Here is a 113,404-nt window from a genome sequence, read left to right on the forward strand (position 1 = left end):
GGGGGAGGCCGACTCCTGGTCCGAGGCGGATCTCGGCGGCGTCGACCCGAGTGGTTACGGCCTGCACCCGCTGCTGTGGGCGGCCGCCTTCGCCGCCGCGGGCTCCCGGGGTGTCGTGCGGTGGCGCGAGGTCACCCTGCACGCGACCGGGGCGACCGCGCTGCGCGTCGCCGTTTCCGGCGCGGGCGTCGACGCCCGCGATCCCGGCGGCCTGCCCGTCGTCACCGCCGGGGCCATCGAGGAGCTTGCCCTGCCCACCTCGGACCCCAACCGGGTCGCCGCCCACGCCGCGCTGTTCACCGCCGAGTGGACACCGGTCGCGCTCCCCAGGGTCGATGCTCCGGACTGGGTGCTGCTGGCCCCACTGGCTGGTCACCCCGCTTCCGTGGTCGACGGCATCGCGGGCCTGCGCGCCGCCGCGGCCGCAGGCTCTCACGTCACCACCGCCCTGCTGCCGGTTCCGCCGTCCGCCGCGGACGGGCCGGAGGCCGTGCGCGCCGTGCTGGCGGAGGTGCTGGCGGTCCTGCGCGACTGGCTGGCCGACCCGGCCCTGGCCGATGTCCGGCTGGCCGTGCTGACCGGCGACACCGCGCTCGACCCGGCCGCCGCCGCCGTGTGGGGCCTGGTCCGCTCCGCCCAGCGCGAGCACCCGGGCAGGCTTGTCGCGGTCGACACCGACTCCACCGCCGCGTCCCTCGCCGCCACCGCGGCCGCGGTCACCTGCGGCGAGGACGAGGTGCGGCTGCGGGGCGGCCGCGCCCGCACGCCCCGCCTGACCCGGGTTCCCGGCCCGGACATTGGCGCCGTCCCCGCCTGGCCCACCCACGGCGCCGTCGTCGTGACCGGCGGCCTGGGCGCCCTCGGCGCCGCGGTCGCCCGCCACCTCGCCGCCAACCACGGCGTCCGCGGGCTGCTGCTGCTCGGCCGCCGCGGCGGCGACACCCCCGGCGCCGCCGAACTGGTCGCGGAGCTGGCCGCGCTCGGAGCCGACGCGGAGGCGGTCGCCTGCGACGTCGCCGACCGCGATTCCCTCGCCGCGGCCCTGGCGGACCGGGAGATCACCGGCGTCGTCCACGCCGCCGGTCTGCTCGACGACGGTCTGCTCACCGACCTGACCGACGAGCGCCTGGCCGCCGTGCTGGCCCCGAAGGTCGACGCGGCCTGGCACCTGCACGAGCTGACCGCCGGGCACGACGTGTCGGCGTTCGTGCTGTTCTCCTCGACCTCCGGGGTCTTCGGCAGCCCCGGCCAGGCCAACTACGCCGCCGCGAACGCCGCCCTGGACGCGCTGGCCCGGGTGCGCGCCGTCAGCGGCCTGCCCGCCACCTCCATCGCCTGGGGGCTGTGGGCGCAGACCGGCGGGATGACCGGGGCGCTCGGCGAGGCCGACCTGAACCGGCTCACCCGCGCCGGGTTCCGCCCCATCCCGACCCCGGATGGCATGGCCATGCTCGACGCGGCGACCGCGCTCGACCTGCCCGGCGTCGTCGCGACCCCGATCGACCTGACCGCGGTGCGCGCGCTCGGCCAGGACATCCCGCTGGTGCTGCGCGCCCTCGCCGGAACCGGCAGGCGCGTGGTGGCCGCGGGCGACGCCGACGCGGGCGAGCTGGTCGCCACGCTGCGCGGGCTGTCCGAGCCCGACCAGCTCGCCCTGCTGCGCGAGCTGGTCCGCACCGGGGTCAACGCCGTCCTCGGCCGCGCGGAGGACGCCCCGGTCGGCGCCGACCAGCCGTTCCAGGACCTCGGGCTGGACTCGCTCAGCGCCGTCGAGCTGCGCAACCGGCTGCACACCGCGACCGGGGCCCGGCTGCCCGCCACCGCCGCGTTCGACCACCCGACGACGGGCGCGCTGGCCCGGCTGCTGCGCGCCGAGGTGCTGGCAGCTGGGGACGTGTCCGCCGAGGACGTCGACCCCGCCGCCGACCTAGTCCTCGCCGAGGACATCGTCCCCGCCGAGGTGGTGGTCACCGCCGTCGCCGACCCGCGGCACGTGTTCCTGACCGGCGCCACCGGGTTCCTCGGCGCGTTCCTGCTGCGCGACCTGCTGCGCGGCACGGCGGCGACGGTGCACTGCCTGGTGCGCGGCGCCGACGTCGCCGACGCCACCGCCCGGCTCAAAGACAACCTGCGCTGGTACGGGGTGCTCGACGACCTCGACCTCGACCGGGTGTCGATCGAGGTGGGCGACCTGGCCGAGCCGCGTCTCGGCCTCGGCGAGGACCGGTTCGACGCGCTGGCCCGGCTGGTCGACGCCGTCTACCACGCGGGCGCCGTCGTGAACTGGCTCCACCCGTACGCCCAGGTCCGCGCGGCGAACGTCGGCGGCACCGAGGAGATCCTGCGCCTGGCGGCCCGCCACCGCACCGTCCCGGTGCACCACGTGTCCTCCACCGGGGTCTTCTCGGCCACCGTGACCGAAGGCGTGCCGCTGCGCCCGGACGACCCGACCGGCCCGGTCGCCGCGCTGCACAACGGGTACCGCAAGAGCAAGTGGGTCGCCGAGGGGATCGTGCGCCTGGCTGTCGAGCGCGGCCTGCCGGTCACCGTCCACCGGGTCGACGTCATCTCCGGCGACCGGGTGGCGGGAGCCTGCCAGACCCGGGACTTCGTCTGGCTGACCATCAAGGGCGTCGTCCAGTCCGGCACGGTGCCCGCCGGGGTCGACCCGGACTACCACCTGGTGCCCGTCGACCACGTCAGCGCCGCGGTCCTGGCCCTGTCCCAGGACCCGGGCGCGAGCGGCCGGATCTTCCACCACGCCAACCAGACCCCGGTGTCGCTCGGTCGCATCGTCGCCGCCCTGCGGGCCGCGGGCCACCCGCTGCCCGAAGTGGACCGCGACACCTGGTTCGACGCCGTCCGCGCCGACCACGACAACGCGCTCAACCCGCTGCTGGACACCTTCGAGGCGATGGTCCGCACCGGCACCGGCTACCTGCCGATCGACGCGAGCGCCACCGCCGCCGCCCTCGGCGGGACCGTCGGCAGCCCGGTCGTGGACGACAACCTGCTCGCCACCTACATCAGGTTCTTCGCGACCGCGGGCTACTTCCCCGCGCCGCGGGCCGCAGTCCAAGGAGGGGCCCGATGAGCGCCGACATCCCGGACGAGAACACCAAGCGAACCCAGCGGAAGGGGGCCACCCCAGTGTCCGAGCCACCCCGCGACCGCGGCCTGCCCGGCCAGGACGCGATCGCCGTGGTCGGCCTGTCGTGCAGGCTGCCCCAAGCGCAGGACCCGGCGGCGTTCTGGGCGTTGCTCAGCGCGGGCGCGCACGCCATCACCGCCGTCCCGAGGGACCGCTGGGGCGGCGACGACCCGCCGCAGGGCGCGGGCGGGCGCTGGGGCGCGTTCCTGGACGACGTCGCCGCGTTCGACGCCGACTTCTTCGGGGTGTCGCCGCGCGAGGCCGCGGCGATGGACCCGCAGCAGCGGCTGGCGCTCGAACTGGCCTGGGAGGGGATCGAGGACGCCGGACTGACCGCGGACCGGTTGCGCGGCAGCCGCACCGGCGTATTCGTCGGCGCCATCCGCGACGACTACGCCGCGTTGACCTACCAGTACGGCGAGCAGGCCATGAGCGGCCACACCATGGCGGGCGTGCAGCGCGGCGTGATCGCGAACCGGGTCTCCTACACCCTGGGCCTGCGCGGGCCGTCGATGACCGTCGACACCGCCCAGTCCTCGTCGCTGGTCGCGGTGCACCTGGCCGCGGAGAGCCTGCGGGCGGGGGAGTGCGACGCCGCGATCGCCGCGGGCGTGCACCTCAACGTCCTGCCGGAGAGCCTGGCCGCGACCGAGAAGTTCGGCGGCCTGTCGCCGGACGGGCGCTGCTTCACCTTCGACAGCCGGGCCAACGGGTTCGTGCGCGGCGAGGGCGGCGGCGCGGTCGTGCTCAAGCGGCTCTCCGACGCGCTCGCCGACGGCGACCGGGTGCACGCCGTCATCGTCGGCAGCGCGGTCAACAGCGACGGCGCCACCCCGTCGCTGACCGTGCCCTCGGCCGACGCGCAGCAGGAGGTGCTGCGCACGGCGTGCGAGCGCGCCGGGCTCGACCCGGCCGAGGTCCAGTACGTCGAGCTGCACGGCACCGGCACCGCGGTCGGCGACCCGATCGAGGCCACCGCCCTGGGCGCGGTGTTCGGCGCGGCCCGCGCGAGCGGCGACCCGCTGCTCGTCGGCTCGGTGAAGACCAACGTCGGCCACCTGGAGGGGGCGGCGGGCATCACCGGCCTGCTCAAGGCGGTGCTGAGCATCCGCGACCGGCGCATCCCGGCGAGCCTGAACTTCCGCGTCGCCAACCCGGCCATCCCGCTGGACGATCTCAACCTGCGGGTGCAGACCGAGCTGACCCCCTGGCCCGCCCCCGACCGCCCGCTCATCGCGGGCGTCAGCTCCTTCGGCATGGGCGGCGCCAACTGCCACGTGCTGCTGACCGCGCCCGCCGAGGCCGTGGCAGGCCCGCCCGACCCAGTCGCGGGCGGCGCGGGCGGCGACCTGCCGGTGCCGCTGGTGCTGTCGGCGCGGGCCCCCGCCGCGCTGCGCGCCTTGGCCGCCCGCCTGCGCGCGCCCGCCGAGACCGCCCGTCCCGCGGACCTGGCCCACTCGCTGGCCACCACCCGCACCGCCCTGGAGCACCGGGCCGTCGTCGTCGGCATGGGCGCCGAGCTGCCTGCCCGGCTGGCGGCGCTCGCCGACGGGCAGCCTGCGGACGGCGTCGTCGTCGGCCGGGTCGCGCCCCGCGGCGCCACCGTGTTCGTCTACCCGGGCCAGGGCGCCCAGTGGGTCGGCATGGCCCGGCGGCTGCACGCCCAGTCGCCGGTGTTCGCCGAACACTTCGACGCCTGCGCCGCCGCGCTCGCCGCGCACCTGGAGTGGGACCCCGCCACCCTCCTGGGGCCCGACGCGGACCACCCCGACCTGGAGCGGTTCGACGTCGTGCAGCCCGCGCTGTTCGCCGTCGCCGTCGCGCTGACCCGGCTGTGGCAGCACCACGGGGTCCACCCCGACGCCGTCGTCGGCCACTCCCAGGGCGAGGTCGTCGCCGCCCACATCAGCGGGGCGCTGCCGCTGGCGGACGCGGCCTTCGTCGCGGCCACCCGGGCCAGGGTCGCCACCGGCCTGCTCGGCACCGGCATCCTCGGCTCGGTCGCGTTGCCCGCCGACGCCGTCGCCGACCGCATCGCCCCGCACGGGGACGCCCTGGACATCGCCGCGGTCAACGGCCCCGGCGCCACCATCGTGGCGGGTACCGAGGAGGCCGTGCGCGCCTTCGTCGCCGCCTGCGAGGCGGACGGGATCCGCGCTCGCGCCATGCCCGGCACCTACGCCTCCCACACGCCGCGCGTCGCGCCCGTCCGCGACGACCTCCTGACCGCGCTGGCCGACCTGCGCCCCGGTGCCGCCGAGGTGGCCTTTTACTCGACGCGCACCGGCGCGCGGTGGCCGAGCCCGGTCTTCGACGCCGACTACTGGTACGGCAACCTGAGCGAGACCGTGCGGTTCCGCGACGCGGTGGAGTCGCTGCTGGCCGACGGCGCCACGACGTTCATCGAGATGAGCCCGCACCCGGTGCTCACCCACGCCGTCACCGAGACCGCCGAGCTGGCCGGGGCCGACGCCGTCGCGCTGGGCTCGCTGCACCGCGGCGACGGCGGCCTCGATCGATTCCTCACCTCCTTGGGCCGCGCCTACGCGCGCGGCCTGCCGGTCGACTTCTCCCCGGCGCTCGCCGGTTCCGGCGCCCGCCGCGTCGACCTGCCCACCTATCCGTTCCAGCGCGCGCGCCACTGGCTCACCGGCGTCCGGCGCGACACCGGTTTCCTCGACTTGCCCACCCCGGACACCGGCGCCTCCGCCGAAGAAGCCGGTGCGGCGGGCAGCATCGCCGCCTTGCCGCCCGCCGAGCGCGCGAACGCCGTGGACGAGTTGGTCCGCACCGCCGCGGCGGGCGTGCTCGGCCACGACGCGCGCACCCTCGACCCCCAGCGCACCTTCAAGGACCTGGGATTCGACTCGCTGACCGGCGTGGAGTTGCGCGACCGCCTGAGCACGCTCACCGGGCTGCGGCTGCCCGCCGGAATCGTGTTCAGCCACCCGACTCCCGAAGCGCTGGCCCGGTTCCTGGGCGAGCGAATCAGCGGCACCGCCGGGGACACCCGCGCCACCGCCGCCGTGCGCGTCGCCGACAGCGAGCCCCTGGCCGTGGTGGGCATGGCCTGCCGCCTGCCCGGCGGCGTGTCGTCCCCGGAGGACCTGTGGCGGCTGGTCGCCGACGGCGTCGACGCCATCGGCGGGCTGCCCACCGACCGCGGCTGGGACATCGATGGCCTGTTCCGTCCCGAGCCCGGCGCCCCCGGCCGCAGCTACGCCCGGCACGGCGGGTTCCTGCACGACGTCGACCGGTTCGACGCCGGGTTCTTCGGCATCGGCCCGCGCGAGGCCGCAGCCATCGACCCGCAGCAGCGGCTGCTGCTGCAGACCGCCTGGGAGGCGCTGGAGCGCGCCGGGCTGGACCCGACCGCGCTGCGCGGCAGCGACACCGGCGTGTTCGTCGGCGCCATGGCCCAGGAGTACGGGCCGCGCCTGCACGAGCCCGCCGACGGCCACGAGGGCTTCCTGCTGACCGGCACCGCCGTCAGCGTCGCCTCCGGCCGCCTCGCCTACACCTTCGGCTTCGAGGGCCCGACGATGACCATCGACACGGCCTGCTCGTCGTCGCTGGTCGCCCTGCACCAGGCCGCGTCGGCGCTGCGGGCGGGGGAGTGCGGGCTCGCCCTCGTCGGCGGCGTCACCGTGATGAGCGGGCCAGGCGTGTTCGTTGAGTTCTCCCGCCAGCGCGGGCTGTCGCCGGACGGGCGGTGCCGCTCGTTCTCCGCCACCGCGGACGGCACCGGCTGGGCCGAAGGCGTCGGCGTGCTGGTGCTCCAGCGGCTGTCCGACGCGCGCCGTGCCGGGAACCCGGTGCTGGCCCTCGTGCGCGGCTCGGCGATCAACTCCGACGGCGCGTCCAACGGCCTCACCGCGCCCAACGGCAGCGCCCAGGAGCGGGTCATCCGCCAGGCGCTGGCCGCGTCCGGCCTCCGACCGTCCGATGTGGACGCCGTGGACGCGCACGGCACCGGCACTCCGCTGGGCGACCCGATCGAAGCCACGGCCCTGCTCGCCGCCTACGGCCAGGACCGATCCGAGCCGCTGTGGCTGGGCTCGCTGAAGTCCAACATCGGCCACACCCAGGCCGCGGCTGGGGTCGCCAGTGTGATCAAGATGGTGCAGGCGCTGCGCCACCGCGAGCTGCCCAAGACCCTGCACGTCACCGAGCCCACCCCGGCCGTGGACTGGGCGTCGGGCTCGGTCGCGCTGCTCACCGAGCACCGGGAGTGGACCGCGGCGGACCGCCCGCGCCGCGGCGCGGTGTCCTCGTTCGGCATCAGCGGCACCAACGCGCACGTCATCCTGGAGGAGGCCGAGCCGGTCGCCGCGCCCGCCGACGACCAGGGCGACAACCAGGCCGACGAGCCGGTCGCGGTCCCGCTCGTGCTCACCGCCCGCTCCGACAGCGCCCTGCGCGCCCAAGCCGCCCGGGTGGCGGCCGCGCTCGCCGACACCCCGGCACCCGCCCTGGCCCGGGGGCTGCTGCGCCGAGCCGCCATGCCTTACCGCGCCGTCGTTCTCGACGGCGTCGCGGGCCTGGCGGATCTCGGTCCCGTTGTCCCCGCTGCTCCCGGCGGGCGGCGCGTCGTGTTCGTCTTCCCCGGCCAGGGCTCGCAGTGGGCGGGCATGGCCACCGCGCTGCGCGCCCAGTCGCCGACGTTCGCCGCGGCGCTGCGTGACTGCGAGGCGGCTCTCGCCCCGTTTGTCGACTGGTCGTTGTCCGATGTCCTTGACGACCCCGACGCGCTGTCACGGGTCGACGTCGTGCAGCCCGCGCTGTGGGCGGTCATGGTGTCGCTGGCCCGGGTGTGGGAGGCGCTGGGCGTCACCCCGGCCGCCGTGCTCGGCCACTCCCAGGGCGAGATCGCCGCCGCCACCGTGGCGGGCGCGCTGTCGTTGTCCGACGCCGCCCGGGTGGTGGCGCTGCGCAGCCAGGCCATCGGGACCATCGCGGGCGAGGGCGGCATGCTCTCCGTCCCGTTGCCGCGCGCGGCCACCGCGGAACGGCTGCTCGCCTGGGACGGACGGCTGTCCGTCGCCGCCGTGAACGGGCCGTCCGCCACCGTGGTCTCCGGCGACGTCGAGGCACTGGACGAGTTGCGCGCGCGGCTGGTGGCCGAGGATGTGCGCGCCAAGCCGGTCCCCGTCGACTACGCCTCGCATTCCGCCCACGTCGAGCGGTTGCGCGACGAGCTGGCCGACGTGCTGGCGCCGATCACCCCGGTCGCGTCGCGGGTGCCGTTCTTCTCGACCGTGACCGCGGACTGGCAGCCCACCGAGGGCCTCGACGCCGCCTACTGGTACGAGAACCTGCGCCGCACCGTGCGGCTGGAAGAGTCCATCCGCACCCTCGCCGAGGCAGGCCACGACGTGTTCGTGGAGGTCAGCGCCCATCCCGTCCTGCTGCCCGGGATCGCGGACAGCGCTGCGGGCACCGGCACGGAGGTGGTCGCGGAGGGAACGCTGCGCCGCGGGCTGGGCGACCTCGACCAGCTCCTGCGCTCGGCCGCGACCGTGTTCGCCGCGGGGGTGCGCGTCGACTGGGCCTCCGTGCTGGGTGACGGTCCCGTCGCCGACGCGCCCACCTACCCCTTCGACCGCGAACGGCACTGGCTCAGCGCTTCCGCCGCCAGCGCCGACGTGCGGGGCGCCGGGCTGTCCGCCACCGACCACCCGCTCATCGGCGCCGCCGTGCCGCTGGCCGGGGAAGAACGACTCGTGCTCACCGGCCTGCTCTCCCGCGCCGCCCAGCCGTGGCTGGCCGACCACGCCGTGTCCGGCGCCGTGCTGCTGCCCGGCTCGGCCATCGCCGAATTGGTGCTGCGCGCCGCCGACGAGGCCAACCGCGCCGCCGTCGCCGACCTGGTGATCTCCGCGCCGCTGGCGCTGCCCGCCGAGGGCGCGGTCGCGGTGCAACTCGTCGTCGGCGAGCCCGCCGCGGACGGCGGCCGGGAGGTGTCGCTGCACTCGCGGCCCGACTCGGCTGACGAGACCGAGTGGACCCGGCACGCCACCGCGGTCTTGACGCCCAACGGGCCGGAGGCGGTGGACCTGACCGCGTGGCCGCCGCCGGACGCCGAGGAGATCGCCCTCGACGGCGCCTACGACCACTTCGCTGGCCGCGGCCACGAGTACGGCCCGGTCTTCCGCGGCCTGACCCGGGCCTGGCGGTCCGGCGGCGTCCTGTTCGGCGAGGTCGCGCTGCCCGAGGGCGTCGAGGTCAGCGGGTTCGCCGTCCACCCGGCGCTGCTCGACGCCGCGCTGCACCCGCTGCTGCTCGACCGGGAGCCCGGCGCCGCCGCGCTGCCGTTCGCCTGGGGCGAGTTCGCGGTGCACCGCCGCGGCGCCACCCACGCTCGCGTGCGCCTCACCCCGGCCGGGTCCGGCGCGGTCGACGTGGTGATCGCCGACAGCACCGGCGCGGGCTTGGCCACCGTGACCGGCTTGGCCCTGCGCGAGGTCGCCCCCCGGGCCCTCCGCACCTCGGCGGCTGGGCTGCACGAGCTGAGCTGGACCCCGCTGGCCAGTGACGTTTCAGCCGCTCCAGCCGCCCCCGCCGACACTGTCGACACCGTGGGGTGGGCGGTCCTCGGCGCCCCCGCGCACGGTCTGCCCGGCTTCCCCGAGGTGGCCGCGCTGCCTTCGGACACGTCGGTCGTGCTGCACACGCCCCAGGTCCAGGCGGGCGAGGCGCACAACAGCGTGCACAGCGCGCTGGAGCTGCTGCGCGCCTGGCTGACCGACGACCGGTTCGCGGGCGCCCGGCTCGTCACGGTCACCACCGGGGCCGTCGCCGCCGCCCCGGGCGACGCCGTCGACATCGCCGCGGCGGCCGTCTGGGGCCTGCTGCGCACGGTCCACACCGAGAATCCCGGCCGGGTCCAAGTCATCGACGTCGACGCCGTCACCGATAGCGCGGCCCTGCTCGCCGCGGTCGCCTCCGGGGAACCGCAGGTCGCGCTGCGCGCGGGCAGCGCGACCGTGCCGCGGCTGACCCGGCCAAGCCCCCCGCTCACCCTCCCCGACGGCACGGACTGGCGGCTGGACCCGGCCGGTGACGGCACCGCGACCGGCTTGGCCGCGGTCCCCGTGCCGCGGCGCCCGCTCGCTGACGGCGAGGTGCGGGTCGACATCCGCGCCGCGGGTCTGAACTTCCGGGACGTGCTGATCGCGCTCGGCGTCTACCCCGGCGCGGCCCTGCTCGGCAGCGAGGGCGCGGGCGTCGTCACCGAGGTCGGCGCGGGCGTCACCGACCTGGCCCCCGGCGACCGGGTGCTGGGCATGATGGACGGCGCGTTCGGCCCGTCCGCCGTGGTCGACCGCCGCTATCTGGCGCCGATGCCTGCCGGGTGGACGTTCGCCGAGGCCGCCGCCGCGCCGATCGTGTTCCTGACCGCCTACTACGGGCTGGTCGACCTGGGCCACCTGCGCCGCGGCCAGACCCTGCTCGTGCACGCCGCGGCGGGCGGTGTCGGCATGGCCGCCGTGCAGCTGGCCCACCACCTGGGCGCGGAGGTCTTCGCCACGGCGAGCGAGGGGAAGCAGGACGCCGTCCGCGCGTTGGGCGTGCCCGGCGACCACATCGCCTCCTCGCGCACCCTGGACTTCGCCGACGCCTTCCGCGGGGTGCTCGACGGGCGCTCGCTCGATGTGGTGCTCAACTCGCTGGCCGAGGCGTTCACCGACGCCACTCTCGGGCTGATGCGCGACGGCGGCCGGTTTGTCGAGATGGGCAAGACGGACCTGCGCGATCCCCAGCGGGTCGCCGCCGACCACCCCGGCGTGCGCTACGAGGCGTTCGACCTGTTCCGCGTCAGCGCCGACCGGATCAGCGAAATCCTCACCGAGGTGCTTGGCCTGTTCGAGCGCGGCGTCCTGCGCCCGCTGCCGGTCACCGGCTGGGATCTGCGGCAGGCCACCGAGGCGTTCCGCCACGTCTCCCAGGCCCGCCACATCGGCAAGAACGTGATCACCGTCCCGTCCGCCATCGACCCCGACGGCACGGTGCTGATCACCGGAGCCACCGGCGCGCTGGGCGCGCTCGTCGCCAAGCACCTGGTCGCCGCGCACCATGCCCGCCACCTGCTGCTGCTCAGTCGCCGGGGCGCCGACGCCCCCGGCGCCGACGAGTTGGCGGCTGAGCTGACCGGCATGGCCGCGTCGGTGCGGTTCGTCGCCTGCGATGTGGGCGACCGCGACGCCCTTGCCGCCGTCTTGGCCGACGTGCCTGTCGAGCATCCGCTCACGGCCGTCATCCACACGGCGGGCGTCCTCGATGACGGCCTGACCACCGCGCTCACCCCCGCGCAGGTCACCGCCGTGCTGCGGCCCAAGGTCGACGCCGCGCTACACCTGCACGAGCTGACCCGGACCGCCGACCTGGCCGCGTTCGTGCTGTTCTCCTCGGTCGCGGGCCTGCTCGGCAACCCCGGCCAGGCCAACTACGCGGCGGCCAACACGGCCCTGGACGCGCTCGCCGTCCAGCGGCGCCGGGCCGGTCTGCCCGCGACCTCGGTCGCCTGGGGCTTCTGGGCCACCGCCACCGGCATGACCGGGCACCTGTCGGACACCGACCTGGCCAGGATGGCGCGCGGCGGCCTGGTGCCGATCACCGAGGGCGAGGGCCTGCTGATGCTCGACGCCGCGCTCGGCTCCGGCCTGCCCGCGGTGGCCGCGACCCGGTTCGACCGGGCGGCCCTGCGCGCCAGGGGCGACGACCTGCCGCCGGTGCTGCGCTCCCTGGTCCGGGTGAGCGCCCCGCGCCGCGCGGCCGCGTCGTCGGCCGCGGCCGCCCCGGCGGACCGCTTCGCGTCGCTGTCGCCAGCCGACCGCGAGCGGGAGCTGCTCGACCTGGTGTTGACCAGCGCCGCCGCCGTCCTCGGCCACGGGGACGCGTCGGCGCTGCGGCCCAAGCGGGCGTTCCGCGACATCGGTTTCGACTCGCTGTCCGCGGTGGAGTTGCGCAACCGCCTCGCCGCGGTCACCGGGCTGCGCCTGCCCGCGACCGCCGCGTTCGACCACCCGACCCCCGCCGATCTCGCCGCCCACCTGTCCACCGCGCTCGGCGGCACGCCGGAAGCCCAGCCCCGGCAAACACCCAGGACCCCGGTGGCCACCGCCGCGGCAGGGGACGGCGACCCGATCGTCATCGTCGGCATGGCCTGCCGGTACCCGGGCGGGGTGCGCACCCCGAACGACCTGTGGGACCTCGTCGCCTCGGGCGGCGACGCGATCAGCGACTTCCCGGTCAACCGAGGCTGGGACGTGGACCGACTGCACGACCCCGACCCCGACCGGCACGGCACCTCCTACGTCCGCGAGGGCGGGTTCCTGCACGACGCCGACCGGTTCGACGCGGGCTTCTTCGGCATGAGCCCGCGCGAGGCCGCCGCCACCGACCCGCAGCAGCGACTGCTGCTGGAGACGGCGTGGGAGGCGCTGGAGGACGCGGGCATCGACCCGACGTCGCTGCGCGGCAGCGAGACCGGCGTGTTCGTCGGCTCCATCTACGACGACTACGCGGGCAGGCTGCCCACCGCGCCCAGCGGCTACGAGGGCTATCTGCTGACCGGCAGCACCTCCAGCGTCGCCTCCGGCCGCATCGCCTACACCTTCGGCTTGGAGGGACCGGCCGTCACCGTCGACACCGCGTGCTCGTCGTCGCTGGTCGCCCTGCACTTCGCCGCCCAGGCGCTGCGCGGCGGCGAGTGCGACCTCGCCCTGGTCGGCGGCGTGACGGTCATGGCCACACCGCGCATGTTCATCGAGTTCTCCCGGCAGCGGGCGCTCTCGCCCACCGGCCGGGCCCGGTCGTTCGCCGCGGCCGCGGACGGCACCGCGTGGGCGGAGGGCGTCGGCGTGCTCGCCGTCGAGCGCCTGTCCGACGCCCGCCGCCGCGGCCACACCGTGTTGGCTGTCGTGCGCGGCACCGCGGTCAACTCCGACGGCGCGTCCAACGGGCTCACCGCGCCCAGCGGAGCCGCGCAGGAGCGGGTCATCCGCGCCGCGCTCGCCGCGGCGGGGCTCGATCCGGCCGATGTCGACCTCATCGAGGCGCATGGCACCGGCACCACCCTGGGCGACCCGATCGAGGCCAAGGCCCTGATCGCCGCCTACGGCCCGGGCCGCCCCGCCGACCGGCCGCTGTGGCTGGGGTCGCTGAAGTCCAACATCGGCCACGCGCAGGCCGCGGCCGGTGTCGGCAGCGTCATCAAGGTCGTGCAGGCCATGCGGCACGGCGTGCTGCCCAGGACGCTGCACGTCGATGAGCCCACCCCGCACGTCGACTGGGCGGGCGGCCCGTTGCGGCTGCTCACCGAGGAGCGCCCGTGGCGGTCGGACGGGCCGCGCCGGGCCGCGGTGTCGTCGTTCGGCATCAGCGGCACCAACACCCATGTCGTGCTGGAGCACCCGGTCGAGCGGCCCGCCGAGCGCCCCGCCGAGCGGGCGCCCGTCCCGATCGTCCCGCTCGTGCTGTCCGCCCACGAACGCGCCGCCGTGGACGACGCCGCCGAGCGCCTGCGGCCGGTCCTCACCGGCGCGCGCCCGACCGACGTGGCCGCCACCCTGGCCGGGCGGGCCCGCCTCGAACACCGGGCCGTGGTGCTCGGCGGCGGAACCGACGACCTGCTGGCCGGGCTGTCCGACCTGTCGACAGCCGTGCGCGGCCAGGACGTCGGCGGCCGGTTCGCGATCCTGTTCACCGGCCAGGGCGCCCAGCGGGTCGGCATGGGCGGGGAACTGGCCGCCGCGTACCCGGTTTTCGCCGACGCGTTCGCCGAGGTGTGCGCGTTGATGGACCCGCTGCTGCCGCGGCCGCTGCGCGAGGTTGTCGAGACCGGCGAAGGGCTGTCCCGCACCGAGTTCGCACAGCCTGCCCTGTTCGCCGTCGAGGTCGCCCTCTACCGGCTTGTCGAATCATGGGGCGTCACCCCCGATGTCCTCGTCGGACACTCCATCGGCGAGTTCGCCGCCGCGCACGTGTCGGGGGTGCTGACCTTGGCCGACGCGAGCACGCTGGTCGCCGCCCGCGGGCGGCTCATGCAGGCGCTGCCCGAGAGCGGGGTGATGGTCGCGGTCGCGGCCACCGAGGCCGAAGTCGCCGGGCTGCTCGTTGACGGGGTCGCCATCGCCGCGATCAACGGGCCGGAGTCGGTCGTGCTCTCGGGCGCGGCCGAACCCACCCGCGCGGTCGCCGCCGCCATCGCCGAACAGGGGCGCAAGACCAAGGAGCTGGTGGTCAGCCACGCCTTCCATTCGCCGCTGATGGAGCCGGTGACACCCGAGTTCGCCGAGATCGCGCGCTCGATCGGCTACGGCGCCCCGCGTGTCCCGATCGTGTCGACCGTGGGCGCGGGCCTGGACCCGGCGACCCCGGAGTACTGGGTCGAGCACGTCCGCAGGCCGGTCCGCTTCCACGACGCCGTCACCACTTTGCGCGAGCAGGGCGTGCGGACCGCGTTGGAGTTGGGTCCCGACGGCGTGCTGGCGGCCCTGGTGCCCGCGTGCGCCCCGGACGGCGACCTGGTCGCCGCCCCCGCCCTGCGCCGCGAGCGGTCCGAGCCCGTGACGCTGCTGCGCGGGGTCGCCGCCGCGTTCGTGCGCGGCGCGGCCGTCGACTGGGCCGCGATCACCGGCCCCGGCGACCGGGCGCCACTGCCCACCTACCCGTTCCAGCGCACCCGGTACTGGCTCGACGCCGACCCCGTGTCCGCCGACTTGGGCGCCGCGGCCGGGCTCGCCGCGACCGGGCATCGCATGCTCGGCGCCGCGGTGGAGGTCGCGGGCGGCGGCGCGCTGGTGCTCAGCGGCAGGTTGTCGCAGGTCGACCAGCCCTGGCTGGCCGACCACGTGGTCGGCGGGTCGCCGCTGCTGCCGGGAGCCGCGTTCGCCGAGCTGGCGACCTGGGCCGCGGTGAGCGTGGGCGCTGGGCGGGTGACCGGCCTGACCATCGCCGCGCCGCTGCCGGTGGACGAACCGGTCCAGCTCCAAGTCGTCGTCGACACGCCCGACCAGGCCGGGGACCGTGACCTCGCGGTCTACGCCAGGACCGAGGACGCCGCAGAGTGGACCAGGCACGCGCAGGCCGTTCTCGTCCCCGGTGACGCGGTCGCCGAGCCGCTGGCGGAGTGGCCGCCCGCGGGCGCCGCCGAGGTCGACCTCGCCGACGTGTACGACCGCTTCGCCGAGTCCGGCTACCACTACGGCGACACCTTCCGCGGTCTGCGGCGGGCCTGGCTGACCGACGACGCCGTGCACGCCGAAGTCGCCCTCCCCGAGGGCGCCGACGCGAGCGGCTACGGCGTGCACCCGGCGCTGTTCGACGCCGCGCTGCACACCCTGCTGCTGGTCGGGGAGCGGGACCGGCCCGCGCTGCCGTTCGCCTTCGATGAGGTGGCCCTGCACGCCACCGGCGCCGCCGCGCTGCGGGTGACGCTGCGGCGCGGCGGGGCCGAGGACGTGTTCGACCTCGTCCTCGCCGACGCCACCGGCGCGCCGGTCGCCCGCGCCACCGGACTGCGGGTCCGCGAGCAGTCCGGGCTCTCACCCGCCGCGCCGCTGCACGTGGTCGAGCACGTGGCCGTCGCCGCGCCGAACCAGGCCGGGCCGTGGACCGCGGTGTCCGATGTGGACGGTCTGCTGGCGCTGGACCCGGTGCCCGCCACCGTCGTCCTCGCCGCGGCGGCCGAGCGGGGCGACTGGCCGGGGGCCGTCGACACCGCCACCTCGGCTGCGCTCGCCGTGCTCCAGGCATGGCTCGCCGAGAGCAGGTTCGCCGACGCGCGGCTGGTCGTGCACGTGCCCGACACCCCGGCGGGCGCCGCGGTCGGCGGGCTGGTGCGCTCGGCCCAAGCCGAGGCCCCGGCGCGCTTCGGTCTGCTCGTCGCCCCCGCCGACACCGCCCCCGCGGTCGTCGCCAGGGCGGCCCAGACCGACGAGCCGCACGTCGAAATCCGCGACAGCGCCGTCGTCGCCCCGCGCCTGGCCCGGTTCACCCCCGCGGACCCCGCGCCGGTCGACTTGGCAGGCGGCGTCGTCCTGGTCACCGGCGGCACCGGCGGCATCGGCGCCCTCATCGCCCGCCACCTGATCACCGCGCACGGCGTGACCGACCTGCTGCTGCTGAGCCGGTCCGGACGCGACGCGCCCGGGGCGGCCGACCTGACCGAGGAGCTGGCCGCGCAGGGCGCGTCGGTGGAGGTCGTGGCCTGCGACGTCGCCGACCGCGCCGCCCTCGCCTCGGTCCTGCGGGGCCGCGCGCTGCGGGCGGTCGTGCACTCGGCCGGAGTCGTGGACGACGCCCCGATCACCGGGCTGACCCCCGAGCGCGTGCGCGCGGTGACCGCGCCCAAGACCGGGGGCGCCTGGCACCTGCACGAGCTCACCCGCGACTCGGACCTGGCCGCGTTCGTCCTGTTCTCGTCGGTGTCCGCGGTTGTCGGCGGGCCAGCCCAGGGCAACTACGCCGCGGCCAACGCCGCGCTCGCCGCCTTGGCCCGCCACCGCGCGCGCCTCGGGCTGCCCGCGACGGCGATCGAGTGGGGCGCCTGGGAGCGCGGCATGGCCGCCGCCCTGTCCGACGTCGACAAGGCCCGCCTGGCGGAGTCCGGGCTGTCGCCGATCAGCGACGATCTCGGGCTGGCGCTGTTCGACGCCGCGGTCACCAGCGGCGAGCCGGTCGTCGTCGCCGCCCGATTCAACACCTCGGCCCTGCGGGCCAGGGGCACGCGTCTGCCCGCGGTGCTGCGCGGCTTGGCGCCCACCTCGGCCACACGTCCGGTCGCCGTGACGACCCTGCGCGACCGCGTGGCCGGGCTTGCCCCGGACGACCGCGCGGCCGTCGTGCTCGACGCGGTTCGCGCCACCGTCGCGGCGGTCCTCGGCCGGGACGACGCCGACCGGATCGACGGCAAGCACCGGTTCAAGGACCTCGGGTTCGACTCGCTGACCTCGGTCGAGCTGCGCAACCGGCTCAGCGAGGAGACCGGGAACCGCCTGCCCGCGACCCTGGTGTTCGACCACCCCACGCTCGATGACCTGACCTCGTTCCTGCTCGACGGGCTGGCCGAGGACCGGGCGCCCGCCGCGTCCGCGTCGACCGCGCTCAGCGCCGTGGAGCTGCTGCTCAGCGCCGGACCCGACACCGATGACCAGCGCGAGCTGGCTGATCGGCTGGCTGAGGTGCTGCGCGGGTACCGGGAGCGCACCGCGCGGGCGGGGGCGGACGACGAACTGGACCTCGACTCCGCCACGGACGAAGAGCTCTTCGCCGAACTCGGTCTCTCCGTCGACGGAGGGCTCGACTGATCCACCCCGGGCTTACCGATGACCCGGGAGAACAACACCCAGAGGAGAAACGCGATGCCGCAGGACCTGCTCGCCCTGAAGTACGAGCGCGAGTTCGACAACATCGACACCGACAACGACGGTTTCATCGAGGAGACCGACGTGGACGTGGTGGTGCAGAACTGGTGCCAGGACTTTGGGTTCACGCCCGGCTCGGCGCAGTGGAAGCGGGTGAACAGCTGGGGCCACCTGCTGTGGCGCAACCTCATCGGCGAGACCGACGCGGAAGGCTACAAGAAGGTCTCCCGAGCGCAGTGGGTGTCCTCGCACCACCAGCCCGGCTTCGTGGAGAACATCGCCATGCCGTTCGCGAACATGGCGGTGGAGATGGCCGACACCGATGGCGACGGCCGGTTGTCGCTTCAGGACTGGGTGACCGGCCAGCGCTCCACCGGTCAGTCCTATGAGGAGATCGAGGAGTCGTTCCGGCACATCGACACCGATGGCGACGGGTACGTGACCAGGGACGAGTGCTACCGGGCGATCAAGGAGTTCTACCTCAGCTCCGACCCGGCCGACACCGGCAACTTCATCGCGGGCCGCTACGCCTGAGCGCTCCGGTGACCGAGACCGCGGGCCGCGCCGCCTCGGCGGTGCGGCCCGCGGGGCGGTGCTCGCGCCTAGGGCCGGTAGTCCCGTTGGTCGTCGCTGAGCAGGCGGTCGAGGGTGGCGCGCAGGTTCTCCCTGCTCTGGGAGCGGCCGAGCATGGCCTGCACCAGGACGCCTTCGACGAAGGCGACGACGGACTGGGCGCGGTCGGGGTCGCCCGAGGTGGTGGTGACGAGGGTGCGCAGGGCGTCGGCCCAGCGCAGGGCGATCGGGACCAGGTCGGGGCGGCGGGCGGCGAGCAGGTACAGCTCGTATTCCGCCGCGGTCAGCTCGCCGCTGACGGCGCCCTCGGTCAGCAGGTCCGCCAGCGCCTCGGCGAGGTCGGCGCCCGCGGCGACCTGCTCGGCGAGGTCGGCGACGGTCGCGGTGTAGTCCTCCGACGCGCGGGTCAGCGCGGCCACGACGATGTCCTCGACGCTGTCGAAGTAGTAGTTGGGCGCCGCGGACGGCACGCCCGCCGCCTTGGCGACCGAGCGGTGGGTGAGGTTGGCGAGGCCCTCGGTCGCGATCACCCGGATCGCGGCGTCGAGGAGCTGGGAACGGCGCCGCGCGCCCCGGGCCAGCCTGCCGTCGGGGCGCGCGGGAGCACCGGCCGCGACCGCGTTCGTGGAGCGCGTCGCCGGTGGATTCTTCCTGCCGCTGCTCAGTGCGCGCTCCCCAGTTCCAGGGCGAGCACTCCCGCGATCACCAGCACCAGGCCACCGTACTGGACCGGGGTGAGGGTGTCGCCGAGGAACAGCGCGCCGATCACCGCCACCAGCGCGATGCCGCTGGCCGCCCAGATGCCGTAGGCCAGGCCGATCGTCATGCCGTTCTTGAGCACCAGCGACAGCATGCCGAACGCGGTCACGTATCCCACCACGACCAGGATCGACGGCAGCAGCTTCGTGAACCCCTCCGACAGGCGGAGGCTGATCGTCGCCAGGACCTCGGACGCGATCGCGAAGACCAAGAACAGTGCGGACACGGACCCCAACCCCTCTTCGGTAAACTAGTGGCACAACTGTATCAATTGTTTACTGTGCACGACAAGCGAGACGCGCGTCCGCCTTGAGTTTCAGCGCCCGCCGCCCGACCGGTCGCGCTGCCCGTTAACCCACCCGTTCCAGCGACTACCGCCCAGTACGCGGCTTTCGTCGGGTACGGGTAGCGGTGGGTGTCAACCGTGAGGGGGTCGGATGTTTGTCGTTCGGTTTCGCACCACCGAGTTCGTGCCGGATGATGTGGTCGCGCTGCGCAGCGCGGTCGACGGGTGGGACGTGGACGTGCCGGGGGTGTACCAGGACGCCGCGTGGGTCTTTCGGCTCGATGAGGCCCGGTACGGGGCGGTGCTGGAGTTCAAGTTCGTGCTGGACGGGACCACCTGGATGGACGGGCCGAATCTGGTCGTGCGGCCGGTCGCCGACGGGGTGGCCGAGTTCGGCGACGCGGACGTGCGGTTCGCGCCGTTTCCCGCGGTGGTGACGGAGAACGGCGAGGTGCAGCAGCGGTTTTTCCGGCCGAACCACGACGGGCAGCGGGTGTACGACGTGATCGTGGTGGGCTCCGGCGTCGGGGGCGGGCTGCTCGCCGACCAACTCGCCGACGCGGGCGCGGACGTGCTGGTGCTGGAGGCCGGGTCGCTGCTGTTCCCCACCCACGTGGCGAACCTGCCGCGGCGGCTGCGGGTGGGGAGGTTCGACAAGAGTGTGTGGGGGCTGTTCCCGGATTTCAGCATCAAGAACTACGACAACGTCGACGGGTCGGACTTCCAGGGCGCCCAGGCGTTCAACCTCGGCGGCCGGTCGCTGTTCTGGGGCGGGCTGATCCCGAGGATGGGCGCCTGGGAGCTGCTGGGCTGGCCCGCCGCCGTCCGCGATTACCTGCTGACCACCGGGTACCGCCTGGCCGAGGACGCGCTCAACCGCAACGGCCCGATCGGCTCGGCGTACCAGGAGAGCACCCGGCAGGCGCTGACCCGCCTGCTGCCGGACTTCGACCACCTCGACGCCCCGGTCGCGGTGCAGTACCAGGGCTATACGCCGCTGTCGATTCCCGCCGGGATGTTCTCCACCGCGGACCTGCTGTGCGAGGACCGGCTGGTCGAGGACCCCGGGCAGCGGATTCCGACGGTCAACCTCAACCACGCCGTGCACCGCGTGCTCACCGAAGACGGCCGGGCGGTCGGTGTCGCCGCCTACGACCTGCTGGCGCGCCAACAGCGGGAGTACCGCGCGAACACCGTCGTGCTCAGCGCCGGAACCATCGAGTCGGCCAAGATCGCGCTGCTGTCCCAGTTGGACGACCCGGCGGACATGATCGGCCGGGGGATCACCGACCATCCCATCTGGTACACCCACTTCTCGTTGCCCGCGGGCTCTCCGCACGCGGCGACCGACGCCTCGGCGAAGCTCTGGTCACGGCACCGCGACACCAGCGCCGACCGGCACCCGTACAACGTGGTCGTCGAACTCGGCGCGGATTTCAACCAGGGCCGCTATGTCGACCCGGACAACCTCGCCCGCCACCGGCAGCGCAAAGGCGACTCGACCCTCGGCGAGATCGTGTTCCTGTTCAACGCGCCGCTCGTGGAGACCAACCGCCTGCGCGTCGTCGGGCCCCCGTCCGCGCCGGTGCTGGTCGACGTCCAGCCGTGTCCGCTGGCCGCGGAACTGGTTGACGAGGTGCGCGACCTCGCGGCCACCGTGCTGACGGGGATCGGCGCCGAGCCGATCGTGGGCGAGACCCTGGACCTGACCCCGGCCAAGCTCGGCGGCGTCGCCCACGAAGTCGGCACCCTGCGGATGGGCGAGAACGGCGCCGGGGTGGTCGACGCCGACCTCAAGTTCCTGGGCTACGACAACCTCTACGCCTGCGACAACTCGGTGCTGCCCAGTTCCCCCGCCGCCAACCCCACGCTCACCCTGGCCGCGCTGAGCCTGCGGCTTGCCCGCCACCTCACCTCCTGACCACCGCGAGGCCGGGAAGCGCTCAGCGGCCGCGGCGTTTGCGGTGGAAGGCGTGGTCCTGGCGAATCAGGCGTTCGACGTCGGCCTGCTGTCGCGCGCTCAGCACGGTGGCGCTGTCGCGGATGTGTTCGACCAGGAACTCGACGCCGACGCCGAGCAGGACTCGCAGGTCACGCGTGGAGCCGATCTCGGCCCGGTCGTGCATGAGCACCACCGCGGCGCGCACCGGCACCGGCACGCCGCGCTTGCGCAGAAACGTCTCCAGCTCACCGGCGATGTCGCCGACCTGGCGGCCCCAGCTCCGCCCGCCCCGGTCACGCAGCTCGCCCCAGTCGACCAGGTTGTCGTAGCGGTCGTACTTCTCGAAGGTCCAGTCGTCGCCGTCGACGCGCACGCGCACACCCCGGCCTTTGACCTCGATCGCCCACACCCCAGCGGGCCCGACAGCCAGCAGGTCGACCTCGCCGCGGCGGTTGGCGTAGCCCAGGAACAGGGCCCAGCCGTCATCGAAATGGGCCACCAGCTCGGATGCCGCCTGGTCCTCGGCGGTCGCCCCCGCCTGATACCGGGTCAGGTCCCGTTCCATCGCCGGGTCGACCACCGGCGCCCGCGCCAGCAGCGCCGCCTCCTCGCCGCGGTGCCGCCACCACCGCCCCCACTGCCACCACCGCCGCGACGCCGCGTTCTCCCGGCGCAGCACCTCCACCGCCCGCAGGTGCTCGGCCCGACGGACCCCGACCTCGTCAATCGCCGCGCGCAGGGCACGCACCTGGGCCAGCGGATGATTCGACAGCTCCTCCACGCGCATCCGCCGCACAGTAACGCCACGATCCCGGGAAACCCAGACGTATCAACAGATGTGGCGCGGGACTGTCGCTTTCCTGCTCACGTTGTTCCACGGTTGACAATGCTCGGGCGGCCAGTCGCACCCGGCATCGACCGACCCACCGACATCGGATCGTGGCGGCACACGGGACCGACCGGACCAGTGTCAGTCGCCGCCGGTCGAACCCGCGGTGCGCTCCTTGCGCCGCATGACGCCTGCTCCGATAGCGACCCCCGCACCCGCGGCCACCAGACCGAAGTGCTGAGTCAGCCGGTCGGAATGCGGACGGTGAAGGCGGCGCCGCCCTCGGGCGCCGGGCCCGCTTCGATCGTCGCGCCCATTCTGGTCACTAGCCCATGCGCCAGCGCCAGCCCGATTCCCGTGCCCACCGGCCGACTCCCGCTGTAGCGCGCGTTCAGCATCCCGCGCTCGAAGGCCATCGCGTAGTCCTCCGGCGCCAGTCCGGGGCCGCCGTCGCGCACTTGCAAGACGACGGATCCGGGAGATCGGGACAGTGCCAGGACGATCGGCCTGCCCGCCGGGGTGACCCGCAAAGCGTTCTCCGCCAACCCGTCGAGCACTTGCCGCAGTCGTCGCGGATCGGTGTGCGCGACGACGGGCTCGCTCGGTGACTCGGCTGAGAAACGCACGCCCGCCGCGGCGCAGCGGGCCGACCACACCGTGGCGGCCTCGGCGACCAGTGTGGTCAGGTCGACGGCCATCAGGTCCAGCCGGAAGTCGTCCGCGCCCAGCCGGGCCAGGTCAAGCAGGTCGGCGACCAGGCGGTCGAGTCGGGTCGCCTCCTGGTCGATCGTCCGTCCGGCCGCGGGCACCGCGTCGCCGGTGACCACGCCGTCGGCCAGTGACTCGGCGAAGCCCTTGACCGCGGTCAGCGGCGTCCGCAGTTCGTGCGACACCGACAGCAGGAAGTCCCGTTGCCGGGCCTCGCTGCGGTGCAGCGCGTCGGCCAGGGCGTTCACCGAGGCCGCGACCTCCGCCACCTCCCGCGGGCCGTCCACGGGAGCCCGCAGGTCCCGCCTGCCGTGGCTCATCGACGTGGCCACCGCCGCCGTGCGGCGCAGTGGCCGGGCCAGCAGCCGGGCCAGCACCAGCCCGGCCACGGCGGCGACCAACAATCCCAACCCCAGCGCGAAGGTGATGTCGCGGACCAGCGTCCGGCCCGCGCCCCGGACCGTTTCCGCCTCGCGGACCAGCCCGATCGCCCCGCGTGGGTCGATGGGGCGCAGTTCGACCAGCAGGGTCCGGTCGCCGAGGTCGACGGTGGTGTGGACCGGGCCGGTCAGGTCGGTGATGCCCGCCTGCCGGGCCGCGCGTTCGGCGGTGGCGTCGGAACTGACGACGTTTCCGTTGGGGCGCACCTGGACCACCGTGACGCCCTGCCCGCCCAGGACCTCCACCACCCGGCGGAGCCCGAGCTTGCTGTCGGAGAGTTGACCCGCCACCACGTCGGCCTGGTCGGACAGCGTCTGCCTGGTCACCTCGCGGGCCGTGCGCGCGACCAGCCGCGCCGAAGCCAAGCCGCCGACGACGGCGACCACCGCGGCCACGGCCAGGCACAACGCGGTGACGCGGACCGCGACCGAGGCCCGCCTCACTGTCGCTCCACCGCGTAGCCAACGCCCCGGACAGTCCTAATGGGACAATCTGGTCCGAGTTTGGCCCGTAGCTGCGCGATGTGCACGTCGACAGTCCTAGTCCCGGCCGCGGCCGCGTAGCCCCACACCGCGCTGAGCAGCCGCTCCCGCTCGAAGACCTGCCCCGGCCTGCGCATCAGGTGGGCCAGCAGGTCGAACTCGGTCGAGGTCAGCGCCACCTCGCCCGCGTCCGTCCACACGCGACGCTCGCCGACGTCCAGCCGGGTTCGGCCCGACCGCAGCACTTCCGCCGCGGCCGGGCCGTTCGCCCGGCGCAACACCGTGCGCACCCGGGCGACCAGTTCGCGCGGGCTGAACGGCTTGGTGACGTAGTCGTCCGCGCCGAGTTCGAGGCCGAGGATCCGGTCGACCTCGTCGTCGCGGGCGGTCACGAACAGCACCGGCGTCCAGTCGCCGTCCCGGCGCATGGCCTGGCAGACCTCGATGCCGTCCATCCCCGGCAGTCCGATGTCGAGCACCACGGCCACCGGCTTGACCGTGCGGGTCGCGGCCAGCGCGGCCGTCCCGTCGGTCTCCACTCGCACGCCGAATCCCTCGCGGCGCAGGTAGAGCGTGACCAGCTCGGCGATGGCCGAATCGTCCTCGACGACCAGGACAAGCCCTCGGGACTCCATGCCCGCCAGCCTAATCCCCGGCCAGCTCGGACTCAATCACGTCCAGAGTGGACTCAATTCGTTCGATCTCGGACGTCCCCGACGAACCCGCGGCGGGCTGCCGCTCGCAGGCCACGCACGCCAGCAGCAGGGCGACGAGGGCCACTGCCCGCCTCACTTGGCACCGCAGTGCTTCGACTGGAAGTCGGCGACCCATCCCTTGACCTTGTCGAGCTCGCCGACCCGGCCCGCGCGGCGCTCGGCCCGCTCCCGCAGCAGCTCGGCGCTGGTCTCCCGGCCCGCCGCGCGCTCCTTCTCCGCGCGCTCCTTGAGCCAGGCGACGGACCCCTTGACCTCGGCGCCGCCGTTGATCCGCGCCAGCGCCTTCTCGACCCGCTTCTCCGCCTTCGGCAGCCGCTTCTCGCACAGGTACCGCACTTCCTCCGGACTCATCGTCACGGTGACCGGCCCGGCGGGCTGCGCGGCGGCCACCCCGGCCCCGGTAAGCCCGACCCCGCTGACGACGGCCGCGACAACGGCCCAGTTCCTGACTCGCACGAGCGCTCCTCCTTGGTCGAATCCCTGGTCGAACCCGATGGCCGGAACTCTCACAGAGCCCGGTCAAGAAGCCGCCTGGATCACGTTCGAGCTGTGTAAAGACTCGCGGCCCGCCGGAAGACCGGAGCGCTCGTGGTCGAGCGGGAGAGTGACTTCCGAATCGGTTTCATAAAAGCTTTTCGCGAACTGAAATACCGGAAATCCCAGGCTTGATGGATGAACATCACCCGAAATCTGGACGGCGGCTTCGCTAGCGTCATGCTTGTCTGCCGCCAGATGGCCTAATCCGCCCGTCCTTTGTCGAATTAATCCAGTGTCATTCTGTTGGAAATTTTCGGCGGCGACCGCGAAAGTCTCCTATCGTGCGATCGGAGTGACGGTCGCCCCAGGGTCGGCCACGGTGGGGTCGAGCAGGATAACCCCGACATTCCCGACGCCGCAGCCGGAGGTTGCGCATGTGTTCTGCCATCCTTGACCTCACCGCAGACACGTCATCCGTTGACCCGGACAACTATATCTCCGCGTTGATGAAGTGGCATTTCAGCGCCGAAACCGGGAGCCCGTACTGGCTGCGCCGCGCGCGGAGTCTCGACTTCGACCCCATCGCGGACGTGCGGACATTCGCCGACCTCAACCTGTTTCCCAACGTCATCAACGAGTTCCGGGACGTTCCGGTCGAAGACCTGATTCCGCGCGGACTCCACGGCGCCGACCGGGAGATCGCGGGCATCTTTGAAAGCGGCGGCACGACCGGTGCGCCGAAACGGTTTGTCATGTTCGACCGCTGGATGGACTTCGCGCTCGGCTGGGACGAGTTCCACTACGCCGATCTCGGCACCATGAACACCCTCGCCATCGCGCCCAGCGGGCCGCACATGTTCGGCGAGTTCGCGAGCAGGCGGGCGCGGCGCCACAACGGGGTGAAATTCACCGTCGACCTCGATCCCCGCTGGATCAAGCACCTGATCGGGCGCGGCGACGTCGCTGAAGCCGACCGCTACGCCGAGCATCTCATCGACCAGGCGGCGCACATCCTGAGCACGCAGTCCGTCGGCATCCTGATCACCACACCGCCCCTGCTTGAGCGCGTCGCGCGCCGCGACGACCTTGTCGAACTGGTGCGCAAGCACATCAGGTTCATCTGCTGGAGCGGCGCGCACATGGACGCCGATTCGCGCGACATCTTCAAGCAGGAGATTTTCCCCGGAATCCCGCTCAAGGGCCTGTACGGGAGCACCACGATCCTCGGGATGTCCCGCGAGCGGCCCGAGGAACGGCCGGACGGGTTGGCCCAGTTCGACCCGCCCAGCCCGTACATCGTGTTCCGGGTCGTGCATCCCGAGACCGGAGCCGACGTGGAGTTCGGCGAGCGCGGGCAGGTCGTGATGAACCACCTCACCAAGTACGCGCTGCTGCCCAACAACCTGGAGCGGGACACCGCGCTGAAGGTCGAGCCGCTGCCCGGCGCGCTGGGGTGCGCGGTCGCCGACGTCCGGCCGGTCACCACGTTCGACGACAACGCGGTCATTGAAGGGGTCTACTGATGGGCTCGCCCGTCCACATCGACGCGCTCGGACCGACCGGGCCGTACCGGTCGCGCGACCGACTGCCGCTGACCTCGCTGTCCGGCGCGCGGATCGGCGAGATCAGCCAGGTGCCCGCGCTCTATGTGCGGCGAACGCTCGCCGCGATGCGCGGCGCCCCGGTCATGCCCGGCGCCGAGCGGTTCGCCGCGCTGGAGAAGGCGGCCGACCTGTTCCTCAATGCCACCATCGGCGATCTCGACCCCGAGGAGTACGTGCGACTGGTGTCGACCGCGTCCGGTGTCCCGCTCGGCGTCGTCCGGCAGTCGGTCGACTGGGTCGCGGACGTGCTGCGGTCCCTGCGCGACACGGTGGAGCTGGCGATGCCGCGCGGCGCCGTGGGCGACTGGCGGGACTCGCGGACGCTCGACGGATCAGCGGTGTGGACCCGCCGCGGCGACCTGTTCGCGGTGCACGCCGCGGGCAACACACCGGCCGTCCACGGGCTGTGGCCCGAGGCCCTCGCCCTGGGCTACAAGGTGGCGCTTCGTCCATCGACCCGGGAGCCGTTCACCGCGTTCCGACTGGTCAGCGCCCTGCGCGAAGCGGGTTTCCCGCCGCTGACGGTGACCCTGCTGCCGACCGACTACGCCGCCGCCGACGTGATCATCGCCGAGGCGGACTACGCCATGGTGTACGGCGGCCAGGACGTCATCGACAAGTACTCCGCCAACCCCCACGTGCTCCCGCAGGGCCCCGGCCGGTCGAAGATCCTGGTCACCGCGGACGTCGACTGGCGCGAGAAGATCGACATCATCGCGGGCTCGGTCAGTCACCTGGGCGGCACCGCCTGCACCTGCGCCACCGCGGTGCTGGTCGAGGGCGATCCGGAACCCCTCGCCCGGGCGCTCGCGGAGAGGCTTCGCGAGATCCCGAGCCTGCCCGCGGACGACCCCGACGCGATCCTGACCGTCCAGCCGGTCGAGTCCGTCGTGGAGGTCGACCGCTATCTGCGCAAGGTGTCCGCCGACGCGCGCCCGTTCCTCGGCGGCGACACCATCGTGGACGAACTCCCCTCCGGCGGCGCGGTGCTGCGCCCGGCCGTGCACTTGGTCGAGTCGAGCACCGCGCCGCAGCTCAACATCGAGCTCCCGTTCCCGTGCGTGTGGGTCGGCCCATGGCGCCCGGAGGACGGAATCGCGTCGCTGCGGGACACCCTGGTCCTCACCGCGATGACCACCCGCCCGGACCTTGTCGACGCCTTGCTGCACGAGCCGTCGATCACCAACGTCTACCTGGGTGACAACCCGACGACCTGGCTCCGCCCGGGAATCCCGCACGACGGTTACCTGGGCGAGTTCCTCATGCGCACGAAGGGAGTCATCCGCACCGGCGTGTGACTGGCGTAGGAAGTACGGCATGATCACACGATGGCGAGTCCGGAGGCCACCTCGTTCGGGGTTGTGAACTCCGCCCGAGGTGTGTCCGGTCGCCTGCTGCAGGTCGGGGTCGTCCACGGGGACGTGCGCTTCGAGGGAAACCCCGGCCAGGCCGAGTACGGGTTGGCGCCGTTCGCCGAGCAGGTGCCGGACGCCCCGCGCACGTTGCGCGGGCAGCCGAGCAGGCTGCTGTTGGCGCGCAACCAGGTGGTGGGCTTCGTGGGCCGCCGCGACGAGTTGGGGCAGCTGGGGCGGTGGCTCACCCGCAGGCGCCGGTCGGAGGTCATGGTGCTGCACGGGGGCGGCGGCATGGGCAAGACCCGGTTGGCGATGCGGTTCGCGCGCACGGCCGCGCATCAGGGGTGGACAGTCCTGTCCGCGCACTACGGCGAGCAGCATGGACGACAGATTCAGGTCGCGTCGGGCTGCGACCTGCTTGTAGTCGTCGACTACGCGGATCGTTGGCCGCGCTCGGCCATGCTGAGCCTCTTGTCGTCGGTCGTGGCGTCGAGGGCGCGGGTGGTGCGGGTGCTGTTGCTGGGCCGGTCGGCCGGGTCGTGGTGGGGCGAGCTGGCCTACTCCCTCGGCTCGATGGTTGACGACGTGGGCGAGCACGTCCTGGCGGATTTGTGCTCGGAGCACGACCGGCGGATGGCCTTCGAGGCGGCGGGCGCGAGCTTCGCCCGGGTTTACGGCGTGGACACTGACGGGCTGGAACCGCCGGGGTCGCTGGGCGACGACGTCTACGGTTCGGTGCTCACCCTGCACATGGCGGCGCTGGCCGCGGTCGACGCCGCCGCCACGGGGACGGACTCGCCTCGCACGTCGGGTTCCCTGTCTCGCTACCTGCTGGACCGGGAGTGCGACCACTGGGCGGCGCTGCGCGACACCGGCCGGATCAACGCCTCGCCGGTCACGCTGAAGCGCACCACTTTCCTTGCCACCCTCGTCGGCCCGATGACGTGGAGCGACGGGGTGCGGGTGCTCCGCACCGCCGGGCTGGCAGGCAGCGAAGCGGCGGCGGCGCGGCTCATCGATGAGCACAGCATCTGCTACCCGGCCGAGGACGGCCTGGTGCTCGCGCCGCTGGCCCCGGACCGGCTCGGGGAGGACCTGGTGGCCAGGACGCTGCCGCGCACCGGCGAACGCGCCGACTACTTCGCCGATCCGTGGGCCGAGAAGGCGCTCGACTTCGTGCTGTCCTCCGCCGTGACCGCGCCATTCCGCGCGGGCGCGGTCACGGTCTTGGCCGAGGCGGGCAAGCAGGAGTGGCCGCACGTGCGAACCCGGCTCAACGACGCGCTGCGCGGCCGCGCCCCGGACGTGATCGCCCTCGGCGGCGCCGCGCTGCTCGCCGTGGCGGAAGTCGCGGACCTCGACCTGCTCGCCGAGGTCGAGCTGGTGATCCCCGAAAGCGACCCCGGACTGGACGTCGCCGCGGCGCTGGTGGCCGAGCGGCTCACCACCAGCAGGCTGACGCGCGCGTCCAAGCCGGTCGACCGAGCGGCCCTGATGGCGGGGCTGGGGCGCAAACTGGCCAACGCCCGTCAGTTCGAGCAGGCCTGCAAGTGGACAGCGGACGCCATCGCGATCTACCGCGACCTGCCGCCGGGGCACGAGTCCGCCCAAGCCGCCGCCTGGCACGATCTGGGCACCCAGCAGGCGGCCATGGCGCGGTGGGAAGCCGCCGCCGAGGCTTCCTCGTGCGCGGTGCACCTGCGCAGGAACCTCGCCCGACGCGGCGGGGCCGCCGCCGTCGCTCTGCTCGCCGAATCGCTCAACAACCTCGCCGCGGACCTGGCTCGGCAGGGCAAGCTCGACACAGCGCTCACGTGTGCCCGCGAGGCGATGGAAATCCACAACAGACTGGTGAGCCGCTCGGCGTATGCCTCGCCCTACGTGCGGGCATACGCCGCGTCGGCGCACACCTATGCCTGGTTGCTCGCCCAGTGCGGCGATCGGGTGGCGTTGCAGATCAGCGGCGAAGTACTCGACATCTGCACCAAGCTGACCCTGCGCGAGCACGACTCGTACGCGCCTGACCTCGCGGCCGCGTTGCACGAACTGGGCCTGCAATACCACCACTTCGGCAAGCCCGCGCGCGGCGCGGAGATCATGGGCCGAGCCGTCCAGATTCTCAGCGACTTGGCCGAGCGCGATCCCGTGGGACACCACGAGCCGGACCTGGCGCGGTCGCTGCGGGCGCTGGCGGACATGCTCTCCGGTTCCGCGGCCCAGACCCGCGCGGTCGAGATGAGCCAACGGGCGGTCACCCTGACCGAGCGGTTGGCCCACGCGCGGCCGGATCTGCACGACGCCGACCTGGCGGCCGCGCTGCACAACCACGCGATCCATCTGGCCAGGTCAGGAAACCACCAAGGGGCGCTGCTCAGCGTCCGGCAAGTGGTCAACATCCGGGCCAGGCTGCTCGATGAGCAACTCGGGCACTATGAGACTGAGATGTACCAGGCGTTCGCGGGTGTCGGGGTGCGGGCCCAAGCCAAGCCGGACGCGGGCTGGAGCCCACCGACGGATCCCAGGGCGCGCAGGCTCCAGGACTCGGTCGACGCCATCTTCGCCGAGAACCGGGTGGGTGTGTCGGACTCGATCGACAACGTGCGGATGCGTGTCTTCCGCGCGCTGCGCTACCGGGCGTCGTGGCACGCGGCGTACCCCGACGCGGTGCGCGCGCTCTACGACAGCGAACGCGTGCTGACCGCGCGCATAGCCGATCTGGCGCGCTCCCTGTGCAACCTCTGCTCCCGGCTCACCTTCCCGCAAGCCGCCCATCAAGCCCAGCTGATCGCCGAGCAAGCCGCGGAGTTGTTCCTGCGGCTGACCGAAGTCGACAGCAGGTACAGCACGGACTTCAGCAGGTCGTTGCTGAACCTGGCAGTGCGGCAGATCGACAACGGCCTCTACCGACAGTCGTTGGAGGCGACCGAGAAGGCGGTCTCGATCGCCCGCGGGAACGGCCTGCGACCGACGATCGACGTCGCGGAAGTCCTGGCGACGTTCGTGTGGGTTCGCATGATCCTTGACCGCGACCTCGCGGCGGCCGAGGCGGCGGGGCTCGAACTGCACGCGGTGTGGCATGCCCTCGGCCGGGCCGAACGCGAGTCGGCGCCGCCCGAGGTGCGCCAGGCCCTCGACCTGGCCTCGACCCTGCTCTTCGACCAGGGCTGCGAAACCGAAGCTCTCGATCTGCGCAAAACCACGTTCAGCGCCGCGCTCCCGCGCCACCGCTCGCTGCAACGTTCGGCGGTCTGACCCGTCGGCGTGGCCGCGGCGCGGTCGGCGCGGGACCGGCTTCGAGTTTCCGCGGGGGGGGGCACCACCGCGGATAGTCCTGTGTGGAGGGTGATGTCTTCTCTCGGTGTGGTTCTTTCGCCGAGCTTGTCGGGTTATTCGGTGAGTCGGGGGCCGGTGTCGACTTCGGGGACGAGTCGGCCCAGCGAATCGCGCCAGGCCCGGCGGTAACGGCCGTCCTGATAGCTGCGGGCGAGCGCGTCGCGGACGGCGGTGCGGAGGTCCGGGTTGTCCAGGGCCACGGCGATGCCGTAGGCGACCTCGCCGAAGGTGTCGTTCACCAGTCGTGTGCGTCCTTTTAGCGCGCGGTCGTAGCCGAGAAGCAGCGAGCGGTCGCCGGTGACCGCGGTGACTTCGCCGCGCAGCAGCGATTCGAGGCAGGCGTTGATCGAGGTCCGGGAGACGATCTGGGCCTGGTAGTCCGCGAGGTTTTGCATCGAGGTGCTGCCCTTGAGGGCGCAGACGGTGTTGTCGGGTGAGCGCAGGTCTTCCAGCCTGCTGAGGCTGGTGTTGCCGCGCAGCACCAGCAGGGTCTGCGCGCTGAGCTCGTAGGGCCCGGCGAACGCGATCTCCTCTTTGCGTTCGGCGGTGATCGCCATGCTCCCGGCGACGAAGTCCACCTCGCCGCTGGTGACGGCCGTGAGACGTTCGGTCGCGGGGAGATCGACCCACTGGACTCGCTCCGGGGAGAAGCCCAGGTCGGCCGCGACGATCTCGCCGATGGCGATGTCGAACCCTCGGACGCTGCCGTCAGCGCAGCGCTCGGCGTGCCCTGGCCTGCCCAACGTCGTGCCGATGACGAGCCGGTCGCGTCCGCTGAGTCGGTCGCGGACCCGGTCGATCGCCGGGGTCGTCCCGCTGTCGGTGGTGACAGGTGACGGCGGGGGCTCGCGGTTGTCGCAGGCCAACATCGCGGCGATGGCCGGGGTGGTCGTCGTGGCGGGAGGCGTGTCCGCGCCCGCCGACAGGGTTGCGGCGACGGCCAGGGCGGCCGCCCAGCGGCGGCGTCCGGACACCGGGGCGGGTCGCGGGGGTGACGGCGGGGCGAGGTCGGCGGCCCGGTTGCGGGTGAGGGGTATGCGGTGGCCGGAGTTGCGGCTGCGCAGCTGCGGCAGGGGGCGGTTGCGGGCGCCCAGCTTGGCGTGCAGGTCGTGGTAGACGGTCTCGACATCCAGGACCGCGGGGCCGCCGGGGACGCCGCGGGTGAGGGTGGCGAGCAGTTCGCCGGTGAAGGCGGTGTGCGGTTCCCCCTTAGGCGCGAGCGCGGTCCTCGTTTCGGCGGTCGCGGTCAGCACGCAGGCGCCGCTCACCGCGACCCGGTCGCCGATGCGGGCGGGGTCGGTGAGCGAGCCGCCCAACGCGAGACCGCTGTAGCAGCAGTCGAGCAGGATCAGCTTGCGGCGGGCGCGGACCGAATGGTGTCGCATCGCCCGGCGCAGCCAGGTGTAGGGCAGCGCGGTCCAGGGGCGGTCGGGATCCGTCGTGGGCAGCGCGAGGTGCAGCTCGTCGGTGTCCGGGTCGACGAATCCGTGGCCCGCCAGGTAGAGGACGAACAGGTCCGTCGCCTCGGCCGCGACGCCGCGCACGACGTCGAGCACCGCCGTTCCCGAGGCGGGGTCCACGAGGGTGTGGCAGTGCGCCGAGGGCAGACCCCACAGGCCCGGGTCGGTCAGCGCGCGGGCGAGGCCCGCCACCCCGGGCGGGACGGTCGGCAACGACGGCATCCGCTGGTAGTGGCCCGTCCCGATCAGCACCGCGCGAGACTGACCGGTGTCGGCAAGGGTGTCCACGTGCTCAGGCAGGCTCGTCGCCCTCGGGTATCCCCAGGGCCTTGGCGATCGCGGCGACCGTCTCGGGGGACGCGTCGGGAACCTCCACCCGGACCCCGTCGCGTTCGATCCGCACGACCGGCGGATCGGCCCGCCGCTGCGCGCGCCACGTCGCGATGGCCACGACCAGGCTCGACAGCGCCAGGACATTGGCGAGCACGGCGTTGATCACCTCGACCGCCCCCTGGCGGCCCTCTTCGGGCGGCGCGGCGGCGCCGGTCAGCAGGCCACTGGCGTCCGGGTCGCGCGCCAGCCAGCGCCACAGGGAGCCGTGGCCGTGATCGGTCCACACCACGACATCCTGCCCACGCGGCACGACGTCCCCGATCGGTGAAATGGTCATGTCCGCGAGTTTCTCAGACACGATCATGCGCGGGCAGCGGCGCCACGAGCTGCGCCTGTGGTAATCGTGCGGCGTCGGGTCGCTGGGTGAAGGGGGAGTGTCGTGGAGGACAGCGTCTATTGGGGGCTGGCGGAGGGGTTGTTGCGCCCGGAGCGGGTGTACTCGCGTGTCGAGGCGGTGTCGCGGGGTTCGGTGGTGCCCGCGCGACGGGGTGTGTACGGCTGGTATTTCACCGAGGTGCCGCCGGGTGTCCCGACCGAGGGGTGTCGGGTTGGCGAGTTCGGGACGTTGCTGTACGTGGGGATCGCGCCGAAGGCGCCGCCGGGGAACGGCAGAGCGCCGAGCAGGCGGCATCTTCGGCAGCGCATCGGAAATCACTTCGGGGGAAACGCGTACATTTCGACGTTGCGATTGACGCTGGGGTGTCTGCTGGCCGAGCGGTTGGGGATCGAGCTGCGTCGGGTGGGCGGTGGCACGCGGCTGACGTTCACGAAGGCGGGGGAGGCCCGGTTGAGCGAGTGGATGGGCGCGCATGCCCGTGTGGCGTTCGTCCTCGATGACGAGCCGTGGGTGTTGGAGCACGAGCTCATCAGGCGGGAAACTCTCCCGCTGAACATCGCGGGCAACGCCCACAGCCCGTACTACGCCGTCCTTCGCGCGCTTCGCGACGAGCACAAAAGGCGAGCGCGCGACCTGCCCGTCGCCCAGCAGGTGTCCGGGGCGCCCTGAACCTCGTGAGGACTCCGACGGACGCTTGGCTGCCGATGGTCACTGCGGTCTCGGAGTCATGAGCGTGCCCCGACCGGTTCCCCGGTGGAGGTGTCGGCGAGGGCGGCCAGGTAGCGCTCGGCGTCCAGCGCCGCCGCGCAGCCGCTGCCCGCGGCGGTGATGGCCTGCCGGTAGGTGTGGTCCACGACGTCCCCGGCGCCGAACACGCCGGGGATGCTGGTGCGCGTCGACGGGGAGGCGACCACGAGGTAGCCGGACTTGTCGAGGTCGAGTTGGCCGGTGAACAGCTCGGTGCGCGGGTCGTGGCCGATGGCGATGAACAACCCGGTCACGGCCAGCTCGCGAGTGGTTCCGGTGATGACGTCGCGCAGCACGACTCCGGCCAGCACCCCGCCGTCCTCTTTCAGTTCGGCGACCTCGCTGTCGAACGCGAAGGCGATCTTCGGGTCGGCGAAGGCCCGGTTCCGCATCACCTTGGAGGCGCGCGGCGTGTCGCGGCGGTGCACGACGGTGACCGAGCGGGCGAAGCGGGTGAGGAAGGTGGCCTCTTCCATCGCGGTGTCCCCGCCGCCGACCACGGCGATGTCGCGGTCGCGGAAGAAGAACCCGTCGCAGGTCGCGCACCAGGACACCCCGCGGCCGGACAGTTCGGTCTCGCGGGGCAGGCCGAGCGTGCGATACCCGGAGCCGGTGGCGACGATCACCGCCTTGGCGCGGTGCACGGCGCCCGCGGAGTCGGTGAGAAGTTTGATCTCGCCGGTGAGGTCGACGGCGACGATGTCGTCGTCGGCGATGTCCGCGCCGAACCGCTCGGCCTGGACCCGCATCCCGGCCATCAGGTCCGGGCCGTCGATGCCAGTCGGGAAGCCGGGGAAGTTCTCCACCTCGGTGGTGGTCATCAGCGCCCCGCCCGCGGCGACGGACCCGGCGAACACCAGCGGCGCGAGCTGGGCGCGGGCGGTGTAGAGGGCGGCGGTGTACCCGGCCGGGCCGGAGCCGACGACCACGACCTCTCGGATCGGTGCGCTCATGGGGTGGTTTCCGGGGCGGGGAGGATTTCGGCGATCAGGCCCTCGATCAGGTTCTTGATCTCGTCGCGGATCGGGCGGACCGCCGCCACGCCTTGGCCTGCGGGGTCGGTGAGCTTCCAGTCCAGGTAGCGCTTGCCGGGGAAGACCGGGCAGGCGTCGCCGCAGCCCATCGTCACGCACACGTCCGACTCCTGGACGGCTTCGTAGGTGAGGATTTTCGGGGTCTGGGCGGAGATGTCGATGCCCACCTCGCGCATGGCCTCGACCACGGCGGGGTTGACCTGGTCGGCGGGGGCGGAGCCAGCGGAGCGGACCTCCACCCGGTCACCGGCCAGGTGCGACAGCCACGCTGCGGCCATCTGCGAGCGGCCCGCGTTGTGGACGCACACGAACAGCACCGAGGGCTTGGCCGACGAGGACGCGCCGGTCTCGGGGAGTGAGGTCTGGGACATGTCGGTCACACGCTTCCTTCGCTGTCGGTCGCCGCTGGGGCGCCAGTGGTGAGGGTGATCAGACGTCGGCGCGCGCTTCGGGCGGCCAGCACGGGCAGGTGGTGCGCGATCGTGGCCCCGGCGGCGAGTTCGTCGTAGGCGTCGGCCACGACCCGGCGGACGGTGTCCGGTTCGATCGCGCCGTCGAACTCGCGGGCCAGCTCAGTGGCCGCGGCGTCGAGCAGTGCGACGACCGCCGCGGTCCGCGTCGGTGCGGCGGGCTCGTCGCGGAAAGTGCGTGGGGAGTCGGCGGATGAGGACTGTGACGATGAGGTCATAGCCGTTCCTCGGTGGTGCTCTCGGTGACGGTGCTCGGGGTCGGGTGGGGCAGGACGACGTCCTCGGCATGCGCGGAGACGTCTGGATACAGGGCGCGCAGCAGCGGCAGCGCGATCACCGCCGCGACGATCTGGGCGAGGACGAACGCGAGCACGGAGGCGGGGGCGATGCCCGCGAAGCTGTCGCTGAAGACGCGGCCCACGGTGATGGCGGGGTTGGCGAAGCTGGTGGAACTGGTGAAGAAGTACGCCGCGCCGATGTAGGCGCCGACCGCGGCGGGGGCGCGTTCGGCCCGGCCAGAGCGGGCCAGGGAGAAGATCACCAGCAGCAGTCCGAGGGTGGCCACGACCTCGGAGACGGCGTGCGGCCAGGTGGCCCGCGCGGTGGTGGCGATGCTGATCGGCGCGGCGTCGAACAGCACGTTCGCGACCACCGCGCCGGAGACGCAGCCGAGCACCTGCGCGGGCACGTAGGCCAGGAAACGGCGCCAGGGCAGGCCGCCGAACATGGCGTCCACAAAGGACACCACCGGGTTGAAGTGCCCGCCGCTGACCGGCCCGAAGATCAAGATGATGGCGTAGAGCCCGACGGCGGTGGCGGCGGCGTTCTCCAGCAGTTGCAGGCCCACATCGTTGGGGGACAGGCGTTGGGCGGCGATCCCGGAGCCGATCACCAACGCGGCGAGCAGCAGGCCGCCGAGGAACTCGGCCAGTAGAGCGCGGAACAACGGCCGCGTCATCGCGACTCCTTTTCGGACTGTGCGGTTGGTGTTGGTGCGTCAGGGATGTGGACGGCGGGGGCCAAGCGCTCGACCCGGTCGGCCAGGTCCCGGAAAGCGGAGTCGAAGGCTTCCTCGGTGCCCACCGACGCTGGATCGGGCACCGACCAATGCAGCCGGTCGGCGGGATCAAGTTCCTCGTGCGCGTTGTCGCACACCGCCACGACAAGATCGTCCGGGCGCACGACCTGCTCGATGTGCCGGGTGCGGGCACGGGTCAGCGACAGGCCGTGCGCGCCTGCCGTGGCCACGGCCAGCGGGTGCACGCGCTCGGCGGGCCGGGTGCCTGCCGATGCGGCGGGGACCGCGCTGCGCTTGGCCCACAGCGCCGCCGCGAGCTGCGAGCGGGCGGAGTTGCGGCTGCACACGAACACCACCCGCCGCGCCTGCCGCACCCCGGAGGGCACCAGCCCGGCCAGCGCCGCCGTCCGCAGCCGCAGGTAGGTGCGGCGGGCGTCGCCCTCCGACCGTGACCGCTCCACCAGTCCCGCCTGCCCCAACAGCTTCACGTGGTGCGCCAGCAGGTTGCTGGGCAACCCCAACTCGGCGCCCACTTCGCTGGGCGAGGCGTCCCCCAGTAGCAGCCGGTCCACGATCGCCAGCCGCGCGGGCTCGCCCAGTGCGGCGTGCACACGCGCCCGCGCCACCAGCTCTGAAGACCAGTCAGTATTCATTGAGTCAATGATGATTGAGTTTTTCGCCGGGGTCAAGACCGAAAGTGCGAGGTCACGCGCTCGCAGGCCGGTAGGTCCGGCGGATCGAGACTCTCCTCGACTATCGGTACGTCGTACGGTACGCTGTACGGCATGGCACCTGAGATCGATGAGTGGTTCGCCGAGTACGACGCCCGCGCCGCCCGCGGCGATATCGAGGGCATGGCCGATCTGGCCGTGTTCCCGCTCAACGTCGTCACCGACATCCCCGGCGGGACCGCGGCCGCCCGCACCTGGGACCGCGAGGAGTTCGTCGCGGTGATGACCGAGGTGGTCGGCGGGGGAGCGGAGGCGCGGTCCACCCGCACTCCGCGGCTGCTCGGCGACAATCTCGCCGTTGTGTTCACCGACGCCGAGGTCACCGTCGACGGCCAGGACATCCGCCTGCACTACGCCGACATCCTCGTCCGCACCCCCGACGGCTGGGCGTTCCAGACGATGGCGCAGCCTGGCTACGGCTCCGGGTGGGAGCCCGCTCGGAGGGGCTGACCGGCACATCACCGCCCTGCCCTCGATCCTGGAATCCTTGCCGTGGCCCGGTTTGCCGTGGATGCCGAGATACGCAGTTCTACCGATGTCGCGAAAGACGCGCTCAGACAATCATTCCCACGACGGTTCCGGCATCGTGGCTGGGCCGGGACAAGGAGCGCGCACCGTGAAGCGAAGCCGCTTGATGGTCACGGCCGTGGGCATGGTCGTGGCCGTCGCCGCCATCGGTCTCCAGGTGTCGCCGTCGGTGTCGGCGGTGTCGGCCTCGCCCTCGGTTTCCGGGCGGCCGCTCAGTCTCTATGAGACAGTCGGCCCGAACAAGGTCACCAAGGTCGCGGGCGGACCCGACCACACCCTGTACTATCCGACCGACTTGGGCGCAGTGCGCCACCCGGTCGTCATCTGGGGCAACGGCACCGGTGTCGGCCCCGAGTACTACGACGGGTTGCTGACGCATCTGGCCTCCTGGGGTTTCGTCGTCGCGGCGGCCAACACCAAGACCTCCGTTTCCGGCGCGGAAATGCTCGCCGGAGCGCGATTGCTGATCGCCGAAGACCAACGGCCCGACAGCACGTTCTACGGCAAGATCGACCTGACCAAGATCGGCGCCGCGGGCCATTCACAGGGCGGCTCGGGCGCGATCAACACGGGCACGGACCCGCTGATCGACGTCACGCTGCCGATCATGCCCGGCCCGAAGGCCGAGATGACCGACCTCAAGGGACCGACCCTGGTGCTCGCGGGCCAGTACGACTTCGTCGTGCCGTCGTGGCACGTGCGGGCGCGCTACAACGCGATCACACAGGTGCCCGCGACTTTCGGCGAGATCGCGGGCCTCGACCACTACCTGCGCTCCGACAAGAACGTCGTCCACCTCTACGGCGCGGCGACCGCCTGGTTCCGCTTCCAGTTGATGGCCGACGAGCAGGCCCGCGCCATCTTCCAGGGCCGCGACTGCGGCCTCTGCCACGACCGTGCCCTGTCCCAGTTCGCCCGCAACGCCAAAGCCCGCGCCACCGGCTGACCACTCGCTCCGCTCAACAGGCCCGTCGCACCCCCGTGCGGCGGGCCTGCTCCATCAGCCGCCCAGCGCTTGACCTTCCAAGCGTCGAGTAGCCGCTCGATGTGAGTCCTCATCGGACTTACCGGGGTTGGCAACCTGCGGCAGCGGTCGCCCTGCCGTTGGTTGAGCGAGGTGTGGTTGCGGAGGAGGATGCGACCGGCGGCCGTGGCGACGCGCTGGTGGTCAGCCGCCGAGGAAGAGCTTTCCCGTAGGCGTCCGGGCCAGTGAGCATGGTGCTCGTTGACTCGGCTGTGGACGGCCAAATCTGTAGGTACTGTTCCTCTTCGCCGCCGGGTGCGTGGTTCTTGGGCAGGCGGCTCATGCGTCCCGTGGCGTGGACCCGGACCGTGTGCCAGCCGGGAGCGGGGACTGGCAGAGCGAACTGCAGGTCCGACATGCTGGAGAGCAGGTTGATCGCCTCACCGGTGATGCGGAGTGGGCGTTCGGCGATTGTTTCCCACCCGGTCGCCACGGCCGTCGGCGCTTCGGTGAGGAGTTCGACGGTGACATCGAGGTCACCCCATTCCATACCGGTCATCACGGCCATCCAGCCATCCTGGCCGGTGGTGAGTCCGTCGACGGAGTCCACCCAGTCCGGCATGTCGGGCAGGCTGCTGTCTTCCAGCCGATATTGGCCGTCGCCGGTCCTGATCACGACGCGTCGCGCGGATGCCATGTCGTGCCAGGCTCCCCCCAGGTAGTGCGGCCGTTTCAGCGGATGCGGTGGAGGAAGGTTTCCACCAGGAAGCGGGCCATGGCGGTGAGGCGTTCGGGCGGGTAGGTGGCGGGGTCGTTGAGGACGAGTCTGCCGCCTTCGGCCATGGCGGTGAGGAGCAGGTGGGCGAGTAGGTCGATGTCGATGGTCTCGGCGTCGGGGTGGTCGCGGATGAACCAGCGGGTGATCTCGGCGAACCGGGTGCGGAGGGTGGTTTCTGCGCGTTGCTTGTACGCGCGGACCGGGGGTGGCACCCCGTCGACGGGCAGCAGGATGGAGCGCCAGCGCTGGGGGTTGGCGACCACGGCGGTGAAGAACCCGTGGGCGACGCGGGTGAAGGTGTCGATGGGGTCCGCGTCGGTGATGTCGGCGGGCAGGATGGCGGTGACCTCGGCCAGCGCGCGGTCGTTTTCGCGGCGCAGCAGGTCGCGCAGGATGTGGTTGGCGTCGCTGAACTGGCTGTAGACCACGGGGCGGGTCACGCCAGCGGCTTTGGCGACGGCGTCGACGGACACGGCGGCCACGCCCGCGGTGTTGATGATCTCCAGCGCGGTGTCGAGCAGTTGCTCTCGTCGCTGGTCCGGCGCCATGCGGGGCGCGTAGGGGCGCTTGCCCGATGCCGCGGTCGGTGTCATGTCGCGATTCTACCCTGGTAAAGCTACAGTGTTGTAGCTACATTGATGTAGCAATTAGTGGGGAGGGCAGTGATGGATGGCGGCACGACGAGGCGCTTCTACGTCATCGGCGCGGGCTATGTCGGCAATGGGCTGGCCAGGGCGCTGAACCAGGCGGGCATCCCGTACGACCAGTTCGAGGCGACGGGCGAGATCGGCGGAAACTGGGCGCACGGGGTGTACGACTCGACGCACCTGATCAGCTCGAAACGCTCGACGCAGTACGTGGAGTACCCGATGCCCGCGCACTACCCGACGTTCCCGAGCCGGGCGCAGATGCTGGCCTACCTGAACGACTACGTCGACCACTTCCGGTTGCGCGAGCACATCGAGTTCACCACGGAGGTCACCGACGTCCGGCCGCTCGACCGCAACGGGTTGGCGGGCTGGCGCGTCACGCTGTCCACCGGCGAGGAGCGCGACTACGCCGGGGTCGTGGTCGCCAACGGGCATTACTGGGAGCGCAACATCCCCGCTTACCCGGGCACGTTCACCGGGAAGCAGTTGCACTCCAAGGACTACAAGCGCCCCGCGGACTTCGGCGACGGCGGGCGGGTGCTGGTCGTCGGCGGCGGCAACTCGGCCAGCGACCTCGCAGTGGAGGCCGCGGCCACGTTCGGTTCGGCGGACCTGTCGATGCGGTCGGGTTACTGGTTCATCCCGAAGACGATCTTCGGTATTCCCTCGTCGGACTGGGACCGGGTGTGGCTGCCGATGCCGGTGCAGCGCCTGGGATTCCGGCTGCTGCTGCGGCTTTCCTACGGCCGTTACGAGCGCTATGGCCTGCCGAAGCCGAATCACCCGCTGTTCACCAAGGACGTCACGGTGAACTCGTCGCTGATGTACGCGCTGCTGCACGGCAAAGTCCGGCCGCGCAAGGAAATCGCCCGATTCGACGGCGCCACGGTCCACTTCGTGGACGGCACGACCGGCGCGTACGACACCATCGTGTGGGCCACCGGTTTCCGCACCCGGTTCCCGTTCCTGGACGAATCGATGTTCGTCTGGGAGAACGGCCAGCCGCTGCTGATCGAGCACACCCTCGTGCCGCGGTATGCCAACCTCTACATCTGGGGCCTGGTCGCCCCACGCTCCGGCGCCGGGAGAATCATCTCCACCGGTTCGGACTTCCTGGCCGAAGCCCTTGTGGCGCAACGACTGTTCCCGATCCCGTTGTCCGACCTGCTCGCCCGCCACGTTCCGGCGCGAAGTTCGATCCTGGCGGGTTCCGCGGAGCTCCTTGGCCGGATCAGGTTGTCGCGCCGCATCCTGCGCGGCTACGTCCGGCTGGCCCGGTCGCTCGGTGGCGGTCTCGCCGCCTGGGGCGCCCGCCGCTCCGCGCGGCCGCTGCCCGCCGCCACGTCCGCCAACGACCGGCCCAGCACGGCCGGGGAGATCGAGGAGTTGTCCGCATGAGCCTGCCCCCACCGACACCACGCAACCGCGCCGTGGTCACCGGCGCCTCCTCCGGCATCGGCGCCGCCCTGGCCGAGCGGTTGGCCGCGCGGGTACTCGCTGATCCTGGTGGCCCGCAGGCAGGACCGGCTGCGGGAACTGGCCACCCGGCTGAGCGCGGCGTACCGGGTCGAGGCCGAGACGCACCCGTGCGACCTGGGCGACCGGGACGCCCGCGCGAAGCTGGCCGGGGAACTGGCCGCCCGCGATATCGCGGTGCTGTGCAACAACGCGGGCTTCGCCACCTACGGCCCGCTATCCACTTTGGACCCGAAGCGGGAGCGGTCGCAAGTGGAGCTGGACGTGGTCGCCGTGCACGAGCTGACCCTGGCGGTGCTGCCCGGCATGCTGGAGCGCAAGGCGGGCGCGATCCTGATCACCGGGTCCACCGCGGGCAACCAACCCGGCCCGAACAACACCACCTACGCCGCGTCCAAGGCGTTCGCGAACACCTTCGCCGAGTCCTTGGGGGCGGAACTGGCGGGCACCGGAGTCTCCTGCACGCTGCTCGCGCCCGGACCGGTGAAGACGGAGTTCACCCAGGTCGCCCAGGTGCCCGCGGTGGATCGGCTGGTGCCCGCGCCGCTGTGGGTGTCCGCGGAAGCCGCCGCCCGACAAGCCGTGGCGGGCTTGGCCAAGGGCAGGCGACGGGTCGTGCCCGGCCTGTTCGCCAAGGTCCAAACGCTGGGCGGCCTGCACGGCCCGCGCTGGATCAGCGCGTCCCTGCTGCGGGCCGTCTACCGGAGGGTGACATGAGCGACTGGGAACCCAACACCCGCACCCAGGGCCGTGGACTCATCTCGGACCTGCGCCGCGCGCTGACCCTGGCCAACCCACGGCGCACCCTGTACCGCGACGCGCACTACTTCGCCGCCACCGTCGAGGTAGACCCCGCCGCGATGACTCCCTGGCTGCCGCCGGGAATCCGGCTCGCCGAGCCCGCCAGGGCCGAGGTGTTCACCGCGTTCTTCCCCGACTGCAACTACGGTTCGGTCTACCACGAGGCCGGGTTGTTCGTGCACATCAAGGCGGGCCGCAAGACCGGTGTCCACTGCCCGTGGATGATTCTCGACGACGACGTCGCGCTCATCCTCGGCCGCGAACTGCTCGGTTACCCGAAGAAGCTCGGCGAGATCGACTGGCGCCTCGACGGCGGCTCCATCCACGCCACCGCCACCCGCCGCGGCAGCAGGCTGATCACGATGAGCGGCGACCTCGGCGCCCACCTGCCCGACGCGCCGCCCATCCTGGGCCGCCCGCACCGCAACGTCATGGGCCTGGCCGGGCTGGCACTGCCCCGTATCGTCGCGTTCACCCCCGGCGAGCACCTCATCGAGGTCCGCGAGGTCACCAACTTCGAGCTCGGCCTCGGCGGCTCCGAACGCGACCCGATCGACCAGATGGGCCTGGGCCGGGTGATCCAGGCCCGGCTGCATCGCGTCGACCTCTCCGCCGGATTCCCACCCATCCCCCTGCGGCCGTTGACGCCGCTGTTCACCGCGACCCGCCTGCGACCAAGGACGCTCTGACATGACCACGACTCTGTCCGATCAGTTGAAACTGCCCTGCGGCTCCGTGCTGGCCAACCGCATCGCCAAGGCGGGCATGAGCGAGCAACTCGCCGCCCGCGACGGCACGCCCACCGACCGGCTCCGCAGCCTGTACGCGACCTGGGCCCGCTCGGGCGCGGGGTTGCTCGTCACCGGCAACGTCATGATCAACCGCGATGGGCTGGTGGAGCCGCGCAACGTCATCCTGGACGACGACCGCGCGCTGCCCGGGTTCACGGCTTGGGCGGACACAGTCCACGCCGGTGGCGCGGCGGTGTGGATGCAGATCAACCATCCTGGCCGGGTCGCCACCGTCCCGTTCACCCGCCGCCCCCTCGCGCCCTCCGCCAGCCGCGAACCCGTCCCGGGCTACAACCTGCGCAAACCCCGCGAACTCACGGCGGCCGGGATCGAGGCGCTGATCCGCGCCTACGTCCGGACCGCCGAACTCGCCGTCGCGGCGGGCTTCGACGGCGTGCAGATTCACGCCGGGCACGGCTACCTGCTCTCGCAGTTCCTGTCGCCGCTGGCCAACACCCGCGACGACCACTACGGCCGCGACGCCGCTGGCCGCCGCCGCGCCCTGCTCGACACCGTGACCGCCGTCCGCGCGGCCGTCGGCCCGCGCACACCGATCGCGGTCAAACTCAACTCGACCGACTTCCAGCGCGGCGGCCTCACCGAGACCGAATCCCTCGACGTCGCCGTCGCACTGGCCGACGCCGGAATCGACCTGCTGGAGATCACCGGCGGCAACTACGCCGAACCCGCCATGGAGGGCGTCCACCACACCGGCCGCGAAGCCTACTTCGCCGACTACGCCGCGAAAGTCCGCGAACGGACCCGGGTGCCGCTCATGCTCACCGGAGGCTTGCGCACCCGCGACACCATGGAGCACCTTGTCCGCGGCGGCGCGGTAGACCTGATCGGCATCGCCCGGCCCATGGCGTTCGTCCCCGACTACCCGGCCCGCATCCTCGCCGGGGAACGCGAACCCCTCCTGCCCCAGGGCCCGCGCCCGACCGGCTACCGGCCACTGGACGGCTACCTCCAACTCGCCATCCACAACGCCCAGTTCCACCGCATCGCCGCCGGACGCACCCCGCGCACCCACGCCGGGATCGGCACCGCGCTCCGCGCGCTCGCCACGATTTCGGCTGCCATGACCAGCCAGGCGGTGCTGTCCCGATGACCATCGACACCGCGCGACCGGGACATCCCCGAACCGCCCGCCGCGCGACAGGCTCAGGGCAGGACGGAAGGAACATGAGGTTGGCGACTGAACCCACGGCGCGGCAGGCGCATCGATCCGTTCCGGGGAGGTAACGCGGCTCGGGTAGTCGCGATGAGACGACCGTGGGTCGAGCGAGGCGTGTCGCGCTGATAGCGGTGATCGTGGCGGCGGCGGGAGTGACCGCCGCCGTCCTGCTGTTCGGTGGACGCGATGTCGGCGGCAGCGCGGTGGCGGCCCCGTCGGTCACGCCAACCCCTTCGACGGTCTCACCGTTGACTGCCGACCAGGCGCGGGAATTGGGCGCGGACTTGGTCAGCGGGGAGGAGCCGCGGGTGCGGGAGGCGGTGGCGGTGTCGCCCGGTCAGCCGTTCGACCCCGGTTTCGTCGAGTCGATGGCCGCCGCCTCGGTCGAGTTCGACGTGGCGACGTTCCGGGTCGAGTCCGACGGGTCGGCGCGGGTGTCCGCGCGGGTGAATAGTGCGGAGTGGACGGTGTGGCTGGTGGCCGTGGAGAACCGGTGGCTGATCTCCTCCACGGAGGCCGCCCGATGACCCGCCGCGCGCTGTTTCTGGTGTCGTGCCTGGTCTTCATGCTGTGTGCCGCGCCTGCTCAGGCGCGCCGCGCGCCCAGCCAGTGCGGCGACGGGAAGTCGACCGCGGCGGAGTCCGGTCAGACCGCGGGCAAGCGGCCGGTGGTGTTCGTGCACGGCTGGACTGGCGACCCGATGACCGACTCGGCTCGGAAACTGGCGGGCCAGTTGGCCGGGAAGATCAGCACGTACACGTTCGACTACAGCGAGTGGGGCGCTTACTGGGCCTCCGACCCGCACATCGCGCCCTGCCTGGCCGCCTACCTCGGGGAGGTTTCCGCGGCGCACCAGACGGCGGGCGGCGACGGCAGACTCATCGTCGTCGCGCACTCCATGGGTGGGCTGGCCCTGCGGTACGCGCTCACCCCCGAGCTGGCGAAGGTCGTGCCTTATGTGATCACGTTGGGCACCCCGCAGCTCGGCTCGCCGTGGGGCGGCGAGGGCGGGCCGTCCCGGCTGCTGGAGGTGTTCCAGCACGCGCTGGGGAAGAAGCTGCCGCCCGCGGACGGCCGGGACGGCGGCAAGTGCCTGGCCGAGCACACCCAGGGCGCGGCACTGCCGTCCGGCTGCGGGGACCTCCCGCCATGGCTGCCCGGCGGGGTGAACCTCACCCAGATCGGCGGCGACGCCACCGTCAACCGGACGTTCTTCGGTTGGACCGCCTACTCGATCCCCTTGGCCAGCGACGGCGTGGTGCCGCTGCCGTCCGCGCACGGCTACCCGGTCTCCGGCCCGACCGGCGTGCCACCGGTCGACGGCGGGAAGTCCTACTCGCGGCGGGACACCTGCACTGTCGACTTCGGACTCGTCAACCGAGCCGCGCACGAGCTGTCGTTCGTCCCCACCGCGATGGCGCTCGACTACGTCACCTTGCAAGACCTCCAGAAGGACCGGTTCAGCCTGCCGGTGCAGGCGTATCTCGGCGGCGTGACGATCGCGGCCGCCTGCTCGCACACCCGGCTGCCCACCGACCAGAGCGCGGTCAACCAGGCCACCGAGGTGATCAAGGCGGCGCTGACCGAACTCGGCAAGACCGCCGAGCAGGCCGCCACCAAGGTCGTCAACGTGGTCGGGGTCGACAAGTCCGGCAACCCGGTCGCCGGGTTCACCGTGGACGACGATGGCGGCGAGGTCGACAACTGCCGCGCCTCGCCCGCCGCCGTGGGCAAGGACGTCGTGCGGTGCTCTCCCACAGCCGCGGGCGCCCTCGCCTGCTGGGTGACCGCCAACCGGCGAGACCTGCTCTGCGGCGGCTACCCGTGGGAGAAACGCCTCCGCAAAACCGTGTCCACGGAGGCGATTCCCGAGGTTTCCCCGTCGGGTTCCGTTGAGCCATGGGGAGTCGAGCTGGACGACGGCGCCAAGTGCCTGCTGCGCAACGGCGGCAGCTGGGGCGGCCGAGCCGACGGCTACCTTGGCGCGTATTCCTGCGACCGCGGCGAATCGGAGTACATCCTGGTGGCCCCCGGCGCGCGGACCGTGGTCAACCGAGACAGTCCCACATGGACAGTCGAGGTCGGCGCCCTCGGCGCGGACAACGAGACGTTCCCCCCGCCCACGACCAAGAAGGTGCGCACCGCCTACTTCGCCGCGGCGCCCTGAGAACGGGCGGACGGTCAGAGCGACCGGGAATCACGCCGAGTGCACGATGTTGACGCGGTGTCAGGTCACGTTAGGGCCGTGGACCGCGGAAGTCCGCGCTCCACTAGCACCGCCGCGCCGCGCTCCGCGAGATCGCCCGCGGCTGGCTGGCGGAGTCAACCTGGCGGGCATCGACCCAGATGCCCGCCCCCCACCTCTCCGGCGGCCAGTGCCAACGCGTCGCCATCCTGCGCGCCCTGGTGGCCGAACCAGCCCTCATCGTCGCCGACGAGCCCACCGCCGCCGCCATCAGCGACCTGCTCCGCCACGCGGCACGGGTGGGCACCGCGATCGTCATCGTCAGCCACGACACCCCCTGGCTCGACAATCTCAGCGACCACGTCCTGCGCATAGAACACAACCCATGACGGTCGACCCGGTCACAGATCGAGGGCGAGGTGCCCGGATCGTGTCGCCCCGGGTTCCGAACACCGCGGTCCGGGGCGACACGGCGCGGCCGGTCAGTCGGCGAACCTGCCGAACAGGTGCGCGGCGGGGGCGTCCGGGTCGTCGCCGTAGAAGAACTCCGCGAGCGCCTGGTGGAACTCGGCGCGAGTCAGCCCGCCCGAGCCGTCCAAGTCCAACGCGTCGAAGACCGCGGCGCAGTCCTCCGGGGACACATTGCCCGCCAGGCCGAAGATCTCCCCGAACTCCGCCTGGTCGATCCGGTCATCCCCGTCGAGGTCGATCAGGTCGAAATAGCAGTCGGCCACCCGTCCGACCTGCTGTGGGTACAGGGCGGGATCGGTCAGCGCCCGTCGGAACCCCTCGGTCATCTCCCGCAGATCGACCTTCCCGTCGCCGTCCTGGTCCATGGGCTCGATCACGGTGGCCCAGAACGTGTCCAACCCCTCGGTCAGTCGGCGGGCGGTCTCGGACTCCGGCGCGGTGGCACGGGCGGCGATGTAGCGCTCGCCCATCAACCGGACGTCCTGACGGCTGATCACCCCGTCGCCGTCGACGTCCGCGCCCTTGAACCATTGGCGGTACTTGAGATCCCGAACTCCAGTCATGATCGCGCAACGTAGTCAGACAATCAGGGGACACCCGAGCGACGCGACCACGGGGGAGATCGAATCACTAGATCGGGTGACGCCGTCGTCGCCCACGCGGACGGCGTCCGGCTTCACCGCCCCGGGACCGCGCCTCCGGATCACCGAAAGGGCGCGCACGGGACGTCAACTGGGCGGCACGAGGCTTGGCGGCGCGAAGGCGAGCACATCGGGAAGGGGGCCGTCGTAGGGCTCGACGTCGACCAACGCACTGAGAGCGCTCGGTCCTTGGGACAGGCGCGAGCACGGTCGATCGGCTGTGAGGACGTTCGGGTTGCCGTGGCGGTCCAGTGTTCCGCTCAGGCCCGGCTGGATGGGATCCCACCACGCTCCCGTGGACAGTTGCACGACGCCCGGCATGACGTCGTCGGACAGGACCGCGCCCGCGAGGCAGCTGCCTCGGTCGTTGTGGACGCGGACGATCATGCCGCTTTCGATGCCGCGTGCCGCGGCGTCCGACGAGTTGAGCGTCACGGGCTCGCGACCACGGATCTTCGAAGCGAGGCTGTGGCCACCGTTGTCGTACTGGCTGTGCAGGCGTGCGGCGGGCTGGTTCGAGATGAGGTGCAGCGGGAACCGGTCCGACAGATCGGCGCCAAGCCACTCCGCCGGTTCAAACCACTTCGGGTGCCCGGCGCAGTCGTCGTAGCCGAACGAGTCGATCTTCTCCGAGAAGATCTCGATTCGGCCCGACGGCGTGGACAGGGGGAAACGCCCCGGATCCGAGCGGAGGTCCTCGAAACTTCCGGGAAACGGTGTGGTCAACGCGGGCAGCTCAGCGGTGGAGCTCCGCCAGAAGTCGTCGAAGCATGGCAAGGCGGCATCGCCGCCGAGCTTGGCCCTCGTCTGCTCGTAGAGGTGCCGGACCCATTCGATCTCCGACCGCGACTCCGTGAACTCCCGCTCGAATCCGAGCCGGGAAGCCAAGGCGGCGAAAATCTGGTGATCGGTGCGCGACTCGCCCGCGGGCTCCCGGACTTTCGGCATCGCGACGAGGTGGGGGTCGGAGAATCCGGCGGCGAAGTCGTCGCGCTCCAGGCTGGTGGCGACGGGGAGGACGATGTCCGCGAACTTGGCCGACGTGTTCCACCAGGCTTCGTGCACCACCACCGTGTCCGGGACCTGCCAGGCGCGGGTCAGCCGATGGAGATCCTGGTGGTGGTGGAACGGGTTGCCGCCGCACCAGTAGATCAGGCGAAGGTCGGGCAACGTGAGGCGCCTGCCGTCATAGTCGATGACCTCGCCCGGCCGCAGCAGGGCGTCGGCGATCCTCGCGACGGGAATGAAATCCGGAACCGGGTTGGAAACCCCCGGTATCGTCGCCACGAAGGCACGGTCTTGGACAACGCCTGTCGCGTCCATCGTCGCGTACCCCGCGCCCCAGCCGCAGCCGGGCCTGCCCATCGAGCCCGCCATGGCGGCCAGCACGACGGACATCCAGATCGGCTGTTCGCCGTGGTCCGCCCGCTGCACCGCGTAGTTGACCATGATGAGAGACCGTCGGGCGGTGAGGCGGCGAGCGAGGTCGGTGATCGCGTCGCGACTGATGCCGGTGATCTCCGCCGCCCAATCAGCGTCCTTCCGGATGCCATCGACTTCGCCGACCAGGTAGGAGGCGAAGCGGTCGAACCCGACGCAGCACCGGCGGAGGAAGTCCTCGTCGTGCCACCCGTTGACCAGCATCGTGTGGGCGATGCCGAGCATCGCGGCGGTGTCGGTGTTGGGGATGACGGGCAGCCACTCGGCGTCGAGGAAACCGGCGACGTCGCTGCGAATGGGACTGATGTTCACGAACCGCACCCCGGCCGCACGGCACCGGCGTTGCAGGTCCCGCGTCTGGTGCCTGGCCAGCCCGCCAGGGTTGATTTGGCTGTTCTTGAGGGCCAGCCCGCCAAAGGTCACCACCAGCTCGCAGTTCTCGGCTATCTCGTCCCACATCGGCATCCGGCTCTGGTAGCTCCACGGATGACCGCCGATCACGTGGGGGAGGATGACCTCCAAAGCCGCGGTGCTGTAGGTGTTGCGAGAGTCGGTGTATCCGCCGTTCAGCGCCAGGAACCGGTGGAGTTGTCCCTGCGCGTTGTGGAACCTGCCCGCGCTCGCCCAACCGTAGGACCCGCCGAACACGGCGCTGTCGCCGTGCTGTGCACGAACTCGACGGAGTTCATCGCTCACCAGTGTGAGCGCATGGTCCCAGCTCACCTCCACGAAGGCGTCCTTGCCTCTGGCCGCGCCGTGCGTGCGCGGCTCGCCGTTCAGCCAGCCCTTGCGCACCGCGGGGCGCAACACTCGGGCGCCGTCATCGGCGGCCGCCACCATTCCGGGGCCGATGGGCGATGGAGCGGGGTCATCGTGCCTCGGCTCGATTCGCACCAACCGGCCGGAGTCGACTACGCCGACAAAACTGCCCCAGTGTGTCGCGATCGATCTGTGCTGTTCCATGCTGCGTCAACTCCGCCTCTGAGGTTTTCTTGACCCTGAACAACGGTTGCTCGCGTCGCGGGATGATGTGCCGCAGCGAAGCCTGCCGCTTACGCCGTCCGACTCACGCGAAAGAGCCGCTGCCCGGCTGCGCGAGCGGGGAGGTCCCGCGCGGGAGTCGTCCATCAGCGGAGTCTCCGTCCCGCCCTCCGGTTTGCCGCACGGTGCGGCTCTTGGCCGGCGACGTAGCACCCACGGTAGCCCCGACCAGGGCGAGGCAGAAAGACAATGAGGCAGTAGACAAGGTCCGAGCAGGTCGTCCAGCGGTCCTCGCCCGACCGACGGCAACACCGAGAGGCCCAGGGGCGTCCCCGCCTACGCCGGGTCCCTCAACGTTCTTCGTAGGGAATCAGTCGCCACTTCGATCGGTCGTCGACCCCATCAACGACATCATAGCGCGGCAGTTCTCCCATGCCGGTGATGCGGTACGGCTGTCCGTCATTGTCCAAGTTCATTTCTTGACGCTTGCCGTCGATCACGACGTCCAGAGAAAAGTCAAACTCGATGTGGTCGGCAACTTCGGGAAAGTGCAACACGAACACTTCCGGCTCGCCTCGATGGATTTTATATGGGAACGGCCCCTGCCTGTCCTCCTCGTCAGAGTCGATCAGTGGCACCACGCGCGGCGGCGCACTGTCCAACTTCACCGAGAAATTCCGGGGAGGAACCGGGGCGCCGCAGCCGAGACCGGCGGGAATGAAAAAGCCCTCGTTTGGGGGAGGCGTGCGCCGAACGATGTCAACACCTATGCCCATGAGGAGAATCTCACGCGTGCTGGGGTTCTGCAAGGTGACCTCTACCTGGCCGTCAGTCAAAAGCGCGTGCTGATTGGCAGCCCATATCGCTTCAATGTGCAGCCCTTGTGGGTGGCCCTCGACATGACGAAGGTCGCAGTTGGGAAGTAATCGTTGGTTGGTGAGAAGCTGTGGTTCCGTCGCTACCGGTGTGCCGACTTCCCTGGTCTGCCAGAGACCCGAAACTCCTGCCAAGACTCCAGCGACGAGCACTAAACTAAGAATTCCTGCGGTTGCTGACAACGGGACGGATCGACGCCTAGGTGATTGCGTGCTGATGACTACATCGCCGTAGACATTGCCTCCCTGGAACGCTGCGTGCGTGGTTCCGTCGAACTGATTATTGACGTTCACAGGTTCGGGCTTGTCGGTCACGTCGCACTCCAAGATGCCACTGCGGGGTGTCTCTTGTATCGCCGCCGCGACTGACTCGTTACAGTAGTGCTGCGCGCTTGTCTCGAAACCAAGCCTGCCGGTATACAACATGTGCGTATAGTCAGTATTGCCGCCAATAAATGTGCTCACAGCGCTTGGCTTCAGCGCCGCATCATTTTTCGTACGCCCTTCGGTGCGCACTGGAACTGCCCTGCCGGTTCGCGGCCTTCTTGGTCACCAGTCGCCTACAGGCCCATCCTCGCCTCCAACAACCCGGCTTCGCGTCGCGGCCCGCTCGAATCGCTCGCTTGCGCGGGTGCTCACCCTTTTGCCGATCGGACAGGCGGGGGAGGTTGCTTGGTGGAGTGTTCGTCGTGGTGCGGGCGTTGGTGGTTCCCGGCGGGTTCTCGGGGTGGCGACTCGAATGGCGGAAGAGTGGTGACCGTGGGTGAGTGGTGGTGGAGTGCGGTGGTTTTCGGTGGGCTGACGATTCAGTGGTTGGGCCGCTACGGTCGGTTTGTGCCGTTCATTGACATTGTTCCGGTCGGCCCGGCGGGGTCGGGCAAAACCTGTTTGTTGGCTGCGATGCAGCAGGGGCTTGCGGAGTGTGATGCGGGGTTGGCTCCGGTGGTCAGGGCGGATCCGGTGACCGCGGTGAGATTGGGGGAGGTGTGGCGGTCGATGCGGGCCGATGGTCCTGGGTGGCCTGCGCGCACTGAGGCGGATGGGTTGGTGGATTTGCGGTTCGCGGCGGGGGCGGATGGTGAGGAGCCGTTGTATGAGACGCGGTTGGTCGATTACGACGGTTCTCTGGTGACGGGTGATCGGCAGGCGGGTCGGTCGTTGGTCGGCCGGGTTCGTCGGGCGGATGCGTTGTTGTGTGTGTTGGACGGGGGGCGGGTCGGGGATCTGCTTGATGGTGATCGTGGTTATTTCGAGGACACGATGGCTGGGGTGTGGCGGTTGGTCGCTGTGCGGGGGAAGGTTGTGCGGTTCGTGGTGACCAAGTGGGATCTGCTGGAGGGGCGGGCGACGTTGGCGGAGGTGCGGGACGCGTTGTTGACCGTGCCCGGTTTCGCGGCGGTGGCGCGGCGGTCGTCGCGGGGTGCGGTGGTGGGGTCGGTGGGGTTGATTCCGGTCAGTGTGCTGGGTGAGGCTCCGGTGCGGGATGCGGTGGTGCCGTTGTGGTCGGTGTTTGCGCAGGTGTTGCGGTCGGCGGCGGGCCGGGTTGGGCGGGTGGCGGGGCGGGGTGGGTCGGTGGCCGCGGAGGTGGGGGTGCATCTGTTGTCTCAGGCGGTGACCGCGGTGGCGGTGCGGCAGGTGTTGCAGCGGGTGGTGAGCGCGGTGCCGGAAAGGCGTGCGGCGCGGCGGTATGCCGGGCACGCGGCGGTGGGTGTGTCGATGCTGGTGGAGGCGGCGGTGAAGGCGTGGAGTGACCGGGCGGCGCGGTCGGGCGACGACGACGGGCGGGCGCGGTTGTTGGTGCGGGCGGCTGAGGCGTACGAGTGGGAACTCGACGGTTTCCGCCGCAGGTATCCGGATTCGGATCTGGCCAGGGTGGTGTCACCGGCGCGGCGCCGGGCGGGTTGAGCGTCGCCAGGCGCGGGCGCCGAGCAGGGCGCAGGCGAGCGCGCTCGCGCTCAGCACGGCTTTGCGCCGGGGCGTCATGGGGGTCAGCGCCGGTCGGCGTCCGTGTCGGCCGGTCCAGGTCGTCAGTCTGCGGCCGAGGACCCATTCGCGGAACAGCCACCACGCGGTCAGCGGTCCGGTGAGGTATTGCAGGGCCAGCCAGCTGGGCAGGCACCGCAGCGTCGTGCGCCACCCGAGCTGCCGGACGGCCACGGCGACGGAGGCGACGGCGATGACGACCCACAGCGGGCTCCACCAGGAGCGCAGTCCGCGCGCCACTCCGTGTCGGGCGAGGTAGGGCACCAGCGTGCAGGTGGCCAGTCCGCCCACCAGTGAGTCGACCACCTGGGAGGAGACCACGATGAACGAGCCGCTGTCCATCATCGGGGCGCGGTGCTTGACCATCGTCTGGGCGAACCCGGCGGTCCAGCGGTGCATCTGGGACAGCAGTTCGGCCAGGGACGTGGGCTCCTGGGTGTAGACGAACGCCTCGGGGGTGAACTCGACCCGGTGGCCGAGTCGGTGCAGGGTCCAGGTGAGGTTGAAGTCCTCGGTGATGTTGTCGTCGGGGAAGCCGCCGACCTCGCGCAGGACGTCGGTGCGGTGGCAGTTGGCCATGCCGCTGAGGACCAGCTGCCTGCCGAACACGTCCTGCAGCGGCCGGACCCAGCCGTTGGCGATCGCGTGGTAGAGCGTGCGGTACCGGCTGTAGTAGGTGCTGGTGTCGGCGGGCAGCGCCGACGGGCAGGTCCCGGCGTAGCCGCGGCGCAGCGTGTCCATCATCTGCTCCACCGCGCGGACGCTCAGGGTGGCGTCCGCGTCGAGCGCGACCACCGCGTCGCTGGTGATCATCGGCAGCGCCATGTTCTGCGCCGAGGCCTTCGACCCGCCCTTCCCCTCGATCACGACGACCCCCAACTCGCGGGCGATCTCGGCCGTGCGGTCCGAACAGTTGTCCGCGACCACGATGATCTTCTCAATCGGATAGCTCTGCGCTCGGCACGACCGGATGGTCGTGGCGATCGACGCCTCCTCGTTGTGCGCCGGAATCACCACCGACACGGTGTCGGGAAACCACGACGACCGCGCTTCCGGAGGGTTTTTCGATGTCATCGCGCGTTCGCTCGCGACCACGTTCTGGCGGATTTCCGCTGGCCCCATTCGATGCCGCTCCCCATCCGATCCGCACCAATGCCGAAACTGTGAGCATGACCACGCCGATTCCGGTGCCGGCCAGCAAAGACATATGCCTCCCCGCGTCCCGATCCCACGTCCCAGCATTTTGCACAGCACCCTGGGGGCACAATGCCACTTTCGGGTGAGGCGGCCGGGAGGTCGGCGAAGTCGCGCACGGTGAGAATAAGGGCGCACTCCTGCTCCAGTCTGGTCATCGGACTCGATCATGTCACTGACATGGCGGATGTCCGACTACCAAGATCATCTTCACTGGCTCGGCCAGGCTTATTTGAACCGCTATGCGGGTGATTTTCGGCGAATCGCAGGCGGATCGCCGAAATAAACACTTTCGGCTGACAAGCCGGGCAGGTTATTCCCCTGTGGGTCCTGACTCGCAATCCTCGGAAGAGAGCCACGGCCAATCAGGGAGCTCGACTCCCGGATGAGGAGGCACTACACTATGCCCGCGACCACGAATCTGTCCCCGTCGCACATCGACCTCGCGACAAACCCCGGCTCACTCGACAGCCGCCAGGAGCCGGTACAGGTGCACCTGGCCGACAGCGGCGTGATCCCCAAGATCGACGTCTATTTCCTGGCGGACAGCACGGGCAGCATGGGCAGCATCATCGCCGCGGTCCGCGCCCGGGTAGAGGAGATCCTAACCAGGCTCGTGACCGCCGCGACCCAGGTGAACGCGGACGTGCACTTCGGCGTCGGCAACTACCGGGACCTGGACTTCCCGACCGCTGAGCGCTTCCAGCATCAGGTTCCGCTGAGCCCGAGCTCGCAAGCGGCCGCGGACGGCATTCGCGCCTGGCAGGACAAAGGCGGCTCGACCACCGCGGAAGGCCAGTTCTACGCCCTCGACCAGCTCGCGCAGCCGCCGGGCGGATCCATCGGCTGGCGCGCCGACGCCAAACGGATCATCGTCTGGGTCGGCGACGCGCCGGGCCACGATCCGATCTGCCAAGGCGTTTCCGGATTCACCTATGACATCACCGAGCAGTCGGTGACCGGCAAGCTGCAGGCCCAGAGCATCTTCGTCCTGGTGATCAGCACTCCGTCCGGCGCCACCGGGCCTGGGTTGAACGTCGACCCCGTGCCGTTGTCCAACGGCACCCCTTACGAGGGCAGGTGCACTATCGGCGGCACAGCGGGCCAGGGCTCCAGGATCGCGGCCGCGACCGGCGGCACGTACCGCGACGGCATCACCCCGGCCACCGTCGTCCAGACGATCATCGACCTCGGCACCACGGGAATCACCGCCATCGGAAACGTCAGCCTGGTGCCGAATGCCGCTATCGCGCCATTCGTGCGGATCAACCCCGCGGCTGGCTATGGCCCCTTCGCCCCGGGCGGCCACCCGGCCACGCTCGACTTCCAGTTGGATTTCCCCGCCGCGACGGCCGTTTCCGGCACGCCGGTGACGCGGGAGGTCGCCGTCGAAGGCGTGATCGACGCGGTTGTGGACGGCGTGCGGACTGGATCGACCACGGTGAAGATCATTGTGCCGGATCTGGCGGGCACCTACAAGATCCAGTGCACGAAGAGCGGTCTGTACCTGCAACTGGACGACCCCGGGTGGACCGGCGACGGCGGCAACGTCGACCAGAACGCCTACACGGGCCTGCCCGCGCAGCACTGGGAGCTGATTCCCATCGCGGGCGGCGGCTACCGCATCAAGAACCTCGACCCCGCCCGCGACCGCTACCTCGAAGTCGTCGGCATGTCCCAGGACGAGGGTGCCGAGATCCTCACCCGGTCCGACCCCAGCGGCCCGCACAAGGAATGGCTGCTCATCCCCGGGGGCTCCTCGGACGCCGCGGGGCCGGTGTTCCGCATCCAGAACCTCCACAGCGCCAAGGTTCTCGACGTCCGCGGGTGCAGCACCGCGCCTGACGCCCGCGTGGTCCAGTACCACTATTGGGGTGACTACCCGACCTACCAGGAAAGCCACAATCAGCACTGGCGCTTGGAGAAAATCTGAAAGTGACGCTTCCCTGTAACACGCGACTCAGGCTGGTCAACACCGCCAGCGGCAAGGCTCTGGCCGCGGACGGCAACCGAATCCGCCAAGCGTGGCCCGACCCAAGTGATCCGGCGCGGCAGTGGCTGCTGCGCCCCGCGCGGGACGGCAGACACACCGTCGTCGTGGAGAACACCGCCAACGGCCTCGTGCTGACCGCCACCGGCGGGCACAACGGCGCCGAGGTCGTCCTGGAAGCCGACCGGGACGCCCGTGAGCAGCACTGGCGCTTGGTGCCTCTGCGCTCGGGTGAGCACGCGCTGGTCAACCTCGCCAGCGGCAAATATCTGGACCTGTGGAACGGCGACACCGGCCACGAGGCGCGCCTGGCCCAGTTCGACTTCTGGCACGGACCGCAACAACGGTGGTCGCTGAGACCGGCCACCCAGCACCGCAACACCCGAGCCCTGGTCACCCTCGTCCGCGACGAACCGGACTTCTTCCCCATCTGGCTGCGCTACTACTCCAGATTCTTCGCCCCTGAGGACATCTACGTCCTCGAACACCAACCCGCCCCCGACCGCGCCCCGGACGACCGCTTCACGCACATCCCCATCCACCACGACGAGTTCAGCAGCGACTGGCACCGCGACATAGTCCAACAACACCAACACGATCTCATCGACCGCTACGACGTCGTCCTCAGCACCGACGTCGACGAGATCGTCGCCCCCGACCCGCGTTTCTGCGACCTCGGCCAGTACATCGACCAGTTCGACCAGGACTTCGTCAACTGCACCGGCTACGAAGTCCTCCACCTCAACGACCGCGAACCCGCCTTCGACCCCACCCGGCCCGTGCTCGCCCAACGCTCCACCTGGTTCCCCAACCCCCTCTACTCCAAACCACTGCTGGCCCGCGTCCCCATGACCTGGCTGGGCGGCTTCCACGAACGCCCCGACCACGCCACCAACCACGACCCGAACCTGTACCTCATCCACCTGCACCGCATGGACTACGGCATCTGCCACCGCCGCCACCTCCTGCGCACCACCCACCAAACCGCCCAAGACGACATCGACAACTACCGCGGCTACCAAAACCAAATCATCGAACCAAAACAATTCCACCACTGGTTCTACAACGACAGAGTCAACGGAGACCCCATCCACCCCGAACCCGTCCCCGAACACTGGCGCACCACCGTATGACCCCCCACCAACGACGGGTCGAGGGACCGGGTTCTCGCAACCCACCCCATCGGTAGGCCCGGACCGGCGGTGTCCTCGACGCGCGACAGCGGGCCTCCGCGCCGCAACTGGAACCCCTCGCCGAAGCCGAGGGGTTCCAGCCGCGCCCGTAGCGCCCGAAACCGACTCGCTCGCCCGTGGTCGCGCATCGCGGGCGGGGCGTGGAGAGGTCGTTCACGCGGACGCACGTCGGTTGTCACCCGGTGAAATCGCCGATGATGTGGTCCAGGCAGCGTTCGACGATCGCGGCGATGGTCAGCACCGGGTTGACGGCCGCGGTGGAGCCGGGCATCAGGGCGGCGTCGAGGCAGTAGAGGCCGGGGTGGCCGTGCAGTCGGCCGTGGAGGTCGGTGGCTTTGCCGATCACGGCGCCGCCGAGGGGGTGTAGGACGAGGGGGTTCACGGCGAACGGGTCGTGTGGGGTGGCGCCCGCGGGTGGGATCTTCTCGGCTATTTGGCGCATGAGGTCCAAGACGGCTTGGTGGGCGGTGCTGTCGCTGCCGCGCCGCCATTCCAGTCGTGCTTGCCCTGTGACGGCGCAGTAGGTCCAGCGGCCGAAGCGGTCGGGGATGCCGATGCCGGGACAGATCAGTAGGTGGGTGCCCGCGGGTCGGGAGAGTCCGCCGTGGGTGACCATGATGGTGTTGTCGTGGTCTCGGGCGAGGTAGGCGGGTGGCCCGCCTTGGTGGCGTCCTTCGGGGGGAGAGTTGTCGGCGAGGATGGGCAGTTGGTCGCCGTTGGTGCCCCATTGTTCGCCTACGAACTCGTTGAGGCGGGGCAGCGTGCCGGTGTCGCGGGCGGTGACCAGCAGCCTCGGGGTGTGCACGGCCCCGGCGGCCAGCACGAGGCGGTCGCATACGACGCGGACACGTTCGAGCACCCTGCCGTGGACGTCGAGGTGTTCGACGGCGACGTGGTAGCGCCCGTCGGGGCGCTGGCCGATGCCGGTGACCTTGTGCAGCGGCCGCACTTCCGTGCGGCCGGTCGCCTCGGCCTCGGCCAGGTACGTGCGGTCCACGCTCAGTTTGGCGCCGCTGTCGCAGCCGGTGAACAGGTACTGCCCGATCGTGATCGAGGGTCGGGCGGCGCCGTCGAGTTCGGCGCGGACGATGTCGAAGTCGACGGCGCTGAAGACCTTCTCCGGGGGCAGCCCCGCCGCGACGAGGGCGGCGTGCCAGATCCTGCTGGTGTGGTAGCGGGGATGGGAGAGCAGGTCGTCGGGGAACGGGGCCGCGCGCAGCCTGCGCCGAGCGCGGGGATAGTAGGTGCGGTCGAGTTCCTCGTAGTCGATCCCGGGCGGGAAGACACGGTGGAAGGCCTCGGGCCGGGCCTGCGGCAGCATCGTCCCGTAGACCAGGGTGGTGCCGCCGACTCCGGCCCCGCACACGACGGTCAGATTCCGGTGCGCCAGAACGTCCAGCAGCCCGGTGGAGCGGGGGAGGACGGCCGCGGCGAGGGAATCGATGGCCGACGCGGGCCACGGCAGGTGGGCGCGTAGCGGCGCAGGCAGCGCGTGGTCCAGCCACAGCAGCCGCTTGTCCAGCGACGGGAACCAGGGGAAGGTGCCGCCCCCTGGGGTGATTGGCCACCGGCGTCCCCGCTCCAGCACGAGGTTGTCGACGCCCGCCTGGGCGAGTCGGAAGGCGGCGATGCTGCCGCCCACCCCGGATCCGATGATGACGACGCGGTGGCTCTCCTCGCGGTCCACTGTGCCGTGGCCTGCTGACGGGGTGCTCCGCACTGCGGTCCTCCTTGTGGTTCGTGGTGTCCCTGGAACCCGGCTCAGCCATGGATGTAGACGCCGGGCGCGGGTTCCGCGGCCGGGTGCCGGGCGCTCCCGGTCGGCGGCGGCGTGCGCTGGGGACCGGACCGCTCGCGCAGCCACTCGACCCAGGGGCGCCACCAGGTGTCCTTGTGCTCCGCGGCGCCCGCCAGCCACGTGCGGGGGTCCGGGGAAGGCCGTTCGTCGTTCGCCCAGTACCGGGCCTTGGGGCTGGGCGGCGAGACCGCGCCCGCGATGTGGCCGCCGGAGACGAGCAGGAACCGCACGTCCCCCGGCAGCAGGGCGGTGGTGCGGTAGGCGAACTCCCACGGGATGATGTGGTCGTCGCGCGCCGAGGTGACGAACACGTCCTGGGCGATCCGCTCCGGCCGCAGCAGCCTGCCCGCGAACTCGGTGCGGCCCCTGGCGAAGGCGTTGTCCAGGCAGGCGTCGCGCATGAAGTACTGCTGGGCGCGGGCGGTGACGTTCATCGTGTCGCTGTTCCAGGCCAGGATGTCGAACGCGGGCGGCTTCGCGCCCGTGAGCCAGTTCGCCCCCACGTACCGCCACACCAGGTCGTTGGCTCGCAGGAACCGGAAGAAGGCATCGATGCCCTGACCGCTGAGATAGCCGCGCCGGTCGGCCGCGCGCGCGACGGCGGGGACGACGAGGTGTCTGATCACCTTCCCGCTGACGCTGTTGGCGGCGAAGTCCGCCAGGTCGGTGAAGTCGGCGATGGTGTTGAGCAACGAGACGCACCCGACGCGGGGCCGCTCGTCCTCGGCGACCCAGGCGGCCAGCATGAGCGCGAGGAGCCCGCCCAGGCACGCCCCGGTGAGGTTGACCTCCGCCGCGCCGGTGATGTCCCCGATCACCGCCAGCGCGGGCACGAGGCCGTCCCGCAGGTAGTGGTCGAGACCCACGTCCCGAGACGCAGCGTCCGGGTTCCGGTAGCTGAGCGTGAAGACGGTGTGCCCGTGCTCGACCAGCCACTCGATGACGCTGCGCCCCGGCGCGAGGTCCAGGACGTAGTACTTGTTGATCCACGGCGGACTGACCAGCATGGGCACGGCGTGCACGGTCTCGGTCCTCGGCTCGTACTGGATCAGTTCCATGATCTCGTTGCGGAACACCACCTTCCCCGGCGTCGCGGCCAGGTCCCGCCCCTTGACGAAGGCGCTGGTGTCGGCCGCCGAGGGCAGGCCGCGATGGGTCGCCAGGTCGGAGAGGAAGTTGGCGGCGCCGTGCAGCAGGCTGCGCCCGCGGGTCCGCACGGCCGCGCGCAGGGCGGTGGGGTTGCCCAGCAGGAAGTTCGTCGGCGCCGCCGCGTCGACGCAGAGCCGCGCCAGGAAACGGGCCGTGGCCCGGTCCTGGTCGCTTAATGGCAAGGCGTCCACGGATTCCAGCGCCAACCGGGACCCCAGCAGGTAGGTCTGCCGCAGCACAAAGCGGCCAAGGTGGCCGAAGAACTGCTCCGGGCTGTCCAGATGCGGGACGTGGCCCGCGCCTCCGATGACCGCGAACCTTCCCTCGGGGAGCCGCCAGGTCGCGAACAGCCCCTGCCAAATCGGCAGCGTTTCGTCCGTCAGGCCCCACACCACCAGGGTGGGGACGGCGATGTCCCGGAGGCGGTCGAGCACGACGTGGCGCTGTCCCCCCAGGCCGACGCCCCGGCGGACGACGTCGAACGACGTCCACAGGAAGGTCCGCGAACGCGACAGGCGCAGCTGCTCAAGCCAGACATGCCAGGGCACCCGCCACGGTTGCCGGAACTGCAAGCCGAACGAGGCCACCCGCAGCAGGGCCCCGCCCGGCAGGAGCAGGGCGGCGACCACCAGTTCGGCGACCGGGACCGGGATCAGCGACTCCGCGACCACCAGCGGATTGATCGCCCGCCCGAGCCCGTTGGCGTCCACCAGCACCAAACGCGTGACGCGCCGCGGGTGCGTCAGCGCGAGTTCGGCCGCGAGCAGCCCGCCGTAGGAGTGGCCGACCGCGACGACCTCGGCCACGTCGATCGCGTCGAGGAAAGCGGCGATGAAGGACACCATCCGGGGTGGACGGACGTCCCCCACGGGGCCGGTGTCGCCGAACCCCGGCAGTGCCAACGCGATCACGCGGTGGGTCGAGGCCAAGGCGCGCATGGCGGCCAGCCATTCCCGTCCGCTGCTGGCGTTGCCGTGCAGGAACAGGACCACCGGCCCCTCGCCCAATTCGCGGTAGAGGGTGGAGACACCCTCGACGAGCACCCATCGCTCCGACTCCACGCGCTCGGGTTCCAAGGTTTCCAACTCGCCACTCCTCATCAGTTCGGCAGACGACAGGGGACTCTTCGAGTCCGCATCGGGACATCCCCGAGCCTTTTTTGGCACGCGAAAGGCAACGGCCGGATCGCAGGTCCGGCGGCGGATCCAGGGCCCAGTCAACTTCTTCGCCAGCGCTCCCGCCAGCCCCTGGCGCGCCTGCTCCGGTTGAACGTGTTGAATCTTTGCCTCGCATGACAAAAGAGGGAAATTTGTGCCACCGCGGCCAAGTGACGAAGAACGCAGACCTTGAAAGCGGGAAGGGAGCGTGTCGCATTCACGCGCATCGATATGCTTTGGCCTGGTGGAACGGGGTGGTCGGTCGCGATCACCCGAACGGGCGCACGGGTGGCGTCACCCTGTTGACGGGTTGTCAGGCTCCGGCCTTGACACTTCACTGGAACGTCAGTCGATCGACCTGCTATCCACGTTCTCGCAGGTTCGCGAATGCCGGGCAAGGGCAGGAGGGGCATGGCCGCGCGGAAACGCAGAAATAATGAAGCGCTGCGTTCTTTGCTCAAGGAGGCGCGGTGGACGAGCCATAATTTTTCCGCCGCGGTGAATCGCGTGGCGGCGGAGGCGGGCGTGGTTCTGGGTTATGACCGGACCACCGTGTCGCATTGGCTGTCGGGCAGCCGTCCCCGCCCACCGGTCCCCTCCTTCGTGGCCGAGGCGTTCTCGCGCCGCCTGGGGCGGCCGGTGTCCGAGATCGAGACCGGGATGGCGGGTTCGCGGGCGGGTCACGCGGAACTGCCGCCCGAGGAGGCGTCGGGGGTGCGGGGCCTGAGCGGGCTCGCGTTGGCCGACCTTGATCCGGCCCGCCGGGCAGTGCTGTGGGAGCAGCCGTTCCGCTTCGACTGGGCGGTGGTCCCCGAGTGGTCGGGTCCCCCGCGTCCACCGCGGATCGCCCTCGGACCGGTCCAGCGCGGGATCATGGCCGGGATCGGCGCGATGACCTCCGCGTTCGTCACCGCCGACCAGGCGTTCGGCGGCGGCCACGCCCGGTTCGCGCTCACCGCCTACCTGGCCTCCGACGTCGCGGCGTGGCTGCGGACCCACCAGGCGAAGCGCGGCGGGAGCACGCTGCTGAGCGCGGCGGCCACGCTCATCCACCTGGCGGGCTTCATGTGCTTTGACGACCTGCACCACAACCTCGCCCAGCACTACTTCCGGATAGCGCTGGAACTGACCATGCAGGCGGGCGACCCCATCGGCCACGCCGTCGTCCTGCGCAGCATGAGCGTGCAGGCCTGGTTCCTGGGCCACCACCGGCAGGCGGCCCTGATGGCGGAAGCGGCGCTGGCCCGCGCGGGCAGACAGGCCCCACCCGACACCCAGGCGGAACTGCTCGGGCAGGCCGCCGTCGCCCAAGCGGCCCTCGCCAACCGCGCCGAAGCCCTGTCCCGGCTGACCGAAGCCGAGAAACGCCTCGACGGCTCCGGTGACACGCGGCAGTCCGACGAGCCCACCGCCCGAGCGAACCTGATGTACCACAAGGGCCAGGCGCTCGCCATCCTCGGCGATCGCTCTTCGGCCCAGGGCGCCTGGCGCGCCTCGCTCAACCACCGCCCCGCGGGCCAGCGCCGGGCACGGATGCTCACCACCGACCGTCTCGCCGACCTGCACCTGCGCCACAACCGCGTGGACCTGGCATGCGCCACCTGGCAGGGCTTCCTTGACGAGTACCCCTATGTCCACTCCGCCCGCGTCGACACCGTGTTCCGCGGTTTCCTGCGCCAACTCCGCTCATACCGCGACAACACCAACGCACGACACATCTTGGACCGAGCGAGCCGACTGGCCGAATGAGACCAAGCCCCCGCGACACCGCCGCACCCGCTCTGGAGACGCGGTCAAACGGCCCCGCCCGCCCCGGTGTCCCACGGGGGCAGCCCGCCGCCCTCGGCCAGGCAAAGCACGCCCCCCGGCCCGATCCTGCCCCGGGCCCACGTCGATGACGCCGCCGACCTCCGCTGGCCGCAACGGCCACGTCGCTCGGTCGGGGCCAGAGGTGTCAGTGATGTGGTCCGCGGGGTGGTCGGGGTGGCGTCATCGCCGCGCAGGTGATGACCAGGGCGGCGAGGATGAGCACGGTGAGGGAGATGTCGATCAGCGCGTTGGCGAGGGGTGCGGTGAGCATGGTTCAGTCCTGTCGTGCGGTGGCCTCCGGGGCGGGGTGACCGATGCGGTCGGTGGCGCGCCGCCGGGCGCGCAGGCTGGTCAGGGTGACGGTGGCCAGGACCGCGACGATGACGGCCAGGGAGACCGGGGTGGGGATCTGCGGCACGCCGGGCCAGAGGCCGTGGGCCCAGTGCAGCACGAGTTTCAGCCCGATGAATCCGAGGATGATCGCCAGGCCGTGGTTGAGGTGGATGAGCTTGGCCAGCGCGGAGTGCAGCACGAAGTAGAGGGCGCGCAGGCCGAGCAAAGCGAAGGCGTTGGTGGCGAACACGAGGTAGGGGTCGTCGGTGATGCCGTAGACCGCGGGCACCGAGTCCACGGCGAACACCACGTCGGTCGCGAAGACCGCCACCACCACGACCGCCAAGGGGGTGAGTGCGCGTCGTGTGTTGTCACGCACGGTCAGGCGGGTGCCCCGGTAGTCGTCGGTGACCGGCATCATCCGGCGCACCAGGCGGACCGACCGCATCCCGGAGATGTCTTTATCGACACTGGCGCCGGTCAGCGCCTCATGCAGGATCTTCACCGCTGAGCCGAACAAGATCACGCCGAAGACGAGAAACGCCCAGGTGCCCGCCGCCAGCATCGCGGCGCCCGCCGCGATGAAGACCGCTCGGAGGACCAGGGCTCCGACGATGCCGAACAGCAGCACGCGTTGCTGGACGGCGGGGGGCACCGCGAACGCGGCGAGCAGCAGCATGAAAACGAACAGATTGTCCACCGACAGGGACTTCTCCACCACGAACCCCGTCATGAACTCGATCGCCTGCTCGCCCCCGAAGTGGGTCCAGAGCCAGAACGCGAACACCATCGGCAGCGCGAGGTAGAACACCGACCACCCGACCGCCTCCCGCATTGCCACCACATGCGGGCGGCGGGTGACCAGGAAATCGGCGACAAGCAGCCCCAGCAGGACCGCGATGCTGAGCAACCACAATCCCGGCGAACCCACGGACTCGGGGGATTGGGCGGGGCTCGCCAGGACGACCGCTGAACCGGGCACAAGAACCTCCTCGAACATCGCGTTCGAGGTCTCCTTCACCCACCTGGGGCGGCCTCCCGGGGACACCCAACGGGATGTCCGTACTGACCGGGCAGACCCTTCCGAAGTACTCCCCTCCTCCGCAGTATGACCGCCCGCGGCATCCAAGTAAAGAAACCGTAAAGGTGAATGTCGCCGATGGCGCCGCATGCCGCGGCTGCCGTTGGAACTCGGGCACGGCCTCGCGCGGAAATCCATTGTGGACTCGCGAGCGACGCGGCAGCCGCATCGCGCAAGACTTCTAGGGTGACTGGCGCTGCGTCTCCATCAGCGACGGGCCGCCCCGTGGCGGCGTCCGACATCGCCGAGCGGGTCCGGCCAGGTCAGGGGTTTCGCCTGCCGGGCCAGGTGTGGTTGGCGAGCAGGCGCAGGCCGTTGAGGGCGACCAAGACGGTGGAGCCTTCGTGTCCGGCGACGCCCAGTGGCAGCGGCAGGGCGCCGAGCAGGTCCCAGGCGACCAGGACCACGATGAAGGTCGCGGCGATGGTCAGGTTGGCGATGACCACCCGGCGGGCGCGGCGGGCGAGCGCGACGAGGGCGGGGATGGTGTCGAGGTCGTCGCCGATCACGACGGCGTCCGCGGTTCCGACGGTGAGGTCGGCTCCGCCGCGGCCCAGGGCGATACTCGCCCGCGCGGTGGCCATGGCGGGGGCGTCGTTGACGCCGTCGCCGACCACCAGCACGCTGTGTCCCTCGGCTTGCAACGCGCGCACGGCCGCGGCTTTGTCCTCGGGCAGCAGTCCCGCGCGCACGTCGGCGATGCCGACCCGGGTCGCGACGTGCCGTGCCGCGGCGGGGTTGTCCCCGGTGAGCAGGACGGGGCCGCGTCCGGTGAGAGCGGTGAGGTCCGCGACGGCTTGTTCGCTCGACGGCCGGACGCGGTCGGTCAGCAACAGCACCCCCGCGGGTTCCCGGTCGACGGTCACGGCGACGGCGGTCTCGCCGGAGGTCGCGGTGTCCGGGGCCGCGCCGCTGATCGAGACCACGTGGTCTCCGACGCGGGCGGTGACGCCGACGCCGGGCGTGGCGCGGAAGTCTTCGGCGTCGGGCGGGGTCAGTCCGCGTTCCCGGGCGGCGGCGACGATGGCGTGCGCGAGGGGGTGCTCGCTGAACCGCTCGGCTGCCGCGGCCAGGGCGAGCAGGGTGTCGGGGTCGACTCCCGGCGCGGGCCGCACGTCGACCAGGTGGGGCTTGCCTTCGGTGAGGGTGCCGGTCTTGTCCAGGACCACGGCGGTGACGGTGGCGAGTTGTTCGACCGCGACGGCGGATTTCACCAGCACGCCGTGCCGTCCGGCGTTGGCGATCGCCGCCAGCAGCGGCGGCATGGTCGCCAGGATCAGCGCGCAGGGGGAGGCGACGATCATGAACGTCATGGCCCGCAGGAGCGTCGGCTGCACCTCGGCCCCGAAGGCGAGCGGCCCGGCGAACAGGCCCAGGGTGGCCACCACCACGCCGAGTGAGTAGCGCTGCTCGACCTTCTCGATGAACAGCTGGGTTTTCGCCTTGGTCGCCGACGCCCGCTCGACCATGGCGACGATGCGCGCGAGCACGCTGTCCGAGGCGTCGCGGCCGACCCGCACCCGCAGGGCGCCTGATCCGTTCAGGGTGCCCGCGAACACCTCGTCGCCCGCGGTCTTGGTCGCGGGCAGCGGCTCCCCGGTGATCGAGGCCTGGTCGACCTCGCTGCCGCCGTCGACGACCACGCCGTCGGCCCCGATCCGCTCGCCCGGGCGGACCAGGATCAGGTCCCCGACCCGCAGGGCGGCGGCGTCCACCACCTGCTCGCGCCCGTCGTCGCCCAGCCGCGTCGCGCGTTCGGGGGTGAGATCGAGCAGCGTGCGCACCGAATCCGCGGTGCGTCGGGTGAGGACCGCCTCCAGGGCGCCGGAGGTGGCGAAGATGACGATCAGCAACCCGCCGTCGACCACTTGGCCGATGGCCGCGGCGCCGATCGCGGCCACGATCATCAGCAGGTCGACGTCGAGCGTCTTCTCCCGCAGCGCCCGCAGCCCTTCCAGCGCGGGCTCCCAGCCGCCCGCGGCGTAGCAGGCCAGCAGCAGCGACCACCACAGCCAGTCCGGCCCGCCGGACCACCAGGCGACCAGCCCGAGCAGGAACAACGCGGTGGCGGCGCTCGCCCACCGGACCTCGGCCAACGCGAAGGCGCCCGTTCGTCCGGCGCGGGCGGCGCGGCCTTCGGTCCCGGTGCTCAAGGTGAGGGTCACGAGGGACACCATACCGGATCATCTGAAGAGGTGTTCATTTGTTCACGCAGTAGGATGCGACCATGGGTCACGGGATCAACGGCGGCAACACCCCGCCCGCGCAGTTGGACGCGGAGTCGGCCGCGACCGTGGCGGCCACCCTGCAGGCCCTCGCCACCCCCAGCAGGCTGCGCATCCTGACCCGCCTGCGGCACGGCCCCTGCGCGGTGGGCGACCTGGCCGACGCGGTCGAGATGGAACAGTCCGCGGTGTCCCACCAGCTGCGCCTGCTGCGCGCCCTCGGCCTGGTCACCGGCACCCGCCGCGGCCGCAGCGTGGTCTACAGCCTCTACGACAACCACGTCGCCCAACTGCTCGATGAAGCGGTCTACCACATCGAGCACCTGGGCATGAACGCCACAGACGACGTCGCGAGCCCGGGGTAGATTGCGGCCATGGCCACCAAGACGCAGCGCGGTCCTTACTCCAAGGGGATCGCGCGCCGGGCGGAGATCCTGCGGGTCGCGCTGGAGGCGTACCAGAACTCCGGACGCCAGGGCCCGTCGCTGAAGACCATCGCCGAGGCCGCCGGGCTCACCGAGGCGGGTGTGCTGCACTACTTCGACAGCAAGGACGAACTGCTTGTCGAAATCCTGGCGGCGCGGGACCGCGAATACGCCGACACCTACGACCTGACCACGCTTGAGGGAATCTGGGCCCTGCTCGCCCACACCACCCGGACACCCGGCCTGATCAAACTGTTCGTCGACATGACCGCCGCCGCGGCCGACCCCGCCCACCCCGCGCACGCGTTCATGCGGCGGCGCACGAGCGTCATCCTCGACCTCATCGAACAGATCGCGGGCCCCGGCAACGAATGGCGGGCGCGGATACTGCTCGCCGCCGCCGAGGGCCTCCAGATCCAGTGGCTGCGCGACCCATCCATCGACATCGTCGCCGACCTCCGGCGTCTCGCCGCCCTCGACCTGCCGCCTGCCGACCCCCGGCCCGCCGCGGCCGAGGCGAGCCCGCCCGCATCGACCTGATCCCCCGGCCGCGGTGCGCGCCGGGGTCTACAGGTACTTGGCGAACCATTTCAAGACGCGCTCGGGGTGGCGCTGGAAGTGGACGTAGCCGTCCCACCGGGCAGAGGTGTCGTGGATCCAGAACAGATCCTTCTCCGGCGTGCCGATGGCCTCGAACGTCTTCTTGAGATCGTCCGGCCCGACCAGAGCGTCGTCGTGGACGCCGTAGGTCAACGTGGGCATCCGCACGGCAGGCGCCCAGGCGGCGGTGTCCGCGTCGGTCAACCACGTCCCAGTTCGCGCGTGCTGGCGTCGGTCGACTTCGTCGGCGTATTCCGCGGCGATGCCGAGATTTTCCAGCTGCCGTGACAGGAAGGCGCGAGCCGAGAGCAGCAGGGGCGCCACCAGGCAGCGCACCCCGTCGAAGGCGCGCGGGTTGGTGGCGATGGCGCGGAAGGTCGCGTTCGCGCCCATGCAGTTGGCGAAGATGCCGAGCGTCATGTCGGCGAGGTCGGGTCGGGAGCGGACGTAGGCCAGGGCGCCGAGCACGTCGCGCGCTTCAAACCGGTTGGCGGACTGCAACCCGCCGTTCGCGGCGCCGCTGTGCCCGAAGTTGCGGAAGTCGAAGGTCAGGACGTTGTAGCCGTTGTCGTGCAGGATTTTGTAGTGAGGGATGAAGCTGACCTCGAAGTCGTTGCCGAAGCCTTCCCCGAAAGCGGACTTCCAGGGCTCGATGTGCGCCGGGAATCCGTAACGGCTGAACGAAATGGGGTGGGTGAAGATGATGAGTTTGTCCGAGCCCGCGCGGGGGATGAGCCATGCCTCCAGTGGGGTGCCGTCCTCGGAGGGGAACGACACGTCGTCAAAGTCGAGGCCGCTGTCGGCCGGGGTGCGGAGCACGGGCGAGCGGACGGTATGGACGTAGCCGTCGGCCAGTGTGTCGAGTCGCGCGTCGAGTTGAGCGTCGACGGCGGAGTCGCTTGGTTGTTTCGCAGACATTCCGGCTTCCTTTTCTGGTGATGAGAACGCCGGGAGGACCGACGACACCCGGCGTCCGCGAAGGTCGCCGGGAATGCGGCGGTAGGACGGTCACGGCGCTGCGCGGCGAGGATCAGCGGGTCTGGGCGACCGCCGCGGCGACGGCCCGGTAGGCGGGAAGGTCTTCGCCGTCGTCAACGTTGAGGGAGGTGCTCTTCACGATGACGACGTTGTGGGTGCGCGAGACGTAGATGTTCTGGCCGCCGAGGCCGTCGGCGTAGAACCCGTCGTCGCCATCGACCCACCAGCTCAGCCCGTAATCGGCGACGTTGCCCGCCGGAGCCGTGGAGAGGGTCACCCAGTCCTGCGGGACGACCTGGCGGCCGCCTGCCCGCCCGCCGTTGAGCATGAGGCTGCCGAACCGGGCGTAGTCGCGGTCGTTGGCGAAGAAGCAGCAGTAGCCGAGCGAGTGGCCGTGCGCGTCGTTGCCGACATAGGCGGTGGACGCCATTCCGCCCGGGTTCCACAGCTTCTGCTGGATGTAGGTGTGGAAGGGCATGCCGGTGGCGCGGCTGAGGATGACGGCGAGGACGGCGGTGTTCAGGCTCGTGTAGTTGAACGCGGCGCCCTGCGGCGTCGAACTCTTCGTGGCGTCGCCTGCCCCGTCGAGGATGTCGAACGCGCCGAGGCCGACGAGGGTCGCCATCGTGACGCCGTGGATGGGCTCCGACCACTCGATGCCGGACGCCATCCGGAGCAGGTTGCGAATTGTGATGTCGCCGTAGGCGCTGCTCGCCAACTCGGGAACGTAGGCGCCCACGGTGTCCTCGATCGAGTCGATCTCACCTTCGCCGATCGCGATTCCGATCGCGGCGGAGGTGAAGGACTTGGCCAGCGACCAGGACTGGAACAGCGAGTCCTGCGATCGGCCTGCCGCGTACCACTCCGTGACGATCTTGTCACCGTCCAGCACGACGAAGCCTTCGGCCTTCTCGTCCAGATACTGCTGGAGCGTGCGCTGCTGGCCGTTGTAGGTGTAGCTGACGTTGAGATCGCGCGGCGCGAGGGTGAGCGGCACCGGCGTCGGCGACGGCGAGAGCGGATCGGTGTTCGCCGGTTGCCGAGTGACCACGGCGGCGGCGGTGGAGACGCCCGCTGGTGCGGCCAGAGCGGCGGCTGACGAGTTCGCGAGGCCGAGAGCGAGGACCGCGATCAGAGAGACAGGAAGAGAACGACGAACCACGGCGCGACTCCTGGGAGCGGGAGGGATGCTTCTGGATCATCATGTCGAGCCGAAAACCGAATGGCAATAGGTTTTCGCTCGCCCGCCGGACCGGGCCGATCGCTGCCGTGGTGGGCCGGGACTGTGATGGGGATGCATGACTTGCGGGAGATCCTGAACGCGATCCTGTGTGTGCCGGACGGGATCTCCTCGGGGGGCGCCGCCGCGCGACCTCCCGCCCGCAGGAGGCAGGTTCGCGCACGCCCTATCAGCAAGGGATTCCACGTGTGATCACCGCGGTGACCACTGAGGCGTAGCCTCGCCCCGGCGCCGGTGGTGCGCGCGACGACGTGAATCACACCGGCTCACCGTCACCCAACGTCTGAATTCGCTGGCCAACGGCGTCCCGGGACAGAAGCACTCCGCGGAATATGCCCATCGAGCCGGATACCGCGGCAAACCGCTCGCTCAAGTCGCTACCGGGATCGAATCGCGTCGCACACCTCAGCGCCTCAGGAAGCAACCGCCCACTGCCGACCGTCGTCGTCGCACCCGGTCTCGATCCGCACCTGAGGCATCATCCGGGCAGGCGGACCGTGACGGCGAGCCCGCCCTCCGGCCGCGCCTCGGCGGTCACCGACCCCTCGTGGGCCTGCGCGACGGACTGAACGATCGAGAGCCCCAGCCCGGCGTTGCGTGAGTCGGTGCGCTCGGCTCCCAGTCTGCGGAAGGGCTCGAACAGCCCGGCCACGGCGTCGGCGGGCACCACCGGTCCGGAGTTGCGCACCACCAGGGCCGGGTCGTCGCCGACCGCCACGCGCACCCAGCCGCCCGGCTGGTTGTAGGCGACGGCGTTGTCCACCAAGTTGGTCACCAGCCGCTCCAGCAGCACCGGGTCGCCGACAACGGTCCTGGCCCGCACCGAACACTCGACCCGCACCCCGGCCGCCGCCGCGGTCGCCGAGGCCGCCGCGACGACCGCGGCCACCACCTCGTCCAGCCGCACCGGCGACCGGCTGACCAGGCCGCGGTCGCTGCGGGCCAGCAGCAGCAGGCCCTCGATCATCGCCTCGCTGCGCTCGTTCATGTAGAGCAGCTGCTCACCCAGCTTGCGGGTCTCCCGCGGGGCGGCGGGGTCGGCCATGGCGACCTCGATGAGGGTCCGCTGCACCGCCAGGGGGGTGCGCAACTCGTGCGAGGCGTTCGAGACGAACCGCTTCTGGCTGTCGAAGGAGACCGACAGCCGGTCGAGCATCCCGTCGAAGGTGTCGGCGAGTTCCTTGAGCTCGTCGTCGGGGCCGTCGAGGTGGATGCGGCGGTCCATGCTCCACGCGCCGAGCCGCCGCGCGGTCGCGGTGATGGCGTGCACCGGGGCCAGCGCCCGGCCCGAGACCGCCCAGCCCAGCAGCACCGCCAGGCACGCGGTGAGCACCAGCGCGACGCTCGACTGGACCAGCAGCGCGGCCAGGGCCGACTGGCGGTAGTCCGAGAGCGTGCTCGCCACGACGTTGGTGGCGTTGGCCAGGTTGGGCACGGTCCCGGGCTTCAGGAACGGCGGGGCGCCCGCGGTCTGGGCGGCGACGGCGTTCTCGGCGAAGGTCGACGTGTCGGGCAGCGACGTGTCGAACAGGACGTAGTTGATCAGCAGCAGCAGGACCCCGGCGAGCAGGAACAGCCCGCCGTAGACCAGGGTCAACCGGGCGCGGATGGACAGCCGCAGCCTGGTCAAGAGCCGAACCGGTAACCGGCGCCGGGCACGGTCTCGATAAGGCCGGGCTGGCCGAGTTTGCGGCGCAGGGTCATCACCGCGACGCGCACCACGTTGGTGAACGGGTCGGTGTGCTCGTCCCACGCCTTGTCCAGCAGGTCCTCGGCGCTGACAACGGTTCCCTCCGCGCGCATAAGCACTTCCAGCACGGCGAACTCCTTGGGCGAGAGCTGCAGGAACCGGCCGTCCCTGGCGGCCTGGTGCCGGGGCAGGTCGAGCCGGACACCGCCGCGTTCGAGCACCGGAGGCAGCGCGGGCCGGGTCCGGCGCGCGAGCGCGCGCACTCTGGCGACGAGTTCGGCGAACGCGAACGGCTTGGTGAGGTAGTCGTCGGCGCCGAGCGAGAGTCCGGCGACGCGCTCGTCGACGTCGGCCGCCGCGGTGAGCATCAGCACCTTGGTCTCGCCGCCTGCCTCGGCCACCGCGCGGCACACGTCGTCGCCGTGGGTCTTGGGCAGGTCGCGGTCGAGGACGACGACGTCGTAGCCGTGCACGCCGATCCGCTCCAGGGCCTGGTCCCCGTCGTAGCAGACGTCCACGGCCATCGAGAGCCTGCGCAGCCCCTCCGCGATCGTGTCCGCCATCAGGCGCTCGTCCTCCACCACCAGCACTCGCACGCGTCCAGTCTGCGCCGGGCGGGATAAGCGCCGGATAAGGAGTTTCGCTTATCCGATCGAGATCGCCGGATCAGTAGACATCCCGTCAAGAACGACTTCTCCGGCGAAAGGACGCGCGATGGGGACAACGACGATGGGCTTGGGGGCGATCGCCCTGCTGATCCTGACGGCGGGCTGCGGTGGCGACACCGGCGGCGAGGACAAGGTCGCTTCGATCTCGTCGCCAGCCGAGGCGGCCGACAAGCAGGCAGGCGACGGCAAGTCCGACGGCGACAAGATGCTCGACTACGCGAAATGCATGCGCGAGCACGGGGTCGACATGCCAGACCCGCGGATCGACGCGGACGGCGGCGGCGAAATCGCCGTGCGCCCGAAGGCCGGAGCCACCGCGGCCGCGCTGCCGCCCGGCATGACCGAGCTGGACACGGCCAACGCGGCGTGCCGGACGCTGCTGCCCAACGGCGGCGAGATGCCCAAACTCGATCCCGCCGAGATCGACAAGCTGCGGGAGCAGGCCAAGTGCCTGCGCGAACACGGCCTCGACGTGCCCGACCCCGACCCGAACGCCCCCGGCGGCGGGATCTCCCTGGGCTCTCCCGGCGGGGGCGGCGACCAGGAGGCGGACCGGGCGAAGATCGACGCCGCGATGAAGGCGTGCGGGTTCGACGGGGCGGCCGTGGCCGTGGAGCCCGCGCCATGACCGAGCCCGCGAGCGAAGCACCGGCACAGCGCGCCCCTGAGCGGGGCCGTTCGGTTTGCGGGGTGGCTTGATGAGCGGGTCAGAGGAGGTCCGAGGGAGGCGGCGGACCCGGTTCCTGGTGTCCGGCGCGGTCGTCGTGGTGGTGCTCGGCACGGCATCGGTGGTGGTGCTGACGAGGATCTCCGCGACCGCGGCGAACTCGGAGCAGGGGCCGCCGCCGGTCGCGACCACCAAGGTGGTCACCGCGACCCTGACCGAGGAGGAGACGGCGCGCGGCACGCTCGGGCACGGCGTGGAGACCGTGATCGCGGGCCGCAAGCCCGGCACGGTCACCTCGCTGCCGCGGGTCGGCGCGGAGATCAGCAGGGGGCAGAGCGTGTACGGGCTCGACGCGAAGCCCGTCGTGCTGTTCTACGGGACGCTGCCGTTCTATCGGGACCTCGCCGAGGGCGCCGAGGCCGGGCCGGACATCGCGGAGCTGGAGGAGAACCTGAAAGCGCTCGGCTTCAGCGCGGGCAAGCCGGACGAGAAGTTCACCTCGGCCACCAGCGCGGCGCTCAAGCGGTGGCAGAAGTCGCTGGGGGCCGAGCAGACCGGGGTGTTCGGCTTGGGCGACGCCGTTCTCACGCCGGGGCCGGTGCGGATCTCCGCGGTGACCGGGCGACTCGGCGGGCCGGGCGCGGCGGAGCTGGTGAAGGTCACCGGGACCGAGAAGGTGGTCCTGGTCAAGCTCGACGCCACCAAGCAGTCGCTGGCCAAGGCGGGCGGCAAGGTCGCGCTCGACATCACCGGCGGGGGAAGCACCGCGGGCACCATCCGCTCCGTCGGGACCTCGGCGGCGTCGGAGAAGGAGGACGGCAGCGGAAAGGCCGCGGTCGACGTGGTCGTCACCCCGGACGACCCGGCCGCGACGGGCTCGCTCGACGCGGCGCCCGCCACCGTCCACTTCGTGAAGGGCAAGCGGGAGAACGTGCTCGCGGTCCCGGTGGGCGCGCTGCTCGCGCTCGCCGAAGGCGGCTACGCGGTGGAGGTCGACGAGGGCGGCGCGCGGCGGCTCGTCGCGGTGCGGACCGGGCTGTTCAGCGGCGGCAAGGTCGAGGTGGCGGGCGAGGGCCTGCGAGCGGGCATGACCGTGGTGACGACCTCATGACCCCGGTGCTGGCGGTGCGCGCGGCGACGCGGACCTACCCGGGGGGTGTGCGGGCCCTGCGCGAGGTGTCGCTGTCGGTTCGGGACGGGGAGATGCTGGCCATCGTCGGGCCGTCCGGCTCGGGCAAGTCCACGCTGCTGCACCTGATGGGGACGCTGGACAGGCCGACCACGGGCCGGGTGGAGCTGCGCGGGCACGACGTCGCGGCATTGTCGGACCGGGCGCTGTCGGCGCTGCGGTCGCGCTGGATCGGGTTCGTGTTCCAGCGGTTCTTCCTCAGCGACGGCGTGAGCGCGGTGGACAACGTCGCCGCTGGCCTGCCGTACGCGGGCGTGGCGCGGCGACAGCGCGGGCCGCTGGCGCTGGCCGCGTTGGAGCGCGTCGGGCTCGGGCACCGGGCCGGGCATCTGCCGGGCGAGCTGTCGGGCGGCGAGCGCCAGCGGGTGGCGATCGCGCGGGCGGTGGTGAACCGGCCCGCGATCGTGCTGGCCGACGAGCCGACCGGAAACCTGGACACCGAGAACGGCGCCGCGATCCTGGCGCTGCTCAACGAACTCAACGCGGACGGGACGACCATTGTGATCATCACCCATGACCGGGGGATCGCGGCGGCGGCGCCGCGCCGGGTGGAACTGCTGGACGGGACGCTGCGCGTCGACACGGGAACCCCGGCCGGGGCGCCGCGATGACGACGACCCCCACACCGCCCGCGCCGGTTCCGACCCGGCTCGGCCCGCGCGACATCCTGGCGCTCGGCGCGGTCGGAATGCGCACGCGGCCCGCGCGTGCGGTGCTTTCCGCGCTGGGCATCGGAATCGGCGTCGCCGCCATGGTCGCGGTGCTGGCGATCCCGGCCTCCGGCGCGAAAGCCCTGCACGACCAGCTGTCCGCCCTGGGCACGAACCTGCTCGTGGCCGGTCCCGGGCAGACGTTGTTCGGCGACGACGCGGTCCTGCCCGACACCGCGATCCCGATGGCGAGGCGAATCGCCCCGGTCACCGCGGCGTCGGCGACCGGAAGCACGGCGAAATCCGTGCGCCGCAACGACAAGATCGACGCGGCGGAAACCTCGGGCCTGTCGGTGCTCGCGGCCTCCGCCGACCTGCTCGACGTGCTCGGCGGCGACGTGGCGTCCGGGGTGTTCCTGGGCCCGACCACGGAACCGTTCCCCACGGTCGTGCTCGGCGCGGTCGCCGCGGCCCGGCTGGGCATGGATCACGCGCGACGCCAACAGGTCTGGATCGACGACACGTGGTTCACGGTGATCGGCATCCTCGCCCCGATGCCCTTGGCCCCGGAAGTGGAGCGGTCCGTGCTCGTGGGCTGGGAGTCGGCCAGGCGAAACCTGGACTTCGACGGCCACCCGAGCCGCGTGTACCTGCGCGCCCTGGAGTCCGAAGTGGAGGACGTCCGCGCCGTTCTCGCCCAAACCCTGAACCCCGCCGCTCCCAACGAGATCGACGTGACCCGGCCGTCGGAGGCGCTGGTGGCCCAACGGATCACCGACACGACCTACGACTCCCTGTTCCTGGGCCTTGGCGCGGTGGCCCTGCTCGTCGGCGGCGTCGGAGTGGCGAACACGATGGTCGTCTCGGTCCTCGAACGCAAGCGCGAAATCGGCCTACGCCGAGCCCTGGGCGCGACCAGACGCCAGATCCGCGGCCAATTCCTCACCGAGTCGGTGCTGCTGTCCGGTTTGGGCGGCCTCGCGGGCGTGCTGGCAGGCGTGCTCGTCACCGCCGCCTACGCGCTCACCCAAGAGTGGCCCGCCGTCCTCCCGACCCCCGCCCTCCTCGGCGGCGTGGCCGTAGCCGCGGCGGTAGGCATAGCCGCGGGCGCCTACCCGGCCATGCGAGCCGCCCGCCTCCCACCCACCCAAGCCCTCGCCTGACCGGAACTGTGCTGGCGGACTTGGTGCTTTGTAGACCCTGGTGGGTTGGTCATGTTTGTCGACACGCCTCGGGCCGGGCAGCCGCCGCCGCGGTTCTGCCCGGCCCGAGGGGCGGTGGATCACTTCAGGCCGTAGGCCCTGATGATCGTCTGGTCGACCGAGTTGCCGTTCGCGTCGGTCGCTTTCGCCTTGAGGGACACGAACTTCGCCCCCGCCGGGTGCACCAGGACGGCCGTCCAGCGGTCATTCGCCGTGACCAGCGGGACCGGGCGCCAGGTGGCGCCGTCGTCGTAGGACACCTGGACCGTGGGCGTGCGGACGGCGGCGCCGGGCGTGTTGTGCTGGACGTAGACCGGCACGGTGAACGGGCGGCCCGCCCAGGCGCGGTTGGCGTCGTCGAGGTTCGGGGCGAACCGGACGGCCAGCAGCGGCAGACCCGCGGGCGCCGTACCCGCGACGTGGTCGGAGGTGAAGGTCCAGTCGGCGGTGACGGAGGTGGACAGCTCGGAGACCTCGCCGCGGGTCGCCTCCGCGTGCAGCCGGTAGGCGCCCTTGGTGGCGGGCGCCAGCGCGTCCAGGCTGCCCGCGTACTCCGACTCGGCGAGCAGGGCGCCGTCGCGGTGCAGCGTCGTCTTGGCCGTGTCGGTGGTGGAGCCGCCGTAGTGGTTCGGGTCGGCGTCGGCGAACAGCGGGACGTTGAAGGCCATCTCGTCGCCGAGGCGGCCCGCCCAGTCGTCGGGGCGGCGCGCGGCCGGGAACGCGGGGCCGAAGACGGCCGCGTTCCACCGCTGGGTCACCGGCTGGCCCGCGCGGAACCGGCGCGGGAGCGACGTGCCCAGCGAGCTGTCCGGCGGGAACGCATCCGGCGAGGCTATCTGCGCGAACGTGCCGTCCCAGGGGACGTCGGGCGAGAAGTACTCCGTGATCCGCAGCGGCAGCGCGCCGCCCGCGAACCACTCCAGGAAGCCGTTCCTCCCCGGCGCCTGGGACGCCACGGTGGTGTTCGACTTGACCAGGTCGCGGTCGGCGAAGCGCCGGGTGAGCTCGGCCGGGACGCCGCCGTCGTGCGACCACGACACGTGGTAGAGGTACGGGCTGCCGACGAAGCCGCCCTTGCCGTCCGGCTCGGCGAGCCGGGAGTTGACCGTGAGGGTGGCGCGGCCTGGCGACGACGTGGTCGACGGCCGCAGGAGAATGCCGTCGAAGTCGTTCGTGACGATGCCGGTCCCGGTGTCGCCCCAGTCGGTCCGCATGCGGAAGAACAGGTCGGAGGTCCCCGGCTTCGCGGTCGCGCGCTCCACGGCCATCCCGATCGCCTTGCCCTGCCGCGCGTCGACGGTCAGCTCGGCGTCCCCGGTGACGGTGAACGCGGGCTCCATCACCTGGGTGACCCGCGAGTCCGCTCCGGCCAGGGTCTGGACCCACGCGTCGAAGTAGAACGTGCCCTTCGGGACCCTGGCGACCACCGTCCCGGACGGGTCGTGGCCGACGTGGGCCTTGGCGCGGGCGAGGTCGACGAACCGGAAGAAGTACTCCGGGGTGGGCGCGCCGTTGTGGTCGAGGAACTTCAGGGTGACGTCGTAGCTCTCGACCTCCTTGGTGACCCCGATCGGCGTGTTGATCGACGCCGCGCCGTCCGAAGCGGCCACGACGCCGCTGTAGACGCCGTCCGGGCCGTCGACGGCGGTCTTGGTGGTGACGGTGACGTCGGCCGTGCCGCTCGCGGGAACGGTGACCTCGCCGGGCGACACGGAGATCATGCCCACGGGCGCCGCCTGGCCCGAGGGGTCGCGCAGGTCGGCGGCGACCCGCAGGGTGACCGGCGCGGAGCCGGAGTTGCGGTAGGTCAGGGTCTTGACGATGGCCTCGTCGTCGTGGTGCGGCCAGCGGGCGGCGCCGAGGCTGAGGCTCACCGGCGCGGACGACACCGACTGGGTCACCGCGCGGGCGACGTCCACGCGGCCCGCGCCCTGCTGGAAGGTCGACAGCGCCGGGTTGGGCCGCGCGCTGGCCATGAGCGTGGCCTTGAGCTGCTCGGCGGTCCAGTCCGGGTGCTGACCGGCGAGGATCGCCGCGGCGCCCGCGACGTGCGGGGCCGCCATCGAGGTGCCGGAGAGGGCGACGTGCCCCTCGCCCACCGGGGTGCCGATCTGGCCGTTCTTCGCCCGCGCGGCCACGATGCCTACGCCGGGGGCGGTGATGTCCGGTTTGATCGCGCCGTCGATCCGCGGCCCGCGCGAGGAGAACTCGGCGAGGGCGTCCTGCCGGTCGACGGCGCCGACGGTCAGCGCCGCGTCCGCGGCCGCCGGGCTGCCGATCGTCTCGTCCGACGGCCCGCTGTTGCCTGCCGCGACCACGAACAGGGCGCCGGTCTCGGCGGTGATCCGGTTGAGCGCCAACGACATCGGGTCGGTGCCGTCGCTGGACCACGCGCTGCCCAGGCTCATGTTGACGACGTCGGCCTTGGCCGCTGCCCACTCCATCCCGGCGATGACGCCGGACTCGCTCCCGCCGCCGAAGTCGTTGAGCACCTTGCCGACCAGCAGCTTGCTGTCCGGGGCGACGCCTTTGTAGGTCCCGTCGCCGGTGACCGTCGCCGCGACGTGCGTGCCGTGGCCGACCAGGTCGTCGGTGGTGGGGCTGTCGCTGAAGTTCCTGGCCTCCACCACGGAGCCAGCGAGGTCGGGGTGGGTCTGGTCGATCCCGGTGTCGAGCACCGCGACCGTCGTGCCCGCGCCGGTGTGCCCGGCCTGCCACGCCGCCGGGGCGCCGATCTGCGGGACGCTGTGGTCCAGCGAGGCGCGCACCGGACCGTCGAGCCAGACCTTCTCGACGCCCGCCTCGCGGGCGCCGGACCAGAAGGCGGTGGTCTTGTCCGCGTCGAGCGCGACGCCGCCCAGGCTCGGCAGCGCGCGCACGTCGCGCGTGCCCGCCACCTGCGCCCGCGCGCCGCCGAAGGTGACGATGAGCGGCGTCACCCGGCTGGCCCGGTCGTCGTAGCCCGCCCTGATCAGCGCCGTGACGTCGAACAACCGCTTGTCGAGGCTGCCCTCGGAGACCTGCCGCGCCGCGTCGGCGGGCAGCACGCGCAGGTCGCCGCGCTCGTCGACGCTCTGGTGGAACCGGACCCGTTCGCGGCCCGCGCCCGGTCGCACGGTGGCCCGGTCGCCGTCGACGGTGACCTGGTCGCCGGTCACCAGCGTCACCGTCCCCCGAACACCGAAGTCGCGGGACCCGGCTGCGGTGGTGTCGCCCCCCGGCTGCGCTGCCGCCCCGACGGGACCGGTCACGACGGCTAGCACGGCCGAGGCGACGGTCACCCCCGCGACGACGCGTGATCGCCTGCTTAGTCGTGTCACTCGCTCTCTCCCCAGTTCTGGCCACGGTGCCACACCGCGACTCCGCCGAGTAGTACGCCATTAACCAACCGATCGGGTGTCGCTTTACCTGTTGATCACTGGAATGGCCTACTCGCGTAACCAGTTCCCGCGCCTTCCCGGTCAGGCGTTCGGTTTGGGTTCTTCGCTGTGGGGAGGTTGCCAGGTGAGACGGCCGCCGCGGATGTCGTCCGCCACGGAGTGGGTGAGGTCCATGTCGGCGCGGAGGTGGGCGATGAGGTGGCGCATCTCCACGAGGGCTATCGGTGGCACGCCGCGTTTGGCCAGCGCGTCGAACGCGGTTTGGGTCGCCGCCAGTTCGCTCTCCAGGAGCACGCTTCGGTGGGTGAGCCTGGCCGCGGCGTCTTCCGGTGTGAGCAGGGACATGAAAGCGAGGGCCGCGCAGTACGTCGGGTACTCCGGTGTCAGCGTCACCAGCAGTTCGCGGAGGCGGTCGTGGGCCAGTTCACGGCCCGCTGGGGTGATCGAGTAGACCGTGCGCTCCGGGCGCTTGCCGTCTCGCGTGGTTTTGACCGGTGTGATCAGTTCGGCCTTCGTCAGGGTTTCCACCGTGTGATAGAGCGCGCCGTGGGTGACCTTGACGAGGCGGTCGAGGCCTTGTTCCCGCATCTGCTGGCGCATCTCGTACGGGTGTTGCGGGTGCTCGATCAGGAGCCGCAGCACCGTCAAACCCAGTGGACTCAGGGTCCGCATCCGCCTACTCTCCGATTCTGTTCGGTGGCATAGTCTAAGTAGACTATTACGGATGGACGGGGGGCTCTCAGCACTATGCAGCAGATCGACCAGGACGCCGTCGAGCCCGAGATCCTCGCTGAGCGGGAGTTCATGGAACTCTGCCGCGACCAGCTGCTCCGCATGCGGGCCGAGGTCGCCGACATGCTCGACAGGGGCGCGGCCGAGGGCGACGCCGTGATCGACAAGTACAACAATCACGCCCTGCGCGAGTATCGGAAGAAGATCGTCAAGGACCTGTCCGGGTTCGATGACGTGCCGCTGTTCTTCGGCCGGTTGGACTACGCGGCGGGCGAGGTGTACGACGACCGGCCCGCCGACGGGGCGGTGGCCAACGCGAGGCTCGCGCGCACCCGCACCGAGGACAGCGACCTGGTCTACATCGGCAGGCGCGGTGTGCGGGACGAAGGCGGCGAGCCTGTCGTCATCGACTGGCGGGCCGCGTTGTCCCGCGCGTTCTACGAGGCCTCGCCGCTGGAGCCCGCGGGGGTGCGGGTGCGGCGGCGGTTCGGGTTCGACCAGGACGGGGTGCTGTCCGCGTTCGAGGACGAGCCGGTCAAGGGCGCGCCGGTCGCCACCTCGACCGAGAGCGGGCTGCTGGCCCAGGAGATCGAACGGCCCAGGCGGGGGCCGATGCGCGACATCGTCGCCACCATCCAGCCCGAGCAGATGCGGTTGGTGCGCGCCTCTCTTGACGAGACGCTGTGCGTGCAGGGGGCGCCGGGCACCGGGAAGACCGCCGTGGGCCTGCACCGGCTTGCCTACCTGCTGTTCTCCGAGCGGGACCGGCTGCGCAAGGCGGGGGGCGTCGCGGTGATCGGGCCGAACACCGCGTTCCTCGCCTACATCGGCAACGTGCTGCCCACCCTCGGCGAGGCGGAGGTGGTGCAGACGACCATCGACGCCCTCACCGGGCCGGGGCTGGCGGTCGGCAGGGTGGACGGGCCGCACGCGGCGCGGGTCAAGGGCAGCCTGGCGATGGCCGACGTGCTGCGCAGGCACCTGTGGGCGCGGATCGGCGAGCCGGTCGAGGAAGCCGAGGTCAAGCTCGGGCAGCGGACCTGGCGGATTCCGGTGTATCAGCAGGCCGAGGAGCTGGCGAACGTCCTCGCGCGGGGCGCCGCCTACGACACCGGCCGGGAGCTCTACACCCAGCGCCTGGCCCAGACGGTGCTGCGCCGCATGGAGCGCACCACCGGCCAGTCGATCTCGCTCGCCCAGCTCACCCGCAACCGGGGGATCACCCAGGCGGTGCGTCGGGTGTGGCCGGTCATCGACCCGGCCCGCCTCGTGGTCGACCTGCTCGGCGACCCGGCGGCGCTGGCGTCGGCAGCCGAGGGCCTGCTGTCGGACTCCGACCAGCGGGTGATCGTGCTGGACCCGCGACCGCGCGGCGTGCGGGCGATGAAGTGGTCCACGCTCGACCTGGCCCTGGTGGACGAGGTCGCGGGCCTGGTCGGCCACCCGGCCAAGATCGGCCACATCGTGGTGGACGAGGCGCAGGACCTGAGCCCGATGCACTTGCGGGCCATCGCCCGCAGGCTGGCCGGGGCGTGCACGGTGCTCGGCGACCTGGCCCAGGCGACCAGCCCGTCGGCGGTCACCGACTGGTCGGAGGTGTTGACCCACCTCGGCCGCCCAGACGGCGCCGTCGAGGTCCTCGACTGCGGTTACCGCGTCCCGGCCGAGGTGCTCGACTTCGCGGCCCGGCTGCTCCCGCACATCGCCCCCAACCTGACCGGACCGTCCTCGTTCCGCCACGGCGACGACGCCCTGCACGTCACCCGGACCAGCCCCGACCAGCGCACCTCAACGATCACCGAGACCTGCGAGCGCGCTCAAGAGGGCTCGGTCTGCGTCATCGCGGCGGACGCCGACGTTCCCGCTCTACGAAACGCACTCACGGCGGCTGGCCTCACGCACACGGTCCTCGGCGAGGACCTGCTGAACCCGCGACGGCTTGTCCTCGCCCCAGTGACGATGGCCAAGGGCCTCGAATACGACACGGTCGTCGTCGTGGAACCGGCCGCCATCGTCGCCGCGGAACCTCGTGGCCTACAACGGTTGTACGTCGCCCTCACCCGTGCGGTCAGCCGCCTGCACGTGATCCACGCCGACGAGCTGCCCGTGCCGTTGCGCCAGCGGGAACCGGCCCTCGTCCACCCGTGAAACCGCTGTGCCGACCGGGTTTCAGGGCGCGGTGAGGACTCGCCGGTCGAGCTTTCCGTTGAGGGCCAAGGGGAGCGCGTCGAGCACGTGGCACGCGGCAGGCAGCATGTGGCCGGGCAGGTGCTGCGCAGCGTGGCGGCATCGGTGTCACCGACGACGCAGGCGACCAGGCTCGACCTCGCCGATTTGGCTGTGTTCCCGCTCAGCGTCGTCACCGCCATTCCCGGCGGGACCACGGCCGCCCGCGCTTGGGATCGTGGGGAGTTCGTCGCGGTGATGACCGAGGTGGCCGATGGGGGAGTGGAGGCACGGTCCACCCGGACCCCGCGGCTGCTCGCCGTCGTGTTCACCGTCGAGGGCCAGGACATCCGCCTGAGCTGCGCCGACATCCTCGTCCGCATTTTGGATGGGAGCCCGCCCGGAGGGACTGACCGTCACGACGCCGCCCTGCCTTGAGCCTGGTAGAGGCCGTGCCCTCGTCGGTGAGGCGTTCACCGACTTGATCGCCGGACCCGGTGGGCGGGAGTTCACCGGGTCCGGCGGCCGACCAATGTGGCGCGCTCGACTTGGCCCGGCACGCCCGCCCGGACGCCGGCGTCGCTGAACGACGTGTTCGGCCGCGTGATTCACCCATCAGCGGCGCGGGTTCGACCACGTGCAGCCGGTCCGGCCAGGCGATGACCACCTTGACCGCGCCCTTGCGGGCGTTGCATCCGCGGTGCGCGAGCCGCTCGGTGATCTTGGCCTTCCGGTCGGCGATCCTGCTGTCGACGCTGGGACCCCGCAGGTCGTTCACCGACATGCATACGCCGTCCACGACCGCTCTTGCCCGCAGGCCCTCTACCTCTGGGGCCTGGTCGCCCCCGCTCCGGAGCCGGGAAGATCATTTCGCAGGGTGCCGAGTTGCTCACGGAAGTTACCGTGGCCCAACGATTTTCCCGATCTCGCTGTCGGACCTTCTCGCCCGGCGGGTGAAAGCCCGCAGCTCGATCCTGGCCGGTTCGGCCGAGATCCTCGGCCGAACTCGCCCGCCGCGCCATGTCCTGCGCGGCCACTCCCGTTGTGCCCGGCCGCTCGGCGGCGTCGGCCAGGTAGGGCTCATCTTCGTGGATCAGCACCCGCATCCGAACTCCGTGGCCAGGACGGGACGGGGGCGAACCGGCCGCCCACCCCCGTCCCGTCCTGACCACCGGCGACGTTCGCGTCCACCCTGTCGAGTGACCGCGGCCGTCCGCGAATCACCCTGCCCCGCCATCGAGCAGCAGGCTGTAACGCAGCCGCAGCGCCCGTTCCGTGCTGGCCAGCGCGGCCGCGACCCCGACCGCGACGTCGAGCCACCCCGGCAGTTCCACCGGCGAGGTGAAGGTCCCGACGAGTGCCGCGATCGGCGCCAGCTGGGTCAGCTCCTCCAGCAGCCGCATGACCAGGACCGCCAAGGAGACGAGGAGCACAATCGTTGAGATGAAGCTGATCCCACGGCTGAGCGCCGGGTGAGCGCGCTCGAAGTGGGCGCGGCGCCCTTCGGCCGAGACGCGGTCCGGCTGGAGCCGCCGCGCGGTCCCGTCGGCGGTGACGTAGTGGCACCGCTTGAGCCCGAAGGCGCTCTTCTTCACCTCGATCGTGCCGCCCGGGACGGGGAAGGCGGCGGGGAGCCGGGACCGGGCGTGGTGCCTGCCGTCGACGTACAGATCGGCGTTGGCGTACCCGGAGGAATCTGTCCGGTTGTGCCGGACGTCGACGGCGTAGACGGTGTGCCCGCCGTCGCCGTTGGCCAGCCGGAGGTAGAGCAGGGAGCGACCGAACAGCTGCCACCACCGGAACCGCGGCAGCGCGCACCCGTCGCCAGGCTTGATTCGCCGGGCGGCCCGGCGGCTTCGCATCTGGTCGAACACGGCCAGCCGCCCGCTCACCGGCCCGGCTCCGCCACGCAGGCCAGGTCGCGCGGGGGCCGCTGCCCGGTGGTCAGGAACTGTGTCGCCGCGTCGTTGGCGCACTGGTTGCCGCCCCACGGGTAGACCCCGTGCCCACCCTGGTCGGCGGTCACCAGCGTCGCCCGTTGCCCGAGCGCTCGCCGCAGCTCGCGCGCGCCTGCCAGCGGGGTGCCAGGGTCGCGTTCGTTCTGCAGCAGCAGCATGTTCGATGGGCCCCGGTCCCCGATGCGCGCCGGTGGTTCAGTGCGCTCGTCCGGCCAGAACGCGCACGGCCCGATGTTGGCCGTGGCCCCGCCCAGCATCGGGTGCTTCACCCGGTCGATGACGACCGCGCGCTGGTAGTCCCGGACCGAATCCGGCCAGCGTGAGTCACCGCAGATCACATACAGCCGGGCGGACATCAAGTTGTCGCGGTCGATCACCGGCGGCAGGGGCACCGGCTGGTTCGCCTCGATCGCCTGCCAGGTCTTGGCTAGCGCGGGCAGGGCGGCGTCGCTGTAGAGGTACTCGAAGGTGAGCCCGCGGAAGGCCATCCCGTCCACGCCCTGGATCGGCTGGGCGTCCAGCCGCTTCGCCAGGTCGAAGTACTTGGCGGTCACCTGTTCCGGCGTGGCGCCCAGTCCGTGCTCGGGGTGAGCGGCGGCGTAGGCGGCGAAGTCCGGGAACCGGTCTTCCATGCCGAGGGCGAACCTGCGCATGGCCGTGACGTCGTAGCCGCGGGCGCCCATGTTGCTGTCGAGCACGATCCGGTCGCCGCGGTCGGGGAACATCGTCGCGTACACGGCGCCGAGGTGGGTGCCGTAGGAGGCGCCGAGAAACGAGACCTTCTGTTCGCCGAGCGCCTCGCGGATGCGATCCATGTCGCGCGCGGCGTTCGCGGTGGTGGTGTGTGGCAGCATCCGCGCGGTCGGCGAGGTGGCGCACTGCTCGGCGATGGAGCGCGCGTAGCCCGCTTCGCGGGTGACATCGGCCGCGGTGCGCGCGTACGGCGCGAACGCGCCTCGGGCCTGCTGCTCCGGGGTCAGTTGGCAGGTCACCGGCGTGCTGCGGCCGACACCGCGCGGGTCGAATCCGATGATGTCGTAGGAGTCCAGCACCTCCTGGGGCAGCCCGGACCTGGCGAGCGTGGCGGGGTAGCTGAGCCCTTCACCACCGGGGCCGCCCGGATTGGTCAGCAGCACCCCGCGGCGCCGAGCCGGGTTCTCGCTGGCCAGCCGGGAGATCGCGATCTCGATCCGCTCCCCACCGGGGTCGCGGTAATCCAGCGGGACTTCGAGGGTCGAGCACTCAAGCCTTGGCGCCGCCACGCCCTCCGGGCACGCGCCCCACCTCGACGTTCGCGCCGCCGCCGAGCTCGCGGGAACGGCGGTGGCCAGCAGGGCGGTCGCGGCGAGGGCGACCGGCAAAATCCTGCGCATTTCCTGTCCTCCTGTGTCGAAGCACGCGGGTGTGTGCCCGGCTGGGAAAAGCCTCTCCACTCGGCGCCGCAAGCACATCGGTCCCGCGGCTGGACCGCGATGGACCTGGGTCGAACGCGCCGATGCGACTTCGGTCGGGGGTCGACTGGCCCTGAGACTCCTGCGCCTGCCTCGGGCATTGGCGACAATGGCCCAGATGAGCACGGATTCGGCGCCCCGGTTGGCGAGGTGGTGGGGTCAGGCGTGGCCGCTGGTGGCGGCCGCGCTGCTGGGCATCCCCTTCTGGTTCTCCACCGCCGTGCTGGTGCCGCCGGGATGCGCGGAGAACACGTGTTCCTGGCTGGTGACCGGCGATCCGCTGATCGCGCTCGCCTGCCTGGCGCTGCTGCTGTGGCGGCGGCGGTTCCCGTTCGCCGTGGCCATGGTGGTCACGGTCGCCTCAAGCGCGTCGACGCTGGCCGCGGGCGCGGCGCTGCTGGCCGTGTGCTCGATCTCCACCCGCCGCCGCCCCGTTGAGATCAGCGTGGTGGTACTGGCCTTCGTGGCCGCGTCGCAAGTGCTCGCGGGCATCTACCCGCTTGAGGTCCCACCGGTGTCGCTGTGGCTCGAACTCGTCGTCCCGGTGCTGAGCGCGGGTACCGCGGTGGCCGTCGGCGCGGCCGTCGGCGCCCGGCGCGTCGAAGCGCGGTCGCTGCTGGAGCGGGCCGAAAGCGCGGAACGGGAACAGCACGCGCGAGCCGCGCAGGCCCGCGCCCAGGAGCGGAACCGGATCGCCCGCGAGATGCACGACGTGCTCGCGCACCGGATTTCCCTGGTCGCCATGCAGGCCGGGGTGCTGGACCACCGCGACGACCTCACCGCGGCGGACAACCGCCTGCTGGTCCGCGGGATCGCCGAAGGCTCCCAACTGGCGCTCGAAGAACTGCGGGACGTGCTCGGTGTGCTCCGCGGCGATCCGGACCGCCCGGAACCACCGCAGCCCTCGCTCGACCGCGTTCCCGACCTGATCGCCGACTCCCGCGCTTCCGGGCTGGACGTCACGCTTGACGACACCGTGGTGGGCGAACCGCCCGAGCTCATCGGGCGAACCTGCTACCGCATCGTCCAAGAAGGACTGACCAACGCCGCCAAACACGCCCTCGGAGCCAAAGTTCAGGTCACCCTGGAGGGAACGGCCGGGGACGAACTGCGCGTCGGCGTCCGCAACTCGCCTGCTGCCACGACCGGCACCCAGCCACCGACCTCCGGATTCGGGCTGCTCGGCCTCAGCGAACGCGTCACCCTCGCCGGTGGCGCCCTTGAGCACCGCCCCGCGCCCGGCGGCGGCTACCTGCTCACCGCGCGACTACCCTGGCCGAACCAGAACCGCCGCGGGGGAGGCTGAGTGGGCAGCGAAGGCGAACCGACGCGGTTGGTCATCGTTGACGACGACCAACTGGTGCGGATGGCCCTGCGACTGGTCCTCGACGGCGAGCCGGACCTGACCGTGGTCGCGGAAGCAGCCGACGGGGAGGCCGCGCTCACCGTGGTGGAGCAGCAGCGGCCGGACGTGGTGCTGATGGACGTGCGCATGCCCGGCCGCGACGGGCTCAGCGCCACCCGGGAACTGCTCGCCCGCCCGGCGCCGCCCAAGGTGCTCATGCTGACCACCTTCGACTCCGACGACCTGGTGCTCTGCGCCCTGGAAGCCGGAGCACTCGGCTTCGTCTTCAAAGACACCCCACCGGCGCGCATCATTGACGCGGTGCGCATGGTCGCCGAGGGCAAACCCGTGCTGTCCCCCGCGGCAACGGCACAGGTGATCGCCGCCGCCACCGCGCCACGATCCTCCAGCACTCGCCGTGCGGCCGCGCGAGCGAAACTGTCCACTTTGACCGGACGCGAACTCGACACCGCGCGAGCCATCGCCGACGGGCTCGGCAACCCGGAAATCGCCGAACGACTGCACATCAGCGTCGCCACGGTGAAAGCCCACACCAGCAACCTTTTCGCCAAACTGGCGGTCGACAACCGGGTACAGATCGCCCTCGTGGTTCGCGACGCGGAGGACTGAAGTCTCCAGGCCATGCCCGATTCGCTCGCCTGTGGCCTCGCCGTGCTGGTCGCCGGGATCGGTGTGACAGCGCTGCTGTCCCGAGGTGGTTCGGCAGCATGAGTGTGGTGATCGCTTCGATCGCCGTGCCGTTTGTCGTTGTTTTCCTTTTGCGGGCAGGCGAGGTGTCCGCGTGGGAGCGGGTCGGGGCTGGTCGGGCGACCGGGAATGGGCTTGGACGTGTTGCCGTGTCTGGGCGTGTCGTCGTGCTGCGGGGTTCAGCTTTCGGTGACCTTGGAGTAGCGGGAGGGTTCGTCGCCGGTGCTGTCCCAGGTGACTGTGGTTGTGAAGGTGATTGTTGGGCCTGATGCGGCGCTCAGGCCGGTGGGCGCGGCGTAGCTGCTCGGCAGGCCGCCCGCGGTCGGGACCGTGTTGCGGGTGAGGCCGAAGGTGGTGGGGTCGGCGGTGGTGGGGTGGAAGCGGGCGGTGCCGGACATGCGGAAGCTGCCGCGGGTGGTGTTTATCTGCTTGCGGCCGGGGATGATCGAGCACAGTCCGAAGGTGTCCTCGCCGCCGTCGCTGACCCGGCCTGCCGCGTCGACTGTCCACGCTTCCCAGTAGTGGTCGATCGTGCCGTATGGGTGTGAGTTCTTCGCGGTGACGTAGGTGTCGATCTCCGCGCCGCTCATCGGCGCCCAGGTGCCGTCGTCTTGGAGACGTTCGACGGCGAATTCGCGGGTGATCTCTTGGACGATGATTCCCGGCTGGGGGTTGGCCACGTGCCAGGCGCGGCGTCGCTCGAAGTACCCGAGGTAGCCCTCCAGTCCCTCGTCCACCAGCGGTGCGGACAGGGTGGACTCGGGCCCTGTCCCGGGAGCCGGCTGGACCACGGGTGAGCCGTGTGCCGCGCGCGCTTCGTGGGTGTGCGCCCGGTCCGCGGCGGGGCGGCGCAGCACCGCGTGCGCGTTGGCCTCGGCGGCGCGTTCGAACTCGTCGTGCGGGTCGCTCAGGGCCAGCCCGCCTGCGACGGTGGTGCCCGTGACCGGCCCTTCGCGCTGCTGGATGACGTGGGTCAGCTCGTGGGCGAGGGTGTGTTTGTCCTCGCCGCCCGCGCCGATGACGATGTGGTTGCCGCTGGTGTAGGCCCGCGCGCCGATGCCCGCCGCCGACTCCTTGGCGTCCGCGCCGGTGTGCACGCGCACGTCGCTGAAGTCCGCGCCCATCCGGGTCTCGAACTCCTCCCGTGTCGAGGAGGGCAGCGGCGCCCCGCTGGCGCCGAGCACGTCCCGCACGGACGCGCGCTGGACGGGCTGGCTGTCCCCGGTGACCATCGCGGCGACGGCCCGGTTCCCGGCCAGCCGCTGCAGCGCGGCGAGCGAGTGCGTCGTCTCCCCGGACCGGGTCTCGGTCGCGGCCCGAGGCGCGCCTGCCTGTTCGGCCCGCTCGTCCTCGTTCTTGTGCATATGCCCTCCCGCGCTCGAAGCCGAAGGTAACCTCGCCCCCGCCCCGCGGGGGACGGCAATGCGGGCACAGCGCGGGCACACCGATTGCCCGGACAAAGCCCCAACACCCCAGGGACCGCTCGCTCCACTCCTTGACCGGGCACTCACATCGTCACAACACGGCGGGCATGCTCCGTCCTGAACCCGCCGATGTCCAAGACACCGGCGGCGGGGACACGACAGGTTCCCCCTTCACCGCCCGGCAGCGCCTGCGCCCCCGCCGATTCCAGGCACCACATGCACGTCCGGCGATCCCGAGATGGTCCACGGGCGTGACGGCGGTGAATGAGGGTCATGAACAGCCCGCAAACAGGACAAGCGATCCAGACCGCACCTGTCGCCGCGCTGGGCAAGACGTTGCCTCGGATTGGCCTCGGGCACACCGTAAGAGATCTCGTCCGCGCCCTCGGTAGCCCACTAAAAAGATCGAGTCCTCCATCGAGGTGCCATGTTTCCTCCTATTTGCCGACGTGCTTGGTCAACTCCGCGGGCGCCCGCGATCATCGTGGTCAGCGTGATTGCCCCTGTTTCGCCCCCGCTACCCAGGCGGCGATCTGGGCGCGGTTGTTGAAGTCCAGCTTGGTGAGAATGTGGTCCACGTGGGTCTCGGCGGTGCGCCGCGCGATGTGGAGCCGTTCAGCGATTTCCCGGTTCGTCAGGCCCCGCGCGACGAGTCCGGCGATCTCGGTCTCGCGCCGGGTGAGCCCACCGCGGCGCGGTTCCGGCGCGGTGTCCTCCAGTACGTACCGCGCGAGCCGGTCGCCGGTCAGCGCGGCGCCGTCGGTGACGGCGCGGTCGAACTCATCGGCTCCCAAGGCTTCGCGGGTTCGCGCGGTGAAATTCGAGCGGGTGCCGCCGAAGCCGATGGAGGTGTCCGGGACCATGCCCATGGTGGCCCAGATAGCGCTCGCCGCGCCGTACAGCACCGCGGCGCGGCGGTGCCTGCCCTGTTCCTCGGCGATCCAGCCGAAGGTGTCGATGAGCAGCGCCTCGTGGAGGCGGACGCCGCCGAACAGTTGGACGGGGCGCAGCGCCGCACGCGCCCAGCTCTGCGCCTCGGTCGGATTGCCGTCGACCACGTCGATGTAGGCGAGAGCCCAGCAGCACAGGCCGCGGCAGAAGATCTCGCCATACTCGGTGCTCAGGGCGATGGCCCGGTGCACGGTCGCACGGCCGGTCCGGGGATCCCCACCCAGGCCAATGGCCAGCCCGTGAGCGAAATCCGCCAGCATCTCGCCGCGCGGGACGCCGCATCGGCGGAACGTCACCGCGGCCGGTTCCAGGAACTTCTCGGCGTCGGCGAGTTCGCCCCGCGAGACGCAGACCTTCCCCCACGCGTACGCGACCCATGCGGACTGCACTGGGTCGCGGGCGAGTTCCTCGGCCCGGGCCAGTGCGGCCGTGCCATGCTCGACGTCGCCTTGGAGCACCGCGAGCCATCCGCTCCTGGCGAGCGCCGCCGCGTGCCACGGCCGCGCCGCCGGGGCCGCCGCCAGTGACCGCTCTAGCCACATCCGGCACTCGATGGCCAGGCCGCGGATGTCCCAGTAGTCCTCGATGTCGAGGATCATCCGCAGGGCCACGTCGGCAGTGCCGGGGTCGGTCAGGCAGTGGTCCAGCGCGACCTGGATGTTGGCGTGGTCGCGCCGCAGCCGGTCCAGCCAGGACACCTGGTCGGCGCCGAGCCACTCCGCGGCGAACTGGGCGGCCAGCCCGGCGTAGTGGTCCCGGTGCCGCCCGGCCACCTCGGGCAGGTCTCCGGCGGCGGCCAGCCGTTCCCGACCGTATTCGCGCAGCGCTTCCAGCATCCCGTACCGGGCGTGGCCGTCGTCCTCCTGCCTGGTCAGCACGGACTTGTCCAGCAGCCCGTCGACCAGGTCCAGCACCTCGGCGGAATCGACATCGGGGCCGCCGCACACCCGCTCGGCGGCCGCCAAGTCGAACCCGCCCGCGAACACCGCGGCCCGCTGCCACACAAGCCGCTCCGCCGGTGAGCAGAGCTCGTAGCTCCAGTCGATGGTGGCCCGCATGGTCTGGTGCCGCTCGTCGAGCATCCGCCCGCCGGTCAGCAGCGGCAGCCGCCGGGTGAGCCGTGTCCTGAGCTGCCGGACCGACAGCGACCGGGCGCGGACCGCAGCCAGCTCGATCGCCAACGGCACCCCCTCCAAGCGCGCGCACAGCTCGGCAAGATCGGCGGCGTTCTCCGCTGTGACCTCGAAGGACGGCACGACGGCCCGGGCGCGGTCCACGAACAACCGCACAGCGTCACAACGCAGCAGGTCCTCCGGGGAACCCACGACTGAGCCGGGCGTCGCCAGCGGCGGCACCGGCAGCAACCGCTCGCCGTCCACCCCGAGGGAGCGACGGGAGGTCGCCACCACCACCAGGTCGGGGCACTCCCGGGTCAGCCTGCCGACCAGCTCGGCACACGCGTCGACAAGGTGCTCGCAATTGTCCAGAACCAGCAGGAACCCCCGGCCGCGCAACCACTCGACCAGGATCTCCACCACCGGCCGGGCGGACTGCACCCGCAGGCCGAGCCGGTCGGCGACCGTGCCTGCCAGCAGCGCCGGATCCCGCAGACCCGCCAACTCGACGAAGGCGGCGCCGTCCGGGTAGCCCGCGCTGATCGCGGTCAGCAGCCGCACCACGAGCCGAGTCTTGCCGACGCCACCAGTGCCGGTCAGGGTCAGGATCCGGCCCGAGGCCAGCAGCCTCCGCGCCTCGGCCAGCTCCCGCTCCCGGCCGACGTAGCTGGTCAGCTCAAGGGGCACCCCGGCAACCGTCAGTGTCCTCAACTCCCACCGAGTTCACGACCCGATCCGACCGAGTGTAGGCGCGTTCCCGGGGGTATAGCCCTGATCAGGCAGCCGGACCTGGACAGACTCGAAGACCACGCCACCCAGCGACGCCAGGCCGAACCGGAATGGTCACCGTCCGCCTGATCGACGAGATCACGATCGCCATCAGCCTGCCAGCCGACGAGCTACCCCAGATTGTCCATCAGGCAGAAAGGCAAAAAGGACGACACAACCCATCCCATCCACACACAAGCTCCTGCCCAATGAGCAGGACGTGCTTATGTGGATGCTGTACGTCCCCCGGCGAGCCCGTACAGCATCCACACGAGGCTACAACTACCGTGAGCTGCGGCTTTCCGCGACTGTCAAGGTCGACCGGCCGCGCCGTCGTCAGGGGGATGGTGCGTCATGACGAGTTCCGTGTGGTGTCGGGACCGGCTGGAGGCGTGCCCGGGCTGCGCCGTGCTGGTCAAGCCGTCTCACGCTGGACTTGGATGACGGCTGTGACGCCGCTGGCGGGCACCGCGTGGGTGCTGGGATTCGTGTGGGGCAGGACTTTCGATCGCTTTCGGGAACCGCCGTCGGTTCTCATGATCCTCTACGATCGTGGTGGGTGCGGTCACACCGAGGGGCGGTAGGTGGGTTCTCGTCGCGGGCGTTGGTGGCCGTGGGCTGTGGCTTTCGCGTTGCTGGCGTCGGGGTTCGGGGTGGTGCTCGCTGTTGGGGCACTCGACACCGGGGACAAGGTCGCGAGCGTGATCAGTTGCGTGGTCGGTGTCGCCACCCTGGGTGTCACCTGGGTGGATTCCCGACGTTCTGGCGCCGCCGATGACGAGTTGGCGGACGTCTATCGGGACGGGCTGTCGGTTGGGGCTGCGGAGCGGCTTCTGCGGGAGGCGTCGACCCGTGGTCTGCTGTTTCCCGAGCCTCTGCGGGTGCCGTGGTCAGCCGTCAACGGCTCGTTCGTCGCGGGCCCGGATGTGGTCCTTGGTCGCCTGAGGGGTGTTCGGCGCGTCGCTTGGCGATTGGGTGGGGATGTGACCACTCTCGGGGACACGGTGATCGCTTTGCCTGCCCGCCAGGTGGTGATCATCGGTGCCGCGGGTTCCGGCAAGACCTCGGCTGCGGTCTTGCTCGCCTCACGGTTCGTGCGGGAGGGGTATGTGCCCCTTGTGGTCGACTTGGTCGATTGGGACCCGGATCGCCAGTCCATGGACGAGTGGCTTGCCGCGTGTCTTGTCGCCGCCCGTCCCGCGTCGGTCCGCGCGGAAGACGCCCGCGCTGTGGCGTCCCGACTGGTCAAGGGCGGGACGGTTGTTCCGGTGCTCGACGGGCTTGACGAGATGCCTTATGGCCGGGTCGAGAAGGTGATCGAGGTAGTGCGCATGTGGCACCGCCCGTTCGTGTTGACCAGCCGAACAGAGGAGTACGAGTCCGTTGTTCGCACGACAGGTGTCACTGTGGCCAGAGCGCTGGTGGTGCGCTTGGAATCAATGCCGGTCGCCGAGATCACTACCCACCTGACAGCGGGTCGGGCCGACGCGAACCACCGGTGGGCCGCGGTGGCGGCGCGGCTTCGCAGGCCAGGTCCGCTGCTGGAGGTCCTGTCCTCGCCGCTGATGAGCGGCATGGCCAGGAAGGCATACACTCGCCCGGACACGGCCCCAAACGAGTTGCTGTCCTTCGACAACGCCAAAGACCTCGAACGCCACCTGCTCGACGTCGTGTATCGGCGGGATGAGAGCCTGGCCTGGTTGGCGAATCTGGCGCGGTTCCTCCGCGGACGTGGGCTGCGACAGTTGGATTTGTGCGCCCCGCTAACACCGGCAGGCTGGTCAGGGTTCCGCCGAGGTGTTCTGTCTTTCTTCGTGGTCGCTTGCTGTCTGGTGCTCGTCGGCTTGTTAGCGCGGATCGAGTGGACAGGCGGATTCGTCGGCGCGGTGAGTGTTCTCATGTTCTGGGTGGTCCCGTTGATCGGTTTCCTGGTGATCCGGCTCGCGACCCGAGGTGGGATCCCAACAGCGACCCCGTTCCAGTTTCGGATCAGGCTCAGAAGAATGCTGGGCGGTGCCACGTTCGGAATGTGTATGATTTTAATAATGATCTTGTTTGATTTGTTGACTTTTAGTGCGACCGTATTGCTGGAGGGGCGGGTCTTCGCCATAGTTGTTGCCGTCATCGGCTTCGTCGCCGCCTTGTTGGGTGCGGTGGCGTGGGGGAGCCTCACCGAACCGGTGGCCGAGGGCGAGACGCCGGACCCGCTTTTGGCGATCCGCCGGGACGGTTGGGCGCTGGTCGCCCATATCCCGGCGCCTGCCATCGGTGTGGCCTTACTTTCCGTTATTGAACAGCAGCAGACCTCATTCCCCCCGTCCGTGGCAGTGATCCTGATCGCATCGACAGCCGTCTTCGATCAAGTTCCCGGTGTGGCCTGGAGTCGGTGGCTCGTGCGTCGTGCCCTCCTCGCCCGTCACGATCTACCTTCGGACCTGGGGCAAGCGCTGGAGAATGCTCGCGAGCGAGGAATTCTTCGCGTAGCGGGGATCAGTTACCGCTTCCAACACACCAAGATCCAGGATCACCTCGCCGGCACGGCGGAGACCAGTTGACGCGCACTTGACCGCACGCCCGCAGATAGGAAACCACGAGGGCCCAGCGCCCTGCAGGCACCAGCGAATGCAAAATATAGGGCGATGATGGTAGCTTATCTGGATGAAATGCTCATCAGCGTGCTGATGCATTCCGGACGCCAACCTCTGAGCGGCAAGCACCCTGACGCCAGCGTCGTCGTCTTCCTTGCCTCCTGAGACGTGAACCCCGCTCTCCGCCGTTGCCGAGGTCGGCATGCCGACGGGATGTAGTCCCAGCCCGTCACGAACGGGACTTGTTTCCGACGCGTCCATAGACTGGAGTTCTGCTGGCACCTACGGCAGTGGTGGGCATGTGAACAACGAGATCAGGGGTGGCCTCGGGCGTGGGGTACAGGCACACACGATTCACGGCGGCGTGCACTTCGGCGAGCATCGTTCGCAGGGCAGGCTGGGTGATGCGTCGTCGATCAGTCCTCCGTTCGGCCGACTCGATGCCCCGGTCCGCGGCCGTGACTCATTGCTTGCCGAGCTGGGCTTTCTGCGCCGGTCCGGAGGTGACCGGGTGGCCGTGTTGCACGGGCTGGGCGGATGCGGGAAGACGACGGTGGCTCTCGCCTTGGCCAGGCGCGCCGCTGAAGACGGCATGTCGGTGTGGTGGGTCCAAGCCACGACGATGACCGAACTGCAGGCGGGTATGCGTCAGATCGCCCTGGAACTCGGCGCTTCGGACGACCGCGTAGACCGGGCGTGGGCCGGTCAGACCAGTGCGTCGGATCTGCTGTGGGATCTCTTGGAGCGCCACCGGTCCCGGTGGCTGATCGTCGTCGACAACGCGGCGACGTGGATGGCGTGCCGGAGGTGTGGCGGCGTTGGCGTCAAAAGGACCCGGCGGATCGGCCTGTCGGTTGGATGAGCAGCGTCAGGCTCGGCTGGCCCTGGAGCAAGGCCCCGCTGCGCACGGGTTCGGGGAGGACCAGCGCTGGACATTGGCGCGGGTGGCTGATCTGATCGCGCGGCTGTTCCATATCCGCTACACCCTGCGCGGAGTGTCGTATCTCTTGCGCCGCATGGGGGTCTCCCCGCAGGTGCCCGCTCGCCGGGCTGTGGAACGGGACGAGGACGCTATCGCCACCTGGCGGAAGGAGACGTGGCCAGCGGGAAACGGTAGCGGCGGAACAGGGTGCGTGGCTGGCTTCGAAGACGAGGCTGGTCAGACCGTGCGTCCGCCGAAAGCCCGCACCTGGAGCCGCCGTGGCCATACCCCGCAGATCCCGGTATCCGGTAAAGGTCCGGCCGGGTCTCGGTCGCCGAGCTGGTCTGTGTCCGGCCCGGCCGACGGTCCCGGTTGATCTACCGCACCCTGACCCATCGTGGCTGCAAAGGCGAGCGGCGCAGTTTCGCCGAAGCCGACTACGCCGCCTTGCTGGATGCCGCGCACCAGCAGCTGGGCGGCCCGACGTGTTGATCTGGGACAACCTCAACACGCACATCAGCGCGGCGATGCGGACGTTGATCGCGGCACGGGACTGGCTACACGTCATCCGGTTACAGGCCTACGTCCCGGACCTCAACCCGGCCGAACACGTGTGGTCGCACGTCAAACGCGGCCTGGGCGATCTCATCGCGCACGGCATCGACCAGCAGGTCACCGTGGTGAAAAACCGGCTCAAACGGATCCAGTACCGGCCCGGCCTGATCGACGCCTTCCTCGCTTACACCGGACTCGCACTCGACGAACCGCCATAATGCTGGCCATTCAACCTCTGTAGCGGTCGGTGCGGGCTGCGTTTGGTCACCCTGGTTGCTGTACTTGGCTGCTGTACAGCGGCCTGGTTCTCCTGTGCCCCACTGGGGCGGGTGGCCCGGGGCGGCAGTGCCTCGGGCCACCAACTTACCTACTTCCTGCGCTTCTTGCCCGCGTCGCTGCGCTTCTTACGCCAGGCCCCATCCTTGCGCCTGTCGCGCTCCTGCTCTCCGCCACCTGGCGAAGGAACCGTCGGTACACTCACGTTCTCCTCCTTCCTGACATCAGGACTCAGAAAGAACATCTCGACGGCGTAACAGCTCGCCAACCGGCCAAGCCGGGTCAACGCGACTGCGGTAGGTTCCAAGTGCGACCCTGGCTCCTGGCCGAGGTATTCCTCCTATGAAGGCGGGCTGCCTCCACCAGGGCCAACTCTACTCGTGACCTCCGACATTCTCTGGACGGTTACGACCCTTTGATCGGTTCTGGTCGCTCCGCTCGCCAAACGGTCTCTAGTGTGATCAGTCCGGCAGAAACGCTTCCGCGCCAAGTGGCGCTCCACAATTTTCCACAAGACCACGGCGGCCCTGGGGACGGCCATCGCCTTGTCCGTTCGCCGACGGCTGGAGCTGTCATTGCAGGCTGGTTGGTGGTTACCGAGGGATCAGCAGTGGGCCGGGGTGCTGATGATCAGCTGAGGCTACTCACGTCTCGCTTTTGACCTCTGAAACCCGAACCCGCTGGTCAAGAGATCCGGCGACCCAGCAGATCTGGCACATCCTCGCTAGACGTCTCCGCGTCGATCCGCCGCTGCATGACGCGATTCGCCTGCCCGCGGAGGTGCGTCTCGATGATCCGCGGTCCGGCTTCGGGCAGGACCCCCGGGCGTCACCTGCGGCGGATCACTCGGCGTCGACGACTGTCGCGGGCGACGTGGCCTGCGGTTCCCGGTTCTCGACCTTGATGCCGCACTTGCCGACCAGCGCCACCCCGGCTCCGATCGTCGTCGCCACTGGCACGGCCAGCGCGGCCACCATGCCGACGGCCAACGGCACGTCTAGTACCACGTCGTCCTTACTGTCACGGACGACCACGCGGCGGTTGATGCCCTCGTGGAACAGCCCTCGTACCGCGTTGACTACGGAGTCGGCGGCGGAGCGGGTCGTCTCAGGCTTGGCCTCGTTCATGAACTCTCCTCGTGCTGTGGAACGGATCCCCTGACAACCTTGATGCTGCCGGTTCAGTAGCGGCGCGCCATCAGGGTTTCCCCGGGGTGTCCCCTGATTCGCCCCGGCAGCCACCAGCATGCCGAATTCGAGCTCGTAGATCCGCGCGTAGGTGTCGGCGACTTGTGTGGGTGTGACGACGTCGACGCGCACGTCGCGGGCAGTCGTGGCGGTAAACAACACCACCGTCATCGACCACGATCCCATCCGTGTCATCCGCAGCCTCAAGGAGCAGCCGGGCGCCGACATCGTGCAGTACGGAGTCGGGCGCTGTCCCGTGCGCTGATGGCGGAAGGACTCCTCGACGAGTTGCGCCGGTGGGTGCACCCGTTCCTGCTGGGCACCGGCACTTCTGACGATCTGCTCTATCTCCCGGGTTCGTCGGGATCGTTCACGCTGGTGGAGTCAACAACGCTGCCGAGCGGAGGCGTCATCCTGACTTTCGTCGCGAAGACGGAACAGGACGGACAGTGAGCCACGCCGGACTCATCAAGCGGCTACGCACCCCGCCGGACCGGACCGCGCCAACGGTGCTGACCTACCGGGAGGATCAGGGCCGAAGCGATCACCCGAGAGCACCTGACCGATGACATGCGAGGGATCAACGCTCGGCGGCTATGTCGACGACGTCCGCCATTGCTCGCCGAGCACCCGTAGCGCGATCTTCACGGCGCGCGCCGCTCGGTGGACGCAACCGGCGCGTTCGCGGTCTGCCCACCACCGGTTGGGAAATCCGGCCGGGCCCATGTGAACAACCGGGACAGCGGTGCGTGTTCGGCCGCGCCGCCAGGGGTCGCCTTGGCTGCGGCTGTCGCGTGCGCCACTTCTGAAACAGCGGTATCTGGAGGGGTGCTGCGTGGAGGCACAGGTGTGCCGACAGGTCTAGGCGGCACACCTGCTTGGGGGTTACTCGGCCGGAGGCTGTGTGGTGTTCTGGCGTTGGGTGTCGTGCAGTTGGTCCTCAAGGGAGATGATGCGGCAGGCGGTGCCGCGGGCGGGTGGCCGGACCCGGTTGCGGTGTGTCTGCACACAGCCGCGCCCGCGATGGTGGAGGCTGGTTGCTCGGTTCTTCTGCGTCGGATGGGTCAGGAGCGGGGAACCGTGCGGGATGGGATTCCGCTGGCGCGGTGGATGCTGGCGCCGTGGCGTACCTGGTTGCTGTGGCGCCGCATGGCCCTGTGGCAGCTCACCAGCTACCAGCGCGCTCTTGAGGTCGAACTGGTGCTCATCCTCGGAGTGCCCGGCGGCAAGACCCTGTCGGCCACCTCGATCGAACCCGTCGACCTGTGGCGCTCGAACCCTTGTGAGTTCACGAACTCTGAGGGTATTGCGGCTCAGAAGCCAAGTGGTGGTGACCGGTGATGGCTGGGTGCGTGTACTTCGGTTCCGGAACCCCGAGGACGACGCGGGTCAGTCTTCCTCGGTCCAAGGGCCAGTGGGATGCTCGTTGCGGGGCAGCCAGAGTCGCGGTTGCAAGTGCTCGAGTTGTTCGGTGAACTGTTCGTCTCCGGGATAGCGGCCGTTGCGGTCTGGCCAAAGAAGTTGAAGGAATGGCACGATCGGGGTGGCGCGGTAGAATCCCATGGATGTGCCGAAGAAGAACTCGCGCCAACTGTCGTCAACGGGCTTGAGCGTGACCAGGTAGTCGTTGCTGAGGATCTCTTCGAGTTCATCGTTGGCTGCCAGCGCGCTGCCTGCGGCGATTTGGACGCCGACCGCGTTGAGGCAACGCATCATCACTGCCGGGTCGAGGCCGAACGTGGCGATCTCCGGCGAACGGTAGGTGTGCCACAAACCGACCGTGAACGCCCACCCGGCGCTGGTGTCGTCTTCCGGAATCGCCAGCACGCCCCAGCCGGTTTCACCGATGTCGTCGACCAGTTTGGCGTCGACGTTGTCGAGCCTGTCGCGGTCGCCGTAGTTTCGGCAGATCAGGCATCGGCAGACGGTGGCGTCCTCGGCGGGCATGGTGGGGACGGTAGCGCACGTTGGGCGGGTCTTTGTGAGGGTAGTTCATTCAGCGGGAGGCAGGTTGATGAGGTCGGGGTGGTCGATGGTGGTGATGTAGCGGGTGGCAGCTTGGATGCTGAGGCCGAACAGGTTCACGATGCGGCGTGCGTCGCCGTCGGTTGCGCGGGCTTCATCGAGGATGCGGTCTTCACGGATGGATGTGGCGGTCAGGCCGGGTCCGATGGTCAGTTTGATCCAGAGTTGTCCGATTGGATGGTGCGTACTGCCGTGCGGTAGTGGAGGAACAGGTAGGTGTTGAGGCTGCCAGTCCATCGGGTGTTGCGGTAGTCAAGGTAGGTGCGCAGTCGGGTGCGGACAGGTTCGGCGAGCACGCCGATGCGGCCTGCGTGGTGCAGTTTGCCGTCGCGGATGGACGGATGCTCACCTGAGCGCGAGGACGGCGACGCGGCGGGATCGCGCACCCGTTTTTCAAGATGTCGAACCAGGTGTGCAGCTCGTGCGACATCGCTTCGGGCAGCCCGGCGATAGTGCGGTCGAACCAGGCGTCGAAGGCAAGCGTGCGGTTTTCGTCAAGGATTCCGGCCTCGGTGAAGACCTCCAGTACGGCCCAGACAGGCAGTTCGAACGAGCACACCCGCCCTGGCCTGCGCATGGCCGCCATCAGCCAACCGATACAACAATCGGGGTCGGACGGACCGGCTCGGTGATCACCCCGGAACGGTCTACATTCGTGAGGACGCGCTCTTGGACGCGCTGGGCACTACTTATCAGGAGTGCTTGTTCGGTCATCACCGCATGCGGGTTCTGACCAATGGTCTTCAGGATGCCGATCTCCGCGAGCAGGCTGAACGCGCCGAGCGGCGATCACGGCTTCGGAAGCGGGCCGCTGATCTCGTTCGCAGGCAGGACAACGTGCTCACCCAGGCCGAGGACAGCGATCCCACCGATCCGTTCACCCGAGGGCTGCGTGAGCGCTACCACGGATTGGTCAGCGAGCACCAGCGGGTCCTGGAACAGATCGCCGAACTCGACCGGCACGAAGCCGAATCCCCCAGTGCCCCGACACCCGAGGAACTCTCCGCCGTCGACCTGCTCCCGCACCTGGCGGTCAACCTGCACCGAGCGCCGCCAGAACTCCGAGCCCGGCTGTACGAGCTGACAAAACTCAGGACCACGTCGACTACGAAACGGACCACGCCGCCATCGAGCTGACACTCCCCACCACAGGGATGGACGCACTGGCAGCGACCGCACACGAGGCACTACCACCAGCGGCGTCACCAGAGCACACCTCAGGCGGCGATCCGCAGGTCACCGTTGGTGTGATTGCTGCTGGTGCCCCCGGTCAGAGTCGAACTGACACTGGACGGATTTTGAGTCCGCTGCCTCTGCCGGTTGGGCTACGGGGGCGTCGGGGCGACACTCTACGCGATCACGGGGGTGGGGTGTGCGGAGGTGTCCGCGTTGTGCGCGAGTGGGTGATGTCAGCGCGATCACGTCGGGAGATCGGTGGTGGGGGGCTACGCGGCGGTACGCTGCAAGCTCCTATTTCGCTGTACTACCCCTATAGGAGGACCCCGGTGACCGACCTGGCTACCGAGGCCCAGCCCGGCCCCCCTCCCCGTCGCGTCTTGGTCGCCGAGGACGAGGCGTTGATCAGGCTTGATCTGGTCGAGATGCTCCGGGAAGAGGGGTATGAGGTCGCGGGTGAGGCCGGTGACGGTGAAGAGGCTGTGCGGTTGGCTGGTGAGTTGCGGCCCGACCTGGTGATTCTCGACGTGAAGATGCCCAAGATGGATGGGATCGACGCGGCGACGACCATCGCGGGGGAGCGGATCGCGCCGGTGGTGATGTTGACCGCGTTCAGTCAGCGTGACCTGGTGGAGCGGGCTCGGGACGCGGGGGCCATGGCGTACCTGGTGAAGCCGTTCGCCAAGCATGATCTGGTGCCCGCCATCGAGTTGGCGGTTAGCCGCTTCTCGGAGTTGCAGGCGCTGGAGAGCGAGGTCGCCGGGCTGAACGAGCGGCTGGAGACCCGCAAGGTGATCGAGCGCGCCAAGGGGCTGCTCATGACCAAGCAGGGCCTCTCCGAGCCCGAGGCGTTCCGCTGGATCCAGCGCACCGCCATGGACCGCCGCACCACGATGAAGGCCGTCGCCGAGGCCGTGGTGGAGAACATCACCTAGACCACGGTGAACCGCGCCAGCACCGACGCCTTCGCGCCTGCCACGCCGAACACTCGCAGTTCCAGCGTGTGCTGTCCCGGGGTCAGGCCGTTCAGCGACATCGGGATGGCGTACCGGCCCGCGGGCGCGCCCGAGGTGGGCAGGCCCGCGACGATGCGGCCGTCCAGCCACAGCTGGAAGCCCTGCACGCCTTCCAGCCCGCCGGTGTCCCACTGCGGCGCGGCGCCGTCGAGGGCGACCGTCACCACGAGGCGGCCCTGGGCGGCGACCGTCGCCGTGGTCAGCGGGTTGCCCGCGGAGTCGCCGAGTTCGACGGCCGCCGCGGGCAGCGCGGGCGTGTCCGGGCGCTGGCGGCCGGTCCGGGCCGGTTGCGTGGTGATGGCTGGACCAGGCGCGGCGCTGGTGACGATCTCCAGGTAGCTCTCCTGCACCTGCGCGCCATCGCCCGCCCCGGGCACGCGGACGACGAACGGGCTCAGCGAGTCCGGGCCGGGGCTGCCCAGCAGGGTCGGCGGCACGTCCGCGACCACCGTCACCGCCGACCCGGCCGCCACCGGTGGGCCGGGCGCGGCGAGCCGGGCGGGCAGCCGCCGCGCGCCCAGCTGCACCACCGCCCGCGCGGCGTCCATGCCCGCCGACGCCGCCATCGTCACCACGACCCGCGCCGCCTGGGCGTCGGCCAGCGGGCGCCGCGAGATGCCGGACGCGGGCGCGGGCGCCTCGGGGGTCAGCACCTGGCGGGTGGCCACGTTCACCGGGACCTCGACCACCGGCGGCACCGCGGCGGGCGCGCCGGTGAACCCCGCGGCGGCCAGGTGCACCCGGGACCGCCGCCCGTCCGGGCCGCGGACGCCGACCAGGGCGCTGGCCTCCCGCCAGCGGGGCGCGACCGCCGCGGTGGCGACGACCTGGCCGTCCTGGGAGACCGTCACCCCGGCCACCGTGACCCGGAGCTCGAACAGGTGCAGCACGCCCGCGCCCCGGCGCGGCGGGGGAGCGGCGGCCGGAGCGGGCGGGGTCTGGTCCAGGTCGGCGCCGAAGTTGACCCGGGCCCCAGCGTCGTCCACGACCGCGCGGACCGTCCCGGCGGGCAGCGTCTGGTCCGGCCCCGCCGTCGCCGCGCCCCGGGCCGCGCCGACCCGGTCGGCCGGGCCGGGCACCAAATCGAGGGTCAGCCGCCCGCCCGGGCCCGCGGCGTCGGTCAGCACCGCGAACCGGGCCAGCTCGCCGTTCTCCACCTCCGGTTCGAGCAGCCGCACCGGCTGGCGGGCGCGCAGCACCGCCTCGTCGGCTCCGCAGCCGAGGTCGACCGGAAGCCCGGTCTCCGCGACGCCTCGGCTGCCCAGGTCGACGCACCCCCGGTACCCGGACAGGTGCCACAGCGACCCCGGGACGTCCGCGCGCAGGCTCGTGTCGTCGCGGAACTCGTCGAGCAGGCCAGTCAGGCCCTCCCGCCAGGCCGAGTCGGCCCGGCCCGGGGCTTCCCGGGCGGTCGCGGGGGCCGAGCGGCGGCCGAACGGGTCGACCGAGCGCACCTCGATCCGGTACTCCTGTCCGTCGACCAACCCGTCGAGCTGGGTGTCCGGGGACGTCACCAGCCGGGTCGCCGCGGGCTGGCCGCCGCCTTCCCAGCGCACCTCGTAGCCCGCCGCGCCGCGCGCGGGGACGCCGCCGGGCACGCCGTCGGCCCACGAGAGCCGCAGTCGGCCGACTGCCGGAACGGCGATGAGGTCACGCGGAGTATCGGGCACTGCTGCGCCTGGCTCCGGCAGCACAATGTCGTCGGCGGCGAAACTGGTCACTCGTTCAGGCGGTGAAATCCGGTGAGGCTCGCCGTCTGGACCGTCGGGCGCATTACCCGGAGTGCGCATCAGCACGACCGTCACTGAGACGAGGAGCGCGGCCAACATCAAGGCCAGAGCGCCTTTCCGGTGGCGCGCGCTCAGAGTGGTCCAGCGCATTCGTGACTCACTGTAATCACCTGCTGCAAATGGCGTATCGCCCGGTCAGCGGTTTCGTCCGGCCTGTGAACACTATCGCGCACTTTCGTTGCAGTCTGGTCACGAGCAGCCCAGGCGCGTGACTGCGTCGCATTCGGTCACTACGTTCCGGCGCAACCCTCCAACAGGTATGAGGGCGAGGTTCGGCATGCTTACCGGCATTGTCCGGACGGAAGCGGAGAAGGGACATCACGTGCGAAACCAGACGGTGAAGGCCGCGGTGCTGGTCGCCAGCGCGTTGTTGCTCGCAGCCTGTGGCACCAACAAGACCGAGTCGGGCGCGGGCGGCGGCAACCAGGCCTGCGACGTGAGCAAGGGCAAGCTGGTCGTCGGCGTCATCGCTCCGCTCAGTGGTGAGTTGTCGGCGCTCGGCCTCGGCATCAAGAACGCGTCCGACCTCGCGGTGCGCGAAGCCAACAAGAAGTGCACCGTCAAGGGTTACCAGCTCGTCCTCGACGCCCAGGACGACCAGAAGAACCCGCAGCTCGGCGCCCAGGCGGCCACCAAGTTGTCGCAGGATCCCAACATCGTCGGCATCGTCGGCACGCTGAACTCCTCGGTCGCGCAGAGCGTCCAGCCGATCCTGCAGCCGAAGCGGATCGTGCAGGTCTCGCCCGCGAACACCAGCGACGCGCTGACCAAGGGCGACGCGTTCGCCACCGCGCCCGCGCGCAAGTTCGACAACTACTTCCGCACCTGCACGGTCGACTCGCTGCAGGGCCCGTTCGCCGCCAACTACCTGGTGGAGAAGCTGGGCAAGAAGAACATCGCGATCGTCACCGACGGCCTCACCTACGGCGAGGGCCTCGCGGACGCGTTCACCAAGCAGGCCGAGAAGCTCGGGGCGAAGATCGTCACCCGGCAGAAGATCGGCGAGAAGGACAGCGAGTTCTCCGGCGCGATCGGCGTGATCAACCCGTTCAAGCCGGACGCGGTGTTCTTCGGCGGCCAGTACCCGCAGGCTGGCCCGCTGTCCAAGCAGCTCAAGGACGCCGGTCTGGACGTCCCGGTGATGGGCGGCGACGGCATCTACGACGACAAGTTCATGGCCCTCGGCGGCAAGGAGGGCGACCTGGCCACTTCCGTCGGCGCCCCGACCGAGTCGCTGGAGAGCGCCAAGACCTTCGTCGAGGCCTACAAGGCCGAGGGCTACAAGGAGCCGTTCAGCGCGTACGGCGCGTTCTCCTACGACGCGGCCAACGCGATCATCAACTCGCTGGCCACCACGCTCAACGGCGGCGACTGGAGCGAGAGCAAGCGCGAGGACCTGATCAAGGCCGTGGGCGCCTACAAGGGCCAGGGCGCGACCGGCGAGATCGCCTTTGACGAGTTCGGCGACAGCCGCAACAAGGTGCTCACCGTCTACCGCGTCTCGGGCGGCAAGTGGGACCCGGCTGAGACCGGCACCTTCTCGGGCTGACATCGTTAAGTGCTGCTGATCGACACGGCGGGGGTGGGCTACAGCCCGCCCCCGCCGCGTATGGAGGGTGGATAGTGACGACGCTGTTGCAACAGATCGCCAACGGCATCGCCTTGGGAGCCACGATCGGGCTGATCGCCCTTGGCTACACGATGGTCTACGGCATCATCCAACTGATCAACTTCGCGCACGGCGAAGTGTTCATGGTCGGCGCCTTCGGCGGCCTGGCCACCTACCGGTGGCTGCTGCCCGAGGACATTCGAGGCGACTGGTACCTGTCGCTGCCCCTGATGCTGCTCGGCGGTGTCGTCGTCGCCGTGGCAGTCGCCCTGCTCATGGAGAGATTCGCCTACCGCCCGCTGCGCAACGCGCCGAGACTGGCGCCGCTGATCACCGCCCTGGGCGTGTCGATCGTGCTGCAGGAGGCGATCCGGCTGTGGTTCCCCGACGCCGACGCCGCGCAGCCGTTCCCCAAGGCGTTCCTCGACGCCCAGATCAAGATCGGCCCGGTCAGCCTGCGGGCAACGCAGCTGCTGCTGATCGCGGTGTCCATCGCGCTCTCGGTGCTGCTGCAGACCTACGTCAACCGGTCGAAGATGGGCCGCGCCATGCGGGCCACCGCGCAGGACCCGGACACCGCCCGGCTCATGGGCATCAACCCGAACCGGGTGATCGTGCTGACCTTCGCCATCGGCGCCGCGCTCGCGGGCGTCGCGGGTGTGCTCTACGGCATCGACATCACCAACGTCGACAACGCGATCGGCTTCCAGAACGGGATCTTCGCCTTCACCGCCGCGGTGCTCGGCGGCATCGGCAGCCTGCGCGGCGCGGTGATCGGCGCGTTCATCATCGGTCTGATCAAGACGCTGGGCGGGCAGTACATGTACGGCGGCACGCAGTACGACTATGTGTGGATCTTCGTGGTGCTGATCCTGGTCCTGGTGTTCCGGCCGCAGGGCCTGTTCGGTGAGGCCGAAAGGGTGCGGGCATGAACATGGTCTCCTCGGTCCAGACCGCGAGGAAGCTCAGCGGCAGCCTGGTCCCCGCACCGGCGGCGGCCAAGCCGCTGTCCGTGGTCGGCGGCCTCCTGGCGATCGTCGCCGCCCTGCTTCCCTGGGTCACTTTCCGGTTCAACGACGGTCCCTACCCGGAACTGGCCACCCTCCAGTTCTTCGACGCGCCGTTGCAGGTCACCGGCTTCCGACTGCACCTGCTGCTGTTCGGGGCGGTCGCGGTCGCGGTCGCCCTCGTCCCCAAGATCCCCGGCCGCGGCCGGGTGCTGCGCGCGCTCGGCTGGGGCGTGTTCGCGATCGCCCTGGTCACCACCGTGTTCATCATCGGCCTGGGCGGCGGCCTCGGCGCGGCCACCTCCGCCGACGGCGCGACCGCGTTCGGCGGCGTCGTCGGGGTCGTCGCGGGCCTGCTGCTGGTCCTGGGCGCGACCGCGACCGGCATCGGCGAGGTCCCGCGCTGGTCGACCGACCTGCCCAAGCCGCTGGCCTGGCTGGCGCTGCTGGTCGCCTTCGCGGGCGTGCTGTACCTGGTCTCGCTCACCCTCACCGCGGGCGGCCTCGGCGGCGCGTCCAACCCGTACGCGGGGCCGGTGTTCCTGGCCTTCCTCGGCATGGCGGGCGGCCTGCTCGGCGCGCTGAACGGCGTCGGCCTGGTCAAGTGGATCTCGGTGCTCTCCGAGCGGCACCGGGCGTTCTCGATCGTGGTGCTGCTGCTGTGCGCGCTGGCGCTGCCGCTGACCGAGGCGGGCACCGACTACTGGATGACCGTCGCCACGACCATCGGCGTGTACGCCGCGACCGCGATCGGCCTGAACGTCGTCGTCGGCCTCGCTGGCCTGCTCGACCTCGGGTACGTGGCGTTCATGGGCATCGGCGCGTTCGTCGGCGCCAACCTGTCCGGCGCGGCGGCGGCCAAGCTCGGCATCACCCTGCCGTTCCCGGTCGCCGCACTGGTCGCGGCGATCATCGCGGGCATTATCGGCGCGATCGTGGGCTCCCCGACGCTGCGGGTGCGCGGCGACTACCTGGCCATCGTCACGCTCGCCTTCGGTGAGATCTTCACCCGGTCCGCGCAGAACAACATCGGCGGGCTGACCGGCGGCCCCAACGCCATCCCGGGCATCCCCGCGGTGTCCGTCGGCGGCACCGCGTTCAACCAGCCGCTGGAGATCGGCGGACTCGAACTGCCCGGCGGGGTGCTGTACTACTTCATGATCGTGCTCGTCGTCGGCGCGGTGATGGCGATCTTCGCCAACCTGAAGAACAGCCGGATCGGCCGGGCGTGGATCGCGATCCGGGAGGACGAGGACGCCGCCCGCGCCATGGGCATCAAGACCGGCAAGGCCAAGATCCTCGCCTTCCTCACCGGCGCGACCCTGGCCGGGCTTGCGGGCGCGATCTTTGCGCACAAACTCGGCACCGCCTCGTATGACAGCTTCAAGTTCCTGGAGTCGGTCACCCTGCTCGCCGCGGTCATCCTCGGCGGCATGGGCACCATCCCCGGCGCGGTCCTCGGCGCGGCGCTGCTGTTCGTGCTGCCGGAGAAGCTGCGCGAGTTCAGCGACTACCGGCTGCTGATCTTCGGGCTGGCGCTGGTGTTCATCATGCGCTTCCGACCCCAGGGCCTGGTGCCCGACCGGGTGCGCAGGGCCGAACTGGCGGGGGAGACCGCCGAGGGCAAATCCATCGAACAGGTCGAGGAAGCGCTGGTCGCCGAACAAGAATCCGTCGACCACACGCAGGAGCGGGACGCCAAGGGAGACAGGTCATGACCGCGCTCGCGCAGGACGCCGCGCACCCCGTGCTGGAGGCCCGCGGCGTCACCATGGTCTTCGGCGGCCTCACGGCGCTGAACGACGTGTCGCTGCGGCTGGACCGAGGCAAGATCGTCGGCCTGATCGGCCCGAACGGCGCCGGGAAGACGACGTTCTTCAACTGCCTCACCGGCCTCTACACCCCGACCAAGGGCACCGTGCTGCTGTCCGGCCAGCGGTTGGCGCCCGACCCGTCCGAGGTGACCATCGCCGGGGTGGCGCGCACCTTCCAGAACATCCGCCTGTTCCCCAACATGACCGTGTTGGAGAACGTCCTGGTCGGCAGGCACTGCCGGATGCGGCAGGGCCCCATCGCCTCGCTGCTGCACGGGCCGTCGTTCCGCCGGGAGGAAAACGCCGCCAAGGAGCGCTCCCGGGAGCTGCTGGCGTTCGTCGGCCTGGCCAGCGCCGAGGACGAGATCGCCCGCAACCTCCCCTACGGCGACCAGCGCAGGCTGGAAATCGCCCGTGCCCTGGCCACCGACCCCAAGGTGCTTCTCCTGGACGAGCCGACCGCCGGAATGAACCCCCAGGAAACCGAGGCGGCCCGCCAGCTCATCTTCGCCATCCGCGACACCGGCGTGTCGGTGGTGGTGATCGAGCACGACATCAAGTTCATCTTCGGCCTCTGCGACTCGGTTTCGGTCTTGGTGCAGGGCGAACTCCTGGTCGAGGGCAGGCCAGAGGTCGTCCGCGCCGACCCCCGGGTCATCGAGGCTTATCTCGGCAAACCCCCGGAGGAAGTCGAGTCCGAGATACGCGGGGCGACCGAACAGGACAAGGGGGAGAAGCCATGAGCCCGTTGTTGGCAGTGCACGGCCTCAGCGTCGCCTATGGCGCCATCGAGGCGGTGCGCGATGTGTCCTTCGTCGTGGAGGAAGGCCAGATCGTCAGCCTGATCGGAGCCAACGGCGCGGGCAAGACCACCACCCTGCGCACCATCTCCGGTTTGCTGCGCCCCCGTGCGGGCCAGATCCTTTTCGACGGACACCGCATCGACGCGCTACCCGCACACACCATCCTGGCCAAAGGGATCGCCCAATGCCCAGAAGGCAGGCGAACCTTCGGCCGGATGACCGTCGAGGAAAACCTGCAACTAGGCGCCTACACCCGCTCCGACGACAAAGTGGAAGCCGACATCCGCCGCGTCTACGAACTTTTCCCAGTACTGGGCGAACGCAGGCAACAAAAAGCCGGTCTCTTCTCCGGCGGCGAACAACAAATGCTCGCCATCGGCCGCGCAATGATGTCCCGCCCCCGCCTGCTCATGCTCGACGAGCCCTCCATGGGCCTCTCACCGATCATGACCCAACGCATCTTCGACACGATCCGCGAACTACAGGCCCAGGGAACAACCATCTTGTTGGTGGAGCAAAACGCCCTGGCAGCCTTGGCACTATCCGACCGGGGATACGTCATCGACCTGGGAACCACAACCCTCGAAGGCCCCGGCCCGGAACTACTGGCCGACACCCGAGTCCGAGAGGCCTACCTAGGCGAAGGCTGACTGGCAGGTCTGCCGTGTCCCGAGGGCATTTCGTCGGGACACGGCAGACCAGCAAGCCAAGCCCGCCCTCCCACGTAAGGCCTGATGGGAGCGGAGACAACAAACCCGAGCACCCACCAGCAGGAACCCAACCCTGCCAGGTGCTCGATGGGGTGGAGTGGTTTCTTCGGGGGAGAAGGAAGATCGCTAAGCTGGCTCCGCGCGTGTGAGGCCGAAGGCTTCCCACCCGTCTTTCACACGGCGATCTTCCTTCGTAGGGGCCCCGAAGAAACCACTCCACCCCATCGAGCAAGACCACCCAAGCCCTGAACCAGCAAACCCAGAGCCACCCAGAAACTCAAGCCCCAGGCGCCCGATCCACAGCCACACAAGTCAACCGGGCAGTACTAGTCCGCTTCTCATTCTCATCAGTGATCACGATGTCGAACGTCGAAGTAGTACGCCCCACATGCAACGGCGTGCACACAGCAGTCACCAACCCAGCACGAGCGGCCCGATGATGGGTGCAGGACAACTCCAACCCCACCACCAGCTTCCCTTCCGGCGCATTAAGCGCAGCCGCGATAGACCCCAAAGTTTCGGCAAGCACAGCGTTAGCCCCACCATGCAACAGTCCGTAAGGCTGCAAGTTCCCCTTCACCGGCATCGTCGCCACCATCCGCTCAGGCGACCAGTCGATGATCTCGATGCCAAGCTTGTCCGCCAGCAACTGATCGGCGACCTCAGGACTGATGCCAGAGAACCTGGCCGGGTCGACAGCGTTCATGGGCCCTCCGTTGGGTGTCGGTGCTCCACCCTAGACTCGAACCGTGCCTGCGAAGACTGAGACCCGAGCCACAACCGCGACCGCGACCGCCACCCGCCGGTTGCTGCTCATCGACGGCCACTCGATGGCGTATCGGGCGTTCTTCGCGCTGCCCAAGGACAACTTCCAGACCGGCACCGGCCAGCACACCAACGCCGTCTACGGCTTCACCTCGATGCTGATCAACCTGCTGCGTGACGAGGCGCCCACCCATCTCGCGGTGTGCTTCGACGTCTCCCGCCAGACGTTCCGCAGCGAGGCGTACTCGGAGTACAAGGCCAACCGCAGTTCCAGCCCGGACGAGTTCAAGGGCCAGGTCAGCCTCATCGAGGAGGTCTTGGCCGCGCTGAACATCCCCAAGCTGGCCAAGGAGAACTACGAGGCCGACGACCTCATCGCCACCCTGACCACGATGGCCACGGCCGAGGGGTTCGACGTCTCCATCTGCACCGGCGACCGCGACGCCCTGCAGCTGGTCAACAGCAACGTCACGGTCCTCTACCCGGTCAAGGGCGTCTCCGAGCTGGCCCGGTTCACCCCGGAGGCGGTGCTGGAGAAGTACGGCGTCACCGCCGAGCAGTACCCCGACTTCGCCGCCCTGCGCGGCGACCCGAGCGACAACCTGCCCAAGATCCCCGGGGTCGGCGAGAAGACGATCACCAAGTGGATTCAGCAGTTCGGCTCGCTGGCCGAGCTGATCGACCGGGTGGACGAGGTCAAGGGCAAGGTCGGCGACTCGCTGCGGGCGAACCTGTCCGCGGTGATGCTCAACCGCCAGCTCACCGAGCTGGTGCGCGACGTGCCGCTGGGGGTCGAGCCGGACGAGCTGGCCGTGCGCGACTGGGACCGCGACGCCGTGCACCGGCTGTTTGACGAGCTGGAGTTCCGCGTCCTGCGCGACCGGCTGTTCGCCACGCTGTCCACCGCGCAGCCCGAGGCGGAGGAAGGCTTCGAGGTCACCGGCGGCGCCGTCGAACCGGGGGAGCTGCCGAACTGGCTGGCCGCGCACGCGCCGAAGGGCGCGCGGATCGGGCTGTCCTTCGGCGAGGCCCAGGTCGGCGTGTCCGGCCAGGCCGTCGAGCTGCGCTCGGTCGCGTTGGCCACCGCCGGGGGCGAGGGCGTCTACGTCGACGTGACGACCCTGACCGAGGACGACGAGAACGTCTTCCGCGCCTGGCTGGCCGACCCCGAGGTGACCAAGCTCGCCCACGACGTCAAGCGGTCCCTGCACGCGATCCGGCACCGCGGCTGGGAGCTGGACGGCCTGACTATGGACACCGCGCTGGCCGCGTACCTGGTCCGTCCCGGCCAGCGCACCTTCACCCTGGACGACCTGGTGCTCCGCTACCTCCAGCGCGAGCTGCGCGTCGAGGACCAAGACGGCGAGCAGCAGCTTTCCCTCTTGGACGAAGAGGGCGAGGACGACCGCAAGCTCGCCGCCGGGCAGATCCTGCGCGCCCGCGCGATCGCCGAGCTGGCCGACGCGCTGGAGAAGGCGCTCGACAACACTGGCCAGGCCCCGCTGCTGGCCGACATGGAGCTGCCGCTGCTGCGGGTGCTCGCCGAGCTGGAGGCCGTGGGCATCGCGGTCGACACCGAGCGGCTGGAGATCCTGGAGTCCGAGTTCGCCGCCCGCGTCCGCGACGCCGAGCGCGCCGCGTTCGAGGTGATCGGCAAGGAGATCAACCTCGGCTCGCCCAAGCAGTTGCAGGTCGTGCTGTTCGATGAGCTGCAGATGCCCAAGACCAAGCGCACCAAGACCGGCTACACGACTGACGCCGAGGCGCTGACGACGCTGTACGAGCAGACCCAGCACCCGTTCCTCGCGCACATGCTCGAACACCGCGACGCGACCCGGCTGCGGGTCACCGTCGAGGGCCTGATCAAGTCGGTGTCCGACGACGGCCGCATCCACACCACGTTCAACCAGACCATCGCCGCCACCGGCAGGCTGTCCTCGACCGAGCCGAACCTGCAGAACATCCCGATCCGCACCGAGGCTGGCCGCACCATCCGCGAAGCCTTCGTCGTCGGCGAGGGTTTCGCCGAACTCCTCACCGCCGACTACAGCCAGATCGAGATGCGCATCATGGCCCACCTCTCTGGCGACGAGGCCCTGATCGAGGCGTTCAACAGTGGTTTCGACTTCCACGCCGCCACCGCCGCCCGCGTGTTCTCCGTCGCCCCGACCGAGGTCACCGGCGAACAACGAGCCAAGATCAAGGCGATGAACTACGGCTTGGCCTACGGCCTGTCCGCCTACGGCCTGTCCCAGCAGCTGCGCATCACCACAGAAGAGGCCCGTGGCCTCATGACCGACTACTTCGAGGGCTTCGGCGGCGTCCGCGACTACCTCCAGGAGGTCGTCGCCCGCGCCCGCAAGGACGGCTACACCGAGACCCTCTTCGGCCGCCGCCGCTACCTCCCGGACCTCACCAGCGACAACCGCCAACGCCGCGAAATGGCCGAACGCATGGCCCTCAACGCCCCCATCCAGGGCAGCGCCGCCGACATCATCAAGGTAGCCATGCTCGGCGTCCACCAAAAACTCAAGGAAACCAACCTCCGCAGCCGAATGCTCCTCCAAGTCCACGACGAACTAGTCCTAGACATAGCCCCCGGCGAACGCGACGAGGTGGAAACCCTGGTCCGCACCCAAATGGGCACCGCCTTCCACCTACGAGTCCCCCTAGACGTCTCAGTCGGCTTCGGCCGCTCCTGGAACGAAGCCGCCCACTAACCAGACAGCCAAGCAGTAGACAGGACAGCGGGTAGTAGCTAGGTAGGTCAGGATCGGTCAAGCCGAGCCACGATCACGCGAACGGACAAACCCGAGCACCTACCAGCAGGAACCCGACCCTGCCAGGTGCTCGATGGGGTGGAGTGGTTTCTTTGGGGAGAAGGAAGATCGCTAAGCTGGCTGCGCGCGTGTGAGGCCGTAGGCTTCCCACCCGTCTTTCACACGGCGATCTTCCTTCGTAGGGGCCCC

84 protein-coding genes, 1 tRNA gene and 1 pseudogene (1 of these 86 running past the window's edge) are annotated in these 113,404 nt (G+C 70.8%); 45 read left to right on the plus strand and 41 right to left on the minus strand.

Translation table 11 applies throughout. The features are described from left to right. The 3 genes and pseudogenes from ACZ6SD_RS06885 to ACZ6SD_RS06895 all read left to right on the plus strand — a co-directional run. A pseudogene (locus tag ACZ6SD_RS06885) lies at positions 1 to 3,094 on the plus strand (thioester reductase domain-containing protein); its annotated part reaches 3,110 nt to the left of the window's first position; the annotation flags it as partial. Beyond that, complete coding sequence (locus ACZ6SD_RS06890) at positions 3,091 to 17,463, plus strand: SDR family NAD(P)-dependent oxidoreductase (protein WP_465315967.1); 14,373 nt, start codon at positions 3,091 to 3,093, stop codon at positions 17,461 to 17,463. The pseudogene ACZ6SD_RS06885 and the gene ACZ6SD_RS06890, both read left to right, overlap by 4 nt. A gap of 54 nt (positions 17,464 to 17,517) precedes the next feature. Continuing rightward, complete coding sequence (locus tag ACZ6SD_RS06895) at positions 17,518 to 18,054, plus strand: EF-hand domain-containing protein (RefSeq protein ID WP_465315968.1); 537 nt, start codon at positions 17,518 to 17,520, stop codon at positions 18,052 to 18,054. A 68-nt stretch (positions 18,055 to 18,122) separates the two neighbouring features. On the opposite strand, the gene ACZ6SD_RS06900 is transcribed toward ACZ6SD_RS06895, so the two are convergent. Both ACZ6SD_RS06900 and ACZ6SD_RS06905 read right to left on the minus strand, forming a co-directional pair. Beyond that, a complete protein-coding gene (locus tag ACZ6SD_RS06900; RefSeq protein WP_465316050.1) occupies positions 18,123 to 18,758 on the minus strand; it encodes a TetR/AcrR family transcriptional regulator in 636 nt (211 codons plus the stop codon). Beyond that, a complete protein-coding gene (locus ACZ6SD_RS06905; protein WP_465315969.1) occupies positions 18,755 to 19,078 on the minus strand; it encodes a DMT family transporter in 324 nt (107 codons plus the stop codon). The genes ACZ6SD_RS06900 and ACZ6SD_RS06905 overlap by 4 nt, the downstream gene beginning before the upstream one ends. A gap of 211 nt (positions 19,079 to 19,289) precedes the next feature. Between ACZ6SD_RS06905 and ACZ6SD_RS06910 the strand changes: the two genes are divergently transcribed. Continuing rightward, a complete protein-coding gene (locus ACZ6SD_RS06910; protein WP_465315970.1) occupies positions 19,290 to 21,059 on the plus strand; it encodes a GMC oxidoreductase in 1,770 nt (589 codons plus the stop codon). A 22-nt stretch (positions 21,060 to 21,081) separates the two neighbouring features. On the opposite strand, the gene ACZ6SD_RS06915 is transcribed toward ACZ6SD_RS06910, so the two are convergent. The 5 genes from ACZ6SD_RS06915 to ACZ6SD_RS06935 all read right to left on the minus strand — a co-directional run bounded on the left by ACZ6SD_RS06915 (position 21,082) and on the right by ACZ6SD_RS06935 (position 24,712). Continuing rightward, complete coding sequence (locus ACZ6SD_RS06915; RefSeq protein ID WP_465315971.1) at positions 21,082 to 21,867, minus strand: nuclease-related domain-containing protein; 786 nt, start codon at positions 21,865 to 21,867, stop codon at positions 21,082 to 21,084. A gap of 284 nt (positions 21,868 to 22,151) precedes the next feature. Further along, a complete protein-coding gene (locus ACZ6SD_RS06920; RefSeq protein WP_465315972.1) occupies positions 22,152 to 23,501 on the minus strand; it encodes a HAMP domain-containing sensor histidine kinase in 1,350 nt (449 codons plus the stop codon). Further along, entirely contained in the window at positions 23,498 to 24,175 is a 678-nt protein-coding gene (locus ACZ6SD_RS06925; RefSeq protein WP_465315973.1) for a response regulator, read from the minus strand. Before ACZ6SD_RS06925 ends, ACZ6SD_RS06920 begins: the two co-directional genes overlap by 4 nt. A gap of 10 nt (positions 24,176 to 24,185) precedes the next feature. Further along, the gene (locus tag ACZ6SD_RS06930; RefSeq protein ID WP_465315974.1) at positions 24,186 to 24,332 is read right to left on the minus strand and encodes a hypothetical protein; all 147 of its coding nucleotides are present in this window, start codon (positions 24,330 to 24,332) and stop codon (positions 24,186 to 24,188) included. Continuing rightward, positions 24,329 to 24,712, minus strand: a complete 384-nt coding sequence (locus ACZ6SD_RS06935; RefSeq protein ID WP_465315975.1) for a hypothetical protein — start codon at positions 24,710 to 24,712, stop codon at positions 24,329 to 24,331. Before ACZ6SD_RS06935 ends, ACZ6SD_RS06930 begins: the two co-directional genes overlap by 4 nt. Before the next feature lie 527 nt (positions 24,713 to 25,239). Between ACZ6SD_RS06935 and ACZ6SD_RS06940 the strand changes: the two genes are divergently transcribed. The 3 genes from ACZ6SD_RS06940 to ACZ6SD_RS06950 are packed head-to-tail and all read left to right on the plus strand — an operon-like array spanning position 25,240 to position 30,944. Then, on the plus strand, positions 25,240 to 26,256 hold the full coding sequence (locus ACZ6SD_RS06940) for a phenazine antibiotic biosynthesis protein (protein WP_465315976.1): 1,017 nt from the start codon (positions 25,240 to 25,242) through the stop codon (positions 26,254 to 26,256). Beyond that, positions 26,256 to 27,635 carry an aldehyde dehydrogenase family protein gene (locus ACZ6SD_RS06945; RefSeq protein ID WP_465315977.1) on the plus strand — a complete coding sequence of 460 codons (1,380 nt, stop codon included), beginning with the start codon at positions 26,256 to 26,258 and terminating at the stop codon, positions 27,633 to 27,635. The genes ACZ6SD_RS06940 and ACZ6SD_RS06945 overlap by 1 nt, the downstream gene beginning before the upstream one ends. Before the next feature lie 30 nt (positions 27,636 to 27,665). Next, on the plus strand, positions 27,666 to 30,944 hold the full coding sequence (locus ACZ6SD_RS06950) for a tetratricopeptide repeat protein (protein WP_465315978.1): 3,279 nt from the start codon (positions 27,666 to 27,668) through the stop codon (positions 30,942 to 30,944). A 134-nt stretch (positions 30,945 to 31,078) separates the two neighbouring features. Here ACZ6SD_RS06950 and ACZ6SD_RS06955 read toward each other — a convergent pair whose 3' ends face one another. Together ACZ6SD_RS06955 and ACZ6SD_RS06960 are read right to left on the minus strand one after the other, a co-directional pair. Further along, entirely contained in the window at positions 31,079 to 32,737 is a 1,659-nt protein-coding gene (locus ACZ6SD_RS06955) for a caspase, EACC1-associated type (RefSeq protein WP_465315979.1), read from the minus strand. A gap of 40 nt (positions 32,738 to 32,777) precedes the next feature. Next, entirely contained in the window at positions 32,778 to 33,155 is a 378-nt protein-coding gene (locus ACZ6SD_RS06960; RefSeq protein ID WP_465315980.1) for an effector-associated constant component EACC1, read from the minus strand. A 102-nt stretch (positions 33,156 to 33,257) separates the two neighbouring features. Between ACZ6SD_RS06960 and ACZ6SD_RS06965 the strand changes: the two genes are divergently transcribed. Further along, entirely contained in the window at positions 33,258 to 33,884 is a 627-nt protein-coding gene (locus ACZ6SD_RS06965) for a GIY-YIG nuclease family protein (RefSeq protein ID WP_465315981.1), read from the plus strand. Positions 33,885 to 33,940: 56 nt separating this feature from the next. Here ACZ6SD_RS06965 and trxB read toward each other — a convergent pair whose 3' ends face one another. Genes trxB through ACZ6SD_RS06990 form a run of 5 tightly spaced genes read right to left on the minus strand, consistent with a single transcriptional unit; the run spans position 33,941 to position 37,137 of the window. Further along, the gene (trxB, locus tag ACZ6SD_RS06970; protein ID WP_465315982.1) at positions 33,941 to 34,915 is read right to left on the minus strand and encodes a thioredoxin-disulfide reductase; all 975 of its coding nucleotides are present in this window, start codon (positions 34,913 to 34,915) and stop codon (positions 33,941 to 33,943) included. Continuing rightward, complete coding sequence (locus ACZ6SD_RS06975; protein WP_465316051.1) at positions 34,912 to 35,367, minus strand: arsenate reductase ArsC; 456 nt, start codon at positions 35,365 to 35,367, stop codon at positions 34,912 to 34,914. The genes trxB and ACZ6SD_RS06975 overlap by 4 nt, the downstream gene beginning before the upstream one ends. Positions 35,368 to 35,372: 5 nt before the next feature. Beyond that, positions 35,373 to 35,684 carry a three-helix bundle dimerization domain-containing protein gene (locus ACZ6SD_RS06980; protein WP_465315983.1) on the minus strand — a complete coding sequence of 104 codons (312 nt, stop codon included), beginning with the start codon at positions 35,682 to 35,684 and terminating at the stop codon, positions 35,373 to 35,375. After that, positions 35,681 to 36,424 carry an aquaporin gene (locus ACZ6SD_RS06985; protein ID WP_465315984.1) on the minus strand — a complete coding sequence of 248 codons (744 nt, stop codon included), beginning with the start codon at positions 36,422 to 36,424 and terminating at the stop codon, positions 35,681 to 35,683. The genes ACZ6SD_RS06980 and ACZ6SD_RS06985 overlap by 4 nt, the downstream gene beginning before the upstream one ends. After that, positions 36,421 to 37,137: an arsenate reductase/protein-tyrosine-phosphatase family protein gene (locus tag ACZ6SD_RS06990; RefSeq protein WP_465315985.1), complete on the minus strand. Its 717-nt coding sequence runs from the start codon at positions 37,135 to 37,137 to the stop codon at positions 36,421 to 36,423. Before ACZ6SD_RS06990 ends, ACZ6SD_RS06985 begins: the two co-directional genes overlap by 4 nt. A 132-nt stretch (positions 37,138 to 37,269) precedes the next feature. Here ACZ6SD_RS06990 and ACZ6SD_RS06995 point away from each other — a divergent pair, with 132 nt between their 5' ends. Beyond that, the gene (locus tag ACZ6SD_RS06995; protein WP_465315986.1) at positions 37,270 to 37,665 is read left to right on the plus strand and encodes a nuclear transport factor 2 family protein; all 396 of its coding nucleotides are present in this window, start codon (positions 37,270 to 37,272) and stop codon (positions 37,663 to 37,665) included. 166 nt (positions 37,666 to 37,831) lie between these two features. Further along, positions 37,832 to 38,689 carry a poly(ethylene terephthalate) hydrolase family protein gene (locus ACZ6SD_RS07000; RefSeq protein WP_465315987.1) on the plus strand — a complete coding sequence of 286 codons (858 nt, stop codon included), beginning with the start codon at positions 37,832 to 37,834 and terminating at the stop codon, positions 38,687 to 38,689. A gap of 118 nt (positions 38,690 to 38,807) precedes the next feature. Here ACZ6SD_RS07000 and ACZ6SD_RS07005 read toward each other — a convergent pair whose 3' ends face one another. Both ACZ6SD_RS07005 and ACZ6SD_RS07010 read right to left on the minus strand, forming a co-directional pair. Next, a complete protein-coding gene (locus tag ACZ6SD_RS07005; protein WP_465315988.1) occupies positions 38,808 to 39,404 on the minus strand; it encodes a hypothetical protein in 597 nt (198 codons plus the stop codon). Positions 39,405 to 39,439: 35 nt separating this feature from the next. After that, positions 39,440 to 40,078: a TetR/AcrR family transcriptional regulator gene (locus ACZ6SD_RS07010; protein WP_465315990.1), complete on the minus strand. Its 639-nt coding sequence runs from the start codon at positions 40,076 to 40,078 to the stop codon at positions 39,440 to 39,442. Positions 40,079 to 40,150: 72 nt separating this feature from the next. Between ACZ6SD_RS07010 and ACZ6SD_RS07015 the strand changes: the two genes are divergently transcribed. The 7 genes from ACZ6SD_RS07015 to ACZ6SD_RS07045 all read left to right on the plus strand — a co-directional run bounded on the left by ACZ6SD_RS07015 (position 40,151) and on the right by ACZ6SD_RS07045 (position 46,954). Beyond that, the gene (locus ACZ6SD_RS07015) at positions 40,151 to 41,533 is read left to right on the plus strand and encodes a flavin-containing monooxygenase (protein WP_465315991.1); all 1,383 of its coding nucleotides are present in this window, start codon (positions 40,151 to 40,153) and stop codon (positions 41,531 to 41,533) included. 99 nt (positions 41,534 to 41,632) lie between these two features. Next, complete coding sequence (locus ACZ6SD_RS07020) at positions 41,633 to 42,328, plus strand: SDR family NAD(P)-dependent oxidoreductase (protein ID WP_465316052.1); 696 nt, start codon at positions 41,633 to 41,635, stop codon at positions 42,326 to 42,328. Next, positions 42,325 to 43,101 (plus strand): acetoacetate decarboxylase family protein, encoded by a 777-nt coding sequence (locus ACZ6SD_RS07025; RefSeq protein ID WP_465315992.1) that lies wholly within the window; start codon positions 42,325 to 42,327, stop codon positions 43,099 to 43,101. Before ACZ6SD_RS07020 ends, ACZ6SD_RS07025 begins: the two co-directional genes overlap by 4 nt. A 1-nt stretch (position 43,102) precedes the next feature. Beyond that, positions 43,103 to 44,314, plus strand: a complete 1,212-nt coding sequence (locus tag ACZ6SD_RS07030; RefSeq protein ID WP_465315993.1) for an oxidoreductase — start codon at positions 43,103 to 43,105, stop codon at positions 44,312 to 44,314. 164 nt (positions 44,315 to 44,478) lie between these two features. Beyond that, a complete protein-coding gene (locus ACZ6SD_RS07035; RefSeq protein WP_465315994.1) occupies positions 44,479 to 44,907 on the plus strand; it encodes a hypothetical protein in 429 nt (142 codons plus the stop codon). Further along, positions 44,904 to 46,547, plus strand: coding sequence for an esterase/lipase family protein (locus tag ACZ6SD_RS07040; protein ID WP_465315995.1), 1,644 nt, complete (start codon positions 44,904 to 44,906; stop codon positions 46,545 to 46,547). The genes ACZ6SD_RS07035 and ACZ6SD_RS07040 overlap by 4 nt, the downstream gene beginning before the upstream one ends. A 179-nt stretch (positions 46,548 to 46,726) precedes the next feature. Then, positions 46,727 to 46,954 carry an ATP-binding cassette domain-containing protein gene (locus tag ACZ6SD_RS07045; protein WP_465315996.1) on the plus strand — a complete coding sequence of 76 codons (228 nt, stop codon included), beginning with the start codon at positions 46,727 to 46,729 and terminating at the stop codon, positions 46,952 to 46,954. 93 nt (positions 46,955 to 47,047) lie between these two features. On the opposite strand, the gene ACZ6SD_RS07050 is transcribed toward ACZ6SD_RS07045, so the two are convergent. The 3 genes from ACZ6SD_RS07050 to ACZ6SD_RS07060 all read right to left on the minus strand — a co-directional run bounded on the left by ACZ6SD_RS07050 (position 47,048) and on the right by ACZ6SD_RS07060 (position 51,489). Beyond that, positions 47,048 to 47,599: an EF-hand domain-containing protein gene (locus ACZ6SD_RS07050; RefSeq protein ID WP_465315997.1), complete on the minus strand. Its 552-nt coding sequence runs from the start codon at positions 47,597 to 47,599 to the stop codon at positions 47,048 to 47,050. 165 nt (positions 47,600 to 47,764) lie between these two features. Beyond that, the gene (locus tag ACZ6SD_RS07055; RefSeq protein ID WP_465315998.1) at positions 47,765 to 50,080 is read right to left on the minus strand and encodes a molybdopterin-dependent oxidoreductase; all 2,316 of its coding nucleotides are present in this window, start codon (positions 50,078 to 50,080) and stop codon (positions 47,765 to 47,767) included. Between the two features lie 368 nt (positions 50,081 to 50,448). Continuing rightward, positions 50,449 to 51,489, minus strand: coding sequence for a hypothetical protein (locus ACZ6SD_RS07060; protein WP_465315999.1), 1,041 nt, complete (start codon positions 51,487 to 51,489; stop codon positions 50,449 to 50,451). Positions 51,490 to 52,287: 798 nt separating this feature from the next. On the opposite strand from ACZ6SD_RS07060, the gene ACZ6SD_RS07065 reads away from it, so the two are divergent. Next, positions 52,288 to 52,878: a hypothetical protein gene (locus ACZ6SD_RS07065; RefSeq protein WP_465316000.1), complete on the plus strand. Its 591-nt coding sequence runs from the start codon at positions 52,288 to 52,290 to the stop codon at positions 52,876 to 52,878. On the opposite strand, the gene ACZ6SD_RS07070 is transcribed toward ACZ6SD_RS07065, so the two are convergent. After that, positions 52,852 to 54,321 carry a glycosyltransferase family 2 protein gene (locus ACZ6SD_RS07070; protein WP_465316001.1) on the minus strand — a complete coding sequence of 490 codons (1,470 nt, stop codon included), beginning with the start codon at positions 54,319 to 54,321 and terminating at the stop codon, positions 52,852 to 52,854. The genes ACZ6SD_RS07065 and ACZ6SD_RS07070 overlap by 27 nt on opposite strands. 232 nt (positions 54,322 to 54,553) lie before the next feature. Here ACZ6SD_RS07070 and ACZ6SD_RS07075 point away from each other — a divergent pair, with 232 nt between their 5' ends. Continuing rightward, positions 54,554 to 56,083, plus strand: a complete 1,530-nt coding sequence (locus ACZ6SD_RS07075) for an RICIN domain-containing protein (protein WP_465316002.1) — start codon at positions 54,554 to 54,556, stop codon at positions 56,081 to 56,083. Positions 56,084 to 56,085: 2 nt separating this feature from the next. Continuing rightward, positions 56,086 to 57,273: an RICIN domain-containing protein gene (locus ACZ6SD_RS07080; protein ID WP_465316003.1), complete on the plus strand. Its 1,188-nt coding sequence runs from the start codon at positions 56,086 to 56,088 to the stop codon at positions 57,271 to 57,273. Positions 57,274 to 57,508: 235 nt separating this feature from the next. Here the strand turns inward: ACZ6SD_RS07080 and ACZ6SD_RS07085 are convergent, their stop codons facing one another. Together ACZ6SD_RS07085 and ACZ6SD_RS07090 are read right to left on the minus strand one after the other, a co-directional pair. After that, on the minus strand, positions 57,509 to 59,053 hold the full coding sequence (locus ACZ6SD_RS07085; RefSeq protein WP_465316004.1) for a GMC oxidoreductase: 1,545 nt from the start codon (positions 59,051 to 59,053) through the stop codon (positions 57,509 to 57,511). Positions 59,054 to 59,094: 41 nt separating this feature from the next. After that, the gene (locus tag ACZ6SD_RS07090) at positions 59,095 to 61,365 is read right to left on the minus strand and encodes an alpha/beta fold hydrolase (RefSeq protein ID WP_465316005.1); all 2,271 of its coding nucleotides are present in this window, start codon (positions 61,363 to 61,365) and stop codon (positions 59,095 to 59,097) included. 483 nt (positions 61,366 to 61,848) lie between these two features. On the opposite strand from ACZ6SD_RS07090, the gene ACZ6SD_RS07095 reads away from it, so the two are divergent. Then, positions 61,849 to 63,186 carry a tetratricopeptide repeat protein gene (locus ACZ6SD_RS07095; RefSeq protein WP_465316006.1) on the plus strand — a complete coding sequence of 446 codons (1,338 nt, stop codon included), beginning with the start codon at positions 61,849 to 61,851 and terminating at the stop codon, positions 63,184 to 63,186. 205 nt (positions 63,187 to 63,391) lie between these two features. Here ACZ6SD_RS07095 and ACZ6SD_RS07100 read toward each other — a convergent pair whose 3' ends face one another. From ACZ6SD_RS07100 to ACZ6SD_RS07110, 3 genes are all read right to left on the minus strand, one after another. Then, entirely contained in the window at positions 63,392 to 63,517 is a 126-nt protein-coding gene (locus ACZ6SD_RS07100) for a hypothetical protein (RefSeq protein ID WP_465316007.1), read from the minus strand. A gap of 3 nt (positions 63,518 to 63,520) precedes the next feature. Next, a complete protein-coding gene (locus ACZ6SD_RS07105) occupies positions 63,521 to 64,579 on the minus strand; it encodes a TerC/Alx family metal homeostasis membrane protein (RefSeq protein ID WP_465316008.1) in 1,059 nt (352 codons plus the stop codon). Between the two features lie 344 nt (positions 64,580 to 64,923). Next, positions 64,924 to 66,837 carry a heavy metal translocating P-type ATPase gene (locus ACZ6SD_RS07110; RefSeq protein ID WP_465316009.1) on the minus strand — a complete coding sequence of 638 codons (1,914 nt, stop codon included), beginning with the start codon at positions 66,835 to 66,837 and terminating at the stop codon, positions 64,924 to 64,926. Positions 66,838 to 66,887: 50 nt separating this feature from the next. Between ACZ6SD_RS07110 and ACZ6SD_RS07115 the strand changes: the two genes are divergently transcribed. Further along, positions 66,888 to 67,250: an ArsR/SmtB family transcription factor gene (locus ACZ6SD_RS07115; RefSeq protein WP_465316010.1), complete on the plus strand. Its 363-nt coding sequence runs from the start codon at positions 66,888 to 66,890 to the stop codon at positions 67,248 to 67,250. A 9-nt stretch (positions 67,251 to 67,259) separates the two neighbouring features. Next, entirely contained in the window at positions 67,260 to 67,850 is a 591-nt protein-coding gene (locus ACZ6SD_RS07120; protein ID WP_465316011.1) for a TetR/AcrR family transcriptional regulator, read from the plus strand. A 27-nt stretch (positions 67,851 to 67,877) separates the two neighbouring features. Here ACZ6SD_RS07120 and ACZ6SD_RS07125 read toward each other — a convergent pair whose 3' ends face one another. The 4 genes from ACZ6SD_RS07125 to ACZ6SD_RS07140 form a co-directional block, all read right to left on the minus strand. Beyond that, positions 67,878 to 68,828 carry an alpha/beta hydrolase family protein gene (locus ACZ6SD_RS07125; protein ID WP_465316012.1) on the minus strand — a complete coding sequence of 317 codons (951 nt, stop codon included), beginning with the start codon at positions 68,826 to 68,828 and terminating at the stop codon, positions 67,878 to 67,880. Positions 68,829 to 68,940: 112 nt separating this feature from the next. Then, the gene (locus ACZ6SD_RS07130) at positions 68,941 to 70,050 is read right to left on the minus strand and encodes a serine hydrolase domain-containing protein (protein WP_465316013.1); all 1,110 of its coding nucleotides are present in this window, start codon (positions 70,048 to 70,050) and stop codon (positions 68,941 to 68,943) included. A 556-nt stretch (positions 70,051 to 70,606) separates the two neighbouring features. After that, positions 70,607 to 71,758 carry a sensor histidine kinase gene (locus tag ACZ6SD_RS07135; protein ID WP_465316014.1) on the minus strand — a complete coding sequence of 384 codons (1,152 nt, stop codon included), beginning with the start codon at positions 71,756 to 71,758 and terminating at the stop codon, positions 70,607 to 70,609. Further along, entirely contained in the window at positions 71,755 to 72,414 is a 660-nt protein-coding gene (locus tag ACZ6SD_RS07140) for a response regulator transcription factor (protein WP_465316015.1), read from the minus strand. Before ACZ6SD_RS07140 ends, ACZ6SD_RS07135 begins: the two co-directional genes overlap by 4 nt. A 118-nt stretch (positions 72,415 to 72,532) precedes the next feature. Here ACZ6SD_RS07140 and ACZ6SD_RS07145 point away from each other — a divergent pair, with 118 nt between their 5' ends. The 4 genes from ACZ6SD_RS07145 (at position 72,533) to ACZ6SD_RS07160 (ending at position 76,155) form a co-directional block, all read left to right on the plus strand. Continuing rightward, a complete protein-coding gene (locus tag ACZ6SD_RS07145) occupies positions 72,533 to 73,114 on the plus strand; it encodes a hypothetical protein (RefSeq protein ID WP_465316016.1) in 582 nt (193 codons plus the stop codon). Between the two features lie 70 nt (positions 73,115 to 73,184). Beyond that, complete coding sequence (locus ACZ6SD_RS07150) at positions 73,185 to 74,264, plus strand: peptidoglycan-binding protein (RefSeq protein WP_465316017.1); 1,080 nt, start codon at positions 73,185 to 73,187, stop codon at positions 74,262 to 74,264. Next, positions 74,261 to 74,953: an ABC transporter ATP-binding protein gene (locus ACZ6SD_RS07155; protein ID WP_465316018.1), complete on the plus strand. Its 693-nt coding sequence runs from the start codon at positions 74,261 to 74,263 to the stop codon at positions 74,951 to 74,953. Before ACZ6SD_RS07150 ends, ACZ6SD_RS07155 begins: the two co-directional genes overlap by 4 nt. Continuing rightward, a complete protein-coding gene (locus ACZ6SD_RS07160) occupies positions 74,950 to 76,155 on the plus strand; it encodes an ABC transporter permease (RefSeq protein ID WP_465316019.1) in 1,206 nt (401 codons plus the stop codon). The genes ACZ6SD_RS07155 and ACZ6SD_RS07160 overlap by 4 nt, the downstream gene beginning before the upstream one ends. Before the next feature lie 119 nt (positions 76,156 to 76,274). Here ACZ6SD_RS07160 and ACZ6SD_RS07165 read toward each other — a convergent pair whose 3' ends face one another. Next, on the minus strand, positions 76,275 to 79,514 hold the full coding sequence (locus ACZ6SD_RS07165; RefSeq protein ID WP_465316020.1) for a S8 family serine peptidase: 3,240 nt from the start codon (positions 79,512 to 79,514) through the stop codon (positions 76,275 to 76,277). A 141-nt stretch (positions 79,515 to 79,655) separates the two neighbouring features. Then, positions 79,656 to 80,246 (minus strand): PadR family transcriptional regulator, encoded by a 591-nt coding sequence (locus ACZ6SD_RS07170; protein ID WP_465316021.1) that lies wholly within the window; start codon positions 80,244 to 80,246, stop codon positions 79,656 to 79,658. Between the two features lie 75 nt (positions 80,247 to 80,321). Between ACZ6SD_RS07170 and ACZ6SD_RS07175 the strand changes: the two genes are divergently transcribed. Together ACZ6SD_RS07175 and ACZ6SD_RS07180 are read left to right on the plus strand one after the other, a co-directional pair. Continuing rightward, positions 80,322 to 82,454: a HelD family protein gene (locus ACZ6SD_RS07175; protein WP_465316022.1), complete on the plus strand. Its 2,133-nt coding sequence runs from the start codon at positions 80,322 to 80,324 to the stop codon at positions 82,452 to 82,454. Positions 82,455 to 82,541: 87 nt separating this feature from the next. Next, positions 82,542 to 82,910 (plus strand): hypothetical protein, encoded by a 369-nt coding sequence (locus tag ACZ6SD_RS07180; protein ID WP_465316023.1) that lies wholly within the window; start codon positions 82,542 to 82,544, stop codon positions 82,908 to 82,910. A 782-nt stretch (positions 82,911 to 83,692) separates the two neighbouring features. Here ACZ6SD_RS07180 and ACZ6SD_RS07185 read toward each other — a convergent pair. Together ACZ6SD_RS07185 and ACZ6SD_RS07190 are read right to left on the minus strand one after the other, a co-directional pair. After that, positions 83,693 to 84,364 (minus strand): hypothetical protein, encoded by a 672-nt coding sequence (locus ACZ6SD_RS07185; RefSeq protein WP_465316024.1) that lies wholly within the window; start codon positions 84,362 to 84,364, stop codon positions 83,693 to 83,695. Further along, on the minus strand, positions 84,361 to 85,803 hold the full coding sequence (locus ACZ6SD_RS07190; protein WP_465316025.1) for an alpha/beta hydrolase: 1,443 nt from the start codon (positions 85,801 to 85,803) through the stop codon (positions 84,361 to 84,363). Before ACZ6SD_RS07190 ends, ACZ6SD_RS07185 begins: the two co-directional genes overlap by 4 nt. Before the next feature lie 196 nt (positions 85,804 to 85,999). Here ACZ6SD_RS07190 and ACZ6SD_RS07195 point away from each other — a divergent pair, with 196 nt between their 5' ends. Both ACZ6SD_RS07195 and ACZ6SD_RS07200 read left to right on the plus strand, forming a co-directional pair. Continuing rightward, complete coding sequence (locus ACZ6SD_RS07195; protein ID WP_465316026.1) at positions 86,000 to 87,187, plus strand: sensor histidine kinase; 1,188 nt, start codon at positions 86,000 to 86,002, stop codon at positions 87,185 to 87,187. Continuing rightward, positions 87,188 to 87,856 carry a response regulator transcription factor gene (locus tag ACZ6SD_RS07200; RefSeq protein ID WP_465316027.1) on the plus strand — a complete coding sequence of 223 codons (669 nt, stop codon included), beginning with the start codon at positions 87,188 to 87,190 and terminating at the stop codon, positions 87,854 to 87,856. It abuts the gene before it with no gap. A gap of 257 nt (positions 87,857 to 88,113) precedes the next feature. Here the strand turns inward: ACZ6SD_RS07200 and ACZ6SD_RS07205 are convergent, their stop codons facing one another. Next, positions 88,114 to 89,298 (minus strand): eCIS core domain-containing protein, encoded by a 1,185-nt coding sequence (locus tag ACZ6SD_RS07205; protein WP_465316029.1) that lies wholly within the window; start codon positions 89,296 to 89,298, stop codon positions 88,114 to 88,116. Between the two features lie 548 nt (positions 89,299 to 89,846). Next, the gene (locus ACZ6SD_RS07210; RefSeq protein ID WP_465316030.1) at positions 89,847 to 92,111 is read right to left on the minus strand and encodes an ATP-binding protein; all 2,265 of its coding nucleotides are present in this window, start codon (positions 92,109 to 92,111) and stop codon (positions 89,847 to 89,849) included. A 701-nt stretch (positions 92,112 to 92,812) separates the two neighbouring features. Here ACZ6SD_RS07210 and ACZ6SD_RS07215 point away from each other — a divergent pair. The 4 genes from ACZ6SD_RS07215 to ACZ6SD_RS07230 all read left to right on the plus strand — a co-directional run bounded on the left by ACZ6SD_RS07215 (position 92,813) and on the right by ACZ6SD_RS07230 (position 96,475). After that, complete coding sequence (locus tag ACZ6SD_RS07215) at positions 92,813 to 94,747, plus strand: hypothetical protein (protein WP_465316031.1); 1,935 nt, start codon at positions 92,813 to 92,815, stop codon at positions 94,745 to 94,747. A 334-nt stretch (positions 94,748 to 95,081) separates the two neighbouring features. Continuing rightward, complete coding sequence (locus tag ACZ6SD_RS07220; protein ID WP_465316032.1) at positions 95,082 to 95,642, plus strand: AAA family ATPase; 561 nt, start codon at positions 95,082 to 95,084, stop codon at positions 95,640 to 95,642. Next, entirely contained in the window at positions 95,590 to 96,078 is a 489-nt protein-coding gene (locus ACZ6SD_RS07225) for a winged helix-turn-helix domain-containing protein (RefSeq protein WP_465316033.1), read from the plus strand. The genes ACZ6SD_RS07220 and ACZ6SD_RS07225 overlap by 53 nt, the downstream gene beginning before the upstream one ends. After that, positions 95,981 to 96,475 carry a transposase gene (locus ACZ6SD_RS07230; protein WP_465316034.1) on the plus strand — a complete coding sequence of 165 codons (495 nt, stop codon included), beginning with the start codon at positions 95,981 to 95,983 and terminating at the stop codon, positions 96,473 to 96,475. The genes ACZ6SD_RS07225 and ACZ6SD_RS07230 overlap by 98 nt, the downstream gene beginning before the upstream one ends. 900 nt (positions 96,476 to 97,375) lie before the next feature. Here the strand turns inward: ACZ6SD_RS07230 and ACZ6SD_RS07235 are convergent. After that, complete coding sequence (locus ACZ6SD_RS07235) at positions 97,376 to 97,891, minus strand: DUF4342 domain-containing protein (RefSeq protein WP_465316035.1); 516 nt, start codon at positions 97,889 to 97,891, stop codon at positions 97,376 to 97,378. Between the two features lie 93 nt (positions 97,892 to 97,984). On the opposite strand from ACZ6SD_RS07235, the gene ACZ6SD_RS07240 reads away from it, so the two are divergent. Together ACZ6SD_RS07240 and ACZ6SD_RS07245 are read left to right on the plus strand one after the other, a co-directional pair. Continuing rightward, the gene (locus ACZ6SD_RS07240) at positions 97,985 to 98,173 is read left to right on the plus strand and encodes a hypothetical protein (protein WP_465316036.1); all 189 of its coding nucleotides are present in this window, start codon (positions 97,985 to 97,987) and stop codon (positions 98,171 to 98,173) included. Between the two features lie 474 nt (positions 98,174 to 98,647). Next, positions 98,648 to 99,061 carry a DUF2637 domain-containing protein gene (locus tag ACZ6SD_RS07245; RefSeq protein WP_465316037.1) on the plus strand — a complete coding sequence of 138 codons (414 nt, stop codon included), beginning with the start codon at positions 98,648 to 98,650 and terminating at the stop codon, positions 99,059 to 99,061. A gap of 48 nt (positions 99,062 to 99,109) precedes the next feature. On the opposite strand, the gene ACZ6SD_RS07250 is transcribed toward ACZ6SD_RS07245, so the two are convergent. After that, positions 99,110 to 99,667 (minus strand): DUF4262 domain-containing protein, encoded by a 558-nt coding sequence (locus ACZ6SD_RS07250; protein ID WP_465316038.1) that lies wholly within the window; start codon positions 99,665 to 99,667, stop codon positions 99,110 to 99,112. Between the two features lie 45 nt (positions 99,668 to 99,712). Next, entirely contained in the window at positions 99,713 to 99,982 is a 270-nt protein-coding gene (locus ACZ6SD_RS07255; RefSeq protein WP_465316039.1) for a hypothetical protein, read from the minus strand. 483 nt (positions 99,983 to 100,465) lie between these two features. On the opposite strand from ACZ6SD_RS07255, the gene ACZ6SD_RS07260 reads away from it, so the two are divergent. Beyond that, entirely contained in the window at positions 100,466 to 100,882 is a 417-nt protein-coding gene (locus ACZ6SD_RS07260; protein ID WP_465316040.1) for a hypothetical protein, read from the plus strand. Between the two features lie 121 nt (positions 100,883 to 101,003). Here the strand turns inward: ACZ6SD_RS07260 and ACZ6SD_RS07265 are convergent. Beyond that, positions 101,004 to 101,080: transfer RNA gene (locus ACZ6SD_RS07265), tRNA-Leu, on the minus strand. Between the two features lie 170 nt (positions 101,081 to 101,250). Here ACZ6SD_RS07265 and ACZ6SD_RS07270 point away from each other — a divergent pair. Beyond that, complete coding sequence (locus ACZ6SD_RS07270; RefSeq protein ID WP_091447682.1) at positions 101,251 to 101,856, plus strand: ANTAR domain-containing response regulator; 606 nt, start codon at positions 101,251 to 101,253, stop codon at positions 101,854 to 101,856. Here ACZ6SD_RS07270 and ACZ6SD_RS07275 read toward each other — a convergent pair. Beyond that, a complete protein-coding gene (locus tag ACZ6SD_RS07275; RefSeq protein ID WP_465316041.1) occupies positions 101,853 to 103,658 on the minus strand; it encodes a fibronectin type III domain-containing protein in 1,806 nt (601 codons plus the stop codon). The genes ACZ6SD_RS07270 and ACZ6SD_RS07275 overlap by 4 nt on opposite strands. A 391-nt stretch (positions 103,659 to 104,049) precedes the next feature. On the opposite strand from ACZ6SD_RS07275, the gene ACZ6SD_RS07280 reads away from it, so the two are divergent. The 5 genes from ACZ6SD_RS07280 to ACZ6SD_RS07300 all read left to right on the plus strand — a co-directional run bounded on the left by ACZ6SD_RS07280 (position 104,050) and on the right by ACZ6SD_RS07300 (position 109,610). Next, the gene (locus tag ACZ6SD_RS07280; RefSeq protein ID WP_465316042.1) at positions 104,050 to 105,276 is read left to right on the plus strand and encodes a branched-chain amino acid ABC transporter substrate-binding protein; all 1,227 of its coding nucleotides are present in this window, start codon (positions 104,050 to 104,052) and stop codon (positions 105,274 to 105,276) included. 74 nt (positions 105,277 to 105,350) lie between these two features. Then, positions 105,351 to 106,268 carry a branched-chain amino acid ABC transporter permease gene (locus ACZ6SD_RS07285; protein WP_465316043.1) on the plus strand — a complete coding sequence of 306 codons (918 nt, stop codon included), beginning with the start codon at positions 105,351 to 105,353 and terminating at the stop codon, positions 106,266 to 106,268. After that, positions 106,265 to 108,061: a branched-chain amino acid ABC transporter permease gene (locus ACZ6SD_RS07290; protein ID WP_465316044.1), complete on the plus strand. Its 1,797-nt coding sequence runs from the start codon at positions 106,265 to 106,267 to the stop codon at positions 108,059 to 108,061. Before ACZ6SD_RS07285 ends, ACZ6SD_RS07290 begins: the two co-directional genes overlap by 4 nt. Next, entirely contained in the window at positions 108,058 to 108,900 is an 843-nt protein-coding gene (locus tag ACZ6SD_RS07295; RefSeq protein WP_465316045.1) for an ABC transporter ATP-binding protein, read from the plus strand. Before ACZ6SD_RS07290 ends, ACZ6SD_RS07295 begins: the two co-directional genes overlap by 4 nt. Continuing rightward, the gene (locus ACZ6SD_RS07300; RefSeq protein WP_465316046.1) at positions 108,897 to 109,610 is read left to right on the plus strand and encodes an ABC transporter ATP-binding protein; all 714 of its coding nucleotides are present in this window, start codon (positions 108,897 to 108,899) and stop codon (positions 109,608 to 109,610) included. The genes ACZ6SD_RS07295 and ACZ6SD_RS07300 overlap by 4 nt, the downstream gene beginning before the upstream one ends. Positions 109,611 to 109,947: 337 nt before the next feature. Here ACZ6SD_RS07300 and ACZ6SD_RS07305 read toward each other — a convergent pair whose 3' ends face one another. After that, entirely contained in the window at positions 109,948 to 110,376 is a 429-nt protein-coding gene (locus ACZ6SD_RS07305; RefSeq protein WP_465316047.1) for a hotdog fold thioesterase, read from the minus strand. Positions 110,377 to 110,419: 43 nt separating this feature from the next. On the opposite strand from ACZ6SD_RS07305, the gene polA reads away from it, so the two are divergent. Further along, positions 110,420 to 113,155, plus strand: coding sequence for a DNA polymerase I (gene polA / locus ACZ6SD_RS07310; RefSeq protein ID WP_465316048.1), 2,736 nt, complete (start codon positions 110,420 to 110,422; stop codon positions 113,153 to 113,155). Positions 113,156 to 113,404 lie beyond the last annotated feature (249 nt).

The sequence above is a fragment of the Actinokineospora sp. NPDC051303 genome (genome assembly GCF_055586285.1).

Coding starts and splice junctions, on each gene's coding strand:
- ACZ6SD_RS06890 (WP_465315967.1), top strand. CDS start 3,091: ATGAGCGCCGACATCCCGGACGAGAACACCAAGCGAACCCAGCGGAAG.
- ACZ6SD_RS06895 (WP_465315968.1), top strand. CDS start 17,518: ATGCCGCAGGACCTGCTCGCCCTGAAGTACGAGCGCGAGTTCGACAAC.
- ACZ6SD_RS06910 (WP_465315970.1), top strand. CDS start 19,290: ATGTTTGTCGTTCGGTTTCGCACCACCGAGTTCGTGCCGGATGATGTG.
- ACZ6SD_RS06915 (WP_465315971.1), bottom strand. CDS start 21,867: ATGCGCGTGGAGGAGCTGTCGAATCATCCGCTGGCCCAGGTGCGTGCC.
- ACZ6SD_RS06925 (WP_465315973.1), bottom strand. CDS start 24,175: ATGGAGTCCCGAGGGCTTGTCCTGGTCGTCGAGGACGATTCGGCCATC.
- ACZ6SD_RS06940 (WP_465315976.1), top strand. CDS start 25,240: ATGAAGTGGCATTTCAGCGCCGAAACCGGGAGCCCGTACTGGCTGCGC.
- ACZ6SD_RS06945 (WP_465315977.1), top strand. CDS start 26,256: ATGGGCTCGCCCGTCCACATCGACGCGCTCGGACCGACCGGGCCGTAC.
- ACZ6SD_RS06950 (WP_465315978.1), top strand. CDS start 27,666: ATGGCGAGTCCGGAGGCCACCTCGTTCGGGGTTGTGAACTCCGCCCGA.
- ACZ6SD_RS06960 (WP_465315980.1), bottom strand. CDS start 33,155: ATGACCATTTCACCGATCGGGGACGTCGTGCCGCGTGGGCAGGATGTC.
- trxB (WP_465315982.1), bottom strand. CDS start 34,915: ATGAGCGCACCGATCCGAGAGGTCGTGGTCGTCGGCTCCGGCCCGGCC.
- ACZ6SD_RS06975 (WP_465316051.1), bottom strand. CDS start 35,367: ATGTCCCAGACCTCACTCCCCGAGACCGGCGCGTCCTCGTCGGCCAAG.
- ACZ6SD_RS06980 (WP_465315983.1), bottom strand. CDS start 35,684: ATGACCTCATCGTCACAGTCCTCATCCGCCGACTCCCCACGCACTTTC.
- ACZ6SD_RS06985 (WP_465315984.1), bottom strand. CDS start 36,424: ATGACGCGGCCGTTGTTCCGCGCTCTACTGGCCGAGTTCCTCGGCGGC.
- ACZ6SD_RS06990 (WP_465315985.1), bottom strand. CDS start 37,137: ATGAATACTGACTGGTCTTCAGAGCTGGTGGCGCGGGCGCGTGTGCAC.
- ACZ6SD_RS06995 (WP_465315986.1), top strand. CDS start 37,270: ATGGCACCTGAGATCGATGAGTGGTTCGCCGAGTACGACGCCCGCGCC.
- ACZ6SD_RS07005 (WP_465315988.1), bottom strand. CDS start 39,404: ATGGCATCCGCGCGACGCGTCGTGATCAGGACCGGCGACGGCCAATAT.
- ACZ6SD_RS07010 (WP_465315990.1), bottom strand. CDS start 40,078: ATGACACCGACCGCGGCATCGGGCAAGCGCCCCTACGCGCCCCGCATG.
- ACZ6SD_RS07015 (WP_465315991.1), top strand. CDS start 40,151: ATGGATGGCGGCACGACGAGGCGCTTCTACGTCATCGGCGCGGGCTAT.
- ACZ6SD_RS07025 (WP_465315992.1), top strand. CDS start 42,325: ATGAGCGACTGGGAACCCAACACCCGCACCCAGGGCCGTGGACTCATC.
- ACZ6SD_RS07030 (WP_465315993.1), top strand. CDS start 43,103: ATGACCACGACTCTGTCCGATCAGTTGAAACTGCCCTGCGGCTCCGTG.
- ACZ6SD_RS07040 (WP_465315995.1), top strand. CDS start 44,904: ATGACCCGCCGCGCGCTGTTTCTGGTGTCGTGCCTGGTCTTCATGCTG.
- ACZ6SD_RS07045 (WP_465315996.1), top strand. CDS start 46,727: ATGCCCGCCCCCCACCTCTCCGGCGGCCAGTGCCAACGCGTCGCCATC.
- ACZ6SD_RS07050 (WP_465315997.1), bottom strand. CDS start 47,599: ATGACTGGAGTTCGGGATCTCAAGTACCGCCAATGGTTCAAGGGCGCG.
- ACZ6SD_RS07055 (WP_465315998.1), bottom strand. CDS start 50,080: ATGGAACAGCACAGATCGATCGCGACACACTGGGGCAGTTTTGTCGGC.
- ACZ6SD_RS07070 (WP_465316001.1), bottom strand. CDS start 54,321: ATGATCGAGTCCGATGACCAGACTGGAGCAGGAGTGCGCCCTTATTCT.
- ACZ6SD_RS07075 (WP_465316002.1), top strand. CDS start 54,554: ATGCCCGCGACCACGAATCTGTCCCCGTCGCACATCGACCTCGCGACA.
- ACZ6SD_RS07095 (WP_465316006.1), top strand. CDS start 61,849: ATGGCCGCGCGGAAACGCAGAAATAATGAAGCGCTGCGTTCTTTGCTC.
- ACZ6SD_RS07100 (WP_465316007.1), bottom strand. CDS start 63,517: ATGCTCACCGCACCCCTCGCCAACGCGCTGATCGACATCTCCCTCACC.
- ACZ6SD_RS07105 (WP_465316008.1), bottom strand. CDS start 64,579: ATGTTCGAGGAGGTTCTTGTGCCCGGTTCAGCGGTCGTCCTGGCGAGC.
- ACZ6SD_RS07110 (WP_465316009.1), bottom strand. CDS start 66,837: ATGGTGTCCCTCGTGACCCTCACCTTGAGCACCGGGACCGAAGGCCGC.
- ACZ6SD_RS07115 (WP_465316010.1), top strand. CDS start 66,888: ATGGGTCACGGGATCAACGGCGGCAACACCCCGCCCGCGCAGTTGGAC.
- ACZ6SD_RS07120 (WP_465316011.1), top strand. CDS start 67,260: ATGGCCACCAAGACGCAGCGCGGTCCTTACTCCAAGGGGATCGCGCGC.
- ACZ6SD_RS07125 (WP_465316012.1), bottom strand. CDS start 68,828: ATGTCTGCGAAACAACCAAGCGACTCCGCCGTCGACGCTCAACTCGAC.
- ACZ6SD_RS07145 (WP_465316016.1), top strand. CDS start 72,533: ATGGGGACAACGACGATGGGCTTGGGGGCGATCGCCCTGCTGATCCTG.
- ACZ6SD_RS07150 (WP_465316017.1), top strand. CDS start 73,185: ATGAGCGGGTCAGAGGAGGTCCGAGGGAGGCGGCGGACCCGGTTCCTG.
- ACZ6SD_RS07155 (WP_465316018.1), top strand. CDS start 74,261: ATGACCCCGGTGCTGGCGGTGCGCGCGGCGACGCGGACCTACCCGGGG.
- ACZ6SD_RS07160 (WP_465316019.1), top strand. CDS start 74,950: ATGACGACGACCCCCACACCGCCCGCGCCGGTTCCGACCCGGCTCGGC.
- ACZ6SD_RS07170 (WP_465316021.1), bottom strand. CDS start 80,246: ATGCGGACCCTGAGTCCACTGGGTTTGACGGTGCTGCGGCTCCTGATC.
- ACZ6SD_RS07175 (WP_465316022.1), top strand. CDS start 80,322: ATGCAGCAGATCGACCAGGACGCCGTCGAGCCCGAGATCCTCGCTGAG.
- ACZ6SD_RS07190 (WP_465316025.1), bottom strand. CDS start 85,803: ATGCGCAGGATTTTGCCGGTCGCCCTCGCCGCGACCGCCCTGCTGGCC.
- ACZ6SD_RS07195 (WP_465316026.1), top strand. CDS start 86,000: ATGAGCACGGATTCGGCGCCCCGGTTGGCGAGGTGGTGGGGTCAGGCG.
- ACZ6SD_RS07205 (WP_465316029.1), bottom strand. CDS start 89,298: ATGCACAAGAACGAGGACGAGCGGGCCGAACAGGCAGGCGCGCCTCGG.
- ACZ6SD_RS07235 (WP_465316035.1), bottom strand. CDS start 97,891: ATGACGGTGGTGTTGTTTACCGCCACGACTGCCCGCGACGTGCGCGTC.
- ACZ6SD_RS07240 (WP_465316036.1), top strand. CDS start 97,985: ATGGCGGAAGGACTCCTCGACGAGTTGCGCCGGTGGGTGCACCCGTTC.
- ACZ6SD_RS07250 (WP_465316038.1), bottom strand. CDS start 99,667: ATGCCCGCCGAGGACGCCACCGTCTGCCGATGCCTGATCTGCCGAAAC.
- ACZ6SD_RS07255 (WP_465316039.1), bottom strand. CDS start 99,982: ATGGACTGGCAGCCTCAACACCTACCTGTTCCTCCACTACCGCACGGC.
- ACZ6SD_RS07260 (WP_465316040.1), top strand. CDS start 100,466: ATGCGGGTTCTGACCAATGGTCTTCAGGATGCCGATCTCCGCGAGCAG.
- ACZ6SD_RS07290 (WP_465316044.1), top strand. CDS start 106,265: ATGAACATGGTCTCCTCGGTCCAGACCGCGAGGAAGCTCAGCGGCAGC.
- ACZ6SD_RS07295 (WP_465316045.1), top strand. CDS start 108,058: ATGACCGCGCTCGCGCAGGACGCCGCGCACCCCGTGCTGGAGGCCCGC.
- ACZ6SD_RS07300 (WP_465316046.1), top strand. CDS start 108,897: ATGAGCCCGTTGTTGGCAGTGCACGGCCTCAGCGTCGCCTATGGCGCC.
- ACZ6SD_RS07305 (WP_465316047.1), bottom strand. CDS start 110,376: ATGAACGCTGTCGACCCGGCCAGGTTCTCTGGCATCAGTCCTGAGGTC.